Annotated in this window: 136 protein-coding genes and 2 pseudogenes; 107 read left to right on the forward strand and 31 right to left on the reverse strand. The window is 55.4% G+C overall.

The genetic code is table 11. The features are described 5' to 3' along the window. Positions 1–195: 195 nt before the first annotated feature. A complete protein-coding gene (locus ON16_RS12840; protein WP_040663383.1) occupies positions 196–462 on the forward strand; it encodes a hypothetical protein in 267 nt (88 codons plus the stop codon). A gap of 161 nt (positions 463–623) precedes the next feature. Here ON16_RS12840 and ON16_RS12845 read toward each other — a convergent pair whose 3' ends face one another. Beyond that, on the reverse strand, positions 624–1,829 hold the full coding sequence (locus ON16_RS12845) for an AfsR/SARP family transcriptional regulator (RefSeq protein WP_040663386.1): 1,206 nt from the start codon (positions 1,827–1,829) through the stop codon (positions 624–626). A gap of 241 nt (positions 1,830–2,070) precedes the next feature. Between ON16_RS12845 and ON16_RS12850 the strand changes: the two genes are divergently transcribed. The 8 genes from ON16_RS12850 (at position 2,071) to srtB (ending at position 8,181) form a co-directional block, all read left to right on the forward strand. Beyond that, the gene (locus ON16_RS12850; protein WP_081579707.1) at positions 2,071–3,084 is read left to right on the forward strand and encodes a transglutaminase-like domain-containing protein; all 1,014 of its coding nucleotides are present in this window, start codon (positions 2,071–2,073) and stop codon (positions 3,082–3,084) included. 263 nt (positions 3,085–3,347) lie between these two features. After that, positions 3,348–4,388 carry a type II secretion system F family protein gene (locus ON16_RS12855; RefSeq protein WP_040663389.1) on the forward strand — a complete coding sequence of 347 codons (1,041 nt, stop codon included), beginning with the start codon at positions 3,348–3,350 and terminating at the stop codon, positions 4,386–4,388. Between the two features lie 4 nt (positions 4,389–4,392). Continuing rightward, positions 4,393–4,716, forward strand: a complete 324-nt coding sequence (locus ON16_RS12860) for a hypothetical protein (protein WP_040663392.1) — start codon at positions 4,393–4,395, stop codon at positions 4,714–4,716. 23 nt (positions 4,717–4,739) lie between these two features. Beyond that, positions 4,740–5,213 (forward strand): DUF4860 domain-containing protein, encoded by a 474-nt coding sequence (locus ON16_RS15115; protein ID WP_051131757.1) that lies wholly within the window; start codon positions 4,740–4,742, stop codon positions 5,211–5,213. Beyond that, a complete protein-coding gene (locus tag ON16_RS12870) occupies positions 5,210–5,635 on the forward strand; it encodes a hypothetical protein (RefSeq protein ID WP_040663395.1) in 426 nt (141 codons plus the stop codon). The genes ON16_RS15115 and ON16_RS12870 overlap by 4 nt, the downstream gene beginning before the upstream one ends. Further along, complete coding sequence (locus ON16_RS15120) at positions 5,628–6,056, forward strand: hypothetical protein (protein WP_051131758.1); 429 nt, start codon at positions 5,628–5,630, stop codon at positions 6,054–6,056. The genes ON16_RS12870 and ON16_RS15120 overlap by 8 nt, the downstream gene beginning before the upstream one ends. 33 nt (positions 6,057–6,089) lie before the next feature. Continuing rightward, positions 6,090–7,148: a type IV pilus twitching motility protein PilT gene (locus tag ON16_RS12880; RefSeq protein ID WP_040663398.1), complete on the forward strand. Its 1,059-nt coding sequence runs from the start codon at positions 6,090–6,092 to the stop codon at positions 7,146–7,148. A 25-nt stretch (positions 7,149–7,173) separates the two neighbouring features. Continuing rightward, a complete protein-coding gene (gene srtB, locus ON16_RS12885; protein ID WP_051131759.1) occupies positions 7,174–8,181 on the forward strand; it encodes a class B sortase in 1,008 nt (335 codons plus the stop codon). A gap of 71 nt (positions 8,182–8,252) precedes the next feature. On the opposite strand, the gene ON16_RS12890 is transcribed toward srtB, so the two are convergent. Next, positions 8,253–8,810 (reverse strand): biotin transporter BioY, encoded by a 558-nt coding sequence (locus ON16_RS12890; protein ID WP_040663401.1) that lies wholly within the window; start codon positions 8,808–8,810, stop codon positions 8,253–8,255. A gap of 168 nt (positions 8,811–8,978) precedes the next feature. On the opposite strand from ON16_RS12890, the gene ON16_RS12895 reads away from it, so the two are divergent. Genes ON16_RS12895 through ON16_RS12905 form a run of 3 tightly spaced genes read left to right on the forward strand, consistent with a single transcriptional unit; the run spans position 8,979 to position 11,152 of the window. Beyond that, positions 8,979–9,983 (forward strand): biotin--[acetyl-CoA-carboxylase] ligase, encoded by a 1,005-nt coding sequence (locus ON16_RS12895; RefSeq protein WP_040663771.1) that lies wholly within the window; start codon positions 8,979–8,981, stop codon positions 9,981–9,983. A gap of 42 nt (positions 9,984–10,025) precedes the next feature. Beyond that, complete coding sequence (locus tag ON16_RS12900; RefSeq protein ID WP_040663404.1) at positions 10,026–10,568, forward strand: chromate transporter; 543 nt, start codon at positions 10,026–10,028, stop codon at positions 10,566–10,568. Continuing rightward, on the forward strand, positions 10,565–11,152 hold the full coding sequence (locus ON16_RS12905) for a chromate transporter (protein ID WP_040663407.1): 588 nt from the start codon (positions 10,565–10,567) through the stop codon (positions 11,150–11,152). Before ON16_RS12900 ends, ON16_RS12905 begins: the two co-directional genes overlap by 4 nt. A 123-nt stretch (positions 11,153–11,275) precedes the next feature. On the opposite strand, the gene ON16_RS12910 is transcribed toward ON16_RS12905, so the two are convergent. The 3 genes from ON16_RS12910 to ON16_RS12920 form a co-directional block, all read right to left on the reverse strand. Further along, complete coding sequence (locus ON16_RS12910; RefSeq protein ID WP_081579710.1) at positions 11,276–11,638, reverse strand: DUF1294 domain-containing protein; 363 nt, start codon at positions 11,636–11,638, stop codon at positions 11,276–11,278. Between the two features lie 59 nt (positions 11,639–11,697). Beyond that, positions 11,698–12,624 (reverse strand): pseudouridine-5'-phosphate glycosidase, encoded by a 927-nt coding sequence (locus ON16_RS12915; protein WP_040663410.1) that lies wholly within the window; start codon positions 12,622–12,624, stop codon positions 11,698–11,700. A 69-nt stretch (positions 12,625–12,693) separates the two neighbouring features. Further along, entirely contained in the window at positions 12,694–13,785 is a 1,092-nt protein-coding gene (locus tag ON16_RS12920; protein ID WP_040663413.1) for a PfkB family carbohydrate kinase, read from the reverse strand. 165 nt (positions 13,786–13,950) lie between these two features. On the opposite strand from ON16_RS12920, the gene ON16_RS12925 reads away from it, so the two are divergent. The 7 genes from ON16_RS12925 (at position 13,951) to ON16_RS15125 (ending at position 19,966) form a co-directional block, all read left to right on the forward strand. Continuing rightward, entirely contained in the window at positions 13,951–14,802 is an 852-nt protein-coding gene (locus tag ON16_RS12925; protein ID WP_040663416.1) for a hypothetical protein, read from the forward strand. A 156-nt stretch (positions 14,803–14,958) separates the two neighbouring features. Further along, entirely contained in the window at positions 14,959–16,710 is a 1,752-nt protein-coding gene (locus ON16_RS12930; RefSeq protein ID WP_040663419.1) for an ABC transporter ATP-binding protein, read from the forward strand. Further along, positions 16,703–17,500, forward strand: coding sequence for a YlmH family RNA-binding protein (locus ON16_RS12935; protein ID WP_040663421.1), 798 nt, complete (start codon positions 16,703–16,705; stop codon positions 17,498–17,500). Before ON16_RS12930 ends, ON16_RS12935 begins: the two co-directional genes overlap by 8 nt. A gap of 10 nt (positions 17,501–17,510) precedes the next feature. Beyond that, a complete protein-coding gene (locus ON16_RS12940) occupies positions 17,511–17,726 on the forward strand; it encodes a DUF4177 domain-containing protein (protein WP_040663775.1) in 216 nt (71 codons plus the stop codon). Positions 17,727–17,739: 13 nt separating this feature from the next. Further along, entirely contained in the window at positions 17,740–17,949 is a 210-nt protein-coding gene (locus tag ON16_RS12945) for a DUF896 domain-containing protein (RefSeq protein WP_040663424.1), read from the forward strand. Between the two features lie 5 nt (positions 17,950–17,954). Then, a complete protein-coding gene (locus ON16_RS12950) occupies positions 17,955–19,205 on the forward strand; it encodes a 5-bromo-4-chloroindolyl phosphate hydrolysis family protein (RefSeq protein WP_040663428.1) in 1,251 nt (416 codons plus the stop codon). A gap of 113 nt (positions 19,206–19,318) precedes the next feature. After that, positions 19,319–19,966 carry a helix-turn-helix transcriptional regulator gene (locus ON16_RS15125; protein ID WP_051131761.1) on the forward strand — a complete coding sequence of 216 codons (648 nt, stop codon included), beginning with the start codon at positions 19,319–19,321 and terminating at the stop codon, positions 19,964–19,966. A 157-nt stretch (positions 19,967–20,123) separates the two neighbouring features. On the opposite strand, the gene ON16_RS12960 is transcribed toward ON16_RS15125, so the two are convergent. The 4 genes from ON16_RS12960 to ON16_RS12975 all read right to left on the reverse strand — a co-directional run bounded on the left by ON16_RS12960 (position 20,124) and on the right by ON16_RS12975 (position 25,668). Continuing rightward, positions 20,124–22,703: a cation-translocating P-type ATPase gene (locus ON16_RS12960; RefSeq protein WP_040663431.1), complete on the reverse strand. Its 2,580-nt coding sequence runs from the start codon at positions 22,701–22,703 to the stop codon at positions 20,124–20,126. A gap of 255 nt (positions 22,704–22,958) precedes the next feature. After that, the gene (locus tag ON16_RS12965; protein ID WP_040663434.1) at positions 22,959–23,828 is read right to left on the reverse strand and encodes a radical SAM protein; all 870 of its coding nucleotides are present in this window, start codon (positions 23,826–23,828) and stop codon (positions 22,959–22,961) included. Beyond that, on the reverse strand, positions 23,825–25,102 hold the full coding sequence (locus ON16_RS12970) for an aspartate aminotransferase type Ic (protein ID WP_040663437.1): 1,278 nt from the start codon (positions 25,100–25,102) through the stop codon (positions 23,825–23,827). The genes ON16_RS12965 and ON16_RS12970 overlap by 4 nt, the downstream gene beginning before the upstream one ends. A 203-nt stretch (positions 25,103–25,305) precedes the next feature. After that, positions 25,306–25,668, reverse strand: coding sequence for a hypothetical protein (locus ON16_RS12975; RefSeq protein WP_040663441.1), 363 nt, complete (start codon positions 25,666–25,668; stop codon positions 25,306–25,308). A gap of 143 nt (positions 25,669–25,811) precedes the next feature. On the opposite strand from ON16_RS12975, the gene ON16_RS12980 reads away from it, so the two are divergent. After that, positions 25,812–26,363, forward strand: a complete 552-nt coding sequence (locus ON16_RS12980; protein WP_243441833.1) for a M48 family metallopeptidase — start codon at positions 25,812–25,814, stop codon at positions 26,361–26,363. Positions 26,364–26,373: 10 nt separating this feature from the next. Then, positions 26,374–27,078, forward strand: a complete 705-nt coding sequence (locus ON16_RS12985; protein ID WP_040663444.1) for an IMP cyclohydrolase — start codon at positions 26,374–26,376, stop codon at positions 27,076–27,078. A 60-nt stretch (positions 27,079–27,138) separates the two neighbouring features. Here the strand turns inward: ON16_RS12985 and ON16_RS12990 are convergent, their stop codons facing one another. Both ON16_RS12990 and ON16_RS12995 read right to left on the reverse strand, forming a co-directional pair. Continuing rightward, positions 27,139–27,489 (reverse strand): hypothetical protein, encoded by a 351-nt coding sequence (locus tag ON16_RS12990; protein WP_040663447.1) that lies wholly within the window; start codon positions 27,487–27,489, stop codon positions 27,139–27,141. 106 nt (positions 27,490–27,595) lie between these two features. Then, positions 27,596–28,309, reverse strand: a complete 714-nt coding sequence (locus ON16_RS12995) for a 3'-5' exonuclease (RefSeq protein ID WP_040663450.1) — start codon at positions 28,307–28,309, stop codon at positions 27,596–27,598. Positions 28,310–28,834: 525 nt separating this feature from the next. On the opposite strand from ON16_RS12995, the gene ON16_RS13000 reads away from it, so the two are divergent. From ON16_RS13000 to ON16_RS13030, 7 genes are all read left to right on the forward strand, one after another. Then, complete coding sequence (locus ON16_RS13000; RefSeq protein WP_040663453.1) at positions 28,835–30,004, forward strand: glycosyltransferase family 4 protein; 1,170 nt, start codon at positions 28,835–28,837, stop codon at positions 30,002–30,004. After that, a complete protein-coding gene (locus ON16_RS13005; protein WP_040663456.1) occupies positions 29,989–30,585 on the forward strand; it encodes a TVP38/TMEM64 family protein in 597 nt (198 codons plus the stop codon). The genes ON16_RS13000 and ON16_RS13005 overlap by 16 nt, the downstream gene beginning before the upstream one ends. A gap of 156 nt (positions 30,586–30,741) precedes the next feature. Further along, positions 30,742–31,815, forward strand: coding sequence for a glycosyltransferase family 4 protein (locus ON16_RS13010; RefSeq protein WP_051131762.1), 1,074 nt, complete (start codon positions 30,742–30,744; stop codon positions 31,813–31,815). 12 nt (positions 31,816–31,827) lie between these two features. Then, positions 31,828–32,589 carry a TraX family protein gene (locus ON16_RS13015; RefSeq protein WP_040663459.1) on the forward strand — a complete coding sequence of 254 codons (762 nt, stop codon included), beginning with the start codon at positions 31,828–31,830 and terminating at the stop codon, positions 32,587–32,589. Positions 32,590–32,778: 189 nt separating this feature from the next. Next, positions 32,779–32,955: a ferredoxin gene (locus ON16_RS13020; protein ID WP_040663462.1), complete on the forward strand. Its 177-nt coding sequence runs from the start codon at positions 32,779–32,781 to the stop codon at positions 32,953–32,955. Between the two features lie 244 nt (positions 32,956–33,199). Next, complete coding sequence (gene dapF, locus ON16_RS13025) at positions 33,200–34,039, forward strand: diaminopimelate epimerase (RefSeq protein WP_040663465.1); 840 nt, start codon at positions 33,200–33,202, stop codon at positions 34,037–34,039. 62 nt (positions 34,040–34,101) lie between these two features. Further along, positions 34,102–35,388, forward strand: coding sequence for a dicarboxylate/amino acid:cation symporter (locus ON16_RS13030; protein WP_040663469.1), 1,287 nt, complete (start codon positions 34,102–34,104; stop codon positions 35,386–35,388). A gap of 266 nt (positions 35,389–35,654) precedes the next feature. On the opposite strand, the gene ON16_RS13035 is transcribed toward ON16_RS13030, so the two are convergent. Further along, positions 35,655–36,182 (reverse strand): methylated-DNA--[protein]-cysteine S-methyltransferase, encoded by a 528-nt coding sequence (locus ON16_RS13035; RefSeq protein ID WP_193372963.1) that lies wholly within the window; start codon positions 36,180–36,182, stop codon positions 35,655–35,657. Positions 36,183–36,683: 501 nt separating this feature from the next. Here ON16_RS13035 and ON16_RS15130 point away from each other — a divergent pair. Both ON16_RS15130 and ON16_RS13045 read left to right on the forward strand, forming a co-directional pair. After that, entirely contained in the window at positions 36,684–37,847 is a 1,164-nt protein-coding gene (locus tag ON16_RS15130) for a GGDEF domain-containing protein (protein WP_051131763.1), read from the forward strand. A gap of 105 nt (positions 37,848–37,952) precedes the next feature. Next, positions 37,953–39,128: a pyridoxal phosphate-dependent aminotransferase gene (locus ON16_RS13045; RefSeq protein ID WP_040663475.1), complete on the forward strand. Its 1,176-nt coding sequence runs from the start codon at positions 37,953–37,955 to the stop codon at positions 39,126–39,128. Between the two features lie 161 nt (positions 39,129–39,289). Here the strand turns inward: ON16_RS13045 and ON16_RS13050 are convergent, their stop codons facing one another. Continuing rightward, the gene (locus tag ON16_RS13050) at positions 39,290–40,906 is read right to left on the reverse strand and encodes a putative manganese-dependent inorganic diphosphatase (RefSeq protein ID WP_040663478.1); all 1,617 of its coding nucleotides are present in this window, start codon (positions 40,904–40,906) and stop codon (positions 39,290–39,292) included. Positions 40,907–41,500: 594 nt separating this feature from the next. Here ON16_RS13050 and rpsJ point away from each other — a divergent pair. From rpsJ to ON16_RS16190, 34 genes and pseudogenes are all read left to right on the forward strand, one after another. Beyond that, entirely contained in the window at positions 41,501–41,812 is a 312-nt protein-coding gene (gene rpsJ / locus ON16_RS13055; RefSeq protein WP_040663481.1) for a 30S ribosomal protein S10, read from the forward strand. A 128-nt stretch (positions 41,813–41,940) separates the two neighbouring features. After that, complete coding sequence (gene rplC, locus ON16_RS13060; protein WP_040663484.1) at positions 41,941–42,660, forward strand: 50S ribosomal protein L3; 720 nt, start codon at positions 41,941–41,943, stop codon at positions 42,658–42,660. A gap of 18 nt (positions 42,661–42,678) precedes the next feature. Beyond that, on the forward strand, positions 42,679–43,302 hold the full coding sequence (gene rplD, locus ON16_RS13065) for a 50S ribosomal protein L4 (RefSeq protein WP_040663487.1): 624 nt from the start codon (positions 42,679–42,681) through the stop codon (positions 43,300–43,302). Continuing rightward, positions 43,302–43,598 carry a 50S ribosomal protein L23 gene (gene rplW, locus ON16_RS13070; RefSeq protein ID WP_040663490.1) on the forward strand — a complete coding sequence of 99 codons (297 nt, stop codon included), beginning with the start codon at positions 43,302–43,304 and terminating at the stop codon, positions 43,596–43,598. The genes rplD and rplW overlap by 1 nt, the downstream gene beginning before the upstream one ends. Positions 43,599–43,633: 35 nt before the next feature. Next, on the forward strand, positions 43,634–44,467 hold the full coding sequence (gene rplB, locus ON16_RS13075) for a 50S ribosomal protein L2 (RefSeq protein ID WP_040663493.1): 834 nt from the start codon (positions 43,634–43,636) through the stop codon (positions 44,465–44,467). A gap of 15 nt (positions 44,468–44,482) precedes the next feature. Next, complete coding sequence (rpsS, locus tag ON16_RS13080) at positions 44,483–44,746, forward strand: 30S ribosomal protein S19 (protein WP_040663495.1); 264 nt, start codon at positions 44,483–44,485, stop codon at positions 44,744–44,746. 14 nt (positions 44,747–44,760) lie between these two features. Then, the gene (gene rplV, locus ON16_RS13085) at positions 44,761–45,105 is read left to right on the forward strand and encodes a 50S ribosomal protein L22 (RefSeq protein WP_040663497.1); all 345 of its coding nucleotides are present in this window, start codon (positions 44,761–44,763) and stop codon (positions 45,103–45,105) included. An 18-nt stretch (positions 45,106–45,123) separates the two neighbouring features. Further along, on the forward strand, positions 45,124–46,158 hold the full coding sequence (rpsC, locus tag ON16_RS13090; protein ID WP_040663499.1) for a 30S ribosomal protein S3: 1,035 nt from the start codon (positions 45,124–45,126) through the stop codon (positions 46,156–46,158). After that, positions 46,158–46,595, forward strand: coding sequence for a 50S ribosomal protein L16 (rplP, locus tag ON16_RS13095; protein WP_040663501.1), 438 nt, complete (start codon positions 46,158–46,160; stop codon positions 46,593–46,595). The genes rpsC and rplP overlap by 1 nt, the downstream gene beginning before the upstream one ends. A 1-nt stretch (position 46,596) precedes the next feature. After that, complete coding sequence (rpmC, locus tag ON16_RS13100; RefSeq protein ID WP_040663503.1) at positions 46,597–46,797, forward strand: 50S ribosomal protein L29; 201 nt, start codon at positions 46,597–46,599, stop codon at positions 46,795–46,797. Positions 46,798–46,820: 23 nt separating this feature from the next. Then, positions 46,821–47,078: a 30S ribosomal protein S17 gene (rpsQ, locus tag ON16_RS13105; protein ID WP_040663784.1), complete on the forward strand. Its 258-nt coding sequence runs from the start codon at positions 46,821–46,823 to the stop codon at positions 47,076–47,078. 14 nt (positions 47,079–47,092) lie between these two features. Continuing rightward, positions 47,093–47,461, forward strand: a complete 369-nt coding sequence (gene rplN, locus ON16_RS13110) for a 50S ribosomal protein L14 (protein WP_040663505.1) — start codon at positions 47,093–47,095, stop codon at positions 47,459–47,461. 14 nt (positions 47,462–47,475) lie between these two features. Next, complete coding sequence (gene rplX, locus ON16_RS13115; RefSeq protein WP_040663507.1) at positions 47,476–47,787, forward strand: 50S ribosomal protein L24; 312 nt, start codon at positions 47,476–47,478, stop codon at positions 47,785–47,787. 19 nt (positions 47,788–47,806) lie between these two features. Beyond that, entirely contained in the window at positions 47,807–48,346 is a 540-nt protein-coding gene (rplE, locus tag ON16_RS13120) for a 50S ribosomal protein L5 (protein WP_040663509.1), read from the forward strand. Positions 48,347–48,361: 15 nt separating this feature from the next. Next, positions 48,362–48,547 (forward strand): type Z 30S ribosomal protein S14, encoded by a 186-nt coding sequence (locus ON16_RS13125; protein WP_040663511.1) that lies wholly within the window; start codon positions 48,362–48,364, stop codon positions 48,545–48,547. A gap of 169 nt (positions 48,548–48,716) precedes the next feature. Further along, on the forward strand, positions 48,717–49,115 hold the full coding sequence (rpsH, locus tag ON16_RS13130) for a 30S ribosomal protein S8 (RefSeq protein ID WP_040663513.1): 399 nt from the start codon (positions 48,717–48,719) through the stop codon (positions 49,113–49,115). Positions 49,116–49,130: 15 nt separating this feature from the next. Continuing rightward, a complete protein-coding gene (gene rplF / locus ON16_RS13135; RefSeq protein ID WP_040663515.1) occupies positions 49,131–49,676 on the forward strand; it encodes a 50S ribosomal protein L6 in 546 nt (181 codons plus the stop codon). Positions 49,677–49,690: 14 nt separating this feature from the next. Next, positions 49,691–50,050, forward strand: coding sequence for a 50S ribosomal protein L18 (gene rplR, locus ON16_RS13140; protein ID WP_040663518.1), 360 nt, complete (start codon positions 49,691–49,693; stop codon positions 50,048–50,050). 18 nt (positions 50,051–50,068) lie between these two features. Next, positions 50,069–50,569 carry a 30S ribosomal protein S5 gene (gene rpsE, locus ON16_RS13145; RefSeq protein ID WP_040663520.1) on the forward strand — a complete coding sequence of 167 codons (501 nt, stop codon included), beginning with the start codon at positions 50,069–50,071 and terminating at the stop codon, positions 50,567–50,569. A 13-nt stretch (positions 50,570–50,582) separates the two neighbouring features. Continuing rightward, on the forward strand, positions 50,583–50,765 hold the full coding sequence (gene rpmD / locus ON16_RS13150; RefSeq protein WP_040663522.1) for a 50S ribosomal protein L30: 183 nt from the start codon (positions 50,583–50,585) through the stop codon (positions 50,763–50,765). 14 nt (positions 50,766–50,779) lie between these two features. After that, on the forward strand, positions 50,780–51,220 hold the full coding sequence (rplO, locus tag ON16_RS13155; RefSeq protein ID WP_040663524.1) for a 50S ribosomal protein L15: 441 nt from the start codon (positions 50,780–50,782) through the stop codon (positions 51,218–51,220). A 1-nt stretch (position 51,221) separates the two neighbouring features. Continuing rightward, complete coding sequence (gene secY, locus ON16_RS13160) at positions 51,222–52,592, forward strand: preprotein translocase subunit SecY (RefSeq protein ID WP_040663526.1); 1,371 nt, start codon at positions 51,222–51,224, stop codon at positions 52,590–52,592. 17 nt (positions 52,593–52,609) lie between these two features. Further along, entirely contained in the window at positions 52,610–53,242 is a 633-nt protein-coding gene (locus tag ON16_RS13165; RefSeq protein WP_040663528.1) for an adenylate kinase, read from the forward strand. Between the two features lie 7 nt (positions 53,243–53,249). Next, positions 53,250–54,002 (forward strand): type I methionyl aminopeptidase, encoded by a 753-nt coding sequence (map, locus tag ON16_RS13170; RefSeq protein WP_040663530.1) that lies wholly within the window; start codon positions 53,250–53,252, stop codon positions 54,000–54,002. A gap of 10 nt (positions 54,003–54,012) precedes the next feature. Beyond that, complete coding sequence (locus tag ON16_RS13175; RefSeq protein WP_040663532.1) at positions 54,013–54,297, forward strand: KOW domain-containing RNA-binding protein; 285 nt, start codon at positions 54,013–54,015, stop codon at positions 54,295–54,297. 3 nt (positions 54,298–54,300) lie between these two features. Next, the gene (infA, locus tag ON16_RS13180) at positions 54,301–54,519 is read left to right on the forward strand and encodes a translation initiation factor IF-1 (protein ID WP_014116881.1); all 219 of its coding nucleotides are present in this window, start codon (positions 54,301–54,303) and stop codon (positions 54,517–54,519) included. 60 nt (positions 54,520–54,579) lie between these two features. Beyond that, positions 54,580–54,693, forward strand: coding sequence for a 50S ribosomal protein L36 (rpmJ, locus tag ON16_RS13185; RefSeq protein WP_014116882.1), 114 nt, complete (start codon positions 54,580–54,582; stop codon positions 54,691–54,693). A 25-nt stretch (positions 54,694–54,718) separates the two neighbouring features. Then, the gene (gene rpsM, locus ON16_RS13190; RefSeq protein WP_040663537.1) at positions 54,719–55,084 is read left to right on the forward strand and encodes a 30S ribosomal protein S13; all 366 of its coding nucleotides are present in this window, start codon (positions 54,719–54,721) and stop codon (positions 55,082–55,084) included. Positions 55,085–55,099: 15 nt separating this feature from the next. Beyond that, positions 55,100–55,507 (forward strand): 30S ribosomal protein S11, encoded by a 408-nt coding sequence (gene rpsK, locus ON16_RS13195; RefSeq protein ID WP_040663539.1) that lies wholly within the window; start codon positions 55,100–55,102, stop codon positions 55,505–55,507. A 20-nt stretch (positions 55,508–55,527) separates the two neighbouring features. Next, positions 55,528–56,130 (forward strand): 30S ribosomal protein S4, encoded by a 603-nt coding sequence (rpsD, locus tag ON16_RS13200; protein WP_040663541.1) that lies wholly within the window; start codon positions 55,528–55,530, stop codon positions 56,128–56,130. 87 nt (positions 56,131–56,217) lie between these two features. After that, positions 56,218–57,174 (forward strand): DNA-directed RNA polymerase subunit alpha, encoded by a 957-nt coding sequence (locus ON16_RS13205; protein ID WP_040663543.1) that lies wholly within the window; start codon positions 56,218–56,220, stop codon positions 57,172–57,174. A gap of 62 nt (positions 57,175–57,236) precedes the next feature. Further along, positions 57,237–57,581 carry a 50S ribosomal protein L17 gene (rplQ, locus tag ON16_RS13210; protein WP_040663546.1) on the forward strand — a complete coding sequence of 115 codons (345 nt, stop codon included), beginning with the start codon at positions 57,237–57,239 and terminating at the stop codon, positions 57,579–57,581. 201 nt (positions 57,582–57,782) lie between these two features. Continuing rightward, positions 57,783–57,995 (forward strand): annotated as a pseudogene (locus tag ON16_RS16185) (GIY-YIG nuclease family protein); the annotation flags it as partial. 102 nt (positions 57,996–58,097) lie between these two features. After that, a complete protein-coding gene (locus ON16_RS16190) occupies positions 58,098–58,445 on the forward strand; it encodes an arsenate reductase family protein (RefSeq protein ID WP_040663786.1) in 348 nt (115 codons plus the stop codon). Between the two features lie 151 nt (positions 58,446–58,596). Here ON16_RS16190 and ON16_RS13220 read toward each other — a convergent pair whose 3' ends face one another. The 10 genes from ON16_RS13220 to moaA form a co-directional block, all read right to left on the reverse strand. Then, positions 58,597–59,433, reverse strand: a complete 837-nt coding sequence (locus ON16_RS13220; RefSeq protein ID WP_040663548.1) for a deoxyribonuclease IV — start codon at positions 59,431–59,433, stop codon at positions 58,597–58,599. 34 nt (positions 59,434–59,467) lie between these two features. After that, positions 59,468–59,923 (reverse strand): hypothetical protein, encoded by a 456-nt coding sequence (locus ON16_RS13225; RefSeq protein WP_040663550.1) that lies wholly within the window; start codon positions 59,921–59,923, stop codon positions 59,468–59,470. Between the two features lie 189 nt (positions 59,924–60,112). Continuing rightward, complete coding sequence (locus ON16_RS13230) at positions 60,113–60,613, reverse strand: MogA/MoaB family molybdenum cofactor biosynthesis protein (protein WP_040663553.1); 501 nt, start codon at positions 60,611–60,613, stop codon at positions 60,113–60,115. A gap of 109 nt (positions 60,614–60,722) precedes the next feature. Next, complete coding sequence (locus tag ON16_RS13235) at positions 60,723–61,769, reverse strand: sulfate/molybdate ABC transporter ATP-binding protein (RefSeq protein ID WP_051131764.1); 1,047 nt, start codon at positions 61,767–61,769, stop codon at positions 60,723–60,725. Then, positions 61,769–62,437, reverse strand: coding sequence for a molybdate ABC transporter permease subunit (gene modB / locus ON16_RS13240; protein WP_040663558.1), 669 nt, complete (start codon positions 62,435–62,437; stop codon positions 61,769–61,771). The genes ON16_RS13235 and modB overlap by 1 nt, the downstream gene beginning before the upstream one ends. 72 nt (positions 62,438–62,509) lie before the next feature. Further along, entirely contained in the window at positions 62,510–63,388 is an 879-nt protein-coding gene (gene modA, locus ON16_RS13245; RefSeq protein ID WP_040663560.1) for a molybdate ABC transporter substrate-binding protein, read from the reverse strand. A gap of 146 nt (positions 63,389–63,534) precedes the next feature. Beyond that, positions 63,535–64,557, reverse strand: a complete 1,023-nt coding sequence (locus ON16_RS13250; RefSeq protein ID WP_040663562.1) for a molybdopterin-binding protein — start codon at positions 64,555–64,557, stop codon at positions 63,535–63,537. Continuing rightward, a complete protein-coding gene (locus tag ON16_RS13255) occupies positions 64,554–64,997 on the reverse strand; it encodes an MOSC domain-containing protein (RefSeq protein ID WP_040663569.1) in 444 nt (147 codons plus the stop codon). Before ON16_RS13255 ends, ON16_RS13250 begins: the two co-directional genes overlap by 4 nt. A 1-nt stretch (position 64,998) precedes the next feature. Next, the gene (gene moaC / locus ON16_RS13260) at positions 64,999–65,487 is read right to left on the reverse strand and encodes a cyclic pyranopterin monophosphate synthase MoaC (protein ID WP_040663572.1); all 489 of its coding nucleotides are present in this window, start codon (positions 65,485–65,487) and stop codon (positions 64,999–65,001) included. A 192-nt stretch (positions 65,488–65,679) separates the two neighbouring features. Then, on the reverse strand, positions 65,680–66,624 hold the full coding sequence (moaA, locus tag ON16_RS13265; RefSeq protein WP_040663575.1) for a GTP 3',8-cyclase MoaA: 945 nt from the start codon (positions 66,622–66,624) through the stop codon (positions 65,680–65,682). 149 nt (positions 66,625–66,773) lie between these two features. On the opposite strand from moaA, the gene yqeC reads away from it, so the two are divergent. From yqeC to ON16_RS13280, 3 genes are all read left to right on the forward strand, one after another. After that, the gene (gene yqeC, locus ON16_RS13270; RefSeq protein WP_040663577.1) at positions 66,774–67,433 is read left to right on the forward strand and encodes a selenium cofactor biosynthesis protein YqeC; all 660 of its coding nucleotides are present in this window, start codon (positions 66,774–66,776) and stop codon (positions 67,431–67,433) included. Positions 67,434–67,463: 30 nt separating this feature from the next. Beyond that, positions 67,464–68,249 carry a selenium-dependent molybdenum cofactor biosynthesis protein YqeB gene (gene yqeB, locus ON16_RS13275; protein WP_051131765.1) on the forward strand — a complete coding sequence of 262 codons (786 nt, stop codon included), beginning with the start codon at positions 67,464–67,466 and terminating at the stop codon, positions 68,247–68,249. Between the two features lie 183 nt (positions 68,250–68,432). Continuing rightward, positions 68,433–69,458, forward strand: a complete 1,026-nt coding sequence (locus ON16_RS13280; protein ID WP_040663580.1) for a YeiH family protein — start codon at positions 68,433–68,435, stop codon at positions 69,456–69,458. 283 nt (positions 69,459–69,741) lie between these two features. Here ON16_RS13280 and ON16_RS13285 read toward each other — a convergent pair whose 3' ends face one another. Further along, entirely contained in the window at positions 69,742–70,659 is a 918-nt protein-coding gene (locus ON16_RS13285) for a ketopantoate reductase family protein (RefSeq protein ID WP_040663583.1), read from the reverse strand. Positions 70,660–70,724: 65 nt separating this feature from the next. Further along, positions 70,725–71,615 carry a 4Fe-4S cluster-binding domain-containing protein gene (locus ON16_RS13290; RefSeq protein WP_040663586.1) on the reverse strand — a complete coding sequence of 297 codons (891 nt, stop codon included), beginning with the start codon at positions 71,613–71,615 and terminating at the stop codon, positions 70,725–70,727. 217 nt (positions 71,616–71,832) lie between these two features. Between ON16_RS13290 and ON16_RS13295 the strand changes: the two genes are divergently transcribed. The 4 genes from ON16_RS13295 to ON16_RS13310 are packed head-to-tail and all read left to right on the forward strand — an operon-like array spanning position 71,833 to position 75,867. Then, positions 71,833–73,644: an FtsW/RodA/SpoVE family cell cycle protein gene (locus ON16_RS13295; RefSeq protein ID WP_040663589.1), complete on the forward strand. Its 1,812-nt coding sequence runs from the start codon at positions 71,833–71,835 to the stop codon at positions 73,642–73,644. Further along, positions 73,631–75,001, forward strand: a complete 1,371-nt coding sequence (locus tag ON16_RS13300; RefSeq protein ID WP_040663592.1) for a penicillin-binding transpeptidase domain-containing protein — start codon at positions 73,631–73,633, stop codon at positions 74,999–75,001. The genes ON16_RS13295 and ON16_RS13300 overlap by 14 nt, the downstream gene beginning before the upstream one ends. A 49-nt stretch (positions 75,002–75,050) precedes the next feature. Beyond that, positions 75,051–75,347: a hypothetical protein gene (locus ON16_RS13305; RefSeq protein ID WP_040663595.1), complete on the forward strand. Its 297-nt coding sequence runs from the start codon at positions 75,051–75,053 to the stop codon at positions 75,345–75,347. Positions 75,348–75,393: 46 nt separating this feature from the next. Then, positions 75,394–75,867: a GNAT family N-acetyltransferase gene (locus ON16_RS13310; RefSeq protein WP_040663599.1), complete on the forward strand. Its 474-nt coding sequence runs from the start codon at positions 75,394–75,396 to the stop codon at positions 75,865–75,867. 150 nt (positions 75,868–76,017) lie between these two features. Here the strand turns inward: ON16_RS13310 and ON16_RS13315 are convergent, their stop codons facing one another. Further along, complete coding sequence (locus ON16_RS13315) at positions 76,018–77,274, reverse strand: diaminopimelate decarboxylase (RefSeq protein ID WP_040663603.1); 1,257 nt, start codon at positions 77,272–77,274, stop codon at positions 76,018–76,020. A gap of 253 nt (positions 77,275–77,527) precedes the next feature. Between ON16_RS13315 and yedF the strand changes: the two genes are divergently transcribed. From yedF to ON16_RS15440, 5 genes and pseudogenes are all read left to right on the forward strand, one after another. After that, the gene (gene yedF / locus ON16_RS13320) at positions 77,528–78,145 is read left to right on the forward strand and encodes a sulfurtransferase-like selenium metabolism protein YedF (RefSeq protein ID WP_040663606.1); all 618 of its coding nucleotides are present in this window, start codon (positions 77,528–77,530) and stop codon (positions 78,143–78,145) included. Then, complete coding sequence (locus ON16_RS13325; protein WP_040663609.1) at positions 78,142–79,281, forward strand: aminotransferase class V-fold PLP-dependent enzyme; 1,140 nt, start codon at positions 78,142–78,144, stop codon at positions 79,279–79,281. Before yedF ends, ON16_RS13325 begins: the two co-directional genes overlap by 4 nt. Continuing rightward, on the forward strand, positions 79,281–79,517 hold the full coding sequence (locus tag ON16_RS13330; protein WP_040663612.1) for a putative Se/S carrier protein: 237 nt from the start codon (positions 79,281–79,283) through the stop codon (positions 79,515–79,517). The genes ON16_RS13325 and ON16_RS13330 overlap by 1 nt, the downstream gene beginning before the upstream one ends. A 99-nt stretch (positions 79,518–79,616) precedes the next feature. After that, positions 79,617–79,790, forward strand: a complete 174-nt coding sequence (locus tag ON16_RS15945; protein ID WP_162829306.1) for a DUF6472 family protein — start codon at positions 79,617–79,619, stop codon at positions 79,788–79,790. 214 nt (positions 79,791–80,004) lie between these two features. Beyond that, positions 80,005–80,427, forward strand: a pseudogene (locus ON16_RS15440) (cell wall hydrolase); the annotation flags it as partial. A 33-nt stretch (positions 80,428–80,460) separates the two neighbouring features. Here ON16_RS15440 and ON16_RS13340 read toward each other — a convergent pair. The 5 genes from ON16_RS13340 to ON16_RS13355 are packed head-to-tail and all read right to left on the reverse strand — an operon-like array spanning position 80,461 to position 84,418. Then, a complete protein-coding gene (locus ON16_RS13340) occupies positions 80,461–81,801 on the reverse strand; it encodes a recombinase family protein (protein ID WP_040663618.1) in 1,341 nt (446 codons plus the stop codon). Between the two features lie 12 nt (positions 81,802–81,813). Further along, positions 81,814–82,719: an SWIM zinc finger family protein gene (locus ON16_RS13345; RefSeq protein WP_040663621.1), complete on the reverse strand. Its 906-nt coding sequence runs from the start codon at positions 82,717–82,719 to the stop codon at positions 81,814–81,816. A gap of 40 nt (positions 82,720–82,759) precedes the next feature. After that, positions 82,760–83,530, reverse strand: coding sequence for a hypothetical protein (locus ON16_RS15675; RefSeq protein ID WP_144032133.1), 771 nt, complete (start codon positions 83,528–83,530; stop codon positions 82,760–82,762). Between the two features lie 15 nt (positions 83,531–83,545). Further along, on the reverse strand, positions 83,546–83,989 hold the full coding sequence (locus ON16_RS13350) for an ImmA/IrrE family metallo-endopeptidase (RefSeq protein WP_040663623.1): 444 nt from the start codon (positions 83,987–83,989) through the stop codon (positions 83,546–83,548). A gap of 12 nt (positions 83,990–84,001) precedes the next feature. After that, positions 84,002–84,418 carry a helix-turn-helix domain-containing protein gene (locus tag ON16_RS13355; RefSeq protein ID WP_243441834.1) on the reverse strand — a complete coding sequence of 139 codons (417 nt, stop codon included), beginning with the start codon at positions 84,416–84,418 and terminating at the stop codon, positions 84,002–84,004. Between the two features lie 240 nt (positions 84,419–84,658). Between ON16_RS13355 and ON16_RS13360 the strand changes: the two genes are divergently transcribed. The 31 genes from ON16_RS13360 to ON16_RS13510 all read left to right on the forward strand — a co-directional run bounded on the left by ON16_RS13360 (position 84,659) and on the right by ON16_RS13510 (position 107,912). Beyond that, positions 84,659–84,874, forward strand: coding sequence for a helix-turn-helix domain-containing protein (locus ON16_RS13360; RefSeq protein ID WP_040663627.1), 216 nt, complete (start codon positions 84,659–84,661; stop codon positions 84,872–84,874). A gap of 23 nt (positions 84,875–84,897) precedes the next feature. Next, positions 84,898–85,026: a hypothetical protein gene (locus ON16_RS16265; RefSeq protein ID WP_274531955.1), complete on the forward strand. Its 129-nt coding sequence runs from the start codon at positions 84,898–84,900 to the stop codon at positions 85,024–85,026. 58 nt (positions 85,027–85,084) lie between these two features. Continuing rightward, positions 85,085–85,333 carry a hypothetical protein gene (locus ON16_RS13365; RefSeq protein WP_040663629.1) on the forward strand — a complete coding sequence of 83 codons (249 nt, stop codon included), beginning with the start codon at positions 85,085–85,087 and terminating at the stop codon, positions 85,331–85,333. After that, positions 85,330–85,671, forward strand: a complete 342-nt coding sequence (locus tag ON16_RS13370; protein ID WP_051131766.1) for a hypothetical protein — start codon at positions 85,330–85,332, stop codon at positions 85,669–85,671. The genes ON16_RS13365 and ON16_RS13370 overlap by 4 nt, the downstream gene beginning before the upstream one ends. 14 nt (positions 85,672–85,685) lie before the next feature. Next, entirely contained in the window at positions 85,686–86,420 is a 735-nt protein-coding gene (locus tag ON16_RS15135) for a 3D domain-containing protein (RefSeq protein ID WP_051131767.1), read from the forward strand. A 15-nt stretch (positions 86,421–86,435) separates the two neighbouring features. Beyond that, positions 86,436–86,837 carry a hypothetical protein gene (locus ON16_RS13380; protein WP_040663632.1) on the forward strand — a complete coding sequence of 134 codons (402 nt, stop codon included), beginning with the start codon at positions 86,436–86,438 and terminating at the stop codon, positions 86,835–86,837. Between the two features lie 68 nt (positions 86,838–86,905). Continuing rightward, positions 86,906–87,280 (forward strand): hypothetical protein, encoded by a 375-nt coding sequence (locus tag ON16_RS13385; protein WP_144032134.1) that lies wholly within the window; start codon positions 86,906–86,908, stop codon positions 87,278–87,280. 5 nt (positions 87,281–87,285) lie between these two features. Beyond that, on the forward strand, positions 87,286–88,971 hold the full coding sequence (locus ON16_RS13390; RefSeq protein ID WP_040663637.1) for a PcfJ domain-containing protein: 1,686 nt from the start codon (positions 87,286–87,288) through the stop codon (positions 88,969–88,971). Beyond that, on the forward strand, positions 88,968–90,140 hold the full coding sequence (locus ON16_RS13395; protein ID WP_040663640.1) for a DUF3102 domain-containing protein: 1,173 nt from the start codon (positions 88,968–88,970) through the stop codon (positions 90,138–90,140). Before ON16_RS13390 ends, ON16_RS13395 begins: the two co-directional genes overlap by 4 nt. Continuing rightward, positions 90,137–92,680 carry a DNA methyltransferase gene (locus ON16_RS13400; RefSeq protein WP_040663643.1) on the forward strand — a complete coding sequence of 848 codons (2,544 nt, stop codon included), beginning with the start codon at positions 90,137–90,139 and terminating at the stop codon, positions 92,678–92,680. Before ON16_RS13395 ends, ON16_RS13400 begins: the two co-directional genes overlap by 4 nt. Beyond that, the gene (locus tag ON16_RS13405) at positions 92,670–93,425 is read left to right on the forward strand and encodes an ASCH domain-containing protein (protein WP_040663646.1); all 756 of its coding nucleotides are present in this window, start codon (positions 92,670–92,672) and stop codon (positions 93,423–93,425) included. The genes ON16_RS13400 and ON16_RS13405 overlap by 11 nt, the downstream gene beginning before the upstream one ends. Beyond that, positions 93,422–94,024 carry a hypothetical protein gene (locus ON16_RS13410; protein WP_040663649.1) on the forward strand — a complete coding sequence of 201 codons (603 nt, stop codon included), beginning with the start codon at positions 93,422–93,424 and terminating at the stop codon, positions 94,022–94,024. Before ON16_RS13405 ends, ON16_RS13410 begins: the two co-directional genes overlap by 4 nt. Beyond that, positions 94,008–94,709 (forward strand): radical SAM family protein, encoded by a 702-nt coding sequence (locus ON16_RS13415; RefSeq protein ID WP_040663652.1) that lies wholly within the window; start codon positions 94,008–94,010, stop codon positions 94,707–94,709. Before ON16_RS13410 ends, ON16_RS13415 begins: the two co-directional genes overlap by 17 nt. After that, positions 94,706–95,818, forward strand: coding sequence for a DNA polymerase III subunit beta (gene dnaN, locus ON16_RS13420; protein ID WP_040663654.1), 1,113 nt, complete (start codon positions 94,706–94,708; stop codon positions 95,816–95,818). Before ON16_RS13415 ends, dnaN begins: the two co-directional genes overlap by 4 nt. After that, positions 95,815–96,120, forward strand: a complete 306-nt coding sequence (locus ON16_RS13425) for a hypothetical protein (protein ID WP_040663656.1) — start codon at positions 95,815–95,817, stop codon at positions 96,118–96,120. The genes dnaN and ON16_RS13425 overlap by 4 nt, the downstream gene beginning before the upstream one ends. Before the next feature lie 280 nt (positions 96,121–96,400). Beyond that, positions 96,401–97,033 (forward strand): hypothetical protein, encoded by a 633-nt coding sequence (locus ON16_RS13435; protein WP_040663660.1) that lies wholly within the window; start codon positions 96,401–96,403, stop codon positions 97,031–97,033. Next, a complete protein-coding gene (locus ON16_RS13440) occupies positions 97,030–97,413 on the forward strand; it encodes a hypothetical protein (protein ID WP_040663662.1) in 384 nt (127 codons plus the stop codon). The genes ON16_RS13435 and ON16_RS13440 overlap by 4 nt, the downstream gene beginning before the upstream one ends. Further along, positions 97,406–97,771, forward strand: coding sequence for an HNH endonuclease (locus tag ON16_RS13445; RefSeq protein ID WP_040663664.1), 366 nt, complete (start codon positions 97,406–97,408; stop codon positions 97,769–97,771). Before ON16_RS13440 ends, ON16_RS13445 begins: the two co-directional genes overlap by 8 nt. Then, a complete protein-coding gene (locus ON16_RS13450) occupies positions 97,764–98,171 on the forward strand; it encodes a hypothetical protein (RefSeq protein ID WP_040663666.1) in 408 nt (135 codons plus the stop codon). The genes ON16_RS13445 and ON16_RS13450 overlap by 8 nt, the downstream gene beginning before the upstream one ends. Further along, entirely contained in the window at positions 98,164–98,535 is a 372-nt protein-coding gene (locus tag ON16_RS13455) for a hypothetical protein (protein WP_040663668.1), read from the forward strand. The genes ON16_RS13450 and ON16_RS13455 overlap by 8 nt, the downstream gene beginning before the upstream one ends. 137 nt (positions 98,536–98,672) lie before the next feature. After that, entirely contained in the window at positions 98,673–99,446 is a 774-nt protein-coding gene (locus tag ON16_RS13460) for a hypothetical protein (protein WP_040663670.1), read from the forward strand. Continuing rightward, positions 99,439–99,861, forward strand: a complete 423-nt coding sequence (locus ON16_RS13465) for a hypothetical protein (protein ID WP_040663672.1) — start codon at positions 99,439–99,441, stop codon at positions 99,859–99,861. Before ON16_RS13460 ends, ON16_RS13465 begins: the two co-directional genes overlap by 8 nt. A 467-nt stretch (positions 99,862–100,328) precedes the next feature. Beyond that, positions 100,329–100,826, forward strand: a complete 498-nt coding sequence (locus ON16_RS13470; RefSeq protein WP_040663674.1) for a hypothetical protein — start codon at positions 100,329–100,331, stop codon at positions 100,824–100,826. Then, positions 100,789–102,672, forward strand: coding sequence for a phage terminase large subunit family protein (locus ON16_RS13475; RefSeq protein ID WP_040663795.1), 1,884 nt, complete (start codon positions 100,789–100,791; stop codon positions 102,670–102,672). The genes ON16_RS13470 and ON16_RS13475 overlap by 38 nt, the downstream gene beginning before the upstream one ends. A 13-nt stretch (positions 102,673–102,685) precedes the next feature. Next, positions 102,686–102,925, forward strand: coding sequence for a DUF6148 family protein (locus ON16_RS13480; RefSeq protein ID WP_040663676.1), 240 nt, complete (start codon positions 102,686–102,688; stop codon positions 102,923–102,925). 10 nt (positions 102,926–102,935) lie between these two features. Further along, positions 102,936–104,579 carry a phage portal protein gene (locus tag ON16_RS13485; RefSeq protein WP_040663679.1) on the forward strand — a complete coding sequence of 548 codons (1,644 nt, stop codon included), beginning with the start codon at positions 102,936–102,938 and terminating at the stop codon, positions 104,577–104,579. A gap of 4 nt (positions 104,580–104,583) precedes the next feature. After that, the gene (locus tag ON16_RS13490) at positions 104,584–105,750 is read left to right on the forward strand and encodes a head maturation protease, ClpP-related (RefSeq protein ID WP_040663681.1); all 1,167 of its coding nucleotides are present in this window, start codon (positions 104,584–104,586) and stop codon (positions 105,748–105,750) included. Between the two features lie 9 nt (positions 105,751–105,759). Then, complete coding sequence (locus tag ON16_RS13495) at positions 105,760–106,170, forward strand: hypothetical protein (protein WP_040663682.1); 411 nt, start codon at positions 105,760–105,762, stop codon at positions 106,168–106,170. A 14-nt stretch (positions 106,171–106,184) separates the two neighbouring features. After that, positions 106,185–107,246, forward strand: coding sequence for a major capsid protein (locus ON16_RS15140; RefSeq protein ID WP_051131768.1), 1,062 nt, complete (start codon positions 106,185–106,187; stop codon positions 107,244–107,246). Positions 107,247–107,258: 12 nt separating this feature from the next. After that, positions 107,259–107,567, forward strand: a complete 309-nt coding sequence (locus tag ON16_RS13505; protein ID WP_040663684.1) for a hypothetical protein — start codon at positions 107,259–107,261, stop codon at positions 107,565–107,567. Between the two features lie 12 nt (positions 107,568–107,579). Beyond that, positions 107,580–107,912, forward strand: a complete 333-nt coding sequence (locus tag ON16_RS13510; protein ID WP_040663686.1) for a hypothetical protein — start codon at positions 107,580–107,582, stop codon at positions 107,910–107,912. The last annotated feature ends 4 nt before the right edge of the window (positions 107,913–107,916 follow it).

The following is a 107,916-nucleotide window of genomic DNA, read 5'->3' on the forward strand; positions in this document are numbered from 1 at the left end:
AGGTCTTCGCTTTTTGCGCTTCATCCCTGAAACCGATAGAGTGGCGGCGTTAAAAAATCAGGATTTGATAGGTTTGACGCTGCAATAAAAATCTTTCTCGACTATAAGTATAATTTTTTCCCACAGGTGTCAAAATGAGTCTGGATAATTTGCGGTCCCGCAGCGCGGGATAGTTAAAAAAAGGAGTGGAATGGAATGGTCAAAGGGATTTCCCGGCGGGTAGTGGTCGTGGATTCGCCGGACAGACGATATTTTGAGCAGGCAATCTTTATCGTGCGCAACGACGCGGCGGGAGAAGGCGTCTCAGCCCGGGAACTGGTGGAGGAGGCCCGCCGGGTGGCGCAGGAATACACCGGCGGCGCGGGGCTGCGCAAGCGGATGGACCAGATGCCTCCGGTGCTGTGGTCCCTGACCGGAGCGGGGGCCTGCGGACTGGTGTGGCTGCTGGTATCCGTGCTGTGAGGCGGTAAAAAAGAGACGGCGCACGCAAAATCTTGGCGGAATTTAAAGAGGGAAGAGGCACTTTCAAAAGTTGAAAGTGCCTCTTCCCTTGTGTCTCACCGGTGAAATTTTATAGCCGCGAAGTAAAGGCCCCTGACCTTGGCGGGCAGAGGCCTAAAAACTCAGGCGTTGGGAACCAAGGGCTGAACCGTATAGCCCAGCTTGGCGGGAGAGTGGGGATACTGCCGCGCGAAGGCCCGAAGGATCCGGTCACATACCATGCAGCTGTTTTCGTAGTTGGCCTGCGGAAGCATCACGATGTACTGGGAGACGCTGCACCGGGATACCACATCGCCCTTGCGAAGATTTCCGATCACCACATCCTGCAAATTATCCATACAACAGTCCAGACTACGGCGGGACAGCGGCTTGGATTCGTTTCCCGTGGCGGAGATCAAAGCAATGTGAACCGCCTCGCCGCTGCGGGCCACGGCGCGGGCTTCTGCCTGATAGACAATGCGAAAAAAGTCGTAATCGCACAGCAGCGCGCCGCTGGAGCTGCCGTTCTCATCCAATTGCTCCCGCAGAAGGCCCAGATTCATGGACCGCTCGTTCACAGTGTGGGCGGCTTCCCGATAGATAGCCTTGCTCTCATCCGCGGGCATGATGCCAAAGTTCGCAAAGAGCAAATCGCTCATGGTTTCATAAGTTTTAATAGAACCCGGCTGGTCGCCAAGGTCCAATTGTGCGCGCATCAAGAACTGATATAGACTCTCGTCGTAAGGCTCTACCAGAATTGCCTGATTGCAAAGCGCCACGATTTCAGCGTGACGCTGCTGCTCCCGAAGCAGGGGAAGAACGGCCCGGAGAGTTCTTAAATAAAGATTGTGGAAATAAGTACACTGAGGAACAATCCATGGCTCGGACGACAGCTTCGGAAGAAAATCGCCCTGATAGAGATCCAGTGCGTTCTGATAGGCTTTCAGCTGCGCCTGCGGATCTTGCAGCGCGGCGGCGGATTGGCACAAACTCTCAAATTCTTCTACATCCACGCAAACGGGAACCGCATCGTTCCATGTATAGCTTCCCTCTCTGCGGACAATCAGCGTGTGGCCTGCGCCGGCGCCCAATCCGTCCAGCATGGAGCGAACCCGGTGGAACATGGTCTTCAGGGCGTTGACAGGGTTGGTGGTCCCCTCATCGCCCCACAGAAGGCTGAAAAGCTCATTCTGCGGGATCGGATGGTTCCGGCAGCAGATCATGTAGGCCAGAAGGAGCCATACCTTCCGCGAACGATTGTCGCCGTCGGTAATTTCCTGACCGTTCCAGGACAGAGAGAATCCCCCAAGCATTTGAATTTTCAGAATGGACGGATGCCCTTCATCCAAGTGCGCCACCTCCTGCCGGTTTCAAATAAAAAGAATCTGGTAGACCTATCGGGGTTAACATATCTGCATGATAGCACAGCCCTATTTTTTTTGCAACTGTTACCTACTTAAAGTTACATATTCCATATAAAATGAAATGAAAGAGTGGAAAAATACTTTACTTTTGGGATAGAGACTGATACAATATTGTCGAATAAAAAGGCTTGAAGCGGTCTGGCGGACAAAGGGGAGTGAACAGACGATGAGGAGTAAATTGGAAAGAGCGGCCGCAGCTTTTCTGGCGGCGGCTTTGATGACAGGTTGCGGCGCGGCCGGCGGAACGCAGAGCGCGGCTGTCTCCGCTGCGGAATCCCATAGCGCCGAGTCGGCAGCGGCTGAGGCCCTCGGCGGCGAGACGTGGAACATCGAGGATGAGGCCGTTGCGCTGGCGGAATCTCCTTCGGCGGTGCCCCTGTCTATTACGCCAAAGGCCCCTGGAACCTTGGTACAGAAGACCGATAAGGCGGTCATTGATTATTCCAACACTGCGGACGGATATATTATGGCCCAGTATACCGCGTCGTCCGCGGTAAAACTGAAGGCGCAGGTGACCGGCCCCAGCGGCGTGACCTATACCTATGACTTGACCCCGGGCAAGTGGGCGGTATTCTCCCTGTCCGACGGCAGCGGCAGCTATAAAGCCACCGTGTTCCAAAATGTCTCCGGCAGCAAATATGCCACGGTCACCTCGGTGACGTTCACTGTATCGCTGGAGAACGAGTTTGCCCCCTTCCTGCTGCCCAACCAGTATGTGGATTATTCGGACGCGGCGAAGACGGTTGCCAAGGCCAAACAGCTGACCAAGGGCAAAACCGAGACGCTGGATCAGGTGCAGGCGGTGTATGAGTATGTGGTGAACAACCTGACCTATGACAAAGAAAAGGCCGCCACGGTGAAAAGCGGTTATCTCCCTGTACTGGACACAGTGTTGGCCCAGAAAAAAGGCATCTGCTTTGACTATGCCTCTCTGATGGCCGGAATGCTCCGCAGTCAGGATATTCCCTGCAAGCTGGTGGTGGGGTATGCGGGTACGGCGTACCACGCTTGGATCAACGTCTACTCCGTAGAGACGGGCTGGGTCAACGGTGCGATCTATTTTGACGGGGTGTCTTGGAAGCTGATGGACCCCACCTTTGCCTCCAGCGGGAAGCAGAGCAAGGAGATCATGAGCTACATTGGCGACGGCACCCATTATACCGCGAAGTACGTTTACTAAGGCGGGATTTAAAAAGATTGACCGCAGTGCGGCGTTCCGGCGGAGCGTTGCTGGCCTTGTCCCGCATCAAAACACTTAGATTTGCTTCGGCAGCCTCCGCTGTTTCTGAATCTGACGTGAATCCGCCTTCCGAGCGAAAAAGCCTTTACTATTGAATTGAAAAACGTTAAAATGGGCTTGCAGTATCTGCAAGCCCATTTTTTCCCTTTATTAGCCGGACTGCGGCGGCTGACTGCCCATTTTTTGAGAATGAGGGTTCAAGCATGAACAGACTTTCCAACAATCAGATATCAACTTTGTGCATGGAGCTGGCGCTGATGCTCCACGCAGGGATCAGCGCGGACGACGGCCTGCACCTGATTCTGGAGGATGAGAGTGCCGCGAGTGACCGGGCCGTGGTGGAATACCTCTCCAAGGCTGTGGACGACGGAACGCCGTTAACCAGAGCTATGGCGGATACCGGCGCGTTTCCCGCGTATGTGACGGGCCTTGTGGGGGTTGGCTTTCGCACCGGGCGGCTGGAAGAGGCATTGAACGCCCTGTCGCGCTACTATGATGACCGCGCCCGGCTGGAATCGCAGGTGCGCAGCGCCCTGCTCTATCCCGCGCTGTTGCTGCTGCTGATGCTGGTAGTGGTGGTGGTACTGCTGGCCAAGGTACTGCCGGTGTTCGATCAGGTGTTCCGCTCTTTGGGCGGGGCCATGACCGGCGTGGCCGGGGGACTGCTTCGGGCGGGACTTTGGCTGGACGGCGTATTGCCGGTCATGTGCGTGCTGCTGGCGCTGGCGGCGCTGGTGCTGGCTGCTTTTGCTGTGTCGGATTCCTTCCGGGATCGCTGCCTTCGTATCTGGAGAGCGAGACACGCCGTCAAGGGCGTCACGGGAAAGCTGACCTCCGCCCGGATGGCACAGGCGCTGTCCATGGGCCTTCGCTCCGGCCTTCCCATGGAGGAGTCGCTGGATTTGGCGGGGTCTTTGATGGAGGATATTCCCGCTGCCCAAAAGCGCTGTCAGGACTGTCGTGCTAAGCTGGACGGCGGCGCGCCGCTGGCGGATGCGCTGAAGGAAACCGGCGCGTTTCCGCCGGTGTACTGCCGCATGCTGGCACTGGGAGTGCGCAGCGGGTCCGCCGACACGGTGATGGAGGAGATTGCCCGCCGCCTTTCCGACGAGGGGGAAGCGGGCTTGCAGGAGCAAGTGGGCCGGGTGGAGCCGGTGCTGACCATTGCGGGATCGCTGCTGGTGGGGGTCATTTTGCTCTCCGCCATGCTGCCGCTGCTGAACATCCTGTCTGCTGTCGGGTGAGCGGATGAGTGTGAAGACGAAATTTACCTCCGTCCTGCGGATTTTGGCGGGCCCGGCGGCAATCCTTCTGGCGGCGCTGGTGCTGACGCTGGCGGTGGAGAACCTGTCCCACGGCAGCACTGCCGAGGGGCGGGACCGGCTGGAGGACGCGGTGCGCCGTGCCGCAGTGACCTGTTACGCCAGCGAGGGGCTTTACCCACCGACGCTGGCGTATTTGGAGGAGCATTACGGCATGCAGGTGGACGAGAGCCGATACACCGTGTTCTATGAGGTTTTTGCGGAGAATTTGATGCCGGATATCACAGTGGTGGAAAACGAGGGCGCATGAGAGAAAGCGGAAGACAACATCATATGGATGCTCTGTTTGTCCTTCTCAGCTTCGGCGTGTTTGCGGTATGCGTCCTGCTGGTTCTGCTGACGGGGGCGCGCACCTATCGTGCCCAAACGAACCGGGATCAGGAGAGCTGGGATCGGCGCACTGGCGTGCAGTACGTGGCGGCGAAGGTGCGCCACGCCGACGAGGCGGGGGCGATCTCCTTTTCCGGCGGGGACGGCGGGCTGTGGTACGACACGCTGAACTTGAAGGAGACTTACGGCGGAGAGGAATATGTCACCGCCATTTACTGTTATGACGGCTACATCCGGGAGCTGTTCACCGTGGAGGGCGGGGTATATGCCCAGGAGGACGGCGAGCCGGTATTGGAGGCGCAGGGACTGCGGTTTGGCTGGGACGGGGAGCTGATTCAAGTGGAAGCTACCGACGTAAACGGCAATACCAGTCGGCTGGTGCTATCCCCCCGCTGCCCAGAGGGGGTGGGCGCATGAGGAGCAAAGCGCCACTGGCGCTGATGGAGCAGCTGGTGATGGCGCTGGTATTCGCTTTGGCGGCGGCACTGTGCGTGCAGGCCTTCGCGCTGTCCAGCCGCATTTCCAGAACCGGCGCGGCCCGGGATCGGGCAGTGATCGAGGCGCAGAACGCGGCGGAGCGATGCAAGGCGGAGGGCTTTGACGCGGCGCGGCTGGAAGGTCAATTGACAGGACGCACGGAACAGGGCGTTGTCTACGCGCTCTATGACGAGAACTGGGAAACAGTCGGATACTTGGCGGAGTATGCCTATTGCTTGCAGGTGCAAAATGTCCCTGCCCAGCCGGGTCTTGGCAAGGCGGAGGTGCGGGTGAGCACGGCGGACGGCGAAATCTTGTCGGAACTGTTCGTGGCATGGCAGGAGGTGGACGGCGATGCGTGAGCGCGAAAGTCGGCGGTTTTCCCCACCGGTGGTGGGGGGCAGCTCCCTTCTGATTATTTTTGCCGTGCTGTGCCTGACGGTGCTGGCGATGCTGAGCCTTTCCACAGCACAAAATAATGCGAAGATGAGCCGCGCCTCGGCGGACAGCGTGACCGCTTATTATGCGGCGGATACACAGGCGGAGGAGATTCTGGCCCGTTTGCGCGGTGGAGAGATGCCTGACGGTGTGATCGCCGAGACGGACGGCGGGGGAACCCGCTATGAATATACCGTCCCTATTTCCGATACGCAGGTGCTGTCCGTTTCCGTATATCTGGAGGGAACGGACTGGAAGGTTCTGCGCTGGAAGGCGGTTTCCACCGCGGACTGGACGCCGGACGACAGCATTGAGGTTTGGGACGGAGAAGCCGTCATGTTTTAAGGACCACTGCGGTGAAAGGATTGAAAAAGACCGATGGAAGTGAAACAGTACTTAGAAAGAGCGGTGAGCGACGGGGCATCCGATTTGTTCATCGTAGCCGGCGGCCCGGTGAGCGAAAAGCTGGACGGTCATATCCGGCCCCTGACGGAAGGCCGCGTTCTGCCGGATGTCACGCAGCAGCTGATTCAGGAGGTTTACCGTCTGGCAAACCGGGATATGAAGCGGTTTTTGGAAACGGGGGACGACGATTTCTCCTTTGCGCTGGCGGGCCTTGCCCGGTTCCGTGTGAACACTTACCGCCAAAGAGGATCCATGGCCTCCGTCATCCGGGTTGTGTCCTTTGATGTGCCGGACTATAAAACTCTGGGTATTCCCGAGAGCATCATGAACATGGTGGAGGACACCCACGGCCTTTTGATCGTCTCCGGCACTGCGGGTAGCGGCAAGTCCACCACGCAGGCCTGCCTGATCGACCGGATCAACCGGACCCGGGAAGCCCATATCATCACGTTGGAGGACCCTATCGAATTTCTCCACCGCGATCAAAAAAGCATTGTCAGCCAGCGGGAGGTCACGATTGATACGGTGGACTATTTGTCAGCTCTGCGGGCCAGTCTCCGTCAGGCACCGGATGTGATTTTGCTTGGCGAAATGCGGGACCACGAGACGATCCGCACCGCCATGACCGCGGCGGAGACGGGACATTTGGTCATCGCCACACTGCACACCAAGGGCGCGGTGAACACCATTGACCGCATTATAGATGCGTTTCCCAGCCAGCAGCAGTCTCAGGTGCGGACGCAGCTGGCCATGGTACTGCGGGCGGTAGCGTCCCAACAGCTGCTGCCGGAGAACGATGGGGGGATGGCGCCTGCCTTTGAGCTGATGACGATGAACAGCGCCGTGCGCAGCATGATTCGGGACTGCAAGACTTATCAGATTGAAAATGAAATGCGGACAGCCGGGAAAGAGAACATGTTCGCCATGGATCAGTCCATTTTGAATTTGTTCCGCGCCGGAAAAATCACGCGGGAGACTGCGTTGGATTATGCGGACAACCCGGATCAGCTCCGGCGCAGGATGGACGCATGAAGGATGCTATGAAAGGAGCGGGATTATGAAGAAGGTGCGCAAGACCTTGATCGTCCTGCTGGCCGTTGTGTTTTTAGGCAGCATCGGTGTTTTGATCCGCCAGCTGCTCCAATACCGGGAGGGGGCGCAGACCTATTCCGAGGCCGAAGAGCTGGTGGGCCTGCCGGATTTTTCAGAGGAGACTGCACCGCCAGCGTCTTCCTCTGAAACGGGGACAACATATGTTGACCCCTATGCCGATGCGCTGGCCGCCATGGATTTTTCCGCTCTGCGAGAGGTCAATGGCGATGTGCTGGGCTGGATTCTGATTCCCGGAACCAAAATCTCCTATCCGCTGGTGCAGGGAACGGATAACCAGTATTATCTGAGCCACACTTGGAAAAAGTGGAACAGTGTGGTGGGAGCAATTTTTCTGGAGTGCAACAACAGCGGCGACTTTTCTGATTTCAATACCCTTGTGTACGGACACCGGATGAACGACGGCTCTATGTTCGCGGGATTGAAAAACTACAAGCAGAAGAGCTATTTCAAAAGCCATCCCGCAGTCTATATCACCGATGATAGCGGAACCCGGAAATACGATATTTTTGCCGCTTATGAGGTCAGTACGCAGGGAGACACCTATCGCATCGGCCAGCACAGCGACAGCGCCAAGCAGATATACATTGACTATTGCTTGTCCCAGTCGCTTTACGACACCGGCGTGGTCCCCACGGTGAACGACCGAATCGTCACCCTCTCCACCTGCACCGGAAACGGTCATGCCACCCGCTGGGTGGTGCAGGCCCGGCTGCTGGGGTCGGCCAAGGAAACGCCTGCCGACGCACTTGCGCAGACTGATTCCGCCGCAGCTCCGGAAACACCTGCTGAAGTCCTCCCGGAACCGGATACCTCCGCGTCTGCATCTGCCGCTTCCGGCTCGGCAGAAAATCCTGTGGATGCCGGTGTGCCTGCGGCGGAGAACGCACAAACCCCTGCTGGACAGACGAGCGGCGCAGTTGCGGTGCCTTCCGAGACAAATGAAACTCCGTAAGCAGAAGAAAAGCGTTCCGCAGACGAAGTTCGTTTGCGGAACGCTTTTTTAATGAGTTTTAAGTTTAAAGGTCAGGAGGGATTCTCCGTTGCTGCGGCTTGGGTTTTCACATGGGGCAGCAGCTTGGGCGAGAGAATGCCCACCACCAGAATTTTCACCATATCGCCGGGGAGGAAGGGAATCATGCCCGCCATGAAAACAGCCCATGTGCTCAGACCTTTTCCTATGTAGACATTCAGAATAAACGCCATATAGGGCAGTCCCACCAGATACAAAACCGCCAGTCCTGCAAGAGACGCCAGCAGGATACGCCACAGGGACCGGCTGCCCGCCGTCAGCTTGCCAATTACCCAAGCGGCGGGGATCAGTCCGATCAAAAAGCCGCAGGTGGGATAAAGAAAGTATCCAAAACCGCCGCCGGAAGTGAAGATGGGCAGTCCTAAAAGACCCAGCGCCACGTACACCAGCTGACTGAGCGCGCCGTATTTCGCCCCCAGCAGGACGCCTGCCAGAGCGGTGAAGAAAAATTGCAGAGTAATGGCAGAATAGAGAAACGGAATCTTGATAAACGCGCCCACGGCGGTTAACGCCGCAAAAAGAGCGGTTAAAATCAGCATTTTTGTTTTCATGACGCCTCCTATTGTAAACCGGAAAATTAACTTGGTTTACAATAGAATAGCACACTTTTCAAAATTGTCAACTATGGTTTTTTAACGAGTTTACAAATGGAGCGGCAGTTTACAAAATGGGCAGAATATGGTATGCTGACACAGAATTTGCGGAAGGAGGCGGACTTCATGAGTCGTCAAACGGTACTGGAGCTGCTGAAAAGCCGCGGGGAGGACTTCCTCTCCGGAGAAGAGATTGCCCAGCGGCTGGGTTTGAGCCGGGCGGCTGTGTGGAAGGCGGTGGATGCTCTGCGCAAGGAGGGCTATGTCATCGAGGCCCGAACCAGCCAGGGCTATCGGCTGACCGGCTCGCCGGACGTGCTGACAGAGAAGGAAATTCGCAGCTTTCTGGGGCCTACGGCGCTGGTGGGAAAAAATCTGGTGTGCCTTGAAAGCGTGGATTCCACCAACACTTATTTAAAAAAGCAGGCGCTGACCGGAATTCCGGACGGGACAGCTGTCACGGCGGACTGCCAGACCGGGGGCCGGGGCCGCATGGATCGGGTGTTCCAGAATCCAAAGGGAAAACTGGTGGCGCTCTCCGTGCTGCTGAGGCCGGAGGTGCCGCTGGAGCGCCTGACCTGCGTTACCGCGCAGACCGCCGTGGCGTTGTGCGGCGCGGTGGAAGAGGTTTGCGGCGTGCGGCCGCAGATCAAGTGGACCAACGATTTGGTGATCGACCGAAAAAAGCTCTGCGGCATTCTAACGGAAATGGCGCTGGAGGGCGAGACGGGACGGCTGCAATATCTGGTGATGGGCATTGGCGTGAATGTTCATCAAACGCCGGAGGATTTTGGTCCGGAGCTGGCTGAGATAGCAACGTCTTTGGATATGGTCCTTGGCCGACACATCTCCCGCCCCGCGCTGGCGGCGGCGGAGATTCGGGCGCTGGACCGGCTGTATGCGGACATCTGCCGGGGAGATACCCAGCGGTATGTGGATGCGTACCGGCGGGACTGCGTGACGTTGGGGAAAACCGTGCAGCTGCTCTCCGCCGACGGTCGCCGGGAGACGGCGCAGGCGCTGGATATCGACGATGAATTCGGCTTGATCGTGCGGCTGGCGGACGGCACGGTGCGGACCGTCCGCACCGGGGAAGTCTCTGTCCGGGGAATGTATGGCTATGTGGATTAAGACCTGCACGGCAAAGAATCAAACATCAAGGGAGAAAGCGGATTGAAAAAGTATTGGGAGCTGTTTATCACCTTTGCAAAGGTGGGCGTGATGACATTTGGCGGTGGAATGGCCATGCTGCCGATTTTGCAGCGGGAAATCATGGAAAACAAGGGCTGGGTCACCGAGGATGAACTGACGGACTATTTTGCCATCGGCCAGTGTACGCCCGGCATCATCGCGGTGAATACCGCCACCTTTGTGGGGCAGAAGCTGTGCGGCGCGTTGGGCGGCATCGTGGCGACGCTGGGTGTTGTGTTTCCGTCTCTCGTTATCATTACAATTCTGGCGGGCCTCATCAACAACTTTTCGGATTTGGCATGGGTGCAGAATGCCTTTGCGGGGATTCAGGTTTGCGTCTGCGTCCTGATTCTCAACGCGGTGGTGAAGCTGCTGAAAAAGTCCGTGGTGGATAAGCGGACGCTGGTGATTTTTCTGCTGGTGCTGGCAGGGGGATATGCACTGAACGTCTCTCCGGTGGTATTTGTGGTGCTCTCCGCGCTGGCGGGCATCGTGCTCAAGCAGCTGGAGGTGAAAAAGGCATGATCTATCTTCAGCTTTTTTGGGAGTTTTTTAAAACCGGCCTTTTTGCCGTGGGCGGCGGAATGGCAACCCTGCCGTTTTTGTCCCATATCGGTGAGTCTACCGGCTGGTACACGCAGGCGCAGTTGATGAACATGCTGGCGGTGTCCGAATCCACACCCGGCCCCATCGGCATCAACATGGCGACCTATGTGGGGTTCACGGTGGCCGGCGTCCCGGGAGCGGTGATCGCAACCCTCGGCGAGGTGACGCCCTCCATTATCGTAATTTTGATTATCGCGGCGATTTTGCAGCAGTTCCGGCACAATAAATATGTGGAATTTGCGTTTTACGGCCTGCGCCCCGCGTCCACCGGACTGATCGGCGCGGCTTGCGCAGGCGTGATCGTGGAGACGCTGATAAATACCGCCGCTGTTTCCACGGCAGGCGTGGACTGGGCAAGCCTGCTGAAATGGCAGGGTTTGATTCTGGCGGCGATTTTGCTGGTGTTCACCAATTGGGTGAAACCCACGAAGAAGTGGCACCCCATTATCTTCATTGGAATTTCCGCCGTCGTTGGCATCGTTTTCCGCTTCGGCGGCGTATAAAATTCCCTGCCTGATTTAAGAAAGACGCACACCGGATCGGCATATTGATGAACAAATTGAGGCAGAGGGTCCAAAGCCATTTGGCTTTGGATCCTCTGCCTCAATAAATTCCTCGATGACCGCTCACCAAGCGGAGTGGAAATAGACCCAGATTCCTGCGGCGACGACGAACTGCAGAATCAGGATCGCCGGGATACCAAAGCGGAACGTCTTGTGCAGAGTCTTGTGGTGAAAGACCTTCATCCCAATCAGCGCGCCTATACTGCCGCCAATGGCGCTGAGAAAAAACAGCGTTTTTTCCGGGACGCGTCGGGCGGATTCGTGGTGTTCCTTCCATTTGGCTTTCCACTTGTCAAAACCAAATACGAAAAATGTAATCAGGTTGATAAGTACCAGCCACACAGCGAGAATCCCCCAAGGCGAGCCGATAAAAGCCCAAAGTGTGGTTCCGGTGGACTCTGGTGGAATAAATGATACGGTTTCCATACAGACCTCCTGAAAAAAGCTGGCCGGGGTATCCCGGCCAGCTCATTTTATATCAACTTTCAGTTCTTTGCAAGGCTTGCCAGCTCTGCGGCGGTCTTGGCGGCCAGACGGGCGTTGTTATACACCAGCTGGATGTTGGAATTCAGAGAGTCGCCGCCGGTGAGATCCTTGATCTTTGCCAGCAGGAAGGGAGTCGTCTCCTTGCCGTGGATGCCCTGCTTCTTCGCGTCGGTGATTGCCTCGTCGATAGCCTTGTTGATAGCATCTGCATCCATGGAGTATTCCTCGGGAATGGGGTTGGTCACCAGCATGCCGCCGCCGAGGCCCATCTCCTGCTTGACGTGAAATGCCTTTGCCAGCTCCGCGGGCGTGTCCAGCTCATAGTCCACCTTGAAGCCGGATTTGCGGGTGTAGAACGCGGGCAGTTCCTCCGTGCCGTAGCCAATGACGGGAACGCCATGAGTTTCCAGATACTCCAGCGTCAGTCCCAGATCCAGAATGGATTTGGCGCCCGCGCAGATGACCATAACGGGCGTATGGGCCAGCTCTTCCAGATCGGCGGAGACGTCCATGGTGGTTTCTGCGCCCCGGTGCACGCCGCCGATGCCGCCGGTAGCAAAGACCTTGATGCCCGCGAGGTTGGCGATAATCATGGTGGTGGTAACGGTGCAGGCGCCGTCTCGGCCCTGTGCCACCAGCACCGGCAGATCCCGGCGGCTGGCCTTGGGAACGGCGTGACCGGTCTTGCCCAGATAGTCGATCTCCGCTTCGCTGAGGCCCGCCTTCAGGCGGCCCTTGATGACGGCGATGGTGGCGGGCACGGCCCCGTTGTCCCGGATCAGCTTCTCCACATTCAGCGCCGTCTCCACGTTTTGAGGATAGGGCATACCGTGGGAGATGATGGTGGATTCCAGAGCCACAACGGGTTTGCCCGCGTCCAGCGCGGCTTTGACTTCGGGGGCGATATCCAGATATTTGTTCAACATAATGATTCCTCCACGTATAATTTGTTCAAGAAATAGCAATTTGTTTTAAAAAATCGGGCGTTTAAAGGACTACGCCGTCTCACCGGTTTTGGCCCGGCGAAGCAGCTCCTCCTCCCGCATGGCGGGATTGATCGTCTCGCCGCTCTCCATGGCGATGGAGGACGCGGCCAGACCCAGTCGGGCAGTGCCTTCCAGATTCGTACCTTGCAGATACGCCCAAGTAATGGCGGCCATGAATGCATCGCCGCAGCCGGTGGTATTCACCATGGTGCCGGGGATGACCGGCAGATGAACGCTTCCCTCGTGATCGGCAGCGAAAACCCCGTCGCTGCCCAAAGAGATAAAGACCCGCCGCAAGCCGGTTTCCAGCAGCGTTTTTGCCGCCAGACGCAGACTCGCCTCGTCGGTGATCTTCACACCGGAGAGCAGTTCCGCCTCAATGCGGTTGGGCTTGAGGGTGTGGAGCTTGCCGAGGATGGGCCGTATTTTCTCCGCCTTCGCGGTGGAAACTGGGTCGCAGAAGATGGGGGCCGCGCAGTGCTCCGCCAGATATTGAAGCGTCTGCGCCGGGGGATTCGTATCCGCCACCACCACCTGCGCGCCGTCCAGCAGTTTTTGCCGCTGGGCTAAAAACTGGGGGGTGAGATGCTGGTAAATATCCATGTCGCTGACTGCCAGCGCCATGTCGCCACGCTCGTCCGTAATAAATAGGTAAGTGGACGTGTGCTCTCCCGACAGAAACGGGGCGTGGGACACGTCAATGCCCAGTTCCGCGCAGCTGGCGGCAATCTTCTGGGCGTTCAAATCGTCTCCAAACACTGTCAGAAGCCGCACATCCATCCCCAGCAAGGCCATGTTGTGTGCGATATTCCGCCCCACGCCGCCAAGGCTCATGCGCACCCGTCCGGGATTGGAATCGTGAGCCACCGGGGATTCCGACGGCCAGCCGCCGATGTCCATGTTCACGCCGCCCACCACCGCTGCGTATGGCTCGGTGCGGACGATGTAGCCCTTTCCGGCAATGCAGCCCTTTTTCATCAGGTTCGAGATGTGTACCGCCACGCTGGAGCGGGTAATGCCCGCTTTTTCCGCCAGTTCCTGCTGGGAAATCAGGGGATTTTCCTCGATCCAGTTCAGCAGCTGGCGCTCTCGCTGCGTCATGGGGCCACCTCCTAAACTTTTTTAAATTTAATAATCACATGTTTAGTTTACTCGTTTTCATGGATTTGTCAATAGAAAAATCTTTGTTTATCCGCACAAAATCTGAAAGAGGTGGAACGAAATGGTGAACGGCTCCGTCCAAACCGAAAAGGAGGATGAACCGAAATGAATTATAGACAAATTCTACCGTTTTTCGCGGCGCTGAGTCTGGTGTTGAGCGCCTGCGGGCAGGTACCGCAGGGCGGCGGGAGTACCCTGCCGGATGGCGCGGCTTCCGGAACCGGAGAAACCCGGCCCGCCGGAGCGGTTCTCACCTGCCGTATTGTGGACGGGGCGGCGGACGGTCGGCTGCTGCTGGCGGATCTGGACGGAACGGCAAACGGCGTGTATACTCTGCCGGTGGGAGAGATTCCAGTGACAGTGGACGGAAAAAACGCCGCCGCCGAAGACCTTGCCGACGGAATGACATTGGAGGTGGAATACTCCGGCGACGTCCTAGAGACGTATCCCGCCCAGCTAGCGAACGTCTCGGCCCTGCGGGCGCAGACAGCGCCCGACGGTAGACTTGCCGACCTGTGCGGACTTTATCTCCGGGTGCTGGACGACCTCTGGGCCGTGGATGCGGGACTCAATGGAATGGAGGACGGCGGCACGGTTCCCTACGTGGGCGTGGATTTGAGCGGCGCTCCCGGAGAACTGACAGCCGCGGAAAAATCCGCGATTATCTGGCAGTTTGGGCAGGCCCACGGTGTGACTCCTCTGACCGGAACTTTCGACGAGCTGGCGGAGCAGGGCTATATTGACCGGGAGGGCCTTTACTGGAAGGACGGCGTTCTGTTTTCCATTAAAGAAAACTACGGACACGACACGGAATGTTACAGTCTGCCGGTACTGCACTTCGACGCGCAGAAGTGGCGGAGCGGCCTGGGTGCCTATTTCTTCTCTGACTGCACCGCTGTCTGGCCGGAGAGCGGACCGTGGACGGATTACACCGTGGGAAGCGAGGCCATCTCCTGAGCGCAGTGCTTGGGAATCAAGGATAAAATCCCGGTCAGATGCAGGGCGTTTGACCGGGATTGCTTGTTGCGCGGAGCACACGGGCGTGTTATAATCAACTCTATATTGAAATTTCGCGGTTCTGAACAGGAATCGGATAAAAAACAGGAGAGAGACATGACCGGCAAAGAATTTCAAGAACGTTCCTTATTGCAGATTTTTATCAGCTATTTTAAGCCCCACCGGCGGCTTTTCTTTTTGGACATCACCTGCGCACTGATCATGTCCCTGATTGATCTGGCGTTTCCGTTTATTTCCCGGTGGTGCATGTATACCTTGCTGCCCGCCAATGCGTGGCAGGCATTTACTGTGGTCATGGTTATCGTGATGGCGGCGTTTACGCTCCGCGCTGGACTGAGTTATGTGATCTGCTATTACGGCCATACCTTTGGCATTTTGGTGGAAGCGGATATCCGCCGGGACCTGTTCCACCACATGCAGGACCTGAGTTTTGGCTACTATGACAAAAACCGCACCGGGCAGCTGATGAGCCGCCTGACCGCCGACCTGTTTGACATCACGGAGCTGGCCCACCACGGGCCGGAGGATGTGTTCATCTCCATTGTTACCATTGTGGGCGCGCTGGCGGTGATGTTCTCCATCCAATGGCGGCTGGCGCTGGTGATTGCGTTGATTTTGCCGGTATTTTTTGCCGTGGTTTGGAGCTGCCGAAAGTCCATGGGCGAGGCGTCCGACGCGGTGAAGCGGAAGACCGCCTCTATCAACGCGGACATTGAGTCCGGCCTTTCCGGCATCCGCACCGCTAAGGCCTTTGCCAACGAACAGGCGGAGCTGCACAAATTCGATTCCTCTAACGAGACGTTCAAAACCTCCAAGCGGATGTTTCACAAGGCCATGGGCCGGTTCAACGCCGTGATGGAGTTTTTCCTATGCATGCTGCAGGCGGCGGTGATTGCCGTGGGCGGGTGGCTCATCATGCGCGGACAGATGAATACCATCGACCTCATCACATTCAGCCTGTATATTACCACCTTTGTCAGCCCCATCCGCAAGCTCTCCTCCTTCATGGAACTGTTTGCAAACGGCACGGCGGGGCTGAAACGGTTTGCCGAGTTGATGCGCATTGAGCCGGATTTGAAGGATGCTCCCGGCGCGGAAAATCTCTCCCGGGTAGAGGGACGCATTGATCTGGATCATGTGAGCTTTGCCTACCGGGACGGGTTGCCGGTGCTGCGCGAAATCGACCTGCACATCCGCTCCGGCGAGACGGTGGCGGTGGTGGGTCCTTCCGGCGGCGGAAAATCCACGCTGTGCCAGCTGATTCCCCGGTTTTACGACGTGTCCGAGGGCAGTGTGCGGCTGGACGGCAGGGACGTGCGCCAAGTGACGCAGCGCTCGCTGCGGCGCAATGTGGGCGTGGTACAGCAGGAGGTCTTTCTTTTCGCGGCCAGCGTGCTGGAAAATATTCGCTACGGTCGGCCCGACGCCACAGAAGAGGAGATTTTTCAGGCCGCGAAAGAGGCGGAAATCTATGAGGACATCATGGCGTTGCCCGATGGGTTTGATACCTATGTGGGCGAGCGGGGAACCCTTCTTTCGGGCGGACAGAAGCAGCGTATCTCCATCGCCCGGATCTTTTTAAAGGACCCCCCGGTTCTGATTCTGGACGAGGCTACCTCCGCGCTGGACAGCGTGACCGAGGCGAAGATTCAGGCCACCTTTGACCGTTTGGCTCAGGACAGAACAACCCTGATTATTGCCCACCGGCTCTCCACCGTCCGCAACGCGGACCGGATTTTGGTGGTGGAGAACGGTGAAATCGTGGAGCAGGGGCCTCACGAGGAACTGCTGGCGAAAAACGGCGCCTACGCGGCGCTCTATCACACACAGGAGTTACAGCATGGATAAAACGAAGCTGCTGGACAAGGCGGCAAAAAGCGGCGACGAGCGGCTGATACTGGCCCGCGTTTTGGACAAGCTGGAACAGAGCCGCAACCGCAATATTCCCACGGCCACGGATTTCCTCTCTCCGCAGGAGCGGGCCTCCGCCGAGACGCTGCTGCGCTTGGCAGGAGCGCGGGAAACGGAGTACGTATCTCTCGGCGGCTATGAGGGCGCGGAGCGCAGAATTTTTCTGTTTCTGCCCGATTGGCTGGATCAAGAGAGCGCGGCGGAGCAAAGCCCTCTTCGGTGCCTGCGGGCGAAATACCGCCCGGAGTACGATTTGACGCACCGGGACATTTTGGGCAGCCTCATGGGCATGGGCATCACCCGGGAGAAAACGGGGGATATTTTGGCGGGGAAGGAGTCCTGCGACCTGATCGTGTTGGAGGGAGTGGCGGACTTTTTACTCCAAAGCTGGGATCAGGCGGGCCGGGCGAAACTGAGTGTCAGCGCCATCGACGTATCGGAGCTGTCCGCGCCGGAGGAGAGCTGTCAGGAAGTTCGGGACACGGTGATGAGTCTGCGGCTGGACGCCGTGGCATCCACCGGCTTTAAGATGGCCCGTGGCAAGGCTGCGTCGCTGATTGAAAGCGGCAAAGTTCAGGTGAACTGGCAGGAGTGCACAAAGCCGGATCGGCTTTTGGCGGAGGGGGACACCGTCTCTGCGCGGGGACTTGGAAAGTTTCTGGTGGAGGCGGTTGGCGGCGTGACGAAGAAGGGACGCACCTCCATCGTCCTCAAACGCTATGGATAAGGAGCTGGACATGCTGGAATATGAATTTGAGCGCGTTCACGCGGAGATGGGCGGATACAGCATCTTCGGCGGAATCGGCATTGAGACGGAGGGCCACCGGGAGGTCATCCTCCGCCGTGCTGCGGAGGGCTGGCGGTACGCAGGCTGGCTTCCGGCGGTTCAGCGAGGCACGGGACACGTTGAGGAAATGGATTTGGTGTTTGTGCGGGAACGCGCAGATGCCTGAGCAGGAGGAAGCTATGGAGCAAACAAAGATCGACCGCATCAACGAACTGGCCCGCAAGGCCAAGTCCCCGGAGGGACTGACGCAGCAGGAGGAGCAGGAGCGCGCCGCGCTGCGCCGGGAGTATGTGGACGCGGTGCTGGGAAATTTACAGGGTCAGCTGGATCACACGTACCTTCAGCGGCCTGACGGGTCTAAGGAAAAGTTAAAGAAAAAAGAGGAGTGAGGACAATGCCGAGTAGAAACCAAGGTGGGGAACAGAAGGAGGGCGGCTGGGGTTCTTGGGCGCTGATCGTATTCCTGTTCGCCATCGGCGTTTGGCCTGTGGCGTTGTTTCTGCTGTTTTCAAAGCTGTTTGGGAACGACAATAAAAAGAAGCGGAGTGCTGCCGTTCCACCCCCCCTGCAGGTGAATTACGCGGGAGAGCAGGGACACGCTGCCCGCCATGCGGCGGCGGACAGTCGCGCCAGAACCGCGGCGCAGAATATGGTGAAGTCTCCGGCGATCAAGAAGTCCAATGCCCGAACGCTGAAAATTATCGGCATCATCATGATGGCGGTGGGTTTGCTCTCCGCAAGCGACCCGGCGAACATGGTGTTTTCAGGCTATGTGTCCGGCTTCATCTGGGATTTGCTGCAATATATGGCCATCGCGGTGGGCGGCTTGGGCATGTTTTGCGGCGGACTTAAAATGGACGCCAATATGCGCCGCTATGCCCGGTATCTGGCGGTGATGGGAGACGCTGAAGCCGTCCCGCTGGCGGATTTGAGCAGGAAACTGGGCTGGTCCGAAAGAAGAATTGGAAAAGACCTTGGAAAGATGATTGATAAAGGGTATTTCGGCGGTCGGGCATATCTCGATCAGGGGCTGGGATACTTCTTCCGCAGCAGTCAGGCGGATGCGGAACTCAAGCGCCGGCGGGAGGCCCAGTCCGCCGCCAAGGAACCGCCCAAAGAAGCGCCCAAGGAGACGGAGGAAGGATATTCCGGCATTCTGCGGAATATCCGCCGGGCCAACGACCGGATCGCCGACCCGATGCTGACCGCTAAAATCGACCGGCTGGAAGAGATCACCGCCCGCATTTTTCGCGCGGTGGAGGAAGATCCGAAAAAGCGCAGCCGCATTGATACGTTCCTGAATTACTATCTACCCACCACTCAAAAGCTGCTGGACGCCTATGCGGAGTTCGATGCCGCGGGCGTGGAGGGGGAAAACCTGCGTCAGGCGAAGCAGCGCATTGAAAAGACTATGGATTCCATCGTAGCGGGGTTTGAACACCAGCTGGACGAGTTGTATAAGTCGGATGCCATGGATGTGGACAGCGATATCCGGGTGATGGAGACGATGCTTCACCGGGACACCGCCAGCGTGGAAAAGGATTTCGGGCTGGGCGGCGCGTCAAGCGCACCGAAGGCCTCCGCCTCCGCCGGAACCGGAGACGTGGATCTGGGCGGCGCGGCGGCGCAGACACAAGGAGAATAAAACAGCGAAAAGCCGGGCAAAGCCCGGCTTTTCACTGCATTTATCGGAGTGCAAGGATTCCTTGCGTGACTTTTTTTCGCCGGTTTGCTAGGATGGTGACAGGAGCTGATGAAATGAACGCAATTACAAAAAATCTGAGAGGACTGCGGAGGGAGCGGAATCTGACACAGGATGCGCTGGCGGAGCAGCTGCACGTTACCCGTCAGACCATCTCCTCGTGGGAAACGGGCAAAACGCAGCCCGACATCGAGACATTGACGGAGCTGGCGCAGGCACTGGGCACGGATGTAAACGGCCTGATTTACGGTGTGCGTCCGGTGGAGGTTCCCTATCCGAACCGCCGCCGAGAGCGGATCGCGTTCGCGGCTGTCTGCGCCGTGATTTTAGTAGTTTGGGTGGTGCTTGAGCTGACGCTGGTTCCTCAGCTCAAGACGTTGCAGGCGCGGACGTATCAGGTTCTGCCCGGCTTGATTTACCGCGCCACTGCCCGCCCGATGGCGGGACTGGCACTGGCCGGCCTGGGACTGGGAACGCTGTCTATCTGGAAAGATATCCGCATCAAGCGGCGGGGGATTCGGCTGGCATTTTGTGTGGCGGGCATTGTGCTGTTGGTTTTGATCTGGGGCGGAATCGTTTGGGGAGTCAGCGGCGGGACGAGTCCCATCCGTGCACTATATACACTGCTCGGCAAGCTGCTTCGCTATGATTTGTGGGTGTTTATCGTGATCGGTGGGTGCTTGTATCTGGGATTTGACCGATGAGGTATCTTTTCCCTTTCACGACTTCCGGCCTAAGGAAGAGGGGAAAGGGAGCGAAGCGCAGTCTTCGTTCAAAGGCGGAAACAAAGTAAAACGGCCTCTGCCCGAAAGGGCAGAGGCCGCTTTAAAAAGAACGAATAAAAGATTTTCAATCAGAATCTTATTTCTTTCGAAGGGCTTTCAGAATCTGAATGACGACCATGCTGCCAAAGGCCAGACCCACGATAGCGCCCAGATTCATCGCAGACAGCGCCGCCACACTGAACAGCGGCTCCAACGCCGGAACCATCAAGACGCTTCCCAGCAGCAGTCCGCCAACAGCGAAAGCACCCAACAAATAGCGGTTATTGAAGAACTTCTTCGTGAACAGAACGGGGTGGGCGGATTTGCAATTGAACCCGTGGAACAGGCGGCTCAGACACAGGGTTGCAAACGCCATGGTGCTGCCGGTGGCCGCTCCGCCGGCGGAAAGGCCGATGTGGAACGCGACAATGGTGGCAAGGGAAATGACGCAGCCCTCCACACCCACGTTGGTAAGGAAATCCTTTGTTAAGATTCCCTCGCTCCGGGGACGGGGTTTTTGAAGCATCACGTCCTCGCTCTGCGGCTCCAGACCCAGCGCGATGGCGGGCAGACTGTCCGTCAGCAGATTGATAAACAACAGGTGAACCGCCGCGAAGGGCACCGGAAGTCCCGCCAAGGATGCGTACAGCACCGTCAAAATTCCCGCCATGTTGCCGGAGAGCAGGAACTGAATGGCTCGCTTGATGTTGGCGTACACGCCCCGGCCGTTTTCCACAGCCCGGATGATGGTGGCAAAGTTGTCGTCCGCCAGCACCATTCCGGCGGCGTCCTTCGCCACCTCTGTGCCGGTGACGCCCATGGCCACGCCAATGTCCGCCTGCTTCAGGGCCGGGGCGTCGTTCACGCCGTCGCCGGTCATGGCCACAAGATTTCCCCGCTCCTGCCAAGCCCGCACAATGCGGATTTTATGCTCCGGAGACACCCGGGCATAAACGCTGACCTTGGGCACAAATGCTTTCAGCTCCTCGTCGCTCATCGTGTCGATCACCGCGCCGTCCACGGCTTCGGTGCCCTCGGTCAGAATACCGATCTTTTTGGCGATGGCCGCGGCGGTGATCCGGTGGTCACCGGTGATCATCACCGGACGAATACCTGCGGCGGCGCACTCTGCCACCGCCCGGGCGGACTCTTCCCGGGGCGGGTCCATCATGGCAATCAGTCCCAGAAAGTCCAATCCGTTTTCATCGCCCAAATTGACCGACGGGGCATCCACCTTTCGGCAGGCGAAAGCCAGCACACGCAGTCCCTCCCGGGAAAACTGCTCGTTGACGGCCTCAATTTCCTTCCGCTCCTCCTGAGAGATGTGGGTGCGGTCCAACAGCACGTCTACCGCGCCCTTGGTCATCATCATGAGTCCGCCGGAGAGCTGGTGAACCGTGGACATCAGCTTTCGGTCGGAGTCAAAAGGAATCTCCGTTAGGCGGGGGTACTTTTGGCGAGTCTCCTCCTCGTCAAAGCTGAACCGCTCGCCGAGGCGCACCAGCGCGGTTTCCGTGGGATCGCCCACCTCGCCGTTTTCGTTCACCGTCGCGTCGCTGCAAAGCAGGGCGGCGCGCAGCAGCGGCTCTTGCAGGGGATCGCCGAAATCCGCCTCTTCTACCGGGATGATCTTTCCTTTTGCGTAGAGCTTTTGCACGGTCATCTTGTTCTGCGTCAGGGTGCCTGTTTTATCAGAGCAGATAACGGATACGCTGCCCAAGCCTTCCACTGCCTGCAATTTCCGGATAATCGCGTTTTCCTTCGCCATCTTTCGGGTGCCGAAGGAGAGGACGATGGTGACGATGGAGGAAAGCGCCTCCGGAATGGCCGCCACGGCCAGCGCCACGGCGAAGAGGAACGCGTTCATCACCGGCTCGTTCCGCACGAATACGCTGACGGCGAACAGGATGCCGCAGAGAATCAAGATGCAGAGGGAGAGCTTTTTGCCAAACTGGTCAAGGCTTACTTGCAGAGGCGTCTTCTTTTCCCCAGCGGCCTTCAGCAGCGCCGCGATGCGGCCCATCTCCGTGTCCATTCCCACGCCGGTGACCAGAAAACGTCCGCGTCCATAGGTGATGAAGCTGCCGGAGTACACCATGTCCTTCCGGTCGCCCAAAGGCGCGTCTCCGGCGACCTCTTGGGGGTCCTTTTCCACCGGCAGACTCTCACCGGTGAGGGCGCTTTCGTCCGCTTTCAGCGCCGCGCAGTCCAGCAGCCGCCCATCGGCGCACACTGCGTCGCCCGCGTCCAGACACACCACGTCGCCCACGGTAACGTCCCGTCCCGGAATTTCTATTACCACGCCGTCCCGCAGCACTTTGGCCGTCGGGGCGGACATCCGCTTGAGACTTTCCAGCGATGCGGCGGCCTTCACGGTTTGAACCGTGCCCAGCACCGCGTTCATCGTAATGACCGCTAAAATGACCGCAGCGCTCTCCGCGTCTCCCAGCGCGATAGACACTGCCGCTGCCGCGATCAGCAAAATAACCAGAAAGTCCGCAAATTGCTCCAGAAAAATGCGGACCGTGGACTTTTGCTTTTCTGCACGCAGCTCATTGGGACCGTTCTGTTGGAGGCGCGTTGCGGCTTCCTCCCCCGTCAATCCCTGTTCGGTGCAGCTGAGGTCGCGGAACAGCTCCACTCTTGTCTTTTGCCAGATTTCTTTTTTATCTGCCATTGTTCTTCTTTCCTTTCCTACCGGCCGACGCAAAAAAAGCGAGACTTTTGCGCCAACGCCAAAGCGTTTGCTCAAAAGTCTCGCCAGTTCGATCCGAAGCGGGGCAGAAATTCTGCCCGTATTGACGCCAGCGGATGCACATTTCTGTGCCGGCTACTCCCTCATGATTGGGAATATCCTATCCGATTTTGCAGCGGATGTCAAGAGTATTTTTCTTTAAGCTGCCACAAAATTTTCCACTTGCGTCGCATCTGTTTAAAGACCGCGCCATTCCTCCGGCCGCAGCAGGGACATGTCCGCCGCGGCTTGGTCAATCGCCGCCAGCATGGCGGCCTTATCGGCGTTCAGCGTACCCCGGAGCACCAGATAATTGCTGGCGTGGTTCATGCGGAACACGCTACCGGGGCTGTCCAAATGTTCCACCAGCAGCCGCGTTTCCCGCAGGTCCTCCGCCGGGGTCAGCAATTGAAAGGACCCCTCTTGTACCCAGTCGAAAAGCGGCGTTCCCGGCTCCACCATTAGCGTCAGCATCCCGATGTACTCCGGGTTCATGGAGTTGAAGGCTGCCGCCGTCTCCACCGCGTGGCGCTCCAAAAGTGCTGGCCCGCCAAGGCCGGTGATGGCGGTGACGGAGAGGGCGATGCCATTTCGACGGATCTTCTTCCCCATCTCCACGATGAAGGCCGCGTTGTGGCCCTTTCGCATCTTTTCCAAAACCGCGTCGCACCCGGATTCAAGGCCCATGTAGACCATGCTCAGCCCCTTGGCCCGAAGAGTCTGTAATTCCTCGTCCGTGCGGATGTTCACGCTGTCGGGCGAGGCGTAGCAGGTCACGCGGATGCACTCCGGGAACAGGGAACGAATCGTGTCCAGAATGGTTTCCAGCTCCCCGGCCTTTCGCACCAGTGCGTCCCCGTCGGCCAGAAAGATTTTCTTCACGGCGGGATAGAGCTTCCGGGACTCCCGGAAGTCCGCCAGAATTTCCTCCAGCGGCCGGATAGCAAACCGCTTTTCCTTATACATGCTGCAAAAGGCGCAGGTGTTGTGGCTGCACCCGTAAGTCACCTGAACAATGAGGCTCCGGGCCTCGGAGGGGGGACGGTACACACTTCCAACGTATTTCATTTCAGAATCTTCTCCAGTGCCGCCAGCTTTAGACAGACACACAGCACCTCTACCGCCTGCTCCAGTTCCTCCAGCGGGGGAAGGGAAGGGGCGATGCGGATGTTGCTGTCCTGCGGGTCCTTTCCATAGGGGAAGGTGGCCCCGGCAGAGGTCATGGTGACGCCCGCAGCCTTGCACAGGTCCAGTGTCCGCTTGGCTGTGCCGGGCATGGCGTTGAGGGAGACGAAGTAGCCGCCCTTGGGCCGCTGCCAGGAGGCGATGCCCAGCGGGGCAATCTCTTTTTCCAGCGCGTCCGTGACGCAGCGGAACTTGGGCCCCAGCACTTCCGCGTGGCGGCGCATCAGCTCCAGCGTGTGGGCCTTGTCCTTTAAATACAGCACATGGCGCTGCTGATTCACCTTGTCAAAGCTGATGGCCTGCACCCCAATCAGCTTTTTCACATAGTCCATGTTGGCCTCGGAGCAGGCGAAGCACGCCACGCCCGCTCCGGGCAGCGTGATTTTAGAGGTGGACGCGAACTCGAATACCATGTCGGGATTTCCCGTCTTTTCGCATTCGCTCAGAATATCCGGGAAAGGAACGAACGCCCCCTCGAACTCGTGAACGCAGTAGGCGTTGTCCCACATCAGCAGAAAATCCGGCGCGGCGGGATGAAGCGCGGCGATGCGCCGCACCGTTTCCTCCGAATAGATGATCCCGTCCGGATTGGAGTATTTCGGTACGTTCCACATGCCTTTCACCTGCGGGTCCTGAACGGCGGATTCCACCGCGTCCATATCCGGGCCGTTTTCCGTCATGGGAATGGCAACCAGCTCAAATCCGAAAGACTCTGTAATTTTGAAGTGACGGTCATAGCCGGGAGCGGGGCAGAGCCATTTCACACGAGCCTCTTTGCACCAGGGACGCTCGCTGTGCAAAAGTCCGTGGGTATATGCCTTGGAAATTGTGTCATACATCAACTGGAGGCTGGAGTTGCCCGCGGCAAACACCTGCTCCGGCTTGCAGCCCAAAATCTCCGCGAAGAGGCGGCGGGCAGCGGGCAAGCCCGAAAGCTCGCCGTAATTGCGGCAGTCAATTCCGTCGGACACATAGTCTGCCGGTGATTTCAAAGCATGTAGCAGCTCTTCGCTGACCAAGTCCAATTGGGCTTTTCCGGGCTTGCCCCGGGCCATGTTCAGGCTCAGCTTCCGGTCGCGGAGCGTTTCAAATTGACGGGACACTCGCTCCTGCTCAATCAGCAGGTTCTGCTTACTCATTTCAGCATACGCGCTCATAGACGCCATCCTTTCGTACAGCGGGCCTTCCCGCCTATGTTTCCAAGTTTCCATTGTTTTTTAGTATACCCGCTCGCCCCCATTCTGGCAATATGGATTTCGCTGGTTTTTCCTTGGAAAAGCGGCTAAAGAGTGCTCTTCTCCCTAAAAACTGAGGGCGGCGTCGCTTTGCGACGCCGCCCACGGCTTTATGAAAGGGCTGCTTATTCGATGCAGACACAGGAGGAGTCCGCGCCTGCGCCGTCGCCAAAAGCAGCGGCGCAGCTGATGGTGGGGTCGCCATCGGTATGATTCACGCCGAAGGTCACGGGGATCGAGGCGCAGACCCGCTGAGTCAGCGTCACGGTGCAGGCGGTGCCTGCCGAGTTGGTGACACAGGTCACCGTGGGGACTCCGGTGCAGAAGGTCGTCACTGTACCCACCGTGGCAACGGGGGTCAGAACCACAGGCTGGCTGACATTCACGCACTGCGTTCCGGTTTTGGCACAGCCGGTCACGGGGCAGGAAACCTGATCGTCTGAATAGGGCAAAATGGGCGTATGCTCATAGGCTTCATTGATATGCAAGGCAGATCCCTCTTTTCTGGTTCATCCCCCGGAGTGGTTCCGGGGACGTTCCATCCTATGCGGCAGGGTGGCGAATGGTCCCGCGTCAGAGGCGTTTTTACAAGAAGCATTTTCCGCAAAACGAAGCGGGGAGAACCTTTTCCTTGCGTTTTTTGGGGTACTGTGGTATTTTAAACTGCATGGAGAATTATACGCTCATTCGCTCCCGCCGACGGACGCTGGCGCTGGAGATTACAAGGGACTGCCGCCTGCTGGTGCGCGCGCCGCTGCGCTGTTCAGAAGGAACCATTCGGGATTTTGTCGCCCGGAATCAGACTTGGATCGAGCGTCATATGGCAAAGGTCCGGCAGCGGGCCGCTCAGGCGGGACCGCCTCCCACAGAGGAGGAGATCGACGCGCTGAAAGCGAGGGCCAGAGCTGTTCTGCCGGACAAGGTGGCGCACTATGCGGAAGTCATGGGCCTTTCGCCCACCGGGCTGAAGGTTACTTCCGCACAAAAGCGGTACGGCAGCTGCAGCGCGAAAAACAGCCTGTGTTTTTCCTGCTACCTGATGCGCTCCCCCGACGAGGCCATTGACGCGGTGGTGGTTCATGAGCTGGCGCACATCCGCTATAAAAACCACGGAAAAGAATTTTACGCGCTGATTCATCGGTATATGCCCGACTATCAAGCGCGGAAAAAGCTATTAAAATAAGGAGAACGCCATGGAACTGCAAAATATGGAAACTCTGCTCCGCGCCAACCGTTATCCGGGCCGGGGTGTTCTGCTGGGCCGCAGCGCCGACAACCGGTACGCGATTCTGGCTTACTTTATCATGGGCCGCAGCGAAAATTCCCGGAATCGGGTCTTTGTGAAAACGGAGGACGGTATCCGCACGCAGGCGCAGGACCCCGGGAAAATGACGGACCCCAGCCTGATTATCTATCATCCTGTCCGGGAATTTGAGGGGAAAACCATCGTTACCAACGGCGACCAGACCGATACCATCCGGGACGCACTGGCGGCGGGGCACTGCTATCGGCACGCGCTGGTCACCCGCGCCTTTGAGCCGGACGGACCCAACTGGACGCCGCGCATCAGCGGCGTTTTGAAGCCGGATTACAGCTATAATCTGTCCATCTTGAAGTCCCTGAACGGGGACGAGAGCTGCTGCTGCCGGTATTTCTTTGAATATGACGCGCCCAAGGCCGGTGTGGGTCACTTTATCCACACCTATCAGGGGGACGGGAATCCGCTGCCCTCCTTCGAGGGAGAGCCGCGCTCCGTGGCGCTGAACGCGCCGGACGCGGCGGCCTTTGCCGCGCAGATTTGGAACGCGCTGGACGAGGAAAACAAGGTGGCCTTGTTTGTGCGGTATGTGGAGATTGCGTCCGGCAAAGTCTCCGAGGTAATTCAAAACAAGTACTGAGCTGAATAAACGAAAGGGCCGCAGGCATTGCCTGCGGCCCTTTTTGCGTGTCAACTCGATTCACTTCTCCGGTTCCTGCGGAACCTCGGGCCGCGCCTCATGCAGCGCAGCCAACACCTGATCGGCGCTCTCCTGCTTTTCAAAGGTGAAATTCTGGTAATAGCCCCCGGAATATTTCACCCGCAGAACCACCACCGGCAATTCTTTTCCGCAGCAGCCGGTCAGCGGCACGCTGGACTTTTGCGTCCAAGCCCGTTCCACCGCCTGAAAGGGCAGGTATTTCTCGCTGGGAAACGCCTTGAAATAGATCGCCTTGCTGCTGATGCGGTACTGTTCCACCCGTCGGGACTCCCGCCGGTTACCCGCCGGGTCTGATAAGATGGACTCCGGGCAAAGGGATTTCATTGCCATGGCCTGCGCCTCCTCTTCCTGTAAAAACTTACCTATACTGTACCAGTTTGGTAGGAAAAAGCCAGTGCAGTTGCAACATCCGCTTAAAAATGTTCTGGTTTCAGATTCAAACATTCTGGGCGGCGCTGCTTTCGTTCCGCGCCCGCTCATAGAGTGGTATGTCTCGCCGGAACCCTTGAGGCATATAGGTGATGGAGGAAATCCGCTTTCCGGATATCCCGTATTTCGGATGATAGCCGAAGAGGTTCACATACTCTAAAAGGTCATCTTTTTCCTCCGCCATGGCCCACAGCAGCGCTGTCATGGCCCGGGCGTCGTCCACGGCCCGGTGACTGTTTTCCACTTCACCTTCCAAGCCATAGGCTGCAATGGCATCCTTCAGTTTGTGCGGGTAGTCCCGCCGGTCTTTATAGACTGTCAGCGCATCCAGAAATTTCAGATTTTTCAGGCTTGCTGTCCGGCCCTGCTCCCGCAGTAAGTAATAGATAAAATTCAGATCGAACTGGGCGTTGTAAGCCACAAGCAGCGTGTCTTCCCGTTCCAGCAGCTTGCAGAAGGACTCCGCAGCCGTCGTTTTTTCAATGCCTGTGCGGTCCAGCTGTTCCGCTGTAATTCCGGTCAACTCTGTGATAAAGGGCGGCAGAGTCCGCGACGGCGAAAGACGGATCAACGCGTTGAAGCTGCTGTCCTCTTCTCCGGCAGTGATACTGACCGCGCCAATTTCAATGATTTCCTCTCGCGTGGGATCAATGCCCGTTGTCTCTGTGTCAAAAAGAACCAGATGGGTAAACCGATCCTCCAGCGCGCTGTGTATTCCCATAGATGCTCTCCATTCCGCCGCTTTTCTTTTTTAAAATTTTTATATGTTTGACGCAAAATTTCCGCAAATCTGTCGATAATAAGCGAAAGGTTTGTTTTTATAATTATAACTTTCCTGACGAAAAAAGGCAAGCAGGGCTTTTTGTCCACTTGGGAAGCTCTGTTTGCCCCTTTTATGAACGAATTTGGTAAAAATTATCCCAAGTTTTACCGAACAGCCACTTGACATTTCAAATGACTGTGTTATTGTATTCATGTACTAAAGATATAACACAGTTTTTTCGTATTTCCTCTTGACATTCTTGCAATTTCGTACTAGACTAACCGTATTAATACAGCTAGTACAGTTTTCTGCTTTTTAAACCCGTGTCGGCGCAAAATGTCGCCGTCTCCACAAAAATTTTCAAAATATGAAGCGTTTTCCCTGTTTCCCTCGTTTATAGAGTAGAAGATATAGCGCGGATCGGCCTAAAAGAGCCGCGCGCCTGAGATAAATCCACTTGTGCTGGAAAGGAAGGTTCCTTTTATGAAAGTTTTGATTGCAAGCGACTGGTACGCCCCGATTGTCAACGGTGTAGTGACTTCGGTACTGAATCTCCAACGGGAACTGGAGGCTCAGGGCCACGAGGTCCGGGTTCTGACGCTGTCTCAGTCCCTGCATACCCGGGTCCGGGACAAGGTCACCTATGTGGGCGCTATGAGCGCGGGACTGATTTATCCCGGTGCCCGGCTGCGCACCGCGCTGGCCACTCGCCAAGTGCAGGAGCTGATTCGCTGGCAGCCTGATATTATTCATACACAGTGTGAATTTTCCACCTTTTTGCTGGCTCGGAAGATCAGCGAGCACACCGGCGCTCCCATTGTCCACACCTATCACACGGTTTACGAGGACTATACCCATTACTTCTCGCCCAGCCGGGCTTGGGGCCGGCGGATGGTGGCGCTGTTCTCCCGCCATGTCATTGCCCAGACCTCCTGTGTGATTGCGCCTACGGAAAAGGTGCGGGGTATTCTGGAGGGGTATCACGTCAGCCGTCCGGTATGCGTGATTCCCACGGGGATTGATTTGAGCCGGTTTGCCGGTCTGTCCGACGGGGTCTATCTCCATCAGCTGAAAGCAAAGCTGGGCATCCCAGAGGGCAACTTCGTTCTGACCTATGTGGGCCGTCTGGCCAAGGAGAAGAATGTGGAAGAGCTGCTGGCCTGCCTTGCCGAACTGAAGCGAAACGACATCACCCTCCTTTTGGTGGGAGACGGGCCTTACCGCCAGACGCTGGAAGAGTCCGTCCGGGATTTGAACTTGCGCGACCGGGTGGTATTTGCCGGAATGGTGAAGCCCGCGCAGGTGGCGGACTATTATCGGCTGGGGGATCTCTTTGTCAGCGCCTCTACCAGCGAGACGCAGGGACTCACCTATATTGAGGCACTGGCGGCGGGTCTGCCTGCCCTGTGCCGGAAGGACGATTGCCTTTCCGGGGTGATAGAGAACGGCGTTGACGGCTGGCAGTTTGAAAATGGCAGAGAGTTTACCGCACATTTGCAGGAATTTTTGGCGGATGAGCAACTCCGTGCATCCATGCGTGTTGCCGCCGCAGAGCGCGCCCGGCAAAACTTCTCCGCGGCGAATTTTGTCAGCCGTGTCACGGAAGTCTATGCCGCCGCGATTGAAGGGGAGGGACTATGCCAAACCGCGTAAATGTAAATGCCAAGGCGCTTTTGAACCTCTGCACCGTTTTGGGCCTGATTGGCTGCGCACTGCTGGTGGTTTACGGCTGGCAGCATCAGCTGTTCACCTCGCAGGAGGCGCTGCGGGCCTATATCACCGGTTTTGGCGCGCTGGGCGCACTGATATTTGTGGCGTTTCAGGCGGTGCAGGTGGTGATCCCCATCCTGCCCGGCGGGCTGGGATGTCTGGGCGGAGTTTTGCTGTTCGGCCCGTGGATGGGATTTGTATACAATTACGTGGGAATCTGCGTGGGCTCCATCGCCGCGTTTCTTCTGGCCAAGCTCTATGGCCGCCCGCTGCTTGCCACGATGTTTAAACCGGAGACGATCAGAAAATATGAGGCATGGACCTCCCGTCGGTTCGACGTGCTGTTTGCCGCCGCCATTTTCTTTCCCGTGGCTCCGGACGACTTCCTGTGTTATCTGGCGGGCACCACTCCCATGCGGCTGGGGCGGTTTACCTCCATTATCCTGCTGGGAAAGCCTGCCTCCATCGCCCTGTACTCTCTGGGACTGAACGTGGTATTCCAGCAAGCGGCGGCGCTGTTTTAGCCGATCTTAGCGCTGAAAAAGCGCCCCGCTTTTCAATTCTTTTCCAAGCTCCGGCAGCTAAAACGCGGAGCGATTCCAATTAAAAACCGCACGACAGGGTGGGCCCCTCTTTGACCCACTCTGGTTTGTTGCGCCCTGAAACGGAGGAAATTTACCATGAGTATCCAATTATATGCCGGTTCTTTGTCCTTGGTCCGCCGCAGCGGCGTGGGTCAGGCTGTACTCCACCAAAAAGAAATGCTGTCCGCCGTGGGTGTGGACGCAACGGATCGCTCTGCCCAATCGGCCCGGACGATTCATATCAACACGGTTCTGCCCGACGCACCGCTGGCGGCGCTTCGCGCCCATCTGGCCGGAAAAAAGGTGGTGTACTACGGCCACTCCACCGAGGAGGATTTTCGCAATTCCTTTAAAGGTTCCAATCTTTTGGCGCCGCTGTTCCGCCGGTGGATCAAGTTTTGCTATGAGCGAGGCGATGTGGTCATCACACCCACGCCCTACTCCAAGCAGCTGCTGGAGAGTTATGGCGTTCGCCGTCCTATCTACGCCCTGAGCAACGGCGTGGACACAGAGTTCTTTGCCCCCTCCGCCGCCCGGCGCAAAGCGTTTAGGGAGAAATACGGTCTGGGCGAGCAGGAGAAGGTCGTCCTCTCCGTGGGACACTACATCGCCCGCAAGGGCCTTCTTGAGTTTGTGGACATGGCCCGGAAACTGCCGGATGTTCGCTTTTTCTGGTTCGGCTATACGAATTTGGATCTGGTGCCCCAAGAGATCCGCCGGGCCATTGCCGAGGCTCCGTCCAATTTGACCTTCCCCGGCTATGTGGGCAGGGAGGAACTGCGGGACGCATACTGCGGATGCGATGTGTTTGCCTTTATGAGCCATGAGGAGACGGAGGGCATTGTGGTGCTGGAGGCACTGGCCTGCGGAATTCCCACGGTGGTGCGCAACATTCCGGTGTATCGGGACTGGCTGACCGACGGCGTATCCGTCTGCAAGGCCAAGGACGACTGGGACTTTTTGCGCAAGGTCACGGGCCTTCTTGACGGCTCCGTTCCCTCTCCCGCCGCAGGCGGGCTGGCCGTGGCTCGGGGCCGCAGCATCGCCGCCATGGGCCGGATTCTGCGTACGATCTATGAACTGGAGGGGCTGCCCTATCAAAACGAGGAGTGCGCCCGGGAGAATCCCCAGACGGCGCTGGCGGCGCGAACCTCCGGACAGCACGCATAATAAGGGGGCGGCGTGAGTACCTTTACTCTTAAATGCCTTGCGCTGGCGCTGATGGTGATCGACCACATCGGGTTGTACTTTGAGGATTTGCCGGGAGCGGTTGTTCTCCGTCTGCTGGGGAGAATTTCCTATCCGCTGTTTCTGTTTTGTATGGTGTGGGGATATCACTATACCCGCAGCCGTAAAAAATTTCTGCTGCGGCTGTATCTCATGAGTGTCGCCATGACGCTGTTCCGCTGCTGGATCGACGCGACTTTCAATGCGGAACAAATGTATGGCAACCACGATATTTTTATATCTCTCTTCTGGGTGGGCGTTCTCATCAGCGCCATCGAGCTGATCCAGACAGATCGCAATCGGGGAATCTGGCTGTTGGGTATCATCTTTTTATCCCAGCTGGCCTATTATTTCGTCGTTCCCGGACTGTTCCCTATCCTGCGGATGGTCAGCGGCGATATTCAAAGCGGGCTTACGCCCAATTTGGCGCTAAACGAATACGGCTTTGCGTTTGTCGCGTTGGGCGTTGCCATGTATTTTGTGAAAGAACGCAGGGAGCTTTTAACGGCGGTATACGTGATCTTTTGCATCTATCAGTTCAGCGAGGAAATGCTGCTGTCGGATTTCGGTTTTCCGCTCCAGTGGTTTATGGTTCTGGCCCTGCCGTTCATGCTTCGCTACAACGGAGAAAAGGGCCGGGGCATGAAATGGTTTTTCTACTTCTTCTATCCCGCCCATACATTTTTGCTCTTTTATCTTGCCAATCTTGTCTTTTAAGGCGTTCGCCGCGTAATACGCGGCGCTGTCTCAATCCTGCTCATTTGAAAGCATACATACAATCCGACTTTCTGCCTGCTCCGCCATACCGCGGGGAATCGCCTGCCGATTACGCGAAAAGAATTCCGCGTGCCGGGCATACTACTGTGCAGGGCGGCTGAAGCCGCCGACAAAAAAGGAGGAAGGTTTATGCGCGCTCATGTGGATCAGGATACCTGCATTGGCTGCGGCCTGTGCATCAGCTCCGTGCCGGAGGTATTTGAAATGAATGCGGACGGCAAGGCGGAGGCCATTGCCGACGGACCCGACGATGCCGTGAAGTCCGCTATCGACGCCTGTCCCGTCTCCGCAATTCGCGAAGACTGACACTGTCAGGCCGCAAAAAGTCCACGGAGACTTTTTGCGGCCTGACTTTTTTGTCCCTTTGCCGCGGCATTGACATCCGCAATTCTTGACAGCCTGTGACAGATGCTTGTGCGGTTATCCATGTTTCCCCAAATGTGTAAATAACGTCGCACTTTTTGCATGGAATTTAGCACATTCTCCAGTGTAATTGCGGGTTATCTGCTGATATAATAAAGCAAGAAAATTGAAGGGGGGTCCGCCGTTGATGCGGTTTTGGAAAATGAACGGCGCGGGCAATGATTTTATTGTCCTGAACAATTTGGAGGAGCGTCTTCCCAAGGAGGCGTTTCCTGAGATGGCAAAGACACTGTGCGAGAGACACCTTTCCGTTGGGGCGGACGGCTTCATGGTGATCGACGCGCCCACACAGGGCGGAGACTTCAAAATGCTGTTTTACAACTCCGACGGATCGGTGGGCGAAATGTGCGGAAACGGCGCCCGGTGCATCTGCCGGTACGGTTATGAAAATGGTCTGGCCGGGCAGACGCAGACGGTGGAGACGACGGCGGGCATCATCACCGGGCGGCGCATGGATTCCCGGCTTTACCGCATTCGTCTCAACGATCCCTCCACAGTCCGACTGGAGCATCCCATTGAGGTGGAGGGCGTCAAATATCCCTGCGCGTATGTGGAACTTGGCAATCCGGGTCTTCCTCACGCGGTGGTTCCGTATCGGAATCTGCGCAACGCGGACGAAAACGAGCTGCGGGAGCTGGGCCGCGCCATGCGGAATCATCCCGCTTTCCCCAAGGGCGCCAACGTGAATTTCTATGAGATCACCGGCGAGGACACGGTTTATGAACGAACCTTTGAGCGCGGCGTGGAGGACTTTACCTATGCCTGCGGCACCGGCACCGGATCGGTTGTCACCGTGCTGACGTTACAAGGCAAGGTATCCGGTCAGGGTGTACAGGTCGATATGACCGGCGGACGGCTCACCGTGGACGCGGAGCGGGACGGCTCCCACATTGCGGCGCTGTATCTGACGGGACCCACCAACATCGTCTGCAAGGGCGAAATCTGCGACGAGGACCTGCATCTTTGAGCGTCCCTGCCGCCTGAGGGCGGCTGATAGAATAAGTTGTGTGATAAAGGAGGAAGACTGTTATGGAAAAGAAGTCCGTGGCCCACAACTATGCGTTCCTGGCGGTGATGCTGGGGGCGATGGTTTTGGGCGCTGTTGTGGGGTGGCTGAACCCTGTGGTAGAGGACGCCGACGGGAATGTTATTCAGGCCGGAGCCTCCGTGCTCAAGCCGCTGGGTACCGTGTTTATCAACATGATGTTCTGCATTGTGGTACCCATGGTGTTTGCGTCTATTTCCAGTGCTGTTGCCAATATGCAAAGCCGCAAGCGGGCCGGCAAGATTATGGGAACCACCGTGCTTACCTTTGTGGTTACCGGCGCCATTGCTGCCGTCATCATGTATGTGCTGATGCAGATTTTCCCGCCGGTGTTGACCCCCTGGAACGATATTCCCGCCGAAGAGCTGGGCGAGTACGCCAGCCTGTCCACGATGATCGTCAACTTCTTCACCGCCGAGGACTTTGTGGGGCTTCTCAGCCGCAGGGCAATGCTGCCGCTGATCGTGTTCTCCATGCTGTTCGGCTTTGCCGTGAACCTCAACGGCGGCAAGGATTCTCCTGTGGGTAAGTTTCTGGATGATCTGACCGGCGTGATGCTGAAATTCGTAAAGATCGTCACCTATTACGCGCCGATTGCGTTCTTTTCCATCTTCGCCGATCTGGTGGCATCCTATGGTTCTCAGGTCACCGAATCCTATGGTCGGGCGCTGCTGGTGTACTATCCCCTGTGCTTTATTTACATTTTCACCGCGTTCCCGCTGTTTGCATGGTTTGGCGGCGGAAAGCTGGGCGTGAAGAGCATGTTCCAGCATATTGCCCGGCCCGCCATCGTGTCGCTGGGAACCTGCTCCTCTGTGGCCACCATCCCCACCAATATGGAGGCGGCCGAGGATACCGGCATCTCCAAGGATGTTTCCGACATGGTGCTGCCTCTGGGCGCGACCATGCATATGGACGGCTCCTGCTTTAGCTGCGTGCTGAAGATCGCGTTCGTGTTCGGCGTGTTTGGCAAGGACTTTGGCGGTATCGGGATGCTGTTTTCTGTGGTGCTGGTGGCGGTTCTGTCCTCTGTGGGCATGAGCGGCGTTCCCGGCGGCGGCTACATCGGAGAATATATCATCTGCTCCATCTTCTTCGCCGACCAGATGGAGCTGGCGTTCCCCATTCTGGTGGCTATCGGCAATCTGGTGGATCCTCCCGCCACCATGATTAACTCCGCCGGCGATTATGTGGTCAGTTTTATCGTGTCCCGCTTTGTGGACGGTAAGGATTGGCTGAAAAACGCTCTGGCCGCGAAAAAGGAAGCCTGAGCGACAGGAGGAAACAGCCGCCCTGCGTCAGGCTCGCACAATCTGCACGCAATCTCTGTGTGGTGTTACCCTAAAAAAGCGCAGGCTGAAAATTTCATGATGCGGTTTCCGACAGCCAAAAGGGCTTGCCGTCTGCCATTGGCAGACGGCAAGCCCTTAATTTTGCCTGCACACGAAAATGGATGTAGGTATGTAAAGAAAACTCCGGTCATGGGGGAAGCGGGGGCCAGCCCCGTTTCTCTGATTTGCGGCTTGGCGCGGAATCATTACCCCTTAGGGGCATAGAACTGTGCGGTGTCCACGCCCTCCAGCTCCAGCAATTTTATTTTAGCGGGAATGCCCCCGGCATAGCCGGTCAGACTGCCGCCCGTTCCCACGACGCGATGACACGGGATGATGATGGAAATGGGATTGTGACCCACCGCTCCACCCACCGCCTGCGGGGACATGGTCGGTTTGTTTTGCATTTTAGCGATTTTCTTTGCAAGTTCTCCGTAGGTCGATACCTCTCCGTAGGGAATCTCACAGAGCAGCTTCCAAACCGTCTGCCGAAATTCACTGCCGACAGGGGCCAGAGGGAGCTGAGAGACGGCGGGCTTTCCGCCGGCGAAATATTCGTCGAGCCAGCGCTTTGCCGCTTCAAAAACAGGCAGAGAGTCGTTTGGAAGCATCGCGCCCTTGACCGTTCCGGCAAAATACTTTTGCCCCTCCAGCCACAGCCCGACAATGTGTTCTCCATCGCTTGCCAGCGTCATAGGCCCGATGGGGGATGCGTAATTGGTTGAATTGTACATCAAACTTCCTCCTCACGTATGTCTGTGGGTTTGCTGCGGTTTGGCATTCGCCTGCGGTGATAGAGCCTGAAGTTCCGGCTCTTTTGAACAAAGCGCCTATCCCTAGAGCGGGCAAATGCACGTATCATGATCGCTCTGCGGCTATTATAGCATAAGAGCAAAAAAAATAATATTTGAAAATTTTATGTCGGACTGAAATAGCACAGCGGACCTGATGAAACAGAAGCAGTTATAGATAACAAAATCATTCAGTTTTTGTTTTTGCTATGGAAGCACGTTCCAAATCGTCAATATTTATGCTATACTATTCAGCAATGACAAAGACGAAAAATCGATTAAACAGGCGATTTGTTTCGACTTTGAAAGAACCATGGGTCTGCATCTGAAAAAGTAATATCTCAAGAAGAGCAGCGCAATGAAGTCACAGCGCGTTTCAAGCAGATGGAGACGTGGTGAGGGAATGTCCGCATCATTCATCGTTAATAAGGGACGGGCGTAGAAATGCTGATAATCAGAAATATAAAGTATTACGGCAATACATCAACCGAATACGGCGAATGCAAGGATATGATTGAGGAAAACAATCACTTGATGGTTCGGTGCATATCACTTTTGGGGTCGGTGATCTTGTTATCGCTTGGCACTTTGACGTACCTCCTCCCAATGATTGAGCCCTTCCGCTTGCTGTACTTTTTTTCGGGAACCGCAATTCTGGGGAGCTGGCTGCTCTCCAAAATGCCGCGTTGTTCCTATACATTTTTGGCCTATTTGCAAGTCCTGATTCTCTACGCATTTTCCACCGGGCTGGCGTTGGCGTATCCTGACGAGCGCAGTACAGTGAGTGTGATTATGCTGCCTCTTCTATCCATGCTGTTAATTGACCGCTTTGATCGGATTGTACTCTTCAATATGGAATTCACCGCCATTTATTGCATTTTGGTTACCTTCCTTAAAAACCCGAGAATTGGTAGCTATGAAGTTTTCGGGATGCTCGTCTCGCTGGTTCTTTCACTTTTTTCCAACTATTTTGTGCAGTCAAAAGCAATCAGGAATATGCTCAGTGCGAAAAGAAATCAGAAGTTGATTATCCAGCTCCACGCCGCCAAGAGGGAATTGCAATTGAAGTCCGAAGTGGATCAGTTGTCCGGGCTGCTCAATCGGGGAACTTTTGTCAGTCGCGTGGAAGATGCGCTGAAAGAGGAAAAATATGGAGTTTCGGCGCTGTGTCTGCTGGATATCGACCATTTTAAAGAAGTGAACGATACTTATGGACATCAGCGGGGAGACGAGGTGATTTCCGCCGTGGCTTCGACATTGCGCACGCTGTTCGGAAAACGCCACACGATTGGCCGAATCGGCGGCGATGAGTTTGTCGTTTATCTCAGCGGTTTTGAAAGCGCGGAGCAGATCGGTGAGAAAATGCGGCTCCTGAATAAAAGGCTGAATGCCACCGTTGTGGGAGAGGTGAAGTCCATTCCAGTCTCTGTGGGTATTTCGCTTGCCTGCGATGCCAAGGACAATTTTGAAAAACTGTATCATCAGGCAGATCAGGCACTGTATCTGGCCAAGAGAGGCGGACGGAATCAGAACCGTTTTTTTGAGGCCGACGAAGCGCCGCGATATGCACAGGATACCGCCAAGGGAGATCCTGAAGGGAGCCGCTAAAATCCGCACGATTCATTGACATGGCAGCTTTTCCATGCTACGATTGCAAAAATACTTTGGTCCGACCAAAGGACCGTTCAAAAGGCGCACAGGAGGCAAACCGATATGCAGAATCTATCGACCCGGACGGCGGACTTCACCGACTCGGTGATCCGGCGGATGACCCGGATCTCCAATCAATACGGTGCGGTCAATCTCTCGCAGGGCTTTCCGGACTTTGATCCGCCCAAGGAGCTTCTGGACCGTTTGGCACAGACAGCCGGAGAGAATTTTCACCAATACTCCATCACTTGGGGCGCGCAGAACTTGCGGGAAGCGCTGGCAAAAAAACAATCCCGCCTGATGGGACACGCTGTCGATCCGAATGGGGAGATCGTGGTCACCTGCGGTTCCACGGAGGCGATGATGGCCGCGATGATGACTGTGGCCAATCCTGGAGACAAGGTGATCGTTTTTTCTCCGTTTTATGAAAATTACGGGGCGGATACCATTCTCTCCGGTGCGGAGCCGATCTATGTGCCGCTGCACCCGCCCGCGTTCAACTTTGACCCGGAGGAATTGGAGGATGCGTTCCGTCAGCGGCCCAAGGCGCTGATCCTCTGCAATCCGTCCAACCCCTGCGGCAAGGCATTTACAAAGGCGGAGCTGGAGACGATTGCCTCGCTGGCAAAAAAGTACGATGCCTATGTCATCACCGACGAGGTGTATGAGCACATTGTATACGCGCCCAATCGGCACACCTATTTTGCCGCGCTTCCCGGCATGTGGGAGCGGACGATTTCCTGTTCCTCCCTTTCCAAAACTTACTCGATTACAGGCTGGCGTCTGGGGTATACCATCGCGCCGCCGGAGATCACGGAACGCATCAAAAAGGTGCATGATTTTCTGACCGTGGGCGCGGCCGCACCGCTTCAAGAGGCGGTGATCCCCGGACTGAAATTCGGACAGGCGTATTACGACGATCTGCTGGCAATCTATACCCATAAACGCGATCTCTTTTTAAAGGGGCTGGATGAGATCGGCCTTGTTCACAATGTTCCACAGGGGGCCTATTACATTTTGATGGACATTTCCGAGTTTGGCTATGACAGCGACCTTGAATTCTGTGAAACTCTGGCGGAAAAGGTGGGGGTAGGAGCGGTGCCTGGGTCCAGTTTCTTCCGGGAGCCGGTGAACCATTTGATTCGTTTCCACTTTGCCAAAAAGGACGAGACGCTTCTGGACGCGCTGAATCGGCTGGAGAGTCTGCGAAAGAAAATTCCGCCGATGAAGCGGGGATAAAAATAGGGATAAAACGCCCGTATACCGTAGCATAGAGCGCGCCCAACAGCAAGACGCGAAAAAAGGAGCCACGGCAGATAAGAAGCCGTGGCTCCTTTTTATTGACTTTGATGGAATGCGTTCGCGCCAAAGCGGCGGCGCTGCAATCAAGATGACGGAACTCAACCCCAAAGGGCCGACAGGGCCGGAATAACCTGTTTTTTCCGAGACATGACGTGGGGCAGGAACACGCTGCCATTTACCGTTTTGCAGTTAAATGCCTGCTGGATGGTCTGATCGTCACCTGCATAAAACAGGCGGCTGCCCTCCTGCAGCACGTCGGTCAGCATCAGCACCGCCAAATCATAGTGCTTGTCCGTCCGCATCTGATGCAGGGCCTCAATCAGCTCGTCCTTCCGGGCCAGCATGTGTTCGGAATCCGCGCAGGTAATTTGCGAGACGCCCAAATCATGTCCGGCGATATGGAACTCCTTAAAATCGGTCATCAGCAGTTCCTGCGCCGTGTGATTTTCACCGTTGGAAACAGAGAAGATCATATGGCCCAGTTCATTGAGAGAGACTTTGGCGATGCGGGCCATGCGGTTGGCCATGTCAATGTCCCGCTGGGTGCAGGTGGGGGACTTGAACATGACGGTGTCGGACAAAATGGCCGCGGCCATCATGCCCGCCATCTTTTCCGAGGGCATCAGTCCCCGGTCCTGATACATTCCGGCCACAATGGTGGTGGTGCTGCCCACCGGCTCGTTGCGGACGAAAATAGGGTTTCCAGTCTGGATATCCGCCAGACGATGGTGGTCGATGATCTCCAAAATGTCTGCCTGTTCAAGACCGCGGACGGCTTGCGCCAGCTCGTTGTGATCCACCAGCACCACCCGCTTGCGGGTGGGGCGCAGAAGATGGAAGCGGGACAGCGTTCCCACCACCTGCTCGTTTTCATCCAGAATCGGATAGCAGCGGAACCGGCTTTTCAGGACCGTTTCCCGCACGTCGTCGATATAATCGTCCAGATGGAAAGAAACCATGTTTTCCGTTTTGCAGATGCGGCTTACCGGCAGGGAGTGGCAGATCAGACGAACCGTGCGGTAGGCGTCAAAGGGCGTGGAGATTAGGCAGGTTTCCGTTTTCAGCGCCCGCAGTTCCTCGCTGACCTCTGCCTGACAGACGATTAGGCACTGGACGCCAAGTTCCATCGCGTAACGGATCATGTCCGGCTGATCGCCGCAGATCACGATGCTGTTCTTGCTGTCGAACAGCAGATTCTTGCAGGAGGCAGGCAGGGCGATGGTAACCTCGCCGGAGACGTTGTCCACCTGTTCGCCTGCGTCGTTGAGGACTTTTCCCTCAATGACGGAGAGCAGGTTATACAGCGGAATGTTACTGATCTGAGGATTGCGGACAGAAGACATATCATAGGCCGCGATGTCCCCGGCGGAGAGCATGCCGAACAGGGTCCCGTCTTCGTTTGTGACCGGAATGGCGGAGATGTTGGTATCCTGATGGATCACATGCCACGCCCGGCTGATGGTGACCCCTGAATTCAGCAGGGGCGGAGTGTCGTACTTCAGGTCGCAGACCTGCGTACGCACATTTTTCAGCAGCATCGGAGGCTTGAACTGGAAACGATCCAAAACAGCCTGCGTCTCGTCGTTGACCCGGCCAAGGCAAGCCGCTGTGTATTCACGGTCGCCCAGAGAGTTGCGCAGGGCGGCATAAGCCATGGCGGAGACGACAGAGTCCGTGTCGGGATTGCGGTGTCCGGTGACATAGATGGTGTCCATGCAAATAAGTTCCTTTCACACTGTGAGCGCGGCGCTTCACAGCAATTCAAGATAAGTTTATTGTACTATATCCAATTCTGCGTTACAAGGAAAACAGCACGTAATATTTCATAAAAATTTACCGAAAACGACGTAAAAAACTGAAAAACTAAACGGGACGCACATAAAGGATTCTACCCCAAAAGCGGGAGATACATTATTATAAAATATCCATCCGGCGAAACCCCATGAAGGGACATCAAAATAATTGTGAGGAAATATGAAATTCCTCTTGACATTGGGTCGGATATTTTGTATTATAGTTGAGCGCGTGTAGGTGGACAATGTCTAAACATGCGCAAACTGCGATGAACCGGGAGATTGCGAAGTTTACTTCGGTAACTTTCGGGGAGTATGTCCGATGATCGGGCGGCTGAGAAGGAATCTGTACGTTGCGTAGATCGCTGCGCCATGTTTGGATACCGGCCGTATAGCGCCGGTATTTTTCATGAGCTAGAATGATACGCACGGATAAGCGTATAGAAAAACTTCCCGCCGTACACAGTTTTCGGAACATTACAAAAAACTATGTACGAAATTCAGGAGGAAACAAACATGGCAGAGAAGCAAATGATTCGCATTCGTCTGAAGGCCTATGACCATCAGGTCATCGACCAGAGCGCAGAGAAGATCGTCGAGACGGCCAAGCGCACCGGCGCAGAAGTCTCCGGCCCTATCCCTCTGCCCACCCGGAAAGAGGTCGTCACCATCCTGCGTGCCGTCCACAAGTACAAGGACAGCCGCGAGCAGTTTGAGCGCCGCACCCACAAGCGCCTCATCGACATCACCCGTTCCACTCCCAAGACTGTGGAAGCGCTGATGGCTCTGGAGCTGCCCGCGGGCGTTGAGATCGAAATCAAGCTGTAAGACCCCTTCCTATTTTATTCGTTGCTCACCCAATGTCCGCCGACTTGCGAGGCGGGCGGGTCATGTCGGCAGAGCAATGCGGCGCAGCCGTATCTAAGTCGACCAATAACCTTTAAGGAGGAACATACATGAAAGCAATCATCGGCAAAAAGGTCGGCATGAGCCAGATCTTTGATGAAAACGGTCACGTGATTCCCGTTACTGTGATCGAAGCGGGCCCCTGCGTGGTCACGATGAAGAAGACCGCTGAAAAGGATGGCTATGAGTCCGTTCAGCTGGGCTATGAAGACGTGCCCGAGCGGAAGCTCAACAAGCCCGAGATGGGCCATTTGACCAAGGCGGGCGTCAGCCCCAAGAAGCACCTGAAGGAGTTCAAGCTGGAGAATGCCGCCGAACTGAACATCGGCGATCTCGTCAAGGCGGACACCTTTAAGACTGGCGACTTCGTGGACGTGACCGGCACCAGCAAGGGCCACGGCTATGCCGGCGTTATCAAGCGCTGGGGCGCTCAGCGCACTCCCATGACCCACGGCGGCGGCCCTGTTCACCGTCACGCAGGTTCCATGGGCTCTTCTTCCGATCCTTCCAAGATTTTCAAGGGCAAGATTGGTGCGGGCCACATGGGCGTGGATCAGGTCACTGTGCAGAACCTGTCTGTTGTCAAGGTCGATCCCGAGCTGAACATGCTGGTCGTCTGCGGCGCTGTTCCCGGACCCAAGGGCAGCCTCGTCACCATCAAGAGCACGGTCAAGGTCCACAAGATCAAGCAGGCCGGTGCTGACATCAGCAAGAACCCGCAGAAGGCTTCCGGCCGCAACCCGCAGAAGGCTTCCGCAAGAAACAAGTAAGAAAGGGGTGCTTAGAATATGCCTAATGTTGAAGTTTTGAATATGTCCGGCGCAAAGGTCGGCGAAGTTACTCTGAGCGACGCCGTCTTCGGCATCGAGCCGAATGAGGCCGTTGTCCACGAGGCCGTGAAGAACCACCTCGCCAACTGCCGGCAGGGTACCCAGAGCGCCCTGACCCGCGCCGAGGTTTCCGGCGGCGGCAGAAAGCCCTGGCGTCAGAAGGGCACCGGTCACGCGCGTCAGGGTTCCACCCGCTCTCCCCAGTGGACCCACGGCGGCATCGTGTTTGCCCCGAAGCCCCGGGATTATTCCTATGTCCTGAACAAGAAGATGAAGCGTCTGGCGCTGAAGTCTGTTTTGTCTGCTAAGGCCGCGGACGGCGAGATCGTTGTGGTGGACACCATTAAGATGGACGCCATCAAGACCGCCGACTTCCGCAAGTTCCTGGACGCCGTCAAGGCCGACGGCAAGGCCATGGTGGTTATCCCTGAGAAGGACGACGTTGTCATCAAGAGCGCACGGAACATTCCCGGCGTCTCCACCACCACCGCCACCATCCTGAGCGTCTATGACATTCTGAATGCCAAGAAGCTGGTCATCGACCAGACCGCGCTCGCCAAAATCGAGGAGGTGTTCGCATAATGGCTACCAGTTACGACATCATCATTCGCCCGATCATCACCGAGCGCGCCATGTCCGGCACTGCCGAGAAGAAGTACGTCTTCGAGGTCGCCAAAGACGCAGGCAAGGTCGAGATCAAGAAGGCCGTTGAGGAAATCTTCGGCGTCAAGGTTAAGAGCGTCAACACGCTGACCGTCCCCGGCAAGGAAAAGCGCCAGGGAGCGGGCCGTCCCGGTATGACCAAGACCTGGAAAAAGGCCTATGTCCAGCTGAGCGACGAATCCAAGACCATCGAGTTCTTCGAGGGTATGGTCTAAGACCGGAACTGATTAAACTGAAGGAGTGTTAAGCGATGTCTATTAAAACTTTTAAGCCGACGACGCCTTCCAGAAGACAGATGACGGTCTCCGGTTTCGACGGCATTGACAAGAAAGCCAAGCCCGAGCCCAGCCTCACCGAGTCTCTGAAGAAGTCCTCCGGCCGCAACAGCTATGGCCGCATCACCGTCCGCCATCGCGGCGGCGGCAATAAGCGCAAGTACCGCATCATCGACTTCAAGCGCGACAAGCAGGGAACTGCCACGGTCCTGCGCCTGGAGTACGATCCCAACCGCAGCGCCAACATCGCCCTCATCCAGTATGAGGACGGCGAGAAGCGCTACATCCTGGCTCCCGTGGGCATGAAGGCCGGCCACAAGATCATGACCGGTCCCGACGCCGACATTCTGCCGGGCAATGCGCTGCCCATCGAGAAGATTCCCGTGGGTACCGTGATTCACAACATTGAGCTCCATCCCGGCAACGGCGCCCAGCTGGTGCGCTCCGCCGGTACCTCTGCTCAGCTGATGGCTAAGGAGAGCGGCGACGCTCAGATCCGTATGCCCTCCGGCGAAGTCCGGATCGTGCGGACCAACTGCTTGGCCACCATCGGTCAGGTCGGTAACATTGAGCACGAGAACATCAACATCGGCAAGGCCGGCCGCAAGCGCCACATGGGTTGGCGTCCCACGGTTCGTGGCTCTGTCATGAACCCCTGTGACCACCCCCACGGCGGCGGCGAGGGCCGCGCACCTGTCGGCCGTCCCGGCCCTGTGACGCCTTGGGGCAAGCCCGCGATGGGTTACAAGACCCGTAAGGGCAAGAACCCCACCAGCAAGTTCATCGTCAAGCGGCGGAACGAGAAGTAAGGAGGCAAGTAGAATATGAGCAGATCTGTCAAAAAAGGCCCGTATGTTGCCCCGGAGCTTCTTAAGCGGGTCGAGGAAATGAACAAGAAGAATGAAAAGCAGGTTTTGAAGACTTGGAGCCGCAGCTCCACCATCTTCCCCGCTTTCGTGGGCCACACCATTGCTGTCCATGACGGACGCAAGCATGTGCCTGTCTATGTCCAGGAGGACATGGTTGGCCACAAGCTGGGTGAGTTTGCCCCCACCCGGACTTTCCGCGGTCACGCCAAAGATAAATAAGGAGGATGCGAAATATGGAAACCAAAGAAGCTAAAGCCTATCTGCGCTATGTCCGCATCGCTCCCCGCAAGATTCAGATCGTTTGCGATCTGATCCGCGGCAAGGATGTGGGCACCGCCATGGCAATCTTGATGCAGACCCCCAAGGCTGCATCTGAGCCTCTGATGAAACTTCTGAAGAGTGCTGCCGCTAACGCGGAAAACAACTTCGCCATGGACCCCAGCAAGCTGTACGTCTCCGAGGTCTTTGCGACCCCCGGCCCCATCCTGAAGCGGATGATGCCCCGGGCACAGGGCCGTGCGTACCGCATCAATAAAAGAAGCTCGCACGTCACGCTGGCCGTGACGGAAAAGGCATAAGAGGGAGGAGACAGTTTTATGGGACAGAAAGTTAATCCCCATGGCATGCGCGTGGGTGTCATCAAAGACTGGGATTCCCGTTGGTATGCCAGTGATGAGAAGGTCGGCGATCTGATCGTTGAGGATCAGAAGATCCGCAAGTACCTGAAGAAGACCCTGTACGGCGCGGGCGTTCCCAAGATCGAGATCGAGCGCAGCAGCGACACGGTCACCATTTTCCTGCACTGCGCCCGTCCGGGCGTGGTCATCGGCAAGGGCGGCGAGCAGATCGAGCAGTATCGTCTGGCCGTTGAAAAGCTGGTGGGCAAGAAGGTCAAGCTGAACATCGTCGAGGTTCGTAACCCCGATATGGATGCGCAGCTGGTCGCTGAGAACATCGCACAGCAGCTGGAGAAGCGTATCTCTCATCGCCGTGCGATGAAGAACTCCATGGCTCGCGCCATGCGCGCTGGCGCCAAGGGTATCAAGTGTTGCTGCTCTGGTCGTCTGGGCGGCCGCGAGATCGCGGGCGTTGAGCACTATCACGAGGGCACCATCCCCCTGCAGACCATCCGTGCCGACATTGATTACGGCTTTGCGGAGGCTGCCACCACCTTTGGCCGCATCGGCGTGAAGGTTTGGGTTTACAAGGGAGAGGTTCTCTCTCAGACCCTGCGTACCACTCCTCGTACGATGGACACCACGAAGCCCTATCAGGAGCGTCGTGAGCGTCGTCCCCGCCGTGATGGCGACTTCCGTGGCGGCGATCGCCGTCCCGGTGGCTTCAACCGTGGAGGTCAGGGCGGTGGATTTAACCGTGGCGGTCAGGGCGGCGGATTCAACCGTGGTCCTGCCGGTCAGGGCGGCGGCTTCAATCGTGGTCCTGCCGGTCAGGGCGGCGGCTTCAACCGTGGTCCTGCCGGTCAGGGCGGCGGATTCAACCGCGGCCCCGCTGGCCAGGGCGGCTTTAACCGCGCACCTCAGGGCGGCTTCAACCGCACCAACACCACCCCTCGTCCGGCGGCTGCCCCTGCGGCCCCCGCTGAACCCAAGAAGGAAGGAGGAGCTGAATAATGCTTCTGCCCAAAAGAGTTAAGTATCGCCGTGTGCACCGCGGCCGCATGACCGGCAAGGCCATGCGCGGCAATACGGTGACTTACGGTGAGTTCGGCCTCCAGGCTATGGAGCCCGGCTGGATCACCAGCAACCAGATCGAGGCGGCTCGTATCGCCATGACCCGCTACACCAAGCGTGGCGGTCAGGTCTGGATCAAGATCTTCCCCGACAAGCCCGTTACGAAGAAGCCTGCCGACACCCGTATGGGTTCCGGTAAAGGTTCCCCCGAGTTTTGGGTTGCAGTTGTGAAGCCCGGCCGTGTCATGTTTGAGATTGCCGGTGTTCCCGAAGAGACCGCCCGTGAGGCTCTGCGTCTGGCCAGCCACAAGCTGCCCATCAAGACGAAGCTGATCGTCCGCGAGACTGCTTCGGAGGCTCAGGAAGCAGGTGAGTAAGATGAAGGCAAGTGAAGTTCGCAAGATGAATGCCGAGCAGCTCAATGAGAAGCTGACCGGACTGAAGAAGGATCTGTTTTTCCTGCGTATGCAGCACGCCACCAATCAGCTTGACAATCCCCTGAAGATCCGGGAGACCAAGCACGATATTGCCCGAGTCAAGACCGTGTTGCGGGAGCTTCAAGCTTCCGACAAGCAGTAAGGAGGTAAGTGAACATGAGTGAAATGGTGAGAACTTCCTCCCGGAAGACCAGAGTCGGCAAGGTTGTGTCCGATAAGATGGACAAGACCGTGGTCGTGGCGATCGAAGACCGTGTGGCCCATCCTCTGTATAAGAAGATCGTTGGCCGTACCTATAAGCTGAAGGCCCACGACGAGGAAAATGCCTGCGGCATTGGCGATAAGGTAAAGGTGATGGAGACCCGTCCCCTGTCCAAGGACAAGCGGTGGCGCGTGGTCGAGATCATTGAAAAAGCGAAGTAAGGAGGTGCCGAGTTATGATCCAACAGGAAAGTTATTTGAAGGTTGCCGATAATACCGGCGCCAAAGAGATCAAGTGCATCCGCGTTCTGGGCGGCTCCACCCGTAAGTTCGGCAACATCGGCGACGTCATCGTGGCGTCTGTCCGGAAGGCCCAGCCCGGTGGCACCGTGAAGAAGGGCGAAGTGGTCAAGGCCGTTATCGTTCGCAGCGCCAAGGGCGTTCGCCGTAATGACGGCACCTATGTCCGCTTTGACGATAACGCTGCCGTCCTCATCAAGGACGACCAGAATCCCAGAGGAACCCGTATCTTTGGGCCGGTTGCACGCGAGCTGCGCGACAAGGATTATATGAAGATCCTGTCCCTGGCTCCCGAAGTGATTTGAGGAGGACGCCTGATATGTCTATGAATATCAAAAAGGGCGACACCGTGGTCGTCCTCTCCGGCAAGGACCGGGGCAAGCAGGGTAAGGTCATGGGCAGCGTGCCCAAGACCAGCAAGGTCGTTGTGGAGGGCATCAACATGGTGACCTGCCACGTCAAGCCCCGCAAGCAGGGCGAGACCGGCGGCATTGTCAAGCGCGAGGCGGCAATCGCCTCCAGCAAGGTGCAGGTGGTTTGCCCCAAGTGCAACAAGGGCACCCGCGTTGCCCACAAGATTGAAAACGGCAAGAGCGTCCGCGTGTGCAAGCACTGCGGCGCCGAGCTGTAAGAAAGGGGAGTAGACGAGTATGGCAAGATTGAAAGAGAAGTACACCGCCGAAGTCGCTCCCGCGCTCATGAAGCAGTTTGGCTACAAGAGCGTTATGCAGATCCCCAAGATCGACAAAGTTGTCGTGAACGTGGGCTGCGGCGAGGCTCGTGAAAATGCGAAGGTTCTGGAGAACGTGGTGGGCGATTTGGCCCAGATCACCGGCCAGAAGCCCATTATCACCAAGGCCCGCAAGTCCATCGCAAACTTCAAGCTCCGTGAGGAGATGCCCATTGGCGCGAAGGTTACTCTCCGCGGCGCGAAGATGTGGGAGTTTTTGGACCGCCTGTTCAATGTGGCCCTGCCCCGCGTCCGTGATTTCCAGGGTATCAATGCTAACTCTTTCGATGGCCGCGGCAACTATGCTCTGGGCATCAAGGAGCAGCTGATCTTTCCGGAGATCGAGTACGATAAGATCGACAAGATCCGCGGTATGGATGTTGTCATCTGCACCACTGCCCACTCCGACGAGGAAGCCCGCGCCCTGCTTGAGCAGGTCGGCGCTCCCTTCGCGAAATAAGGAAGGAAGAGAAGAATGGCTAAAAAGTCTATGATTTTGAAGCAGCAGGCTCCCGCGAAGTTCTCTTCCCGGAAGTACAACCGCTGCAAGCTCTGCGGCCGTCCCCACGCCTATCTCCGGGACTACGGCATCTGCCGTATCTGCTTCCGTGAGCTGGCGTACAAGGGCGAGATCCCTGGCGTCCGGAAGGCGTCTTTCTAAGGCTGCCCCGGCAACACTTTGTGACTTTGAGCCGCAAGGCTCTGGTTAAAGGATGGCGAAAGGTCACTGTGAATTGAGCACCACGCTAGAGCGGACTGCTCCATTCATAGTGATACCTCGCTGCCTGAACGGTTTTAGGACCGTAACTCTAAAATAGGAGGATTTATCCATGCATATCACAGATCCGGTTGCGGATATGCTGACCCGCATCCGCAACGCAAACAGCGCAAAGCACGACACCGTTGATGTCCCCGCCTCCAATATGAAGAAGAGCATTGCTCAGATTCTGCTGGATGAGGGCTACATCAAGAGCTTTCAGATGGTGGAAGACGGCCTTCAGGGCGTGCTTCACATCACGCTGAAGTACAATGCCGGCAAGGAGAAGGTCATCACCGGCCTCCGCCGTGTCAGCAAGCCCGGCCTGCGCGTCTATGTGGGCGCAGAGGAGCTGCCCCGTGTGCTCCGCGGCCTGGGTATCGCGATCATTTCCACGTCTAAGGGCGTTGTAACCGACAAGAAGGCCCGCGAGCTGCATGTCGGCGGCGAAGTCCTGGCGTTCGTCTGGTAAGGAGGGTACTGAATCATGTCTAGAATTGGCAGAATGCCCATTACCGTTCCCGCCGGCGTTAGCGTCAACGTGGCCGAAGGTAATGTGGTCACCGTCAAGGGCCCCAAGGGTGAACTGACCCGGGCTCTGCGTCCCGAAATGATCATCAAGCAGGACGGCAACACGATCACCGTGGACCGTCCCTCCGAGGATAAGCTGCACAAGTCCCTGCATGGCCTGACCCGCACCCTGCTCCACAACATGGTGGAGGGTGTGACCAATGAGTTCGCTAAAGAACTCGAAGTCAACGGCGTGGGCTACCGTGTCGCCAAGGAGGGCAAGAACCTGGTCATGAACCTTGGTTTTTCCCATCAGGTGATTGTTTCCGAGATCGAGGGCATCACCATTGATGTTCCCGCTCCCAATAAAATTATCATTCGCGGCTGCGACAAGCAGGCTGTTGGCCAGTTCGCCGCTGAAGTCCGCGAGAAGCGTCCTCCCGAGCCTTATAAGGGCAAGGGTATCAAGTATGCTGACGAGGTCATCCGCCGCAAGGTTGGTAAGACCGGCGCCAAGAAGTAAGGAGGTGTGCCGAAATGATTAAAAGACCGAATACCAATGCTCAGCGCCTGAAGCGCCACAAGAGGGTGCGCTCCAAAATCTCCGGCACTGCCGCTGCTCCCCGTCTGAACGTGTTCCGCAGCGAGGCCAACATCTATGCCCAGATTATCGACGACGTGAAGGGCGAGACTCTGGTCGCCGCGTCTTCTCTGGATAAAGAGATCGCTGGTTACGGCGGCAACATCGCCGCTGCCACCGCAGTTGGCAAGCTCGTTGCAGAGCGGGCCAAGGCGAAGGGGATCGAAAACGTTGTTTTTGATCGTGGCGGTTATCTGTACCATGGCCGTGTTCAGGCACTGGCCGACGGCGCCCGCGAGGGCGGCCTGAAGTTTTAATCGGAGGAGGTAAACAACATGCCTAGATTTGAAAGAGAACCCAGCGAGTATGCCGAGAAGGTTGTTGCCCTCAACCGAGTTTCCAAAACTGTTAAGGGCGGCCGCGTGATGAAGTTCTCCGCTCTGGTCGTTGTCGGCGATCAGAAGGGCAAGGTCGGCTATGGTTTGGGCAAGGCCGCCGAAGTTCCCGAGGCGATTCGCAAGGGCCTGGAGTCCGCAAAGAAGAACATGATTACCGTGACGCTGTCCGGTTCCACGATTCCCCATGAGGTGATCGGTGAAGCCGGCGCAGGCCGCGTGCTGATGAAGCCCGCAGCCCCCGGTACCGGCGTGATCGCCGGCGGCGCTGTTCGTGCCGTCGTGGAAGCTGCCGGAATTAAGGATATCCGTACTAAATGCCTGCGCTCCAACAACGCTAACAACGTGGTTGCAGCCGCATTCGAGGGCCTGAAGTCCATGCGTGGACCTGAGGAAGTGGCCCGTATTCGCGGCAAGAGCGTCAGCGATATTGTGGGTTAAGGAGGGGCTTAAAATGGCAAACTTGAATATTAAGCTCGTCAAGAGCCTGAACGGTCGTCTGGAAAAGCAGATTCTGACCGCCCATTCCCTGGGCCTGCGTAAGATCGGTGACATCACCGTGCAGCCCGACAACGACCAGACCCGCGGCAAGATCGCCAAGATCGGCTATCTGCTGCAGGTCGCTGAAGTGAAATAAGGAGGCACGGAAACATGAAACTCAACGAACTGTCTCCCGCCGAAGGCTCCGTCCAGTCTGCTTACCGCAAAGGCCGGGGTGCCGGCAGCGGCAACGGCAAGACCGGCGGCCGCGGCCACAAGGGCCAGAAGGCCCGTTCCGGCGGCAAGGTCCGCGTCGGATTCGAAGGCGGCCAGATGCCTCTGGCTCGCCGCGTTCCTAAGCGCGGCTTCAACAACATCTTTGCAAAGCCCCTTGAGATCATCAATCTCAGCGCTCTGAACGCTTTTGAAGACGGCGAAACCGTCACCGCAGAAGCGCTGCTGAGCAAGGGCATCCTTTCCAAATGCACCTATGGATTCAAGGTGCTGGGCAACGGCAAGGTCACCAAGAAGGTGACGGTGCAGGCCTCTGCCTTCTCCGCGTCTGCCAAGGAGGCAATCGAGGCAGCCGGCGGAAAGGCCGAGGTGAAGTAACGTGATCCAAACGATTCGCAAAGCATGGGGTATCCCCGAGCTGCGGAAGAAGATCATTTTCACTTTGCTGATTTTGCTCATTTTCCGCATCGGTAACGCCATCACCGTTCCCTATGTGGATGTGGCGACACTGTCCAGCTATCTGAACAGCCAGTCCACCACAATTTTGGGACTGTATAACGTGATGAGCGGCGGCGCGTTCGCCCAGGCCACGGTCTTCGCATTGAGCATTCAGCCCTATATCAACAGCTCCATCATCATCCAGCTGCTGACCGTTGCCATTCCCGCTCTGGAGCGGCTGGCAAAGGACGGCGGCGAGGAAGGCCGGAAGAAGATCCAGTCCATCACCCGGTATGCGACGGTTGCCATTGCAATTTTGCAGGCTTTCGGCTACTATATGATCATGAAGCGGTACGGCATTTTGACCGACACCAGTATTTGGGCTGCATTGGTTATCATGGTATCCTTTATCGCGGGTTCTTCCTTCGTCATGTGGATGGGCGAGCAGGTCACGGAATTCGGTATCGGCAACGGTATCTCCATCATCCTGTTTGCAGGTATCCTGTCCCGCGTTCCCAGCATGGTGTCCAGCATGGCCACCGGCGTGAGCACTTGGTCCGGCATTCGGAGCGGGAGCCTCACCGCGGATACGCTGACCTCTGCCGGTTATACGGCGGCACAGGCGCAGAACGTGCTGAATCAGTCGCTGGCTCCTTGGGGTGTGGCACTGATCGTGGTCGGTATTCTGGCACTGATTGTGTTCATCGTCTTCATCAACGGCGCCGAGCGCCGCATTCCCGTCCAGTATGCCAAGCGGCAGGTGGGCCGGAAGATGTACGGTGGCCAGACCTCTACGCTTCCCATGAAGGTGAATATGTCCGGCGTTCTGCCCATCATCTTCGCGCAGTCCATCGCCTCCCTGCCGGCCACCATCATGGCGTTTACCGGCGTGGGTGAGGAGGGAACCTTCAGCTATGCGCTGTCTCAGTTCCTGGATACCAAGTCCATCCTCTATATGGTGGTGTACTTCATCCTGATTATTGGCTTCAGCTATTTCTACTCCACTATTCAGTTCAATCCCGTAGAAATTGCCAACAACCTGAAAAAGCAGGGCGGCTTTATCCCCGGTTTCCGTCCTGGCAAGCCCACTGTGGACTTCATTAAGAAGGTTTTGAGCAAAGTGACGCTCTTTGGCGCCATCTATCTGGGCATTGTGGCTCTGTGCCCCCTGATTGCGGGCAAGGCCCTGAACAGCAGCTCTCTGGGAATTGGCGGTACTTCCGTCATCATTATCGTCGGCGTTGCGCTGGAAACAGTGCAGGCCTTGGAGTCTCAGATGCTGATGCGCCAGTATAAGGGCTTCCTGGAATAAGAAAGAGGCGAAATGGAATGAAACTGATCTTATTGGGCGCTCCCGGCGCCGGTAAAGGCACACAGGCCGAAATCCTGTGTAAAGAGTTTTCCATTCCCACGATTTCAACCGGCAATATTCTCCGCGCGGCCATTAAAAATGGAACACCTACCGGCCTGAAGGCAAAGGCCTTCATGGACGCGGGCAAGCTGGTTCCGGATGACGTCATTATCGGCGTCATCACGGACCGGCTGGCGGAGGCGGATTGCGCAGGCGGCTATATTCTGGACGGGGTGCCCCGCACCATCGCTCAGGCAGAGGCGCTTGAAAAGGCCGGAATCAACTTTGATGATGTGGTTTCCATTGAGATCTCCGATCAGGAGATCGAGGAGCGCATGGCGGGCCGCCGGGTGTGCGAGCACTGCGGAGCCAGCTTTCATGTGGTCGCTGTCCCTCCGAAAAAAGAGGGCATTTGCGACAAGTGCGGCGGCAAGTTGAGCCGCCGGCACGACGATGACCCCGAGGTGGTGGAGCACCGCTTGGAGGTCTATCACAAAGAGACAGAGCCGCTGAAGGACTTCTATAAGTCCCGGGGCGTTCTGAAGTCTGTGGAGAACCAGTCCAGCGTGGCTGCCACCTCACAGGCGATCCTCCACGCGTTGGGGAGATGAGATTAGAATGATTATTCTCAAATCCTCAGAGGAGATCGACTTGATGCGCCGAGCGGGAAAACTTACCGCGGCTGCCCGTGCCTTGGCAGGGGAATTGGTAAAGCCCGGCGTAACAACCCAGGAGATCAACGACGAAGTGGAGCGATTTATTCGCAAAGCGCACGCGGTGCCGTCCTTCCTGCATTATCAGGGGTATCCGGCGTCCGTCTGCATCAGCGTCAACGACGAGATCATCCACGGCATTCCCGGCAAACGGGTGCTGCAAGAGGGCGATATTGTCAGCGTGGATGTGGGCGCATACATCGGCGGGTTCCACGGCGACTGCGCGGCAACTTTTGCCTGCGGACAGATTGCCCCGGAGGCTCAGGATCTGATCGATGTGACCAGACAGAGCTTTTTCGAGGGAATTGCGCAGGCAAGAGAAGGCAACCGTATCGGAGATATCTCCGCAGCGGTGCAGGCTTATGTGGAATCCCGCGGGTATTCCATCGTGCGGGAATACGTCGGACATGGTGTCGGCGCGAACATGCACGAATCCCCAGAAATCCCCAATTACGGTCACCCCGGCCGGGGTCCCAGACTCTTGCGGGGAATGACCCTTGCGGTCGAACCCATGGTAAACGGCGGTTCTGCCTCCATTTACCAAATGAGCGATGGTTGGACGGTCCGCACTGCGGACGGAAAGAACGCCGCCCACTATGAAAACACGATCCTGATTACCGACGGTGAGCCGGAAATTTTGACGGCCCCTGCGATTTGAGAGAGCGCGTATGGAGATCGCAAAATCTAATATTGTACGATCGAATGCCGGCAGAGACCGGGGAAAGCTGTTTTGCGTGATGAGCGTGGAAGGGGAGTACCTGTTGTTGGCAGACGGCAAATCGCGGAAGGTTGAGTCGCCAAAGCGCAAAAAGCGCAGACACGTGCTTTTTGTTGCGGATGACGACACCCGCCTTTCCGCAAAGATCAAGGGCGAAGAAAAAGTCACAAACAGTGAACTTCGCAGAGCCCTCGCGGAATACCGCGAGGAGGTTCATCCGGACCAGGAGGGATAAGGCTTGGCAAAATCCGATATGATCGAAGTAGAGGGCGTTGTGGTCGAATCCATGCCCAACACCACATTCAAAGTGGATATCGGCAATGGACACACGATTTTAGCGCATATCTCCGGAAAACTCAGAATGAATTTCATCAGGATCCTGCCTGGCGACAAGGTCACGGTGGAAATGTCCCCCTACGACCTGACCCGAGGCCGGATCACCTGGCGTACTAAGTAACAACACTGCCCGCGCCGCATCTTGCGGCTGGGAACAAAAGCTGAAAGGAATGGTTAGACAATGAAGGTAAGACCGTCCGTGAAGCCCATGTGCGAAAAGTGTAAGGTCATTCGCCGCAAAGGCCGGGTCATGGTCATTTGCGAGAACCCCAAGCACAAGCAGAGACAGGGCTAATTAAATATGGAGGTGCTTTAAGACTATGGCACGTATCGCCGGCATTGACCTGCCGAAGGATAAGCGGATCGAGATCGGACTGACTTATATCTACGGAATCGGCAGAAAGAGCGCCAAGGATATCTTGGCGCAGACGGGTATCAACCCCGACATCCGCGTGAAGGATCTGACAGACGCCGATGAGCAGAAGCTCCGCGACGCTATCGAGACCTATTCCGTGGAAGGCGACCTGCGTCGCCAGACCGCACTGGACATTAAGCGCCTGACGGAGATCGGCTGCTATCGCGGCGTCCGTCATCGCAGAGGTCTGCCTGTCCGCGGACAGCGCAGCAAGACCAATGCGCGTACCCGCAAGGGTCCTAAGAAGACCATTGCGAACAAGAAGAAGTAAGGAAGGAGAACGAAAATGGCAACAGCTAAAGCAGCAGCCGGCAAGAAAGTTGTCCGGCGCCGTCGCGAAAAGAAGAATATCGAACGTGGTCAGGTCCATATCCGTTCTTCTTTCAATAACACCATGGTGACTGTCACTGATTCGCAGGGCAATGCGCTCTCCTGGGCTTCCTCTGGCGGCCTCGGCTTCCGTGGAAGCAAGAAGTCCACGCCCTTTGCGGCCCAGACTGCAGCGGAAACTGCGGCAAAGGCCGCCATGGAGCACGGACTGAAGACCGTCGAGGTCTTCGTGAAGGGACCCGGTCAGGGCCGCGAGGCCGCGATCCGGGCACTGCAGGCCGTGGGTCTGGAAGTGACGATGATTAAGGACGTCACCCCGATCCCCCACAACGGCTGCCGTCCCCCGAAGCGTCGCCGTGTCTGATTTGAAGGAGGTAAAACTTTATGGCTAAGAATATGCAGCCCATTGCCAAGCGCTGCAAGACTCTGGGCATTTCTCCTGCCGTGATGGGTTACGCCAAGAAAGACACAAAGCGTAATCCCGGCGGCCAGATGAGAAAGAAGAAGAGCGAATACGCGACCCAGATGAACGAGAAGCAGAAGGTCAAGTTTATTTACGGCATTCTGGAAAAGCAGTTCCACAGCTACTATGAAGCGGCTGTGGCGACCCCGGGCAAGACCGGCGACAACCTGCTGATCACCGTGGAGCGCCGTTTGGACAACGTTGTGTACCGTATGGGCTTTGCCATGACTCGCCGTGAGGCCCGTCAGCTGGTGAGCCATGGGCACTTCACCGTCAACGGTAAGAAGGTTAACATCGCTTCTTATTTGGTTAAGGCCGGAGACGTGATCGAGGTTGTGGAATCCAGCCGCTCCTCTGTTGCGTTCAAGCGTCTGGTTGGTGAGAACGCCGTGATGTTCCTGCTGCCCGCATGGCTGGAGCGTGAGAAGAATACCCTCAAGGGCACTGTTACTCGGATGCCCACCCGCGAGGATATCGATCTTCCCATTGAGGAACACCTCATCGTCGAGTTGTACTCCAAGTAATTGGAGGACGCCCTCAAAGATGACAGGAACCGAACGCAGCCTGCTGTTTAGCTTGGCTGCAATGAGAAGATGAAGGAGGGTAACTGCATGATCGAAATCGAAAAGCCCCAGATCGAGTGTATCGAAGCTCCCGGTGATATCACCTACGGTAAGTACGTGGTGGAGCCGCTGGAGCGGGGCTATGGCACCACGCTGGGCAATGCGCTTCGCCGCATTATGTTGTCGTCTTTGCCCGGCACCGCTGCGACCTCCATCAAGATCGCCGGCGTCCAGCACGAATTTTCCACCATCCCCGGAGTCAAGGAGGATGTGACGGAGATCGTCCTGAATATCAAGGGCCTTCTGACCAAACTCCACGGCGAGAGCGGGAAGACGGTCTATGTCGAGGCAGTTGGCCCCTGTGAGGTCACTGCCGGGGATATCAAGGCTGACGGCGAGGTGGAGGTCCTGAATCCCGAGCTCCACATTGCCACGCTGGATAACGGCGCAACGCTGAATATGGAAATCACCCTGTCTCACGGCCGGGGTTATGTGTCTGCGGACAAGAACAAGCAGTCCATGAGCCAGCAGGTGATCGGCGTGATCCCCATTGATTCGATCTATACCCCGGTGTATAAAGTCAACTACACTGTGGAGCCCACCCGCGTGGGTACGTCCAGCGACTTCGACAAGCTGACGCTGGAAGTCTGGACCGATGGAACTATTTCCGCCCGGGACGCTGTGTCCTTGGGTGCCAAGATTCTCTGCGATCACTTCACCCTGTTCACCGATCTCTCTGAGAACGTGGGCAGCAAGCCCACGGTGGTGGAAAAGGGTGAGACGCAGAGGGACAAGGTTTTGGAGATGACCATTGAAGAGCTGGATCTCAGCGTGCGCAGCTTTAACTGCCTCAAGCGCGCCAACATCAACACCGTCGAGGACTTGATCTCCAAGACCGAAGACGAGATGATGAAGGTTCGTAATCTGGGCCGCAAGTCCCTTGAGGAAGTGATCAATAAGCTGGCCATGATGGGTCTGTCTCTGGCAGACGAAGAGAACAACTGACTTTTTAATGCCCGGCGGGAGACCGCCGGGGCAGAAAATTCCCGATAAGGAGGAATACCGAAATGCCCGGAACCCGTAAACTCGGTAAGACAACGGACCAGCGTATGGCGATGCTTCGCCAGCAGGTCACCGATTTCCTGGACAAAGGCACCATGGAAACCACCGTTACCCGTGCCAAGGAGATCAAGCCTTTGGCCGAGAAGATGATTACCTTGGGGAAGAAGAATGATCTGGCTGCTTATCGTCAGGCCATGAGCTTTATCACCCGCGAGGATGTGTGCAAGAAGATCTTCAAGGAGCTTGCCCCCACCTATGCGGAGCGCAACGGCGGTTATACCCGCATCGTTCGTACCGGCGTCCGTCGCGGCGATGCCGCTGAGACGGCCATTATTGAACTTGTGAAGTAAAGCGTTCAATCTCCCTAACAAATAGTCTAAAAGCTCTTTCCCATGTGGTTTGCCCATGGGAAAGGGCTTTTGCTTTGCCCTGCAAGAATTGGTCCCATTTTCCATAAGAAACCTTTCCGGTTGTGGGGAATCTTGCATCACAGGTGGGTTTTATGCTACAATACCAGCAACGAGATGAGTGGACGGGGTGGAAACGGCGAGATGTATTACGTGTATTTGCTGCGCTGTGGGGATGGTTCCCTTTATGCCGGCATCACCACCGACCTGACCCGCCGCCTTGCGGAGCATCAAGGACAGGGTGGAAAGGGTGCAAAATATACCATCGCTCACCGCGCTGTTCAAATGGAGGGCGCGTGGACGGCGGCAGATCGCTCCGCCGCATCCCGGCTGGAATATCGCATCAAGCATCTGAGCCGTGCGGAGAAGGAGCGTCTGCTTTTGGGACAGGCCCCGGACTGCTTAGACCTGACTGGCTATACGCGGCTTTCCATGAAATTGACGGGAGGAATTCGAGAGATGTTGTTTGTATGTTATCCAAAATGCTCCACTTGCGCAAAGGCAAAGGTGTTACTGGACGCGCGAGGGCTTTCCTACGATTCGAGGGACATTAAGGAGGAGCGGCCTACGGAGGCGGAGCTGCGGGCATGGCACGCTAAAAGCGGCTTGCCGCTAAAACGCTTTTTCAATACCAGCGGCCTTGTCTATAAGGCGCTAGGGCTTTCCGCAAAGCTGACGGACATGAGTGAGGACGAGCAGTTTGCCTTGCTGGCGACAGATGGAATGTTGGTGAAGCGTCCCATTCTCGTGGGAGATGAATTTGTATTGGTAGGCTTCCGCGAGAGCCAGTGGGAAGAGAAGCTGTGAGTGCGGCTCACTGAAAATGCGGAACACCTATTTTCCAAAAAGAAAGAAATGGCCGCCCAACAGGGCGGCCATTTTTGTTCAAAGACTGGGACGATAAACCACTCTTGCGAAGAACGGGGCGGCGAAACGCCGTTGGGCCTCTTGCGAACCTTCAGTCTTGATATACGCTTTTCAGCAGAGAAATTTCCCGTCCGTATCCGCTCACATCCTCCTGTGGTGTTTCCAGATAGAAGGGCAGGTTTCGAAGGCTGGGATGATTGATGAGGGCCGTGAAGGCCGAAAGGCCAATGCTGCCCTCCCCTATTTTTTCATGGCGGTCCTTGTGGCTGGAAAACGGATTTTTGCTGTCGTTCAAGTGGATGGCCCGCAGACGGTCAAGGCCCACGGTCCGCTCAAAGGCATTCAGCACGCCGTCCAGATCGTTTACCAGATCATATCCGCCGTCGTAGACGTGGCAGGTGTCCAGACACACGCCCAAAAGCTCCGGGTGCTCCACGCGGTCAATAATGGACCGCAGTTCCTCAAAAGTGCGGCCCACCTCGCTGCCCTTGCCCGCCATCGTCTCAAGAAGTACCGTGGTGGATTGTCCGGGCCGCAGAACCGCGTTCAGCGCCTCCGCAATCAGAGCAACGCCCACGTCGAGCCCCTGCTTGACATGGCTGCCGGGATGGAAGTTATAGAGACTGCCGGGGAGGTGCTCCAGCCGCGCAAGATCGTCCGCCATGGTATTTAGGGCAAATTCCCGAAGTCCGGGATCAGCGGCGCAGCAGTTCAGCGTATAAGGCGCGTGGGCCAGAATGGGGAACAGGCCGTGTTCTTCCGCAAAGGCGCGGTAAGCGGCGATATCCGCCTCGTTCAGCGGTTTTGCCGCTCCGCCCCGGGGGTTGCGGGTAAAGAACTGGAAGGTGTTGGCGCCGATTTCCACCGCCGTTTTCCCCATGGACAAAAAACCCTTGGAGGAGGAGAGATGACATCCAATTTTCAGCATGTGAGGTCCTTTCATCAGTGAATATTTGAGCAACTCAGTCCCAGGGGTCCTTGTCGCCCCATATTTTTTTGAAGCGAAGCGGTTTCTTTTCCGACTTGACCGGTTTCGCAGGTTCGGGCGCTTCAGAAGCTGCGGAAATCGCTGTGTCATCTTCCGTGGGGCTGTCCAAATAGGCTTTGGGAAGGCCGCACAGCGGGCAGATTTCATCATTCCGGGGATGTTCCTTTTTGCAGCGGGGACAGGTGATGTGCGCGCTGTTCCCCGGTACGTAATACGGATTTGTCGTTTTTGCGGGAACAGGTTCCGGGAGAACGCTGCTACAGTCATAAAACTCCACCTTGCGGCATTTCGGGCAGATATAGAGATCCAGCTCCGGGCCCTCGTCACAGAAGAACACGGAGCGGGGGTCGGTGGTAAAATCCTTGCGCATCCTAAAGACCATAGGCGTTCCACAGCGCAGGTAGTCCAAAGACCGCGCGTTTGCATCCATAAAAAACCTCCTGATTTGCGTCAAATCCGCGCGGTACTCCGATTTAAAAATTTCGTGCGTTTATCGGAAAGGGAGGGCCGCAGCGATACAGGTTACGAGGATACTGTCATTATAGCACGCCTGCGGGTGACTGGCAAGGACACAAACGCGGCTCCGCCCATTCAGCAGAGCCGCGTTGGCTTCGTTTACTCAGTCCGTTAATTTGGCACAGTCCGCCGCTTCGCCGGAGAGCATTTGCAGCCCGTGGCCCAGCGTGGGAAGAACGGCCTCCAGATTCTCCTTGGCCGCCTTGGGGCTTCCCGGCAGGTTCACGATCAGAGTCCCACCTCGGATGCCCGCCGCCGCCCGGGACAGCATGGCCCGGGGCGTGATTGCAAGAGAGGCGGCCCGCATGGCCTCCGGGATGCCGGGCGTCATACGCTGACAGACGGAGCAGGTTGCTTCCGGCGTTACATCCCGGGGAGCAAAGCCGGTTCCGCCGGTGGTGAGGATCAGCTGCACCTCTCCTATGTCCGCCCATTCCCGCAGAAAACGGGCGATCTCCGCCTGCTCATCCGGGACGATGGCGGTACGCAAAACTTCATAGCCCGCGTCTTGCAGCAGAGCGGAAATCAGAGGCCCGCCCTCGTCGGGGCGCTCTCCCCGGGAACTGCGATCACTGACGGTCAAAACCGCGGCTTTCCAATTCATTGAATCCTCCTGACCCGCGCCGAGTAAGCGGCGCGCAGCGTGTAAGTGTATTTAGGGCGACACAGCACAATACGCCTGCGGTATTTTGCAAAGATTTTGTAGTATCACCTCAAGATTTTTGCAGTAGCAAAATATCTTCGGGCCGGACGGCGACGGTGACAGTTTTTTCTCCATCATGAGCCCCCCACGCGGCCTTGTCAAGCTCCATCCGCAGCAGCGGCGCGTCTATCGCCGAACCGGAGGGCAGCAGCAGGACGATGGAACTGAACACGTCGTCGATCACCTTCACCACATTGCAGGAAAAGGAATTTACCTCATCCTTCGCGGCAAAGTGGACGTGGTGGGACCGGATGCCTGCCACGGTGGTCTTCGGCGGGACGGCACGGCGGCAGGAGAGCGTCAATCCCCATTCAGGTAGGAAAACATCCTCGTCCTTAGGGCTTGCGGCGGCAAAGTTCTTGCAGCCGGATAGCCGGGCGGCGGACTCCGTTCCCGGAGCAAGGAACAGCGCCTCGCGGGACTGAACTGGCTGCGTATGCCCGCCGTCCATCACACAGACCCGACGGCAGTTGCGCCAAGCCTCGCCCCGGTCGTGAGTGACCCACAGCACCGTGCCGGGAAAGGCGGCAAGGGTTTCCGAAAGCTCCAGCTCCAGCTGGTATTTCAGGTAGCTGTCCAATGCGGAAAACGGCTCGTCCAGCAGGATTGCCTGGGGCTGCGAGGCGAAAATACGGGCCAGCGCCGCGCGCTGCTGCTGCCCCCCGGAAAGGGCGGCGGGCCGCTTGGCGGCCACGTCCTCCAGTCGGAACTGGCGCAGCTTTTCCGCCACGGCAGTCTCGCGTGATGTGCTGTCCCGAACGGCCACGGCGATATTTTGCGCCACCGTCATGTTGGGGAAGAGAGCGTACTGCTGAAAGAGATACCCAACGTTTCGCTTTTGAGGAGGAAGATCAATTTTCCCAGCGCTGTCGAACAGCACTTGTCCATCCAGCTCAATTCGGCCCTCGTCCGGGCGGAGAATGCCCGCGATGCACTTGAGTGTCACGGATTTGCCGCAGCCGGAGGCACCCAGAAGCGCCAGAGCCTCGTTTTCCGCAGAGAACTGGGATTCCAGCAGAAAAGAGCCCATGCGCTTGCGAATATCGACGTGAAGCATCAGCGCCGCCCTCCTCTCTGCCGGGATTCCAGCAGATTTACCGCCAGCAGCACCACGGCGGAGATGGCCAGATTCACCAGCACCCATTGGGTGGCTCCCGCATCGTCCCCGGTGCGCCAGAGCTGATAAACGGTGGTGGAGATGGTGGCGGTGCGTCCGGGTGTGTACCCGGCGATCATGGACGTGGCGCCGTATTCCCCCAGTGCACGGGCAAAGGCCAGCACGGTCCCCGCCAAGATTCCCTGCTTGCAATAGGGCATCCGCACACGCCAGAAAATATACGAATTGGAAAGGCCCAGCGTCCGTCCCGCGTCCGCCAGCGTCTCGTCAAAGGACTCAAAGGCGCCCCGGGCCGTGCGGTACATCAGGGGAAAGGCCACCACCACCGTGGCGAAAATGGCGCTCCACCAAGTCATGACCAGCTTCGTGTCGAAGTGGGCCAGAAACCAACCGCCAACCACGCGGTTTGGACCCAGCAGACGCAGCAGAAGATACCCGACCACCGTGGGCGGCAGAACCAGCGGCAGCGTCAGCACCACGTCCAGCACGCCCTTTACAAGGCGGGGCAGGCGGGCAATGTAATAAGCCGCCAAAAGCCCTAGAAAAAACACGGCAACCGTGGAGATGGCGGAGATACGCAGGGAGTTATAAAGGGGATACCAGTCCATGGGGAACCTCCTGAATGATACTGAAAGGCCGGGCAGAACTTCTGCCCGGCTTTCAGTTTACCAGATTTTAAATTACTTCACAACCGTGAAACCCACGGATTCAAAAATCGCGGCGCTCTCAGCGGTGGTCAGATAATCGAGGAATGCCTTTGCCTCAGCGGGATGCTGAGAACCGGACAGAACGGCGGCGGGGTAGATCACCTGACCGCACATCTCGGCGGTGGCGCTGTCCACCACGGTAAGACCGGCGGAGGCGGCGTCTGTGGCATAGATCACGCCGCAGTCCACAGTTCCCTCGCTGACCTGCGTGGTGACTTCCTTCACGTTGGAGCCGTAAGTCAGAACGCCGGCGGTGTTCAGTGCGTCTTCCTCAAGCCCGTAGAAAGAGAAAATCTTCTGGGTGTACTGGCCCACGGGCACGTCGCTGTTGCCCATCGCCAGCAGAATGTCGCCGCTCTTCAGGTGCTCGGCCAGCTGGTCAAAGCTCTCAATTCCCTTGGGATTGCCTTCGGGAACCACCAGCGTCACCTTGTTTTCCAGCAGGTTGATGCGGGTGGAGGCGTCGATCATATCCAGACCGTCGGGATTCTTGTCCGCATCGTCCTTCAAGGAACCGTCCAGCGCGTTCATCTGCTTCTGGGCGGCGGAGATGAAGAGATCGCAGTCCGCGCCTTCTTTGATCTGGGTCAGCAGGGTGCCGGAGGACTCATAGGTGGGGATCACGGTTACGTTGGGGGCTACGGTTTTATAGGCTTCGATGATCTGGTCGATGGTTTCCGTCATGGATGCGGCGGCAAAGACGATGATTTCCACCGGCTCGCCTGCGGGAGCGGAAGATGCCGAACCGGAGCCGGACGCGGAACCGGAGGATGCTGCGGGAGCGGTCGCGCCGCAGGCGGCCAGAGCCAGAGACATGGCCAGAGCCAAGGTCAGTGCAAGTGCTTTTTTCATGTGTACAAAACTTCCTTTCTTATGTTGGTGGCGCTCCAAATCAGAGCGTTTCCTATCTGAACTCCCGAGGGAGATTGCAGACCGTGGTACTTTTTCGAGGTGAACGACTGGGGAAAACTTCGCGCCCAAACAGGGCGCGAAATTCCTTATTTTCCAAATGGACAGTCCGGCCAGTGGCAGGGTTTGCATCCAAGGCACAGACCGCCGTTGCCCAGCGCCACAATATCGCTCCGGGAGACGGGGACGCCCGCCGCCACCGGCGGCAGAACCAAATCAAACACCGTGGCTCCGGCAAACATGACACAGCCGGGCAGGCCCATCACGGGCGTGCCGTCTGAAAAATAGCCCAACAGGAACATGGCACCGGGCAGGACGGGCGCGCCGTAGGTTACGATTTCCGCCCCTGCGGCCTTGATGCCGCCGGGGGTGTTGTCGTCAGGATCCACGCTCATTCCACCGGTACACAGCACCAGATCCACGCCTTTGGCTCGCATCTGATTGATGGCGATGGCCACATTTTCCACCCCGTCGCCGGAGAAAATCTGCGCAACCGTTTCAATGCCCACAGCTTCCAGTTTCCGCTTTACCGCCGGGGTAAATTTGTCCTCGATCAGCCCTTTTTTGACCTCGCTGCCGGTGGTAACAATGCCTGCGGTTTTCAGCTTGAAGGGGAGAACGTTCAGCAGAGGCGCGGCTCCCGCAGCTTCCTCGGCTTCTTCCAGCGTGGTTTCCGAAACCACCAGAGGAATGACCCGCATGCCCGCCAGCTTGTCTCCTGCTTTCACCGCCGTGCCGCCCTTGCGGGTGGCCAGCATCACGTCCGGGACGGAATTAACCGCGTTGAGCTTTTCCACATCCACGGTGAAATACCCGTCGCACTCCGCGAACAGCTCGATCTTGCCCTCTTTGATGTCCTCGGTCCGGCGGATATTTTGCCCCATGGACAGTCCGCACAGACGCATAGCTGCGTCGTCCTCGTGGAGCATTCCGGGGTGCAGCTCCCAAACATACAGATTTTCCTTACCCATGGAGAGAAGCACGGGGATATCCTCCTCCGTGACCACATGGCCCTTGCGAAAGCGGGCGCCCTTGAATTCACCCGGAATGATTTGTGTCAGATCATGGCACAGGACATGGCCCACGGCCTCTTGCGTTTTGATGAGCTTCATGCCCTCGCCTCCAGAATTTCAATTTCGTCGCCGGAGCGAACCGTTCCCTCCCGCACGACCACGGCAAAAATGCCCTCGGTGGGCATCACGCATTTGCCCACGGCCTTTTTAATGGCGCAGTCATTGTGGCACTCCTTGCCGATCTGCGTGACTTCCACCTCGGTTTCCCCAATGCGCAGATGGGTTCCCACAGGCAGGTGCTTCAAATCAATGCCCACGGTGTTGATGTTTTCCGCAAACACCCCGTCGGTCAGGGGAATGGGGCAGGCGGCGCGCATAGTGTCCACGCTCTCCTCCGCCAGCAGGGAAATCTGACGGTGCCAGTCTCCGGCGTGAGCGTCGCCTACGATGCCGTGTCGCATTTTCAGAAGAATCTCAGAAACGGGATGCTTCTGCATTCCTTTCTGCTCGCTGATATTGACGGATGTAACCTTTGCCATATCAAACCTCCGCAATGTATTCGCCGCTTTTTCCACCGGTTTTTTTCAGCAGACGGATATTTTGAATACACATGTCCTTCTGAACGGCCTTGCACATGTCGTAAATCGTCAGCGCCGCCACAGAAACGGCAGTCAGCGCCTCCATTTCAACGCCGGTCACGCCGCTGCAAGCCACTGTCGCTAAGATTTCCACGCGGCAAGGATTTTTGCTCAAGTGAAAGGCAACATCGATTTTTGTCAGGGGCAGGGGGTGGCACATGGGGATCAGTTCCCAATTCCGCTTGGCGGCCATAATGCCCGCCACTTGAGCCACTGCCAGCACGTCGCCCTTTTTCATCGTACCGTCTTTAATTTTTTGCAGGACTTCGGGAGAGACGAGAATTTCGCCGCCCGCCAGAGCTTCCCGTTGGGTAACGGGTTTCATTCCTACATCCACCATATGTGCGCGGCCCTGCTCGTTGAAATGCGTCAGTTCGTGTTCAGTGTCCATGAGGGCGCTCCTTTTTGCGTTTTGTCTTGCGGAAAAATGCAGTGGGCTTCGCTCCAAGGCGTTCTCCGTTCTCGCGTCTTCCGTCCTACTCACGGAAAAGTCCAGGGGCTTTTCCGTGAAAGCGGAGGAGCAACGGAGCGGCACAAGCTTTCGGCAGAGCCGGAAGTGCGTGGAGCGCAGTTTGCTCCTCCGCTAGCCGCCGATCTCGTTCATATTTCTGCTCGTGTCGCTGCCGCCGTCCGTCAGGTGGTGCTGCTCCGGCTTTTGGGCAATGCCCCGCCGGATCGCGTTTTCCAATTCCGCACCGTGGAGTCCGCGAAGGGAAAGCTCTGCGTCGCTGTGGAGGCAGGGCTTCAATTTCCCGTCCGCCGTGACCCGAATCCGGTCGCACCGGCTGCAAAAGCGGTGGCTCATGGGTTCGATCAACCCCACGGTTCCTCTCCAGCCGGGAACGCGGTAACGCGCCGCCGTACCGGAAGATTCGCAGGGCCGCAAGGCCGGGACGCGCCGCAGAACCTCCTCCGCCGGGAGAAAGCAATGCTGCTCCCAATCGGCGCACTGCCCCATGGGCATTAGTTCGATAAAACGAATTTCCCATGGGTGGTGCTCCGTTAAAGCAACGAAGTCTCCGATCTCGTCGTCATTCAGACCGCCGATCAGAACCACATTGCATTTTAAATGTGTAAATCTGGCTCGTTCCGCCGCCTCCAATCCCGCCAGCACGTCGGCAAGACAGCCGCAGCGGGTAATGCTGGAAAAACGATCCGGATAAAGGGTATCCAAACTCACGTTCAGGCGGCTCACGCCGGCTTCTTTAAGCACCGCGGCCAACTGAGGCAAGAGACTTCCGTTGGTGGTCATGCACAGTTCCTCAAGACCTTCAATGGCGGAAAGTCCCCGGCAGATATCTAAAATTCCACGCCGAACCAGCGGTTCGCCGCCGGTAAGCCGGATTTTTTTCACGCCGCAGTTCACTGCCGCCCGGCCAATTTCCACGCATTCTTCCACGGACAAAATGTCTCGATGCGCCCGCTTTTCAACGCCCGCCTCCGGCATACAATACCGGCAGCGATAATTGCACAGATCCGTCACCGACAGCCGCAGATATCGAATTGTCCGCCCGCAGTTGTCCTGCATAAACGCCTCCGTGATACTCAAGTGGGATGAACGAAAACAGTTTATCATTTCTGTCAAAAGAAGTCAAGAAAAGAGAAGCTGCTCTGCCTTGACGGAGGTGCGGGGAAGTGTTATTCTTTTGAAAAGAGAACGAAGGAAGGAAAACGACGATGGACTGGACGCGTGTTCTGGAGATTCACCCCGGTGTTACCGCCGTGATCGGCGGCGGTGGAAAGACCGCGCTTTTGCGAACGCTGGGAGAAGAATTGTCGGAGACGGGTGGCAGCGTGCTGCTGTGTACAACCACGCGGATCTTTCCGTTTGACGATCTGCCCTGTGTCACAGAGGCGGAGGAAGACGCACTTCTGGCCGCGCGGGAAAAAAGCGGCTTGATTTGCACCGGGACGCTGCTGGAAAACGGAAAGCTGACTGTTCCGGCGGTTCCGATGGCGCGGCTTGCGGCGCTGTTCGATTATGTGCTGGTGGAGGCCGACGGCTCGGCCCACCGCCCCATGAAGGCCCACGCGCCCCATGAGCCGGTGATTCCGATGGAGGCTATGCAGACAATCTGCGTGGTGGGTGCGTCCGGCTTTGGATGTCCCATTCAAGAGGCGGCGCATCGACCGGAGCGCTATGCGGAGCTGGCTGGCGCGGCGGAGACGGAGGTTGTTACCCCAGAGATCGCCGCCGCGGTTTTGCGGGCGGAAAAGTTGCATCGGCGCGTGCTGATTAATCAAGCGGAGCTGGCGATTGAAGAGGCGAAAAAACTGGCGGAGCTTTTGGACTGTCCCGCGGTGGCAGGCTCCCTGCTCCTTGGAGAAATTTTTTGACCGCCTTGGGCGGAGAAAGAGAGACTGGTCATGCTGACAGTGATTCGCGGTGCGGGAGATATTGCCACGGGGATTGCACTGCGCCTGTGGCGCAGCGGCGTACAGGTGGTGATGACGGACCTCAGCAATCCCACCGCCATCCGGCGGACGGTCTGCTTTTCACAGGCCATCGTGCTGGGGCGGGCCACAGTGGAGGATGTGACGGCGGTCCGGGCGGAGACGGCGGTGAAGGCGCTTGCCTTATTAAAGGAGGGGGTAATTCCCGTCCTGCCGGACGCAGAGGGGAAGTGTATCCCCCAGTTGCGGCCCGATGCGGTGGTGGATGCGATCCTTGCCAAAAAGAATCTGGGGACAACGATTACGGATGCGCCTGTGGTGGTGGCGGTGGGCCCCGGTTTCACAGCGGGAGTGGACTGCCACGCAGTGGTGGAGACTATGCGGGGCCACACGCTGGGCCGGACGTATTACACCGGCTCAGCCCTGCCCAACACGGGGATTCCCGGTCTGATCGGCGGTTTTTCCGGCGAACGGGTTCTCCGGGCACCGGCGGACGGCGTGTTTCATCAAAGACTGGATATCGGCGCAATGGTCACGGAGGGCGATGTGGCCGGGGAGGTGGAAGGGTTACCCATGCACTGTACGCTTACCGGCGTTCTGCGGGGGATTCTGGCGGACGGCACGCCTGTTTTCAAGGGGATGAAGGCTGGAGACGTGGACCCCCGGGGGCAGGAGGCGAATTGCTTCACCGCGTCGGACAAGGCGCTGGCAGTGGGCGGCGGCGTATTGGAGGCCGTTTTCCACCTGACGCGGCAGTGAGAGAGCCGCCTGCGGCAACAGGTAAACGGTAAAACGATCGGTCTATGCACCGCATCTTTGGCTTAATCACCGAAAAACGGCAAAAATGATTTACAAAGCCGAAAATTTCGTGTATGATTGCAAATCGAGTGAATGAAAGCGGAAAGTGGATATCGGTCCGCTGAGAATCGAGGAGGATCGTACATGAAAAAAATGAGCGAAAAAATACCCGGCGTTGTGCTGTGTCTGGCGCTGTCCATCCCGGCGTGGTGGCTGGGAAAGCTGTTGCCGGTCGTGGGCGGGCCGGTCTTTGCCATCCTGATGGGCATGGTGGTCACCCAGCTGTGGAAGGACAAGACGAAGGTACAGGCCGGTATCGCCTATACCTCTAAAAAGATTTTACAGTACGCGGTGATTCTGCTGGGCTTTGGACTGAACCTCTCCGAGATTGCCAAAGTAGGGGCGCAGTCCCTGCCGGTGATTGTGGCGACGATCACCACGTCTTTGGTGGTTTCCTTTGCGCTGTGCAAGCTGATGCGGATTCCCTCCAACATTTCAACGCTGGTGGGCGTCGGTTCCTCCATCTGCGGCGGCTCTGCCATTGCCGCCACCGCCCCGGTGATTAGCGCGGACGACGAGGAGATTGCGCAGGCCATCTCTGTCATTTTCCTGTTCAACATCATTGCCGCGCTGCTGTTCCCCACGCTGGGCGGTTGGCTGGGGCTTTCCAACGAGGGCTTCGGCCTCTTTGCGGGAACGGCGGTGAACGATACCTCTTCCGTCACGGCGGCGGCTGCCGCATGGGACGGAATCCACGGCAGCAATACGCTGGACGCGGCCACCATTGTCAAGCTGACCCGTACGCTGGCCATTATCCCCATCACACTGGTGTTGGCGCTGTGGAGAGCGGCCAAAGCGAAAAAGGCCGGGGGGACAGGGGAAAATTCCTTCAGTCTGAAGAGCGCGTTCCCCATGTTCATCCTGTTCTTTGTGCTGGCCTCTGTCATTACCACGGTCTGTACGGCGGCCGGAGTGGACGCGGCGGTATTCGCGCCTTTGAAAACGCTGTCCAAATTCTTCATTGTCATGGCAATGTCCGCCATCGGACTCAATACGGACGTAGTGAAGCTGGTGAAAACCGGCGGAAAGCCGATTTTTATGGGCTTTTGCTGCTGGGTTTCCATTGCCTGCGTCAGCCTTGTTATGCAGCATGTGCTGGGAATCTGGTAAACGGACAGCGCCACGCGCTTGACAACCTGAGTAATCCCGTCAACCGTAATAAAAGCGCCTTCGGACTGAACAAACTCAGTCAGAAGGCGCTTTTCCTTTACAGTGCTTGCCGCACTTACGCGAATTTTCTATAAAAACGTGGCGCAGTTCTATAAATACGCACCGCGGCGCGCCGGCTTTGACGGACGAAGACGCCGTGCGGCGCGGCCCTTGCTGCCATGAGCGGGACTGCGCATCCCGTCACCATCAAAACGCCTGCTGACGTTTTGATGGAAAAAAAGTCTTAATACCGGCTCTCCATCTCCTGTACCTGCTGATAGAGCCAGTCGTTTACCGGGACAGGGATACCGTGTTTGGCAGCGAGGCGGCGAATGGTTCCGGCGAACAGTTCCACCTCGCTTTTGCGGTGGGCCTTTCCATCCTGACGCATGGACGGTTCTCCGTCACCCGGAAAGGTCTGGATGATAGAGTCCCATTCCTGTACGTCTTTCTCTGACAGGGGTACGCCCTCAGCGTTTGCCACCTGAACGACCTCTTGCATGGCGCCCAGCATCGCATCCCGAGCCGGACCGGGAATCTGCAAGTTTCTGTATCCGCACTGGAATACCATAGCTGATTGATTACATCCGGTATTGCAAAGCAGCTTGCTCCACATGTGGACCTGTATGTTCTGCGGCAGGGAATAGGGGAAATGTACCCGGTCGAAGAAAGCGGTCAGTGCCCGGAGACGGGAATCATCCTGCCCGGCGGGAACACCGAGCGCCAGCTCACCGAACACGGGGCAGGTGGCCCGGTTGCCCTCTTTCACAGCGGACATCTTTTGGGCGACACACCAGACGATCTTCTCTTTCCCAAACGCGTCAGACAGCACCTGTTCGCTGGAGATGCCGTTGAGGGCGGAAATGATGGTGGTGTCCGGTCCCACCAGATGGCGGCACTCCTCGATGGCGCTCTCCAGCGCCCCGAACTTCACCGCAAACAGCAAAAGGTCTAACGGCTCGGTCTGCGCCGCCGTGTCGGCATAGTGAAAAGCGCAGCGTTCGCCGTTGAGGAAGATGCCCTCCTTTTCATAGCGGGCGGTTCGCTGTGTGTCTGCCAGCACCTTCACTTGTTCAAAGCCTGCGCCCTGCGTGAGTTGGTGGGCGAAAATAACGCCCAGCGCGCCCAGACCCACAATACCAACGGTTTGAATCTCTTTCATGGTAAATTTCTCCCTTATGTGTAGTAAGTAAAAAGTGGGAGCCGGCAGGCTCCCACTTTGGAGTATCAAGATGCAATTTTTTCCCGCCAGCGCAGGTCATAAGGTTCAAACACCACGTTTGCATAGGCGTTCACGTCCAGCTTTGTGCCATCCCAATCGGCGTGGATGTCGCCGTTTTGCTTGATAAGAATATCGTACAGGATATCATAGGTCACACCGTCCCGGCTGTCCTGCTCCACAATCGTGGAATAGGGCAGAGTCTTGTGATAGGTCAGCTCCATACCCTTGTAGTCGAAGTGGAACCCGCAGCGCATCCGGCAGCCGTCCAGTCCGGTGTACCGGGAGATCTTTTTCAGATCGTGGAGGATCATGTCATCTTCCTCGTCATAGAGGTTGTCCGGCGTGGTGGCGGTGTAATCAAAGCGGAACTGGATGTTGGCCCCGGGAATTTTGCGGAACCGCTCCAGATAGGGGATCAAATCCGCCTTGGGATAGTCCTTGTACAGCACGCAGTTGATGCGGAAGGGAACCGCCAGACGGCTCAACAGCGCGTCGTTGGACTCTACCACGTATTTCTGCATGTGGCGGGAAACATTGATGCAGGTGATTTTGTCCCGGTTGCGGCGGGTAAACTCCACAATGTCCTCCTCCGATTGATGCTCGGAAACCGGCAGGGTGGTGTTGATATAAATCTTGTGTGTGGAAGGAATGTGGTCCAGCATGCCTTGCAGAGCGCTCAGGTCCGCCAGCGGCTCTCCGCCGGTGAAAACAAAGTCGCATTCCGGCGTGATGGCGTCCATTTTGTCTATACTCTGACAGATTTTCTCCGCGGAGAACCCCGTCAGGTCAGCGTACTCCCCCTTGTTGATGCAGAAGGGACAGTGGTTGTGGCAGTCGTAGGGGACGAAGATGGTGACGGTTGCGCCGCCTTCCCTCGTCTTGTAGGGATGAATCATGTTGATCGGCCTTTCCGTTAAAAATCAAAGAAAATGAGGGCGGCAGGTCCCTCCCACTTTTTCATATACGATTTAATATTTTACTGCAATATTCTAATGAGGTCAAGAGAAACCGAAAAAAATGACAATGAAAAATCAGGAAATGGGGAAAACGCTGTACATAGTTTGTGCCAAATGTTATAATAATTACAAAATTATTTGAGAAGGAGGCGGCGCGATGTCTGCTTTGCAGTCTTTGCTGGATGCCCTGACGGCAGTGCTTGCCGCCTATCCGCTGGCGGGGACATGGTTTTCCGCGGTGGTACGCTTTTTATTCCCAGTGCTGGCGGTACTTATTTTGGCGCGGGCCATTCGGGGGCTGTTGAAAATCCCCCATACGCCGGAAACATGGGGACAGCTGAGTCTGCCCAACGGCGCGCCCATCCCTCTGACCCACTGGGAGAATATTATCGGCCGGAGCAAAACGGCGGACGTGCTCTTGACGTATCCCAGCATTTCCCGGCAGCACGCGGCATTGTGCCGGGGCGAGGCGGGGGACTGGACGCTGTACGATTTAGATTCCAAGGGCGGAACTGCGGTCAACGGCGAGGCAGTCTCGACTTCCGCACCGATCAAAATGGGAGACACCATTACGCTGGGCGGCGTGCCGCTGATTTTTCTGCCCCAGACCGTGGGAGAGCGGGAGGAACTGGAACGCCGCCGAAAAGCCGAGCGGCCTGCGGCGATTTGGCCGTCATTTTTGTGGCTGACGCTGTTTCAGGTGCTGGCCTGCCTGCAGCTGATTGTGGCAGAGGGGACAAAGACGACCACCACGCTGCCTCTGGCATTTATGGGCCTGACGGTTGTGATGTGGGTTTACTATGCGGTGCTGCGAACCACCAAATGCGTGGGCTTTGAGATGGAGACGATTGCATTTTTCCTGTCTACCCTCTCTCTTTCCGTCACGGCCTCCTCCGCGCCGGAGGCCCTGTTCAAGCAGTTCATTGCCGTGGTGCTGGGGCTGGGTCTGTTCATCATTCTGGGGCTTTCCCTGCGGGACTTGAGCCGGGTTCAAAAGCTCCGCTGGATTTCCGCGGCGGCGGCTATTGGCCTTCTGGGGATTACGCTGGTGCTGGGCAGCCGGGTGTTCGGTGCAAAAAACTGGATCATTTTGGGGCCGTTTTCCTTCCAGCCCTCAGAAATCGCAAAAATCTGCTACATCTTTGCCGGGTCCGCCACGCTGGAGCGCCTGTTCCGCAAGCGGAACCTGACGCTGTTCATCGTTCTTACCGGCGTTTGCATCGGGTGTTTGGGCCTCATGAGCGATTTTGGCACTGCCGCCATCTTTTTTGTCACCTTTTTGGTCATTGCCTATCTCCGCTCCGGAGATTTTGCCACGCTGGGCCTGATCTGCGGCGCGGCAGTGTTCGGCGCAGGCATTATCATGAAGTTTAAACCGTATATTTTGGGCCGCTTTGCCACTTGGGGACACGCATGGCAAAACGCCTCCGTGGGTGCGGCTTATCAGCAGACCCGAACCATGTCCGCCGCCGCCAGCGGCGGCCTTGTGGGCATGGGGGCCGGAAACGGCTGGCTTCACCGCGTTCCTGCGGGAGACACGGATCTGGTGTTCGGAATGCTGTGCGAAGAGTGGGGGCTTGTGATTGCGGTACTGGCCGTGGCGTCCATCGTGACGCTGGCAGTGTTCGCGGTCCGGGCCTGCCGGGTGGGACGGTCCAGCTTTTACATGATTGCCGCCTGCGCGGCGGGATCATTGCTGGTGTTTCAGTCCTGCCTGAACGTGTTCGGGTCTGTGGACCTGCTTCCGCTCACCGGCGTAACGCTGCCCTTTGTGTCCAACGGCGGGTCTGCCATGATGTCGGCGTGGGGGCTGTTGGCCTTTTTAAAGGCCACGGACACCCGGGAGAATGCCAGCTTTGCCATTCGGCGGGGCCCGGGCCGCAGGCTGACGGAGGAAGCCCGCCGCCGGACGGAGCCGGTGCGGGAGGGTGAATTCCGCAGAGAGGAGAACCGCCATGAGGAAAATTGAAAAACGGGCGATCATCTGTCTGGCTCTTGCGGGACTGCTGATGCTGGGACTGACCTTTTTTGTGGGAGAATTCTTGATGAAAGGCGGCAGTTGGGCATCCTCTGCATTCAACCGACACCTTTACAACAACGCCGGCGTTTTGACCAGCGGCACGGTGCTGGACCGGGATGGGGACATTCTCAGCACGGTGGATGAAAACGGAAATCGCGTTTACTACCAAAATGAGACGGTCCGCAAGTCCACGCTGCACGCTGTGGGCGATTTGCAGGGCAACATCGGTACCGGCGTTTTGAACGCCTTTGCCGACAAGCTGACCGGTTACGATTTGGTCAACGGCGCGTTTTCCGCCCATCAGGGGAACAGTCTTTATCTGACTCTGGATGCCCGGTATAATTACGAGGCGTATCAAGCACTGAATGGCCATGCCGGGACGGTGGCGGTCTACAATTACAAAACGGGCGAGATTCTTTGCATGGTTTCCGCCCCCAGCTACGATCCGCTGAACGTTCCGTCGGATATTTTGGAGAATGATCGGTACAAGGGTGCGTACTTAAACCGCTTTCTGTCCTCCACGTTTACCCCCGGCTCGGTGTTTAAAACCGTGACCGCAGCGGCGGCGATTGAAAAGCTGCCGGACTATGGCACCCGCACTTGGACCTGTTCCGGGTCCGTGAAGATCGGAGACGACACCATTGTTTGCTCCGGAACTCACGGTGAGGAGACGTTCACGCAGGCACTGGCCAACTCCTGCAACGTGGCGTTTGCGGAGATGGCGGTGGAACTGGGTGCGGATACGATGAAAGCTTATACGGAAAAGGCGGGGCTGACGGACAGCTATTCCGTCAGCGGCCTGCCCACCGCCAAGGGCACCTTTAATTTCGACGACATTACCGACGACCAGCTGGGCTGGGCGGGAGTGGGCCAGTTCCACGACGCGGTGAACCCCTGCGCCCTCATGACCTACATGGGGGCCATTGGAAACGGAGGCAGAGCCGCCGTACCAAAGCTGATTTTAAAGACCCGGGATACGCTGGGCCTTCCCACCTCGCTGAATTTGACACGCCATACCGGACAGCTCATCAGCGGAAAAACCGCCGATATCCTTTCAGAACTGATGGCCAATAACGTGACCATGACCTATGGCAAGGACCGCTTCCCCAATATGGACATCTGCGCCAAGTCCGGCACGGCGGAGGTGGGAACGGATCAAAAGCCCCACGCTTGGTTCGCCGGGTTTCTGCGGGGGGATGACACACCCTATGCCTTTGTGGTGCTGGTGGAAAACGGCGGCGGCGGCGCGTCTGTGGCCGGGACCGTGGCGGGGCGGGTGCTGAACGTCATCGTCAACGGGTATTGAATTTTGGCGCAAGGGAAGAAAACAAAATAAAGTTGCCGGAGAGATGGAAATGAAAGAAGATTTTACGAAGAAAAAAAGGTTGATGGACGCGGGGAGCATTGTTTCCGCCGCCGGACTGATCTTTTATTTTCTGGGGCGGGGACTGCGCCTGCCCAGCCTTTTGACCGGAATTGTGGCCGTGGGCGCGGCGGCACTTTCAATTGCAACGCTGTTTTTGATGATTGCCTGCCGTCAGGACGGGGGCAAGGACGTGATCTCCGGGAACCGGTTGGTGGGGCAGGGCGCGCTGACGGTACTGCTGGCGCTGGCCGCGGCGGTTATGCTGAAGGAAACCGGAGTTTTATGAAGAGAGCAACCGGTTTTGTAGGGAACAGGGCGCAAGAGGTGTGCCTGTGAAATTAAGAAAATACCAACCGACAGACTGCGCTGAGATTGCGGAATTATTTTACACCACAGTTCACACGATCAATGCAAAGGATTACACCAAACCGCAGCTGGACGCTTGGGCAACGGGGAACATAGACAGGTCTGCTTGGGATCAATCTTTTTTAGAACACAACACCCTTGTGGCTGAAGAGGGCAGCACCATTGTGGGGTTTGGCGATATGGATTCGAATGGTTATCTGGACAGACTGTATGTCCACAAGAATTATCAAGGAAAAGGGATTGCCTCAGCGATTGTAAATGAGCTTGAGCAACAGGCTGCCCGGCAAGGCGTTTCTTTTTTCACGACACACGCATCGTTGACTGCCAAATCATTTTTTGAAAAGCGGGGTTATCGTGCGATCCGCACAAATCAGGTTGATCGCAATGGGATTCAACTCACCAACTTCATCATGGAAAAGAGCAACATAAAAGGAATGTGATTTTATTCCGCTAAATTGCCATTTAGCAGAAAGACGGTTGCTACCGATAAAAAGCAAGGGCGTCATCGTTTTTACGATGACGCCCTGCACGTTATTCGGAATCGTTTTCAAAAGGACTGCAAAAACAGAGGTGCTTTGAAAAAATTGCGCTTACCAGACCAGCGTGGAAAAATAGTCCTCCACGGTTTCTGCCCGGCGGATCAGCTCGACGGAGCCGTCTTCCTTCAGAAGAAGTTCGGCGGAGCGGAGCTTGCCGTTGTAGTTGTAGCCCATGGAAAAGCCGTGAGCGCCGGTATCGTGGATTACCAGCAGATCACCCCGGTTGATTTTAGGGAGCATCCGATCGATGGCAAACTTGTCGTTGTTCTCGCAAAGACCGCCCACCACATCGTACTTGTGGTCACAGGGCTCGTTTTCCTTGCCGCAGACGGTGATGTGGTGATAGGACCCGTACATAGCGGGGCGCATCAGGTTGCAGGCACATGCGTCCACGCCGATATATTCCTTATAAATATGCTTTTCGTGGACGGCGCGGGTAACCAGATGTCCGTAAGGAGCCAGCATGAACCGCCCCAGTTCGCAGCAAAGCGTCACGTCGCCCATCCCGGCGGGGACCAGTACCTCTTCATAAACCTTGCGCACGCCCTCACCGATGGCAGCGATGTCGTTTTCCGGAGCGTCCGGCAGATAGGGAACGCCCACGCCGCCGCTGAGGTCGATGAATGTGATATGGCAGCCGGTTTCTTCTTTCAGATCCACCGCCAGTTGGAACAGAACCTTGGCAAGCGAAGGGAAGTACTCGTTGGAAAGGGTGTTGGACGCCAAAAACGCGTGCAGCCCGAATTCCTTGGTGCCCTTGGCCTTCAGCATTTGATACGCGTCGGCAATCTGCGCGCGGGTCATGCCGTATTTTGCGTCGCCGGGGTTGTCCATCACCTGAAATCCCTCGCGCGTCTCGCCAAGGGTAAACACGCCGCCGGGATTGTATCGGCAACAGACTTTTTCGGGGATATGGCCGATGGACTGCTCCAGAAATTCCACATGGGTGATGTCGTCCAGATTTATTACGGCGCCCAGCTTGTCCGCCAGCTGGTATTCTTCGGCGGGCGTGTTGTTGGAAGAAAACATGATGTCCTCGCCCCGAATGCCGCATTTTTCGGACATCAGCAGTTCCGCCAGAGAGGAGCAGTCACAGCCGCAGCCCTCTTCATGGAGCAGCTTCAAAATCGCGGGAGTGGGGGTGGCTTTCACAGCAAAATACTCCCGGAAGCCGGGATTCCAGGCGAAAGCGGCTTTCAAACGCCGGGCGTTTTCGCGAATGCCCGCTTCATCGTAGATATGGAAAGGCGTGGGGTATTGGGCCGCGATGGCTTCCAGCTGGTCTTTTGCAACAAAAGGCTTTTTCATTGAGAGACCTCACAATTACATTCTAATAATCCGTTTTCACGAACACTATCATTCTAATGCGGATGCGCCTGCGATGTCAAGAACATCCAAGAAATATCAGGAAATATATCGAATTTAACAGAATCGTGCCGCTGTATCGCTTTTTTCTATAAAAATAGCAGCATTCATCGAAATCTGCGGTTGAAATTCCAAGGCCGTGCGGCTACAATAAAAGACAATAGGAGCATGTGATATAGGCGAAAGGAGCGATCGTATGGAAAAGATAACGGTGAATGCCGTAGGAGAGGCCTGTCCCATTCCTGTGGTAAAGGCGAATAAAGCGATGCAGGCCATGAAAGAGGCCGGAACCTTGGAAGTTTTAGTGGACAACGATCCGGCGGTGCAGAATTTGAACCGCATGGCGGCGGGCCACCATTTTTCCGCTAAGACGGAGCTGCGGGAAAACGGCGTTCGCGCTGTGATCATTGATGTGACAGGGCCAGTGAAGCCAATCGTGCTGAACACGGGGGACTATGCCTGTGACCTGCCATCCTCCGGCGATTTTGTGGTGGCGGTGGATACCGACGTTATGGGCCGGGGCAGCGACGAACTGGGAAAGACCCTGATGAAGGGCTTTTTATTTGCGGTGGGTCAGCTTCCCAGTCTTCCCAAAACCATTCTGTTTTATAACGGCGGTGCGCGTCTGACGTGCGAGGGCTCCGCCTCGCTGGAAGACCTCAAGGGCATAGCGGACAAAGGCGTGGACATCCGCACCTGCGGTACCTGCCTGAATTTCTACGGCCTGACCGAAAAGCTGGCGGTGGGCGGCGTTACCAACATGTATGAAATTGTGGAGACGTTGGCAAAGGCCGGAAAAGTGGTCAAGCCGTGATCTATCTGGATAACGCCGCCACCACCCGCCCCAAGCCCCCTGCCGTGGGACAGGCGATTCTGGCTGCGTTGGAGGGCTTTGGAAACAGCGGGCGGGGCGCTCACGACGAGGCGCTCACCGCCGCGCGGACCGTGTACGACACACGGGACAAGCTGGCGACCCTGTTTGGCTGCGGTAGCGCGGAGCGGGTGTGCTTTGCTTTGAATTCCACAGAGGCGTTAAACGCGGCCGTCACGGGCCTGTTTGGCCCGGGGGACCATGTGATTTCCACGGACCGGGAGCACAACTCCGTCCTTCGGCCGCTGTACCGGCTGGAGGCGCAGGGAGGTGAGGTGGATTTTGTCCCCGCCGACCGGCAAGGGCAGATTGACTATGCAGATTTTGAAAAGCTGCTCAAGCCCAATACCAAGGGCGTGGTCTGCACCCATGCGTCCAACCTCACCGGCGACGTTACAGACATCGGGCGGGTGGGCGCTTTTTGCCGCGCTCATGGGCTTTTATTGGTGTTGGACGCGTCCCAGACGGCAGGACTTCTGCCCATTGATATGGCGGCGCAGGGTGTTGACGTGGTCTGCTTCACCGGGCACAAGAGTTTGTATGGGCCGCAGGGCACAGGTGGAATGTGCGTGGGAGAGGGCGTGGAATTGCGCCCCTTTAAGGTGGGCGGAACAGGCGTACAGAGTTTTTCCGAAATTCAGCCCACAGAGTACCCCACCCGTATGGAGGCGGGAACCCTGAATGGACACGGTATTGCGGGGCTGAACGCGGCGCTGGATTGGCTGAATGAAATTGGAGTGGACGCCGTCCGCGCCCACGACAGTGCGTTGGCCCGCCGGTTTTATGAGCGCGTGAAGGGCCTTCCTGGTGTGGTGGTGTATGGCGATTGGACGGCGGAGGTTCGCGCCCCCATCGTGACGCTGAATCTGGGGGACCGGGACAGTGCCATGGTTTCCGATGAGTTGGAGCGGCGGTTTCATATCGCCACCCGCCCCGGCGCACACTGCGCTCCCCGGCTCCACCGGGCGCTGGGAACGCAGGAACAGGGTGCGGTGAGATTCTCTTTTGGATACTTCAACACAGAGGCGGAGGCAGACGAAGCTGCCGCCGCCGTGAAGACGATGGCGGAGGAACTGTGATGGCGGAGACAGTCTGTATCGTGACATTTCCCACCACTTCCGGGGCCATGGCTATGGAAAAGGCCTGCCATGGCGAGGCTCTGCCGGGGCGGCTAATCCCGGTACCCCGCAGCGTTACCGCCGGGTGCGGCATGTGCTGGATGGCTCCGAAGGACAGTCGGGGGGCACTGGAGGCGTTGGTCATCCGAAAGAAAATTCAAATAGACGGCGTCTACGAGATGATTCAGCCTCGGTAATGCCGCGGCACTGCCGTTTGGGCGGCGGGGAAAAAGCAAAGACCTGCTGCCGCCCGCGGCATTTTGTCCTGCGGCACAGCGAAAGGAGCAATCCGGAATATGGCGACAAACTGCGATGAATGCGTTCACCTCGACTATGACGAGGAGACGGACATGAATTTTTGCAACATGGATTTGGGCGAGGACGAGATGGAGCGCTTTTTGCGTTCTGATGTCCGCGCGTGTCCGTTTTACCGCCGGGGCGATGATTATAAAACTGCGCGGCGGCAGTGAAACGCGGCGTTTTGAATCAGACCGAACAGCCGGAAAAGTCCTGCGGGACTTTTCCGGCTGTCCTTACTTTTTGCGGACTTTGGACAGCGGACGTTTTGATTCACTGGGGCATATACTATTTCAGGGCTGGGCAAAGCCCGCCTTGAAAGGCCGGGATGTTCTCCGGCTCTGGGGGATCACGGTTGGCGGTCCCCGGCGACAGGAGTGAACACATATGGCATATTCAGACCGCGAACTGCTGGCCCGGCTCATTCAGTGCGAGGCCGGCGGCGAAGGGGAAATCGGCATGAAGGCAGTGGCCGGCGTGGTCATGAACCGGGTCCACGCCACAGGCGGCGAATACGCACGGGTGGGCCAAGGCAGCATCCGAAAGATTATCATGCAGCCGGGGCAGTTTGTCTGCGCCAGCGAAACGGAGCGCGGCGTATACAACCCGCAGAATATTTACAATATGCGCCCGGAGCAGATTCACTATGACATCGCGGACTGGGCCATTGCGGGAAACCGGATTGCGGATGTGGCAGAATCGTTGTGGTTTTACAATCCATTTGGCCCTAAGTGCCGTTCTAAATTCCCCTCCGATGTTGGCTATTGGCAGACTCGCATCGGAGATCATTGTTTTTACAACCCGACAGATGAAAATAAATTAAGTAATAAAATTATTAAAAAATTAAATGTCCAAATCATACTCTATGTGGCGGTCAGGGAATATGCGAATTTCTTTGAGGATAAGCCTCCAAAAATCGCGTTTGCTCTTCCGATCTACACTTTCATAATCAGCCCTCCAGCCTTCCGACAGGATACGTTCGATTCGTGTGAGATCGGGTGCAACGCATTTTGACTGTTTGCATTCAAGTTCTTCAATCTTCTCTAGCAAGGACTGTCTGTCCTTGCGGTATTCGTCCATATCAATAAAATTATTAACATAAAGGTCTTTCAGGCGTGATAGTTTGGTTTTAGCGGACGCGATAACGGGGGTGTAATCCTTCTCTTTCTCTGCTTTTGAAATTTCTTCAATCTCTGCTTTAACTTCCTGAACTTTGCATTCGAGACTGTCTAAGATATATTGCTCTATAATGCGCTCGCTGAGATTAGTCTTATTTTCGCAGCCGGCTCGTTTGATATAATGACCGGGACAGTTATAAAAAGAAGATAGTCCGCGGGTATTTTTTCTCCCGCCCATTCTGGTCCTGCATTCGCCGCAGAGAATCAACCCAGAAAATAGGTATACCCGGTTTTCTCTCGTTTTGCGCTGTACGCGGTTTCTCATGGATTGTATCCTCCCGTATTCCTCTCTGGTGATGTAGGGCGGCGCCATGTCGTCAACACCATAATAAAAGCCGTAGTATACAGGACTGTCTAACATTTTACTGGCGAGCTGATACTCAATCCTTACGCCATATTCTTCCAGAATAAATGACTGCGTTTCGGAAATAGATCCGCAACGCATAAATTTTTGGAAGAACGCGGATACAGCCGATTCTTTCGCGGGGTCTTTTATGAGCTTTTTCTCATCAATCTTGTAGCCGGTGGGGCAGTTTCCGGTGAGCGGTTCACGCCGCTCACGCTTCCCATCGAATACGAACTTAATTCGTTCACTTGTCCGATCCGCTTCATCCTGCGCAACAGAGAGCATAATATTGACCTTAAAGCGGCCAGAAGCGGTAACAGTTTCATAGTCTTCTTCGGTTGCCTGCCAACTTACACCGTGGCTATCCAGTACGCGCTGTACTTCGTAATAATCAGACACATTTCGGAACCATCTATCAAGTTTAATAAACAGGATGATGTCAATTTTGTCGGATTTTACATCCTCCAAAAGCCGCAGAAGGGCAGGGCGCTTGACATACCGTTTTCTCGCACTGATTCCTTCGTCTGTATAGATGCCAGACACCAAAATATCATGATCTTTAGCGTACTGCTTCAAACTCTCCAGCTGATCGGCGAGAGACAATCCATGCCGCGCTTGCTCTTCTGTGGACACTCTCGTATAAAGTGCGGCGCGTTTCATTACTTAAGCCTCCTATTTTTGCAATTCGTGATGATAATCCCCTAACGGGTTTGTACCAAATAAATCTAACATTTCTGTTGCCACATCATTAGGGAATCGACGGTTCAAAAGGGGACCCAATTTAGTTGGGAAAATATTAATATCAACACAATCAATAACACCAGCGGGAACGGAAACCATCTTACTTGTATCAGGATTGTAACATTCCTCTGTGTCGAACTTTCGATGAAGATATTTGTATACGTCCCGGGCATAAGACTTAAATGCTGGGTGCAGGGAAGCTGAAGATTCATTAAAAAAGATGTAGCTTCCAAAATCATCGGCATGATCCATAAACCAAGCATACTTTTGAGTGATTTTAGAACAATCGGGAGGAAAGTTTATAGAACATTCTTTAAGGCGCTGCATGGTATTCCTTTTCCCATAATGCAAAGCAATAAAGCGGTAGTCCAAGATTTCAACAAGAAAGCCATCCCGAATAAAATCGTTATCTAAATTCAAGTCGGAGATGTAGCAAAGAGGTTGATTTCCAAAAGTAAGTGTGCAAAGAATTTCTTTTAAAGTTATCTGATTCTCGTTTGTGTAATTTTCTAAAAGCCCAATATACTCAATCAAAGTTTCTTTTAAAAATTGTCTTGGAGAAAGAATCGCATTTCGGTCAGAATGCAGACTTTCCTTATTGCCGAATACACCAAGCTCCGCTGCTAGCCGGTACATATGTTTGCAAGGCTGCCGACGCCGGATGAAATCTCCGCATTGGCAGGACTCCAATGTGGTAGTATAGTGGCCGCTACGACCCTCAAATATACCGGATTCGCCATTTATTTCGAGCGGAGTACAGGCGGCCTTTGCAGATGATTCTTGACGCTTGACCTGATCTGGAAGTTCATGAATTCCGTCCCATAAAGCCCATGGCACAACCAATCATCTCCTATTATCGCGAAAGGATTAAATACCATCAATTATTCTTACCAGCAAAGAAAAGAGAGGAATCGTTTTTCAGAGGTAAATCAAGCTTGTAATTATTTTCATGACCGCGGCAGCATGAATTGTATAGTTCGATTGCATACTGTCTATTATCAAGAGGTATGCGGACTACACAGTATTGATCTGATATCGAATCTAGTAAGTCACTTGCTTGCGTTTTTAACCATGAATTTAGAATAGGACGCATAGCAAACGATTTGCCGGATTCTTTAGCGAGTGATTTAGCTGCTGCTTTCTCTGCTTCCCATCTTGCTGAAATGTTATCTGAAGACTGCAACACAGCTGATTCCAGTGCTTCGTTTTTATAATTTTGAAGAACGTATTCGCGTGCGGATCTAATATCAACAAATTCTAATTTAGCCAGATGCTTCATGCAATCATTTCGATACGCGAGGACAAACGGAACGCAATATTCATAGTAAAAGAAGTGGGAAAGAATTTGATAAAGCAAGCTTAAAGACGCACGATCAAGGGATTGGGACCGTTTCAAATAAGCGGAATACGCATCGGAAGAAAAATTCGAAGCATTCTTACCATAGTATATCGTCCCAGATTCGAGCTTCTTACGGTAGGCACACGATTGAGAATAATCAATATCAGGAATTAGGCAACTTCTCGCATCGGAACATTCTTGATAACGAGAACAACAGGCAAAGTCGCTGGATGAAGATACTAAATTAGAATCACTTTGAATTTCTGGTGATGTGCTATTAAAAAATCCCGAAAACTCCTCTTGAAGCATTTGCATAGCCTCCCGTTAAAATAGACGCGGCTCAACAGAGCGCATCCTATATTCTGCAAGTTGATTGGATATTCCCATATAGACCGCCGCCGCCGAGACGGGTAATTCTAAAAAATCAGTTAATTCCCGGTCGTCAAAAAGCAGATCAACAGAAAAATGATGGGCCTCATTTTCATATTTATTTGTGACCATGCATGTGTTGCGATCCATAAAAATGCGGTTCATACCGCGATGCAAAAAATGGTGACCCAGCTCGTGCGCACAGACAAGCATCTGCTGCCGTTCGTCAAGATTGGAATTTATATATAGGATCACACGCCTTGCGATGCATTGCCGCATACCACGAGTATCGACAAGGGGCGCGTGGATCACAATTAAGCCCAGATTGTCTGCGATGCTAAACGGATTTCTTGTACCGTACTTCAAAGCGATGCTATTCGCAACTGCTTTTGTGTCCATCCGCAGCTCCTTTTACTTTCTATATTTTTTGGGAGTATACGTTTCTTTGTTTCTAAGCCGTGCAGCCTCAAGACCGAGTTTCATAGCAGCAGCAAGAGACTCCTTTGCTTCAGGTGACATGGGAACGCCATCGAACATCAGGTCGCCGCCGCTTTCCAGCGAGTCCATAATACGCTCAACTTCTTTAGCCGTATCGCGCTTGTCCTTTTCAGAGAGGGCAGGCGCGGTTTCTTTTTTATCGCCGGTCAAAAGGAAGTCAGTGGTAACGCCAAAAAAATTAGCAATTTTCAGCAGCAAATCTTGCTTTGGGGCTTTGCCAGTGTTCTTCCAAACAGTAACACTTGCGCGATTAAAGCCGATTTGCGCAGCAGCTCCACTTGGAGTTAAATTGCTACTTTCACACAATTGGCAATAGATGTCATAAAACACAAAAGCACGCCCTTCCATTTGTGCAAAAGCACAGTGTTTATAAAAATAAGCAAAACGGTATTGACGTGTTTATAATTATAAGCTATATTATAGCCATAACGTTGATAATCATAAACACAAATGCAAAACACTTGGTCCTGCAAGACCAAAGTGTTTATGAAATTATACATGCGCTAAATGTATGATAGCACGACAGTTTAAGAATATCAACAATTATTTCATAGAAAGGGGGATTTTGTAATGCCTGCACAATGGACGGCGGATGTAATTGGCAAAATGCACATGCTTAGGATTTCTAATAAGCAGCTTGCCGAAAAGCTAGGAGTAACGCCGGAGTATGTCAGCATGATCCTGAATGGGCACCGAGACCCAGAGGGTGCCAATCAGAGATTTTTGGAGGCAGTCAATGAGATGGCGTCGGAAAATATGCGAAAGGTGGACAGCCAGTCGGAATAAGCTGTCTCAAGGAGGTGGTAGATGTGACCGAACTAGAGCTTTTTGCCAATGCATTTGCCTTTTTAAAAGAGGCGAGAATTAAGCAGGAGTGCGGAGTTGATGCGAAAGTCAAAGTCACGCTTGCCCCCAAGGAAGAGAAATCCGCTTCTTGATAAAGCGAGCCCAAAGATATTCAGCAGTACCAATGATAAAAAACTGGAGGAGTTTCAAATGAACATTACGAGAAAGATTGCCCGCCGGATGGCGAAGAAGCAGATGGCGCTGGAAGGAATCCAGCATCCCTGCCGGAAGTTCAACAAGCCGGGTGTGATTTTTATGGGAGGTTCAAGCGCTGGCAAGACAAGCTATTTCGCATCGTGCTGGGAGTCTGCGGCGGCGCGGTATCTTGCGAGTCTGAATGCCGGTGAAAACCACAAAGGGAAGCGCGGAAGCCGCGCAGGAAGGAAGCGCACGGCATGATGTATCCCAAGAGCATGTCGGCCCGGAAGTGCAAAGAGAAACCCCGCAAAATCAAGTCCGACGAACCGAAGGTTTGTTGGCTGTGCGGCCGGAACGGCTGCGCGGACCCGTTGGACGAGCATCATATCTTTGGCGGGTACAACCGTAAGAAATCCGAACAGTACGGAGCAAAGGTCTACCTGTGCCATGACCGTTGCCACGAGAACGGGGCGGAGGCCGTACACCGGAATCCGGAGACGATGCAGAAGCTCCACGAGTACGGCCAGCGAAAGCTGATGGAGCAGATGGGGTGGACCACCGAGGACTTTATCCGGGAGTTCGGAAGAAATTACATTTAAAAGGAGGACAAGCTGTGAGCCAGAAATCTGAGAAATACGCTCGGAATATGGAGCGGAGGGTTGCTCGGCTGGAAAGCCGGGACATTGAACGAAAAATCGATCTTTCTGTGGCAGAGCACCGCATGAACTACATACAGACTCGGAGTGCTGCCGACTATGCCGCCGCAAGCCGCAAGGCTCGGGACCGGGTGCGTCAGGCCGAGAACACCGCCCGGAAGTGGCGCTGCTGTACATGGCTGGCTGTCATTGCGCTGATGCTGTGTGTGGCGCTGTGCCTGACAATCAAGGCCAAGGCCCAGACGGAGCCGCCCATTGTGGCGGACGATCTGGCGGAATCGGTCGGCCCTGCGCAGTGCTGGGAAGCACCGGACATTCCGGAAACTGATGAAAATGCCCAGATTGAAGCCACTTTGCTGTCACGAGCCACCGTAATTCCGGATTGCACCGTATCACATTATTGTATTTGCGCGACCTGCTGCGGAAAAACGCCGGATGATCCTGCCTATGGAATCACAAAATCAGGGCGCCGTGCCGCGCCAGGTGTATCTGTGGCGGTTGACCCGTCGGTTATCCCGCTGGGCAGCGACGTGCTGGTGGACTACGGCGACGGGGATATCCAATATTACCGCGCTGACGATACTGGGAGCGCCGTCAAAGGAGATCATATCGACCTGTGCGTGGCAACGCATCAGGAAGCGCTGGAAGCCGCAGTCAAGATTGCAACGGTATATTGGATTCCGGAGGAATGACGGTGGAGCAAGGATATGAATCAAGATACGACGCTCGAAAGCCGGGGCATTGGATGTGCCCAAGATGCGACCATCAAACACCGGGAGACATGGGGGACGGAGCCGTATGCGAAAAATGCGGAGCAGTCTTCCGAATCAGCCCCGCAAAACTCCTCGTTCCGGAAAAAGCTCACTCCGCAGGAAATGGACGCACGGGCGGCGGCAATTCAGAAAGAGAACCTGAAACGCTGCACAGAGTCCTACAAACGCGACCGTAGATTGCGGTGGGCGTTCCCGGTAAAAGTGCGGGTGATTCATCCTCTGATCGGGGAGGCTGTCGTTCCTGCGGCTTCAAAATACGCAGCAATTTTATGTGCGTGTGAGATGTGCGGGAAAAAATATATGGAAATTCACGATGCGAAGGTGGAGACACAATAAAAAGGGAAAGTGGGTTTTTCGAGATGCTTCTTGAAGGATCTGCTTTTTCGTTAATCGGAGGTTCAATCATGGAATGTTCAATTAGCATGGCTATCAACAAAATTGCCACCCAGCAAACCGGACTTGAGGGCACAGCTCCATTCATGGTCGGCGAACAGCTCAAAGACATTTGCAAGTCGGATGCCCGTGTGGCGGAGCTGATATTGCAAGATCTTGATATTCCAGAAATGAGTATCACCGAAGCTGAGAAGAAAATCAAGGCATATGCGGATAAGCACAAGACCGGGAATTTTTCCTGTGTGACGCCACTAGTGGCCGACGGCATTCTCCGGGAGTTCTACGGTCTGCATAAACCCACGGCAGGAGCGGCGGAGCTGGGCGTGGCCGTGTCGGACACCACCACGCAGGGCAAGATAATCGACTTGGCCGACTTCTTGGGGTGAGCACCATGGAAGAGCAACGAAACTATGAAAAGCTGATCCCGGAGGAGCCGCCCGCCGGGCTGGTGACGTGGATAGTCAAAAAGGGCCTGCTGAACAAGGAGTTGCTGGTTTACAAAATGGACACCGTGTTTGACCCGCTGACAGAAGTGTCGGAGCGCATGGTGAAAGTGACCTGTACCAGCTGCCACCAGCACGGCTATTTTTCCAAGATTGAAAAAGAATGCAGAGCGGGCGGCCCGGCCTTCGGCTTTGTCCACCCGGAGACGGGCGAGGCAATCGGGAGCGGAAAGCACTGCCTTTGCCCATTCTGCGGCGGAGAAGCGGAGGCCCGCCATGTTTCCGCTATGTCGCAAATGGATTGCGTGGAGGCCTACCCGCTGACGGTGGCAAAGGTGGAGAAAAGGCTGGTTCTGCAAGGGTGGTGCGTTCGCAAATGGTTCGAGCGCGACGGATCCAGCGGGATCACGACGTGGCCCTATGAGGCCTATGTATTCGAGGAAACGAAAACGGTGCGGCTCGTCGGTTATCTGAAATGCATGTCCACGATTCGAATGTTTAACCATTGGGAGCAGAGAAAAGCCTTTTATGATAGCTGGGGCGTGGCCAATCTGATTTATCCCTGGAACAAGCGAATTTTGAACGGCTCCACGGTGGAAAACAGCAAGCTTGACCTGTTCCTCCGGGCCACTAAAGGCACAGAGTTCGCTATGCCGGTTACATATCTCCGTTTCTGGCAGAAACACCACACGGCGGAAAACCTCGTGATGCAGGGCGCGGGGCGGCTTCTGGGCGAGATGATGGAAAAAGAACGCCACGCCAGCGGGTCCTATTCCTACTATGGTTACACCTACGGCAAGGCTCCGCTACTAAAAGAACTGCACTGGAAAGAGGCCAGGCCGTCCAAAATTCTCGGATTGACAAAAGACGAGTTCCACCGATGCCTCGCTGGGCAGTGGAACGCCGAAACCTATCAGTTCTATATCCAGCGGAAGGCGGAGGGCCGAACACTGAACGACTCTGACCTGTTCGCGCTGATCCGTCTGGGGGCATGGAACTATGAGAAGCTGCGGCAGGAGGATCACCTCGACCCAATTAAAGTAGCCCGGTATTTGGACAAGCAGAAAGCCAAGGACACCCGGGCGGGCCTCGACATTCTGCGAGATACATGGCGCATGGGCGCGGCCCTCGGCTACAACATGGAAAATCCGGATTTTAAGGCCCCGGCTCACTTGCTGCGCCTACACGATCGTTTCATGGAAGAAAAGGCCGCGGCGGAGGCCAAGAAAGCAGCGGCGGCCAACCGCAAGAGGGACAAGCAGATTAAAAAGCGGTGCAAAGAGATAGAGCGGTTCGCCTGGGAAGCTGACGGTCTACTCATTCGGCCGGTGAAGGATTTGGCCGACCTCAACCGCGAGGGAACCCTGCAACACCATTGTGTAGCAACCTATGCCCGGGCGATTGCCGAGGGCCGTAGCGCCATTTTCCTCATTCGGCACACGGATACCCCGGAACACCCCTATTTCACACTGGAACTGGATGAAAAGAAGCTCACTGTCCGGCAGAACCGCGGGAAACACAACTGCGACAGAACGCCGGAGGTAGAAGCCTTTGAAAAGGAATGGCTGAAATACATCCGACAGGTAGCCGCAAAATCTCAGCGCAAGAAACAAAAAAAGGAGAATGCTGCATGAATGATATGGAACAGGCAAAGAAAATCGCGGCGGAGTTAGGGCTGGACAATGCCCCCAAACAAGGGGAGAAACTGAGCGCCATGGAATCAGCGTACCGCATGACGCCCAACTACTATGTGGAGCAACTGGAGAAACGTAAACACTCGGAGGCAAAGCCGGGCACTGGTGCAGCGCTGGCGGAGGACTACGGCAGTAAAGACCAACCTGAAAGCGCCGTGATCACACGAGGAATCGCCGTCATTACTGACGAGATTGTTTTTTACAAGAATGTCGGTGGAAACGCCATTATTGAGATTGGAAAGCGGCTTAACGAGGCAAAAAGCCAGCTTTCTCACGGAGAATGGCTGGACTGGCTGCGAGAAAAAGTGGATTTTTCAGAGCGCACCGCACAGAACTTTATGCGTATTGCAAAAGAGTATAGAAATCCGCACACGATTGCGGATTTGGGGACCGCTAAAGCCTTGGCACTGTTGGCTTTGCCGGATTCCGAACGCGAACAATTTGCGGCAGAAAAACATGTCGTAAACGGCGAGGAAAAGACTGTGGCGGACATGACAGGCGAGGAGCTGAAAAAGGCAATCAGGGAGCGCGACGAGGCTTTTAAGCGCGCAGAGGACGCAGAGAAACAGGCTACCGTTGCTCAAGAAAATGCGAAAAAGATGCTGAGCGAGGAAACTGCCAAACTGGATGCTTTGAAGGTGAAATCGGACGGTCTGGAAGAAAAGCTGAAGACCCTGCGAAAAAAAGAACAGGAAGCCAAAGCGGAGGCGGAAAACGCCAGAGCCGAAAAGGCCGAACTTTCCAAGCAGCTGGAGGAACTGAAAAAAAGGCCGGTTGAAGTGGCCGTGGAAAAGCCGAGTCAGGAAGAACTGGACAAGCTCCGGGCAGAGGCCGAGACTGCGGCAGAAGAAAAGGTGAAGGATGCAAACGCCCGACTGATGGCGGCGGAGGCCAAGGCAGGAGCGGCGGAACGGGCGGCGGAGGAACTGCGCAAGCAGCTTACACTGGCAGATAAAGCGACGGCCATTTTCAAGGTGCATTTTGATAACTGGCAAGGGGCGTATAATACGATGCTTGGTGCGCTGCAAGAAATTGCAGATCCCGGAAAAGCAGAAAAACTCCGGGAGGCTATCAAGACCACGCTTGGAGTCCAGGAAGGGCAGGTATGACAGAGTATTTAAAGTTTCTTCGATCAAAGATCGTGACGGCGCCCGTATCCGGTTTTGAAATAGATCCTTTGGAGATCAATCCAGCGCTGAAGCCGCACCAGCGGGATGCGGTAGTCTGGGCACTTCGGGGTGGGCGGAGGGCGCTATTTGAATCCTTCGGACTCGGAAAGACTATTCAAGAATTGGAATGGTGCCATCAGGTGGTGCGGCATGAGGGTGGACAGGCCCTGATTGTTCTACCGTTGGGTGTCAGGCAGGAGTTCACGCACGATGCAGTCAAGCTGCTGGGATACGCTGCGCCGCCGTACATCACATCTATGGAGCAGGTTCACCTTCAGGTCTATGCCAATCGTGGAGAAATCCTCATGACAAACTATGAGCGTGTCCGGGATGGAGACATTGACCCTATCTATTTCACCGCGGTTTCGCTGGATGAAGCCTCGGTCCTTCGGTCGTTTGGAAGCAAGACCTATCAGGTGTTTCTACCGAAGTTCCGGGGAATCAAATACAAGCTGGTCAGCACGGCCACGCCGTCCCCCAACAAATACAAAGAGCTGATTCACTACGCCGGGTATCTAGAAATCATGGACACCGGGCAGGCTCTCACCCGATTTTTCCAACGGGACAGCACCAAGGCAAACAACCTGACGCTATACCCCCATAAGGAAGATGAATTCTGGCTGTGGGTTAGCTCGTGGGCACTGTTTATCAGCAAACCGTCCGATCTAGGGTATGACGACACCGGCTATGACCTGCCGCCGCTGGACGTGCGAACCCACATCATCCGGGACGACTACGGAACAACGGCGGACCGGGACGGGCAGCTTAAATTCATGAATGATGCGGCAGTCTCTTTGTCCGAGGCTGCGCGGGAGAAGCGAGACAGTATTTCTACCCGGGTGGCCTGTGCAAAAAAAATTGTGGACAGCGATCCGGAAGCGCATTTTATCCTGTGGCATGATCTGGAGGCGGAGCGACACGCTATCAAGCAGGCGCTGCCGACAGTGGTCGACATCTTCGGAACTATGGACTACGCCGAGCGGGAGCAGCGTGTCATAGATTTTTCCGAGGGAGGAACACGTCTGTTTGCCACAAAAAAGAGCCTGTCTGGCTCCGGGTGCAACTTCCAAAAGCACTGCCATCGGGCCATCTTCATCGGAATTGATTATGAATTCAATGATTTCATTCAGGCCATCCACCGAATCTATCGCTTCCTCCAAACAGAACAGGTAATCATCGACATCATTTATACGGAAGCAGAAGATCCAATTTATCGGGCGCTGATGGAGAAGTGGAAGCAGCACAACTATTTGCAGGCTAAGATGGAGGCCATCGTAAAAAAATACGGGCTGTCTGGCGAGAATCAGACGGAGCACATGGCCCGCAGTATTGGAGTTGAGAGAGTGGAAGTCAAAGGTACCTATTTTACCGCGGTCAACAATGACTGTGTGGAAGAAACAGCCTGCATGGAGGACAACAGCATTGACCTGATTCACACATCCATCCCATTTTCCAATCATTACGAATATACGCCAAGCTACAACGATTTCGGGCACAACGAGGACACGGAACGATTCTTTGAACAGATGGACTACCTGTCGCCGAACCTCCTGCGCATCCTGAAGCCGGGACGGGTGTTTGCCTGTCATGTGAAGGACCGAGTGTTGTTCGGGAATGCAACAGGGATGGGAATGCCGACCATGGAGCCGTTCCACGCACAGTGTATTCAGCACTATATGCGCCACGGGTTTGCCTACTTCGGAATGATCACGGTCGTGACCGATGTTGTTCGGGAGAACAACCAGACATACCGCCTCGGATGGACAGAGCAGTGCAAGGACGGCTCAAAGATGGGCGTTGGGTGCCCAGAGTACATTTTGCTATTTAGAAAGTTGCCGACAGATCTATCCACGGCATATGCGGATGAACCAGTGATAAAAAGCAAAGAGGAATACAGTCTTGCACGGTGGCAGCTGGATGCCCATGGATTTTGGCGGTCGTCAGGGGACAGATTGCTAAAGCCGGAGGAGCTGGCAAGGCTCTCGCAGGGCGCGGTTCAGCGCCGATTCAAGGAGTTTTGCGATACCCATATTTATAACTATGAGGCGCATGTAGCGTTGGCGGAAGCGATGCTAAAAGAGAATGAACACGCGATCTCAAAAACATTTATGACGGTTCCGCCAAGCAGCGGGGGAGAGCCGGACGTTTGGGACGACATTAACCGGATGCGCACGCTGAATACTGACCAGAAGCGCCGGGACCTAACGATGCACGTCTGCCCACTGCAACTGGATATTGTGGACCGTATCATCAATCGGTACAGCAATCCGGGAGATCTGGTACTGGACCCATTCGGTGGCTTGGCGACGGTCGCACGGGAAGCTGTGAAGATGGGGCGGCGCGGCTACACCATAGAGCTGAACGACGAATACTTCTGGGATGGAGTTGGGTATCTGAAAGAGGCGGAAGAGGGGCTGGATACGCCCACACTATTTGATCTTATGGAAAAAGGAAAGGAAGGTGACGACCGTGGAGCCTAATATCATTTTGAGCCTACATCCGGAGTGGTGGCCGAAAATTCTGTTCGGAGAGAAGACGCTGGAAATTCGCAAGACTGCACCACATCCGGTTTATTTCCCCCTGCGGGTACTTGTGTACCTGACAACGCCGGTTTGCAAGATCGTGGGGGAATTTACCTGCGAAACAGCAAGGCAAATCAAGGGCAACTATGATTTGATCACGGAGGCGAGCTGCCTGCGGCCCGGTCAGTTGGAGAAATATGCAGACGGGAAGATTATACGGGCGTGGGAAGTATCCAGCCCGATCCAATACGAAAAGCCGCGAGAACTTGCCTACTATGGGATCAAGCGCGCGCCGCAGAGTTGGTGTTATTTAGAGAACAGCACGGAACCGATGGATGATGTCAAAGCAATTGAGGTATTGAGCGACGGGGACGCTGCCATCAGATATCAAGACCGCCGGAGAATCGCAAGTACGATTGAAAATCTGCGGGCGGCTGCCTATCAATCAAGCGCCGAAACCGAACAGCTTAGACAGACGAATGTGGGCCTTGCAAAAGAGGCGCGGGAAGCAAAAAACTATGGCGCCGCTTTGGAGAACTGCTTGCGGGGAATGTGCTGGTGCTGCGAATGGCGCAAATACAGCTGCGCAAAGCTGCACGAACCCACAATCGAGTGTACCAAGAAAAAGATGGAGATTCCAAAGGGTGCTCGTGTAGCAAGCTGCGAATTCTGGAAATTCAAAGTGCCGGAGGTGCCGAAATGAAACTGAAACAGATTGCATCCTTGTGCAAGGACAGCGGACGAATTATCCTCTACGACCGCACGGATTCTGAAGGAGTCGTTAGCCAGTGGATTGGAGATGGATTTAGCTGCTATCCATTGGAAGGCTTGCCTTATATGGAGATGGACCACATCGTGAATGTTTTTGAGTTGACGGAGAAGCAGCAGGAAAAAATGCTGCTTCGGCACGAGAAGGTCCCCGTAAATCTAAACTTGAGCGACGCAGACCAAAGCGAGATCCATGCAGACCAAGGAATTTTTACACTGAATTACGGCGGATACACCATTGCGGTCCTGCGGACAAGCCATGGCATGTACTACGTCCAGCAGAAATACATCCTGCCGCTAATTATGGATTTACAGGGCGTGGAGATTTACAAGCGCACAGATGGGCATATAGACTACTTCGCTGTAAAATTTGGCCTGATGCTGGTCGGGATTGTGCTTCCGTATGTCGGGTTTCTGAATGATCAGTTTGCGGATTCTATGGAGTCCATTGCCCGCGATATCCGCGCAAAAGTAGACCAAAGAAAAAACATCGGAATTATCCAAGGTGGTGCAGAGCATGAAGCCGATCTATGAGCCAAAAGGTAAGGCAAAGGAGTACGGAGACCTTGCAATCAACATTTACACCGGCTGCCCCCACCGCTGCTTTTACTGCTTTGGGCCATCCGTGTTGCACCGCGACAGGGAATGTTTTCACTGCAATGCCGAGCCACGAACGGGAATTGTCGAGGCGGTAAAAGAGCAGCTGCGCAACAAGCAAATTACCGGGAAACTGATTCACCTGTGCTTTACCTGTGACCCTTACCCGGAAGGCTATGACACTTCCGCTACGAGGAAAATTATCGAAGCCCTGAAAAACAGCGGGAATCATGTCCAGATCCTGACCAAGAACGACGGAAGCCGTGATTTTGACCTGCTGGACAAAGACGATTGGTACGGCGTGACATTCACTGGAGCGCCCCATGAGCAGGAGCCGGGAACGATTATCGGGTGGAGCCGCATTCGGATTCTGGTAATGGCAAAAAGACTGGGGATTAGCACATGGGTATCCTGTGAGCCGGTAATTGATGATGGGGAAGTCCTAAAGCTATTGCAGTTTGCAGAGTATGTGGACAAATTCAAAATTGGGAAGCTAAACTACCATCCGTCCGACATTGACTGGGGAGAGTTCGGACATGCGGCGGAGGCCATCTGCAAGGAGCGGGGCCTAAATTACTATATCAAGGAAAGCCTCCGGGCGGAAATGGAGAGCATGAAATGAAATTTTCATGTGAAAAAGCACTGCTGCAAAAGGCGGTAAATGTGGCATCCCGCGCTGTTGCGCAGAAAAGCTCCATTCCGGAGTTGGAAGGGCTGATGGTTGAGGCCGGGGAAGGGCTGACGGTATCCGGATATAACTTGCAAATCGGAATCCGTGCGAAGACCACTGCCGAGGTGATGGAACCGGGAAAGCTGGTGCTGGATACAAAGTTGTTTGGGAGTATCATCAGCAAGATGCCGGACGACATGGTGATGTTGTCGGCCTTGGAGGGGGAACCGGTCCATTTGACCTGCGGGGACGCCTGTTTTGAAATCATGAGTTTTCCGGCGGATAACTATCCGGAGATGCCAAAAGTAGATGGGGATGGGTATGTGTCCATCCAGCAGGGGACGCTGCGGAGCATGATAGATCAAACATCATTTGCAATATCCACGAACGAGAGCCGCCCTATACATACTGGCGCACTGTTCGAAGTCGCAGACGGGAAACTGACGGTGGTGGCGGTAGACGGGTTCCGGATGGCCATTCGCACTGAACAGGTGGAACGAGCGGAAAACATAAAAAGGTCGTTTGTGGTGCCCGGAAGCGCGCTATCGGAGGTTCAAAAAATCTGCAAAGAGACAGAGAACCAAGCGGAAATCATGACTGGGAAACACCACATTCTATTTAAAATCGGAGATGTCCACCTGATCGGCCGAAGGCTGGAAGGGGAGTTTTTGGACTATAAAAGCGCGCTCCCGCGGCAGAATCGCATTGCTGTCACTGCTAAGACAAAAAGCCTGATCGAAAGCATTGACCGTGTATCCGTAGTGATCTCAGAAAAGCTGAAAAGCCCAGTGCGGTGCCTGTTCGATGAAGGCAGAGTGATGCTTTCTGCAAAAACAGGAAGCGGAGAGGCAAAGGATGTGTGCGGGGTATCCGGAAACGGAAGAGGTCTGGAGATTGGATTTAACAATCGCTATTTGCTGGATGCGCTGCGTTATGCGCCAGCCGACACGGTTCGGATTGAACTGAACACCGCTGTTTCACCAGCTATCATTGCTCCCGTAGATAGTGAAGAGAATTTTCTTTACATGGTCCTACCGGTCAGGCTGAAAGCGCAGGCATGACGGTGGACGAAAACCGTGTTGGTGATGCCGCCGAAATGGCAAGCGCACGACTGATGCTTGATCAATATGGCTGTGAAATATGCAGTAACTATTACATCTCAAACTGCTTAATCGAGGCGATAAAGGCAAAGCTTCGCAACAGTAACGTGCATATCATCATGCGCAAAGTGCATGGTGGTTTGATTCCACATTTCTTGTGGAGAGACGAGAGCGGGTTAATTTATGATTTTGGAACAGACCACAGCATTTTGACGCCGCTTATGTACCGCGGCTATTTACGCAGAAGAAGGGAGCATGACTGATGGCGCTAATTGACAGGGCTTTAGCCATGGGAAAGATAGCGTTCAAAGCAAATGCAGATAGAATGGTAAAACTGTGCGACGTTCGTGACGCACTAAACGATACCCGGACCGTCGGTGCCATGGAAGTGGTGCGGTGCAGAGAGTGCTCAAACTACATCGAGTACGATGACTGGGACAGAGACCGAGCGGAATCGTTCAAATGCCATGAGTGCAATATCCTACATAGGGACTTTGGAGCGGATGGGTTCTGTTCCTACGGCAAGAGAAAGGGGCATGACTGATGGAACGATTGACACATTATGATATTAATGGGCGTGTGTACAGCACTCGCGGATACGAAATTACGCTATCAATGCTCGCGGCCTACGAGGACACCGGGCTGGAACCGGATGAAATCGGCGATTTGCGGGCGAGTGCAGATGGACTTGCTATGTTGGTTCGTCAGGTATCATGCGATTGCAGCATAACATTTACGCACCTCCGCGAGTTGGCCGAGGCAGACAAGGACGGGCGGCTAGTGGTGCTGCCGTGCAAAGTGGAACAATTGCGAAAAATGCTTGATGATTTGACATCTGGAAGTAGCGTGGACGCAGGAGAAACCTACACAACGGGATATCGATACGGGTGGGAAAACGGACGCGCAGAACTACTACGCTACATTTTTGGTATGTCTGATGGTGGAACCCGTGAAGCCGCCGAGGCCGCGCTGCGAGGTGAAGAAATAACCGATTGCGATAAATGCGATATTTGGAGCGAGGACGGAGAAAACTGCGGGTGGACACATGACGGGAAAGATTTTGTATGTGTTCGCGGGCATATCCTCACCGCAAAAGAAAAGCAGTCGGCACTTAGAAAATCAAGCGAATTGCGGAAACACGATGAAGCCGCGCTGGGGAAGGATGAAGATCAATGAAAAAATTATCAGAATTATCGATGGACACAATGATATGCGTCGGGCATCAGAATGATGGAGAATTCGACGTTATGTCGAAAGAGGATTACCTACGATCTTCCTGGTTCCTTGACTACCCGTATGAGCCTTTTACATCAGTATGCCTAGCTGATAAATCTGTCCTGACATTCGACCTATTTGATGCCATCGAGCGCATCGGAGAGGATTCATCCTATGAGGACTGGGATGAAGACGTTTACAACGATATCAAGGATTTGCCGGAGACAAAAGCGTTTTTGGAGAAGTTCAAGGAGGCGTCTGAGCGTAATCCTACATACTGGGAGGGAGAAGCTGTTGAGATTGATATGATCCCGGAAAAGGAGGATGCACAGGATGTATGAGCCTCCTAAACGGCGCAAGCTGACCAAAGCGGAGAGGCAAGAGGTGTACAAAAAGTGCGGTGGCCATTGCGCCTACTGCGGGTGCGATCTGGCGTACAAAGACATGCAGGTTGACCATGTGGACGCGGTTGCGCGGGGCGGGGAGGATAATATGGGAAACTGGCTCCCCGCCTGCCGCCCGTGCAATTACTACAAAAGTACGCTGTCCTTGGACGATTTCAGGGAGTGCATCAACCGGTGGCCGATGACCTTAGCCCGCGACAGCGTGACCTATCGCAATGCGGTACGGTTTGGCGTGGTGCAGCCGAGGCCGCATAAGGTAGTGTTTTATTTCGAGAGGGAGGCCGCAGATGAGTGAATCGAAGATTCTTATTGAAAATCCGCTTGAATCCTTGAGCATGACGGTTCCATTTTCTTGCCGCGATTGGGCGACGGAAAAGCGCGATGCATGGGTGTGGGGAATTATCTGCGGCTGGGGCGATGACTGCCAAAGAGAGTTTGAGCAAAAATTCGGATGGGATGTAAATACATTTGGACGTCTTAAACGGTTGCATACCAAATTTGAAGAAATGCGCCGCGCTCAGTCCGCCGACGAGCGGACGGGGCGGTGGGTTCCTGTTGTGAATACATGGACGCAGGACGAACATGTATATGGCGCTACATGGTATAAGTGCGATCAGTGCGGTCGATTGTGCGAAACAAAGCAACCGTACTGCCACTGCGGCGCGCATATGATCGAAGGAGAGGAACATGACTGACGAAAAACGAATCGCAGTGCTGGAAAGACTTGCTCACACGGAATCCAAATGGCCCGGCACAGAGGATACGCTGGACGCACTGGACGCCGCCATCTCCGCCCTTCGCGACCGCATCGCCCGCCAGAACCCGCGGCCGCTGACGTTGCAGGAGTTGCAGAAAATGGCGGGTGAGCCGGTGTACGTGCAACATATCATCTCCCCTGCGAGCAATAGAGATGATGGAGAGTGGTTGATTTTAAAAAGCTGCCAACCTGATATATCGCAACCGTATGTGGCCTTTAAAGATTCTGGCCTTTGCGTGTACTACTACGGGCAATCGTGGCTTGCCTACCGCACCAAGCCGGAGCCGCCGGAAAGCGATTGACTTTTGAAACGTCCGCTCAACTGGAACGGACGTTTGAGTGGTCAAACAAGCCGTATACATTACATAAATACGCGCGCGCGTATTTAGAGGGCTTGGTAAGAGCCTAAGTTTAGAACCATCTTGCAGGAGGAGCAGATATGAAGGACGGATATTGGGCATTGCGCAAATATACGGCCGGCCAGGTGGGGGAGTCCATCAAGTATTGGATTCCGGGAGAGAAGCCAAGCAGATCTCAGCGGAGAATAAAATCTGATATCAGAAAGCAAAAAGCAAATGAAGCGAACTGTGAGAGATCGTTTGCAAGATTGATACATAGCAATTTTAGAAACGGGATAGATCAGTTGGTGGGATTAGATTATTCCCCAGAGGGATATGAGAAGATGCTGTCCGGACGAGTGAAGAATTTAGACAAGTTCTCCGCAATGGATCGGATTATGGCTCTAGCACAACATCAAGCAGAGTTATTCCTTCGGAGGGTTGGAAGAGAATGCAAGAAGCAGGGGATTCCATTCCGGTACCTGATGGTCACATCCGACATGGACGGAAAAACTGGTGAGGCGGTCCGCGTCCATCATCACATGATCGTGAATGCAGAAGCTCTGGAAATCTGCAAAGAAAAGTGGACGATGGGTGGCGTCGACTATGAAGCTCTGCTGAAACGGGAAGATCAGACTGACCTAGCTGAATACCTGATGAAACAGGTGCGCAGACTTCCAGACGCAAAGAAGTATACGCCCAGCCGCAACTTGATTCGGTCACAGCCAAAAGATCGCATTGCCATTAACGGATCGGAACTGCGCTTGCCGAAAGGGGCGACGTTGCTATACCGCAGCCCGTATAAGCCGGGGATGGCACAGTATATCCGGTATGTATTACCGGGAGTAAAACCGGGAGGAAGAGAAAATGAGTAGTCCAAGATATGACTGGTGGCCGTATGTCAAAGGCATGATCAGGAGATTCCCAGAGCTGTGCATGAAATATGCAGAGCTACATACGGTTTCGGCAACGGCGAACTATTCCGGAATGCCGGGGAGTCACAGCGGAAGTCGGGCGACTGAGCTTATCGCGGTGCGGGAGCTGCCGTCGACACAGCAACGGGAATATGAGGCGGTGCGCCGCGCTATCGAGACAACGCGAAAATATAAAAATGGGGATGCACGTATGCGCATGGTGCAGCTGGCTTTTTGGCACAGTCAGGAGAAACTGCGCCTTGATGCGGTTGCGCGGCGGCTTCACTATTCCACAGATTCCGTGCAGGACTGGCACTGTGAGTTCATACGACTCGTGGCAAGCAACTACGGGCTACTGGACAGCGATGGAGAATGAAAATATACCTCGCAGAGCCAAAAGAACCTGTTAAGCTAGTAGCATGGGAAAGTCCAGAGGGTGTCAAGGTACTGTCAGGGCGCAGAAATGCGAGTGGTACTAGCGAGGCGCGGGATTTGCGTAGATTTCGATGATTTTTTAAGGCGTTTCGCTTTCGCTACTAGAGCGGCTGACAGGAAGGAAGAACAGAGCGGAAAAATTCTTTATATCCGCGCGCGTCATGCGCGTACGCGAGGGAAACGAAAATAAAGCGAAATTAAGCGAAGAACTAGCGATCAAAACCGTTCGTTTCGCGGCGGAGTTTTCCATAGCCGGTTTACTTACCGATGCTATCTGGAATCAGCCACGCTAACAAACCATCGGAACACCACCCGGCCTTTGACGGCCGGCTTTCATGAACCCCTCCGGCCTGACCTGAGTGGGAGACTGCGAGGGTCGGGTGGTGTGCCGAATAGGAGATGATGGACATGGAAGTGAATGCTGCGGCGCTGGCGGAATGTTTTGGCGTGACAAAGCGAAGAGTCCAGATGATGGCCGATGAGGGCATTGTTGTTCGAATTAGACGTGGAAAATACGATCTTGGGCAGTCCGTCAAAAACTATATCGACTACATGGCAAAAGCCGGAAAGTCCAAAGAGGAAAAAGCTCTGGACGATATCCGTGCAGATCATGAACGGGTCAAGATGCGGAAAACGGAATTGACAGTTAAGCGGCTGGAAGGACAGATGCACCTCGCATCGGATGTAGAACGTCTCTGGGGAAATATGGCGGAGACGGTGAAAAGTAGAATGCTGGGGATTCCGGTGAAGTTGGCGCCACAGGTTACAGGGCTGACGGACACGGCGGAAATTCAGAACATGATGCAGAAGGAGATCACAGATGCTTTAAACGAAGTATCGGGTTACGACCCGGCGGATTATGATGACTATGAGCCAGAAGACGAAGAAAACGAAGATTCCGAATGAGCGGGAGATTCAATATAGGCGCACCTTGAAGCTGTTCAAACGGCTGATGGGTGCTTTTTCCGTACCAGAGCCTATGACGGTGAGTCAGTGGGCAGATCGGTTCCGTGTGCTGTCACCAGAAGCGTCTGCGGAGATCGGACGGTGGAGGACGGACAGAGCGCCGTACCAGAAAGAGATCATGGACGCGATATCAGATCCAAGGGTGGAAATCGTTGTTATTATGGCCAGTGCGCAGGTCGGTAAAACGGAAGCGATTTTAAATGCCATAGGATGGTTTATAGACCGGGAACCATGCCCGATGCTTTATGTTCTGCCAACAAAAGATTTGGCGGAGGTATATTCCAAAGAACGACTGGCACCAATGGTGCGAGATTGCCCAACGCTGCGCGAAAAGGTGGCGGACGCAAAGGCAAAGGACGGCGGAAACACAATCTATCAGAAACGCTTCCCGGGGGGGTCAATATCGCTGGTAGGGGCGAATTCGCCTGCGCAGTTACGTGGCCGACCTGTGCGAGTGGTACTGCTGGACGAGGTGGACGGATATCCGCAGTCATCAGGCGCAGAAGGTGACCCAGTAGAGCTGGCTAGAAAGAGAACAAAAAACTTCTGGAATCGGAAGATCGTACTGGTATCCACTCCGACGAACGAGGATGAGAGCCGGATCGAAAAGGAATACCGGACGTCAACAATGGAAGAGTTGGAGGTGCAGTGCCCAAACTGCGGGGAGTGGCAACCATACGTATGGAAGGGGCTTAAATTTGACCATGAGTCTGGAAGTAACACGGCGGAAATTTTGGGGTATGAATGCAGAGCGTGCAAGTGTCTGGACAGCGAAGTGCGCTGGAAACATCAGCCGATTAGATGGACCGCAAAGCATCCAGAAAGAGCAAAAATCAGGGGATTTCACCTAAACGAATTCTGCTCGCCATGGGGTTCGTGGAAAGATATAGCGGAAAGCTTCCTCAAAGCGAAGCACATGGGCGTGGACAGTATGAAGGCTTGGACCAATACCACACTGGGCGAGACATTCAAACAGAAGAGAGAGCTGAGCGTAGATGAGATCATCAAGAAAAGGCGCATTGCCTATAACTGCGAGGTTCCATATGACGTGCTTGTGCTGACGGCAGCAGTGGACGTGCAGGATAACCGCCTGGAATACGAGATTGATGGGTGGGGTGAGGAATATCGGTCATGGGCAATCAAGTACGGTGTAATTCAGAGTGACCCGGGACAGGAATTCACATGGAGTATGCTGGATGACATACTTTTCGACACATACCTGCGGGCAGACGGTCAAAAGATGATTATTTCAACAACTTGTATTGACCATGGAGGACATTTTACACAGCAGGTAGAGAGATACTGCAAAGACAAAAAAAGAGAAGCACGCAGGATTTGGGCGATCAAGGGATTTGGTGGTGAGGGTGTACCGTTTGTGAGAAGACCGAAAAACCGGAACAAAGCCGGAATTTTCCTGTTTGACATTGGTGTTGATGCGGGAAAGGATACGATGCTATCTCGCCTGTCTGTAAAATACGAACAGGACCCGGGGTATTGTTTCTTCCCAATTGAAGCAGACAAGGGATTCGACGACGCATATTTTCAGGGACTATGCAGTGAACATCGCGTACCGTATACAGATCGAGGACAGACGCGAACACGATGGGAAAAGGTTACTTCGGGTGCCAGAAACGAGCCGTGGGATCTGAGAAACTATAACAATGCGGCAATTGAGATTTTAAACCCCAATTTTAAAATGCTTGCACAGCGTAGAGAGCAGAAGCCAGATGAAAAGCAACAGCCACCGCGAAAGAGAAAGGGATCCAGAGGCATCGAGGATATTTGAATGGAGGAATACCATGGCAGAAACGAGGTTGGAAATGCTGATTCGCCGTAGAGATCAGTATATTGCGGCAGAAGATGCGATTTTGGGCGGAGCACAGTCCTATTCGGTTGGTTCACGGCAGCTGACGCGTGGTAGTTTGAAGGAAGTGCGGGCAGCAATTGCAGATTTGGAAAAAGAAATTGCGGCGGAACAATCTGTCGCGGCGGGACGTGGGCGGAACTGTGTAAAACGAGTCGTGCCATTGGACTACTGAGGGGGACGGCATGAACGGATTTGAAAAAGCGATCTCTGCCATTTCACCGAAGTGGGGAGCCTCCAGATCGGCGTTGCGGGCGAAGATTGCGCAGTCGGAAATGGATGCGGAACGATACCAGACAATAAGGGCGGTTATGACCGGATACAGCGAGGGCGGAGCATCGCATAGAAGTAAGGCGTTCCGTGGGAATCACGGCGTATCCGCAGATCCGCAGAGTGATATTGACGCCAATCTTCAAACACTGATCTCCCGGTCAAGACTCGCCTATATGACATATCCGGTGGCCACCTCGGCAGTGAACACAACGCGAACGAATGTAATCGGAAGCGGACTTCACCTGAAAGCGAGACTGGATTACGATCTATTACATCTTACTTCTGAACACGCCGAGGCTTGGGAAAACAAAATCGAACGGGAATTTTCACTATGGGCAGAAAGTAAACTTTGCGATATCTACCGCTTGAATAATTTTTACGAGATGCAGAGTTTGTTTTTCATGGGGGAGCTAATGAACGGCGACGGAATATGTCTGACGCCAATGGAAAAACCTACGAAATTCATGCCATATGGATTACGCCTGCGGCTGATCGAATCGGACAGGCTTTGCACGCCGGGGACGGAACTGGCGGCCTACGGAGGCCGACCGGTGTACTGGGGGCGCAACGAGAAAAACGGAAATAAAATCTATTCTGGCGTGGAGTTTAATGCGGCGGGTACGACGGTGGCCTATTGGTTTTCGTCCAGATATCCGTACATGCCGGGACAACCAGAGACGGACCCGCTGACATGGACGCGGGTACCGGCATACGGTGAGGAAACTGGAAGGCAAAACGTATTGCATATGTTTGAGCCGGAGCGAGCAGAGCAGCGCCGCGGTGTACCGTTTTTGGCCCCAGTGCTGGAAGAGCTATCTCAGTTGACCAAGTATCAAAAAGCCGAACTCATGGCAGCCTTAGTCAGCGCTCTTTTCACGGCTTTTGTTACAACAGGCGGGTCTACGTCAACGCTTCCAATAGGCGAAGCGGTGGACGGCGAAGATCCCGGAACTCTGGCGGTTGCCGCGGGAGGAAAGGGAGATGATGAGTACAGACTGGGGAATGGAGCGATTGTGACGCTGGCGCCGGGCGAGAATGTAGAGTTTGCTGATCCGAAACGTCCGAACACGGCGTTTGAGGCATTTGTGTCGGCGACATGTCAGGGAATCGGGGCCGCACTGGAAATTCCAAATGAATTGCTACTGAAAAAGTTTAGCGCCAGCTTTTCGGCATCCAGAGGTGCGCTGCTAGAAGCGTGGAAAATGTTTCGGATGCGCCGTGAGCGCATGGTGAGTCAATTCTGTCAGCCGGTATACGAACTGTTCCTAACGGAGGCTGTTGCTGCCGGACGCATTCATGCACCAGAATTTTTCAACGATCCAATTATTCGAAAAGCGTGGTGCGCGGCGGATTGGAATGGGCCGGCAGCCGGAATGCTAGACCCGCTGAAGGAAGTACAGGCAGCAGAAAAACGTGTTGCGAACGGTTTTGCGAGCCGAGAGGAAGAGACTCGTGGACTTACCGGAGGAGACTTTAAGCGCAACGCTATCCAGTTGAAAAACGAGAACAGGCTACTTGTGGATGCGCAGGCAGTACCTGATGTGAAAGGAGTATGAAATAATGCCTGAGGATGCAAGAGCGGTGAAACAAATGCGAACACTTCGAATTGCGTTGATGGAAGTCAGCTCCACCGTGACGGAAATTCACATTGACGATTATATCGCCAAAGAGAAGGAGCGTAATTGGTGGACGGGAGAAGTGATTGGAACAGAGGTCACGAGTAAAGAGTTCATCGAACGGTTGGACGGTGTCACAACGCCGGAGGTTGTGGTAGTAATTAACAGCGGTGGCGGCGATGTCTGGGAAGGAGCTGCCATCGCCAATGCAATCAGAGACAAGCGTAGCGCCGGAATGAAGATTACGGCAAAGGTACCAGCACTCTGTGCGTCTGCCGCTATGGACATCGCCTGCGCCTGCGAATCAGTGTCCATCTATCGAAATGCATATATGATGATCCACGAGGCACGCGGCGGAGCATGGGGGCGAGAGGAAGATCTCCGCAGCACCGCTGAAATGTTGAAAACAATGAACTCGGCTGTTGCGCAGAATTACTCCAAAAAGTGCGGGGAGTCCATGGAACAAGTGCTCCAGTGGATGAATGAAACGAAGTGGTTTTGCGGGCAGGAGGCTCTTGATGCAGGGTTTGCAGATGTTCTGCTGGACGAAGAAACTGAGCAGACGGTGACAGAGCCGCAGGATCCGCAGCAGTTGTTCCTGCTGAACGGTGCGGCGGTGGCTGCCACAGACATTTCAAAGGCCCCGGCAGCGCTGAAAGCGCTGATGAATAAAAGGCAGATCAAAAATCAAGGACAGGAAGGAGATCCCAAAATGGCAGAGATCAAGACCATCGAGGAGATGAAGCAGGAGTATCCTGCGCTGTGCAAGCAGATGGAGGATGCTGCGGCAGAGGCGGCGGTGAAGCAAGAACGTAGCCGCATGAAGGCGCTGGACGCCGTTGCGGATAAGGTTCCGGCGGAGATGATGGAAGAGGCAAAGTATGACAAGCCCTGTGATGCGCAGGCGGTTGTCTATCAGGCCGTCAAGGATGGAAAGCTGGTCAACAGCGTGGTGCTGGGTCAGCTGGCAAAGGACGCGCGCCCGACGGGGGAGGTCCCAGCGGGCGCAAACGGTGGGACACCGGAGGGAACTGCGCAGCTGACCACAGACGAGAAACACCGCGCGGAGGCGCGCGCGAGCTTTGAAGAGATCGCGAAAGCCAGAAAGTGAGGGTAAAAAATGAGCAGAGAAGTATTTAACTATGACGGCCTGATCGCCGGAGATGTTACCGAGATGGCGGCGACTATCGCGGTCAGTCAGGAGATCAAACGCGGAGATCTGCTGGTGTCCGCAACAACTGACGGCGTTCCTGCCGTTGGATTTTCTAAGGCGACCGTCAACCCGTCCACGGGGAAACTGACGGTTACCGGAGCGGTAACGGCGGTTTCGTTGACCGATTATGTGTATGCAATTGCCGCGGAGGACGTGACTACTACGTCCAGCGCAACCGCGAAAACTTCCGTTTACAAAAACGGATATTTTAACAAGGCGAAGGTCGGACTTCCGTCAGAGTTTGCTGAGGGCAATAGACTTGCCCTTTCTGTGCAGGGAATTATCCTGAGCGACGGCAAGTCCGGCGACATTTCTTGAGGAGGTAAGAGAAAATGGCTATTGATATTTTTGACCCCATTGAGCTTCAGGAGGCGGTACGCGTGATGCCGCATAAAGCGTCTTTCCTGAAGGACACACTTTTCAACAGCGACAAGCTCCACGCCACAACGGACGTGATGGTGGACTTCAAGAAGGGACAGCGCAGGGTAGCAACCTTCGTCAATGACAACGCCGTGGCACCGGTGACCGGGAAGATTGGCTATGCTACGAACACGTTTGAAACGCCTTTGGTGTCCCCGAAAGATGTGACTACCATTCTGGACACCATGAAGCGCGTTCCGGGTGAGGTGCTGATGAACTCCGGTATGACACCGGAGGGACGCGCACGGGAGTTGCTTCTGGATGCGCTGACCGACTTTGAAACCCAGATTATTCTGCGTGAAGAGGTCATGTGCGCGCAGGCCCTGTTCACCGGAAAGATTCCTGTGATTGGCGAAGGTGTAAACCGCACAATCACGTTCAGCGGATTCACGCACAACGGCAGTGCGTCCACCCTTTGGGACGCAAGTGGTTCAACCGCAGACCCCATTGAGGATCTGAAGGTATGGGTTTCTGCCTGCCAGAAGGACGGAAGCCGGACACCCACTATCTGCGTGTTCAGCCCAAACGCCTACGCCGCGTTTGTGGCGCGTTGCATGGCAATCGGGTATTTCGATCAGGCCAACTATCTGAACGTAGCAATCGATCCCAGCTTTAAAGCCGAGAATGTGAGCTACTGTGGATATCTGAAGGACCCGGCGCTGGAACTGTACGTATACAACGACTGGTATCAGGATGACTGGACCACGCCCGGGACCGTGACTACACTGCCGATTATCCCCAAGGGTAAGCTGCTGCTGGCATCCCAAAATTGCCACTTCCCGACTCATTATGGCGTTCTGGCATATGCCGACGAGGCTTCCGGTGAACTGCGGAGCGTTATGGCAAAGCGCCTTGCGGACAGTTGGATGCAGAAGGAGCCTGCGGCACGTTTCCTGAAGCTGATGTCCCGACCGCTGCCCTGCCCTATTGAGGTGGACAGCTGGTATGCTGCAACTGTTGCGGCAACGACCTGATAGGAGAAGACGATGAAAAAAGCGAATGTGAAGAAGAGTAACCAATCGACGGACGGCCTGATGGCCGTCCGCGTCGTTTGTGGAACAGTGCTGCATGGCGGTGTAATTTACGGCGTAAACGAGCAGTTGCAGGTAAATGCAGAGCAGGCGAAGGCACTGATTTTCAACGGATATGTTGAAACTGCTGAACCAGCGAAGGCCGGAACCGACAACGCCGAACCTGCGGATGCCGAGCAAGACACAGGTGACCAAGAGACTGCCGAGAGCGGAGAAGAAGGGCGAAACGAAGAAGGACCGGAAACGGGATTGCCGGAGGAATGAGGTAAAGCCAACGTGAATTTTAAAGATCAAATGCAGCGGGATCTGTCTTCCGTGTTTATGAACACGGAAGAATTCGCGGATTTCTTCACAATCAACGGATGCGCTATCAAGGCTGTTGAGGACGGAGAAGATTTGATTCGCCGCATTCAAACAGACTACGGCGGAATGGCGATTGGCGATTTGATGCTGCACGTTCCTGAAACCGAATGGGCAAAGGTGCCAAAGGTATCGAATCCTCCACATCAGGGAGACGCAGTCACCGTGGGAAAAATACCGGCAATTGTGTTCACCTGCGCGAGAAATCAGGGGATGCTGGACATCATCTTCCAGTACAAGAGGAAGTGATATC

It is taken from the genome of Oscillibacter ruminantium GH1, from assembly GCF_000307265.1.
In the GTDB taxonomy this organism is placed as follows: domain Bacteria; phylum Bacillota; class Clostridia; order Oscillospirales; family Oscillospiraceae; genus Oscillibacter; species Oscillibacter ruminantium.

What these genes read in the sequence shown, in the direction of transcription:
- ON16_RS12890 (WP_040663401.1), bottom strand. Translation starts at nt 8,810, where the DNA reads ATGAAAACAAAAATGCTGATTTTAACCGCTCTTTTTGCGGCGTTAACC.
- ON16_RS12990 (WP_040663447.1), bottom strand. Translation starts at nt 27,489, where the DNA reads ATGGCAATGAAATCCCTTTGCCCGGAGTCCATCTTATCAGACCCGGCG.
- yedF (WP_040663606.1), top strand. Translation starts at nt 77,528, where the DNA reads ATGGAAAAGATAACGGTGAATGCCGTAGGAGAGGCCTGTCCCATTCCT.
- rpsH (WP_040663513.1), top strand. Translation starts at nt 48,717, where the DNA reads ATGCATATCACAGATCCGGTTGCGGATATGCTGACCCGCATCCGCAAC.
- ON16_RS13360 (WP_040663627.1), top strand. Translation starts at nt 84,659, where the DNA reads ATGCCTGCACAATGGACGGCGGATGTAATTGGCAAAATGCACATGCTT.
- ON16_RS13235 (WP_051131764.1), bottom strand. Translation starts at nt 61,769, where the DNA reads ATGCTTCACGTCGATATTCGCAAGCGCATGGGCTCTTTTCTGCTGGAA.
- ON16_RS13395 (WP_040663640.1), top strand. Translation starts at nt 88,968, where the DNA reads ATGAATGATATGGAACAGGCAAAGAAAATCGCGGCGGAGTTAGGGCTG.
- ON16_RS12840 (WP_040663383.1), top strand. Translation starts at nt 196, where the DNA reads ATGGTCAAAGGGATTTCCCGGCGGGTAGTGGTCGTGGATTCGCCGGAC.
- ON16_RS12850 (WP_081579707.1), top strand. Translation starts at nt 2,071, where the DNA reads ATGAGGAGTAAATTGGAAAGAGCGGCCGCAGCTTTTCTGGCGGCGGCT.
- ON16_RS12920 (WP_040663413.1), bottom strand. Translation starts at nt 13,785, where the DNA reads ATGACGCAGCGAGAGCGCCAGCTGCTGAACTGGATCGAGGAAAATCCC.
- ON16_RS13315 (WP_040663603.1), bottom strand. Translation starts at nt 77,274, where the DNA reads ATGAAAAAGCCTTTTGTTGCAAAAGACCAGCTGGAAGCCATCGCGGCC.
- ON16_RS12930 (WP_040663419.1), top strand. Translation starts at nt 14,959, where the DNA reads ATGACCGGCAAAGAATTTCAAGAACGTTCCTTATTGCAGATTTTTATC.
- rplB (WP_040663493.1), top strand. Translation starts at nt 43,634, where the DNA reads ATGTCTATTAAAACTTTTAAGCCGACGACGCCTTCCAGAAGACAGATG.
- ON16_RS12960 (WP_040663431.1), bottom strand. Translation starts at nt 22,703, where the DNA reads ATGGCAGATAAAAAAGAAATCTGGCAAAAGACAAGAGTGGAGCTGTTC.
- rplP (WP_040663501.1), top strand. Translation starts at nt 46,158, where the DNA reads ATGCTTCTGCCCAAAAGAGTTAAGTATCGCCGTGTGCACCGCGGCCGC.
- ON16_RS13425 (WP_040663656.1), top strand. Translation starts at nt 95,815, where the DNA reads ATGACGGTGGACGAAAACCGTGTTGGTGATGCCGCCGAAATGGCAAGC.
- ON16_RS13380 (WP_040663632.1), top strand. Translation starts at nt 86,436, where the DNA reads ATGAATCAAGATACGACGCTCGAAAGCCGGGGCATTGGATGTGCCCAA.
- rplO (WP_040663524.1), top strand. Translation starts at nt 50,780, where the DNA reads ATGAAACTCAACGAACTGTCTCCCGCCGAAGGCTCCGTCCAGTCTGCT.
- dapF (WP_040663465.1), top strand. Translation starts at nt 33,200, where the DNA reads ATGCGGTTTTGGAAAATGAACGGCGCGGGCAATGATTTTATTGTCCTG.
- ON16_RS12995 (WP_040663450.1), bottom strand. Translation starts at nt 28,309, where the DNA reads ATGGGAATACACAGCGCGCTGGAGGATCGGTTTACCCATCTGGTTCTT.
- ON16_RS13410 (WP_040663649.1), top strand. Translation starts at nt 93,422, where the DNA reads ATGAAACTGAAACAGATTGCATCCTTGTGCAAGGACAGCGGACGAATT.
- ON16_RS12895 (WP_040663771.1), top strand. Translation starts at nt 8,979, where the DNA reads ATGAGTCGTCAAACGGTACTGGAGCTGCTGAAAAGCCGCGGGGAGGAC.
- ON16_RS13370 (WP_051131766.1), top strand. Translation starts at nt 85,330, where the DNA reads ATGATGTATCCCAAGAGCATGTCGGCCCGGAAGTGCAAAGAGAAACCC.
- modA (WP_040663560.1), bottom strand. Translation starts at nt 63,388, where the DNA reads ATGAAAAAAGCACTTGCACTGACCTTGGCTCTGGCCATGTCTCTGGCT.
- ON16_RS13440 (WP_040663662.1), top strand. Translation starts at nt 97,030, where the DNA reads ATGAAAAAATTATCAGAATTATCGATGGACACAATGATATGCGTCGGG.
- rpmC (WP_040663503.1), top strand. Translation starts at nt 46,597, where the DNA reads ATGAAGGCAAGTGAAGTTCGCAAGATGAATGCCGAGCAGCTCAATGAG.
- ON16_RS13305 (WP_040663595.1), top strand. Translation starts at nt 75,051, where the DNA reads ATGAAAGAAGATTTTACGAAGAAAAAAAGGTTGATGGACGCGGGGAGC.
- ON16_RS12925 (WP_040663416.1), top strand. Translation starts at nt 13,951, where the DNA reads ATGAATTATAGACAAATTCTACCGTTTTTCGCGGCGCTGAGTCTGGTG.
- ON16_RS12970 (WP_040663437.1), bottom strand. Translation starts at nt 25,102, where the DNA reads ATGAGCGCGTATGCTGAAATGAGTAAGCAGAACCTGCTGATTGAGCAG.
- ON16_RS13465 (WP_040663672.1), top strand. Translation starts at nt 99,439, where the DNA reads ATGAGTAGTCCAAGATATGACTGGTGGCCGTATGTCAAAGGCATGATC.
- rplN (WP_040663505.1), top strand. Translation starts at nt 47,093, where the DNA reads ATGATCCAACAGGAAAGTTATTTGAAGGTTGCCGATAATACCGGCGCC.
- rpsD (WP_040663541.1), top strand. Translation starts at nt 55,528, where the DNA reads ATGGCTAAGAATATGCAGCCCATTGCCAAGCGCTGCAAGACTCTGGGC.
- ON16_RS13220 (WP_040663548.1), bottom strand. Translation starts at nt 59,433, where the DNA reads ATGCTGAAAATTGGATGTCATCTCTCCTCCTCCAAGGGTTTTTTGTCC.
- ON16_RS13165 (WP_040663528.1), top strand. Translation starts at nt 52,610, where the DNA reads ATGAAACTGATCTTATTGGGCGCTCCCGGCGCCGGTAAAGGCACACAG.
- ON16_RS13045 (WP_040663475.1), top strand. Translation starts at nt 37,953, where the DNA reads ATGCAGAATCTATCGACCCGGACGGCGGACTTCACCGACTCGGTGATC.
- moaA (WP_040663575.1), bottom strand. Translation starts at nt 66,624, where the DNA reads ATGCAGGACAACTGCGGGCGGACAATTCGATATCTGCGGCTGTCGGTG.
- ON16_RS16190 (WP_040663786.1), top strand. Translation starts at nt 58,098, where the DNA reads ATGTTGTTTGTATGTTATCCAAAATGCTCCACTTGCGCAAAGGCAAAG.
- ON16_RS13000 (WP_040663453.1), top strand. Translation starts at nt 28,835, where the DNA reads ATGAAAGTTTTGATTGCAAGCGACTGGTACGCCCCGATTGTCAACGGT.
- ON16_RS13050 (WP_040663478.1), bottom strand. Translation starts at nt 40,906, where the DNA reads ATGGACACCATCTATGTCACCGGACACCGCAATCCCGACACGGACTCT.
- ON16_RS15675 (WP_144032133.1), bottom strand. Translation starts at nt 83,530, where the DNA reads ATGCTTCAAGAGGAGTTTTCGGGATTTTTTAATAGCACATCACCAGAA.
- rpsK (WP_040663539.1), top strand. Translation starts at nt 55,100, where the DNA reads ATGGCAACAGCTAAAGCAGCAGCCGGCAAGAAAGTTGTCCGGCGCCGT.
- ON16_RS13455 (WP_040663668.1), top strand. Translation starts at nt 98,164, where the DNA reads ATGACTGACGAAAAACGAATCGCAGTGCTGGAAAGACTTGCTCACACG.
- rpsC (WP_040663499.1), top strand. Translation starts at nt 45,124, where the DNA reads ATGGGACAGAAAGTTAATCCCCATGGCATGCGCGTGGGTGTCATCAAA.
- ON16_RS12985 (WP_040663444.1), top strand. Translation starts at nt 26,374, where the DNA reads ATGGAACTGCAAAATATGGAAACTCTGCTCCGCGCCAACCGTTATCCG.
- ON16_RS13035 (WP_193372963.1), bottom strand. Translation starts at nt 36,182, where the DNA reads ATGTACAATTCAACCAATTACGCATCCCCCATCGGGCCTATGACGCTG.
- ON16_RS12910 (WP_081579710.1), bottom strand. Translation starts at nt 11,638, where the DNA reads ATGGAAACCGTATCATTTATTCCACCAGAGTCCACCGGAACCACACTT.
- ON16_RS13390 (WP_040663637.1), top strand. Translation starts at nt 87,286, where the DNA reads ATGGAAGAGCAACGAAACTATGAAAAGCTGATCCCGGAGGAGCCGCCC.
- ON16_RS13300 (WP_040663592.1), top strand. Translation starts at nt 73,631, where the DNA reads ATGAGGAAAATTGAAAAACGGGCGATCATCTGTCTGGCTCTTGCGGGA.
- ON16_RS12915 (WP_040663410.1), bottom strand. Translation starts at nt 12,624, where the DNA reads ATGTTGAACAAATATCTGGATATCGCCCCCGAAGTCAAAGCCGCGCTG.
- ON16_RS12870 (WP_040663395.1), top strand. Translation starts at nt 5,210, where the DNA reads ATGAGGAGCAAAGCGCCACTGGCGCTGATGGAGCAGCTGGTGATGGCG.
- rplE (WP_040663509.1), top strand. Translation starts at nt 47,807, where the DNA reads ATGGCAAGATTGAAAGAGAAGTACACCGCCGAAGTCGCTCCCGCGCTC.
- ON16_RS12945 (WP_040663424.1), top strand. Translation starts at nt 17,740, where the DNA reads ATGGAGCAAACAAAGATCGACCGCATCAACGAACTGGCCCGCAAGGCC.
- srtB (WP_051131759.1), top strand. Translation starts at nt 7,174, where the DNA reads ATGAAGAAGGTGCGCAAGACCTTGATCGTCCTGCTGGCCGTTGTGTTT.
- ON16_RS15945 (WP_162829306.1), top strand. Translation starts at nt 79,617, where the DNA reads ATGGCGACAAACTGCGATGAATGCGTTCACCTCGACTATGACGAGGAG.
- ON16_RS13225 (WP_040663550.1), bottom strand. Translation starts at nt 59,923, where the DNA reads ATGGATGCAAACGCGCGGTCTTTGGACTACCTGCGCTGTGGAACGCCT.
- ON16_RS13205 (WP_040663543.1), top strand. Translation starts at nt 56,218, where the DNA reads ATGATCGAAATCGAAAAGCCCCAGATCGAGTGTATCGAAGCTCCCGGT.
- ON16_RS13295 (WP_040663589.1), top strand. Translation starts at nt 71,833, where the DNA reads ATGTCTGCTTTGCAGTCTTTGCTGGATGCCCTGACGGCAGTGCTTGCC.
- map (WP_040663530.1), top strand. Translation starts at nt 53,250, where the DNA reads ATGATTATTCTCAAATCCTCAGAGGAGATCGACTTGATGCGCCGAGCG.
- ON16_RS13285 (WP_040663583.1), bottom strand. Translation starts at nt 70,659, where the DNA reads ATGAAAGAGATTCAAACCGTTGGTATTGTGGGTCTGGGCGCGCTGGGC.
- ON16_RS13415 (WP_040663652.1), top strand. Translation starts at nt 94,008, where the DNA reads ATGAAGCCGATCTATGAGCCAAAAGGTAAGGCAAAGGAGTACGGAGAC.
- ON16_RS13450 (WP_040663666.1), top strand. Translation starts at nt 97,764, where the DNA reads ATGAGTGAATCGAAGATTCTTATTGAAAATCCGCTTGAATCCTTGAGC.
- yqeB (WP_051131765.1), top strand. Translation starts at nt 67,464, where the DNA reads ATGCTGACAGTGATTCGCGGTGCGGGAGATATTGCCACGGGGATTGCA.
- modB (WP_040663558.1), bottom strand. Translation starts at nt 62,437, where the DNA reads ATGGACTGGTATCCCCTTTATAACTCCCTGCGTATCTCCGCCATCTCC.
- rpsS (WP_040663495.1), top strand. Translation starts at nt 44,483, where the DNA reads ATGAGCAGATCTGTCAAAAAAGGCCCGTATGTTGCCCCGGAGCTTCTT.
- ON16_RS13280 (WP_040663580.1), top strand. Translation starts at nt 68,433, where the DNA reads ATGAAAAAAATGAGCGAAAAAATACCCGGCGTTGTGCTGTGTCTGGCG.
- ON16_RS13330 (WP_040663612.1), top strand. Translation starts at nt 79,281, where the DNA reads ATGGCGGAGACAGTCTGTATCGTGACATTTCCCACCACTTCCGGGGCC.
- rplV (WP_040663497.1), top strand. Translation starts at nt 44,761, where the DNA reads ATGGAAACCAAAGAAGCTAAAGCCTATCTGCGCTATGTCCGCATCGCT.
- ON16_RS13435 (WP_040663660.1), top strand. Translation starts at nt 96,401, where the DNA reads ATGGAACGATTGACACATTATGATATTAATGGGCGTGTGTACAGCACT.
- rpsQ (WP_040663784.1), top strand. Translation starts at nt 46,821, where the DNA reads ATGGTGAGAACTTCCTCCCGGAAGACCAGAGTCGGCAAGGTTGTGTCC.
- ON16_RS13460 (WP_040663670.1), top strand. Translation starts at nt 98,673, where the DNA reads ATGAAGGACGGATATTGGGCATTGCGCAAATATACGGCCGGCCAGGTG.
- ON16_RS13230 (WP_040663553.1), bottom strand. Translation starts at nt 60,613, where the DNA reads ATGAATTGGAAAGCCGCGGTTTTGACCGTCAGTGATCGCAGTTCCCGG.
- ON16_RS13505 (WP_040663684.1), top strand. Translation starts at nt 107,259, where the DNA reads ATGAAAAAAGCGAATGTGAAGAAGAGTAACCAATCGACGGACGGCCTG.
- ON16_RS13010 (WP_051131762.1), top strand. Translation starts at nt 30,742, where the DNA reads ATGAGTATCCAATTATATGCCGGTTCTTTGTCCTTGGTCCGCCGCAGC.
- ON16_RS12940 (WP_040663775.1), top strand. Translation starts at nt 17,511, where the DNA reads ATGCTGGAATATGAATTTGAGCGCGTTCACGCGGAGATGGGCGGATAC.
- ON16_RS13030 (WP_040663469.1), top strand. Translation starts at nt 34,102, where the DNA reads ATGGAAAAGAAGTCCGTGGCCCACAACTATGCGTTCCTGGCGGTGATG.
- ON16_RS13250 (WP_040663562.1), bottom strand. Translation starts at nt 64,557, where the DNA reads ATGAAGCTCATCAAAACGCAAGAGGCCGTGGGCCATGTCCTGTGCCAT.
- rplQ (WP_040663546.1), top strand. Translation starts at nt 57,237, where the DNA reads ATGCCCGGAACCCGTAAACTCGGTAAGACAACGGACCAGCGTATGGCG.
- ON16_RS12950 (WP_040663428.1), top strand. Translation starts at nt 17,955, where the DNA reads ATGCCGAGTAGAAACCAAGGTGGGGAACAGAAGGAGGGCGGCTGGGGT.
- ON16_RS13175 (WP_040663532.1), top strand. Translation starts at nt 54,013, where the DNA reads ATGGAGATCGCAAAATCTAATATTGTACGATCGAATGCCGGCAGAGAC.
- moaC (WP_040663572.1), bottom strand. Translation starts at nt 65,487, where the DNA reads ATGGACACTGAACACGAACTGACGCATTTCAACGAGCAGGGCCGCGCA.
- ON16_RS12855 (WP_040663389.1), top strand. Translation starts at nt 3,348, where the DNA reads ATGAACAGACTTTCCAACAATCAGATATCAACTTTGTGCATGGAGCTG.
- rpmD (WP_040663522.1), top strand. Translation starts at nt 50,583, where the DNA reads ATGGCAAACTTGAATATTAAGCTCGTCAAGAGCCTGAACGGTCGTCTG.
- ON16_RS13125 (WP_040663511.1), top strand. Translation starts at nt 48,362, where the DNA reads ATGGCTAAAAAGTCTATGATTTTGAAGCAGCAGGCTCCCGCGAAGTTC.
- ON16_RS15130 (WP_051131763.1), top strand. Translation starts at nt 36,684, where the DNA reads ATGCTGATAATCAGAAATATAAAGTATTACGGCAATACATCAACCGAA.
- dnaN (WP_040663654.1), top strand. Translation starts at nt 94,706, where the DNA reads ATGAAATTTTCATGTGAAAAAGCACTGCTGCAAAAGGCGGTAAATGTG.
- ON16_RS15140 (WP_051131768.1), top strand. Translation starts at nt 106,185, where the DNA reads ATGGCTATTGATATTTTTGACCCCATTGAGCTTCAGGAGGCGGTACGC.
- ON16_RS13400 (WP_040663643.1), top strand. Translation starts at nt 90,137, where the DNA reads ATGACAGAGTATTTAAAGTTTCTTCGATCAAAGATCGTGACGGCGCCC.
- rplX (WP_040663507.1), top strand. Translation starts at nt 47,476, where the DNA reads ATGTCTATGAATATCAAAAAGGGCGACACCGTGGTCGTCCTCTCCGGC.
- ON16_RS13495 (WP_040663682.1), top strand. Translation starts at nt 105,760, where the DNA reads ATGAGCAGAGAAGTATTTAACTATGACGGCCTGATCGCCGGAGATGTT.
- rplR (WP_040663518.1), top strand. Translation starts at nt 49,691, where the DNA reads ATGATTAAAAGACCGAATACCAATGCTCAGCGCCTGAAGCGCCACAAG.
- ON16_RS13485 (WP_040663679.1), top strand. Translation starts at nt 102,936, where the DNA reads ATGAACGGATTTGAAAAAGCGATCTCTGCCATTTCACCGAAGTGGGGA.
- ON16_RS13365 (WP_040663629.1), top strand. Translation starts at nt 85,085, where the DNA reads ATGAACATTACGAGAAAGATTGCCCGCCGGATGGCGAAGAAGCAGATG.
- rplW (WP_040663490.1), top strand. Translation starts at nt 43,302, where the DNA reads ATGGCTACCAGTTACGACATCATCATTCGCCCGATCATCACCGAGCGC.
- rplD (WP_040663487.1), top strand. Translation starts at nt 42,679, where the DNA reads ATGCCTAATGTTGAAGTTTTGAATATGTCCGGCGCAAAGGTCGGCGAA.
- rpmJ (WP_014116882.1), top strand. Translation starts at nt 54,580, where the DNA reads ATGAAGGTAAGACCGTCCGTGAAGCCCATGTGCGAAAAGTGTAAGGTC.
- ON16_RS13290 (WP_040663586.1), bottom strand. Translation starts at nt 71,615, where the DNA reads ATGATTCATCCCTACAAGACGAGGGAAGGCGGCGCAACCGTCACCATC.
- ON16_RS13005 (WP_040663456.1), top strand. Translation starts at nt 29,989, where the DNA reads ATGCCAAACCGCGTAAATGTAAATGCCAAGGCGCTTTTGAACCTCTGC.
- ON16_RS13480 (WP_040663676.1), top strand. Translation starts at nt 102,686, where the DNA reads ATGGCAGAAACGAGGTTGGAAATGCTGATTCGCCGTAGAGATCAGTAT.
- ON16_RS13445 (WP_040663664.1), top strand. Translation starts at nt 97,406, where the DNA reads ATGTATGAGCCTCCTAAACGGCGCAAGCTGACCAAAGCGGAGAGGCAA.
- rpsJ (WP_040663481.1), top strand. Translation starts at nt 41,501, where the DNA reads ATGGCAGAGAAGCAAATGATTCGCATTCGTCTGAAGGCCTATGACCAT.
- rplC (WP_040663484.1), top strand. Translation starts at nt 41,941, where the DNA reads ATGAAAGCAATCATCGGCAAAAAGGTCGGCATGAGCCAGATCTTTGAT.
- rpsM (WP_040663537.1), top strand. Translation starts at nt 54,719, where the DNA reads ATGGCACGTATCGCCGGCATTGACCTGCCGAAGGATAAGCGGATCGAG.
- ON16_RS12860 (WP_040663392.1), top strand. Translation starts at nt 4,393, where the DNA reads ATGAGTGTGAAGACGAAATTTACCTCCGTCCTGCGGATTTTGGCGGGC.
- ON16_RS13020 (WP_040663462.1), top strand. Translation starts at nt 32,779, where the DNA reads ATGCGCGCTCATGTGGATCAGGATACCTGCATTGGCTGCGGCCTGTGC.
- ON16_RS13475 (WP_040663795.1), top strand. Translation starts at nt 100,789, where the DNA reads ATGAGCCAGAAGACGAAGAAAACGAAGATTCCGAATGAGCGGGAGATT.
- ON16_RS12905 (WP_040663407.1), top strand. Translation starts at nt 10,565, where the DNA reads ATGATCTATCTTCAGCTTTTTTGGGAGTTTTTTAAAACCGGCCTTTTT.
- ON16_RS13350 (WP_040663623.1), bottom strand. Translation starts at nt 83,989, where the DNA reads ATGGACACAAAAGCAGTTGCGAATAGCATCGCTTTGAAGTACGGTACA.
- ON16_RS13340 (WP_040663618.1), bottom strand. Translation starts at nt 81,801, where the DNA reads ATGAAACGCGCCGCACTTTATACGAGAGTGTCCACAGAAGAGCAAGCG.
- ON16_RS15115 (WP_051131757.1), top strand. Translation starts at nt 4,740, where the DNA reads ATGGATGCTCTGTTTGTCCTTCTCAGCTTCGGCGTGTTTGCGGTATGC.
- ON16_RS12935 (WP_040663421.1), top strand. Translation starts at nt 16,703, where the DNA reads ATGGATAAAACGAAGCTGCTGGACAAGGCGGCAAAAAGCGGCGACGAG.
- ON16_RS15120 (WP_051131758.1), top strand. Translation starts at nt 5,628, where the DNA reads ATGCGTGAGCGCGAAAGTCGGCGGTTTTCCCCACCGGTGGTGGGGGGC.
- ON16_RS13255 (WP_040663569.1), bottom strand. Translation starts at nt 64,997, where the DNA reads ATGGCAAAGGTTACATCCGTCAATATCAGCGAGCAGAAAGGAATGCAG.
- ON16_RS12965 (WP_040663434.1), bottom strand. Translation starts at nt 23,828, where the DNA reads ATGAAATACGTTGGAAGTGTGTACCGTCCCCCCTCCGAGGCCCGGAGC.
- ON16_RS13490 (WP_040663681.1), top strand. Translation starts at nt 104,584, where the DNA reads ATGCCTGAGGATGCAAGAGCGGTGAAACAAATGCGAACACTTCGAATT.
- yqeC (WP_040663577.1), top strand. Translation starts at nt 66,774, where the DNA reads ATGGACTGGACGCGTGTTCTGGAGATTCACCCCGGTGTTACCGCCGTG.
- ON16_RS15125 (WP_051131761.1), top strand. Translation starts at nt 19,319, where the DNA reads ATGAACGCAATTACAAAAAATCTGAGAGGACTGCGGAGGGAGCGGAAT.
- rplF (WP_040663515.1), top strand. Translation starts at nt 49,131, where the DNA reads ATGTCTAGAATTGGCAGAATGCCCATTACCGTTCCCGCCGGCGTTAGC.
- ON16_RS13470 (WP_040663674.1), top strand. Translation starts at nt 100,329, where the DNA reads ATGGAAGTGAATGCTGCGGCGCTGGCGGAATGTTTTGGCGTGACAAAG.
- ON16_RS13385 (WP_144032134.1), top strand. Translation starts at nt 86,906, where the DNA reads ATGGAATGTTCAATTAGCATGGCTATCAACAAAATTGCCACCCAGCAA.
- rpsE (WP_040663520.1), top strand. Translation starts at nt 50,069, where the DNA reads ATGCCTAGATTTGAAAGAGAACCCAGCGAGTATGCCGAGAAGGTTGTT.
- ON16_RS12880 (WP_040663398.1), top strand. Translation starts at nt 6,090, where the DNA reads ATGGAAGTGAAACAGTACTTAGAAAGAGCGGTGAGCGACGGGGCATCC.